The 115,343-nt window shown below is 43.1% G+C and carries 88 protein-coding genes, 2 tRNA genes and 3 rRNA genes (2 of these 93 running past the window's edge); 53 read left to right on the forward strand and 40 right to left on the reverse strand.

Annotated elements, in window-relative coordinates; genetic code table 11:
- The 3 genes from pheS to JMW61_RS05365 all read left to right on the forward strand — a co-directional run.
- Nucleotides 1-1,005 carry the 3' portion of a phenylalanine--tRNA ligase subunit alpha gene (gene pheS / locus JMW61_RS05355; protein WP_110923575.1) on the forward strand. The gene continues 51 nt to the left of window position 1, outside the view, so 1,005 of the gene's 1,056 nt are visible here — the last part of the coding sequence; its start codon lies off the left edge, out of view; the stop codon is at nucleotides 1,003-1,005.
- Between the two features lie 187 nt (nucleotides 1,006-1,192).
- Nucleotides 1,193-3,598, forward strand: coding sequence for a phenylalanine--tRNA ligase subunit beta (pheT, locus tag JMW61_RS05360; RefSeq protein WP_201549864.1), 2,406 nt, complete (start codon nucleotides 1,193-1,195; stop codon nucleotides 3,596-3,598).
- A gap of 226 nt (nucleotides 3,599-3,824) precedes the next feature.
- Nucleotides 3,825-4,124: an integration host factor subunit alpha gene (locus JMW61_RS05365; protein WP_110923573.1), complete on the forward strand. Its 300-nt coding sequence runs from the start codon at nucleotides 3,825-3,827 to the stop codon at nucleotides 4,122-4,124.
- Between the two features lie 247 nt (nucleotides 4,125-4,371).
- Here the strand turns inward: JMW61_RS05365 and JMW61_RS05370 are convergent, their stop codons facing one another.
- Entirely contained in the window at nucleotides 4,372-4,728 is a 357-nt protein-coding gene (locus tag JMW61_RS05370; protein WP_110923572.1) for a hypothetical protein, read from the reverse strand.
- A 520-nt stretch (nucleotides 4,729-5,248) separates the two neighbouring features.
- Between JMW61_RS05370 and ypfJ the strand changes: the two genes are divergently transcribed.
- Nucleotides 5,249-6,142: a KPN_02809 family neutral zinc metallopeptidase gene (ypfJ, locus tag JMW61_RS05375; protein WP_201549865.1), complete on the forward strand. Its 894-nt coding sequence runs from the start codon at nucleotides 5,249-5,251 to the stop codon at nucleotides 6,140-6,142.
- A 161-nt stretch (nucleotides 6,143-6,303) separates the two neighbouring features.
- On the opposite strand, the gene JMW61_RS05380 is transcribed toward ypfJ, so the two are convergent.
- The 3 genes from JMW61_RS05380 to trxA form a co-directional block, all read right to left on the reverse strand.
- Entirely contained in the window at nucleotides 6,304-6,543 is a 240-nt protein-coding gene (locus JMW61_RS05380; protein WP_110923570.1) for a hypothetical protein, read from the reverse strand.
- Nucleotides 6,544-7,021: 478 nt separating this feature from the next.
- Nucleotides 7,022-8,290: a transcription termination factor Rho gene (gene rho, locus JMW61_RS05385; protein WP_055125334.1), complete on the reverse strand. Its 1,269-nt coding sequence runs from the start codon at nucleotides 8,288-8,290 to the stop codon at nucleotides 7,022-7,024.
- 518 nt (nucleotides 8,291-8,808) lie between these two features.
- Entirely contained in the window at nucleotides 8,809-9,135 is a 327-nt protein-coding gene (trxA, locus tag JMW61_RS05390; RefSeq protein WP_194197946.1) for a thioredoxin, read from the reverse strand.
- A gap of 382 nt (nucleotides 9,136-9,517) precedes the next feature.
- Here trxA and JMW61_RS05395 point away from each other — a divergent pair, with 382 nt between their 5' ends.
- Together JMW61_RS05395 and JMW61_RS05400 are read left to right on the forward strand one after the other, a co-directional pair.
- Nucleotides 9,518-10,231 (forward strand): RluA family pseudouridine synthase, encoded by a 714-nt coding sequence (locus JMW61_RS05395; RefSeq protein ID WP_201549866.1) that lies wholly within the window; start codon nucleotides 9,518-9,520, stop codon nucleotides 10,229-10,231.
- 123 nt (nucleotides 10,232-10,354) lie between these two features.
- Nucleotides 10,355-11,911 carry a flavin-containing monooxygenase gene (locus tag JMW61_RS05400; protein ID WP_406947822.1) on the forward strand — a complete coding sequence of 519 codons (1,557 nt, stop codon included), beginning with the start codon at nucleotides 10,355-10,357 and terminating at the stop codon, nucleotides 11,909-11,911.
- 20 nt (nucleotides 11,912-11,931) lie between these two features.
- Here the strand turns inward: JMW61_RS05400 and JMW61_RS05405 are convergent, their stop codons facing one another.
- The 3 genes from JMW61_RS05405 to JMW61_RS05415 all read right to left on the reverse strand — a co-directional run bounded on the left by JMW61_RS05405 (nucleotide 11,932) and on the right by JMW61_RS05415 (nucleotide 16,583).
- Entirely contained in the window at nucleotides 11,932-12,873 is a 942-nt protein-coding gene (locus JMW61_RS05405) for a D-2-hydroxyacid dehydrogenase (protein ID WP_201549868.1), read from the reverse strand.
- A gap of 332 nt (nucleotides 12,874-13,205) precedes the next feature.
- Nucleotides 13,206-14,162: a response regulator gene (locus tag JMW61_RS05410; protein ID WP_201549869.1), complete on the reverse strand. Its 957-nt coding sequence runs from the start codon at nucleotides 14,160-14,162 to the stop codon at nucleotides 13,206-13,208.
- Between the two features lie 111 nt (nucleotides 14,163-14,273).
- Entirely contained in the window at nucleotides 14,274-16,583 is a 2,310-nt protein-coding gene (locus JMW61_RS05415) for a sensor histidine kinase (RefSeq protein ID WP_201549870.1), read from the reverse strand.
- 639 nt (nucleotides 16,584-17,222) lie between these two features.
- Between JMW61_RS05415 and rapA the strand changes: the two genes are divergently transcribed.
- Entirely contained in the window at nucleotides 17,223-20,111 is a 2,889-nt protein-coding gene (gene rapA / locus JMW61_RS05420) for an RNA polymerase-associated protein RapA (RefSeq protein WP_201549871.1), read from the forward strand.
- A gap of 324 nt (nucleotides 20,112-20,435) precedes the next feature.
- Nucleotides 20,436-21,338 carry an acyl-CoA thioesterase gene (locus JMW61_RS05425; RefSeq protein WP_197218095.1) on the forward strand — a complete coding sequence of 301 codons (903 nt, stop codon included), beginning with the start codon at nucleotides 20,436-20,438 and terminating at the stop codon, nucleotides 21,336-21,338.
- A gap of 132 nt (nucleotides 21,339-21,470) precedes the next feature.
- Here JMW61_RS05425 and mutY read toward each other — a convergent pair whose 3' ends face one another.
- The 5 genes from mutY to JMW61_RS05450 form a co-directional block, all read right to left on the reverse strand.
- On the reverse strand, nucleotides 21,471-22,715 hold the full coding sequence (mutY, locus tag JMW61_RS05430) for an A/G-specific adenine glycosylase (RefSeq protein ID WP_201549872.1): 1,245 nt from the start codon (nucleotides 22,713-22,715) through the stop codon (nucleotides 21,471-21,473).
- A 66-nt stretch (nucleotides 22,716-22,781) separates the two neighbouring features.
- Nucleotides 22,782-23,708: a GIY-YIG nuclease family protein gene (locus JMW61_RS05435; protein ID WP_201549873.1), complete on the reverse strand. Its 927-nt coding sequence runs from the start codon at nucleotides 23,706-23,708 to the stop codon at nucleotides 22,782-22,784.
- A 24-nt stretch (nucleotides 23,709-23,732) separates the two neighbouring features.
- Nucleotides 23,733-24,689: a ribosome biogenesis GTPase YlqF gene (gene ylqF, locus JMW61_RS05440; RefSeq protein ID WP_197102049.1), complete on the reverse strand. Its 957-nt coding sequence runs from the start codon at nucleotides 24,687-24,689 to the stop codon at nucleotides 23,733-23,735.
- A gap of 143 nt (nucleotides 24,690-24,832) precedes the next feature.
- A complete protein-coding gene (locus tag JMW61_RS05445; RefSeq protein WP_201549874.1) occupies nucleotides 24,833-27,952 on the reverse strand; it encodes a DUF2339 domain-containing protein in 3,120 nt (1,039 codons plus the stop codon).
- A 218-nt stretch (nucleotides 27,953-28,170) separates the two neighbouring features.
- Nucleotides 28,171-28,908 (reverse strand): dienelactone hydrolase family protein, encoded by a 738-nt coding sequence (locus JMW61_RS05450; protein WP_201549875.1) that lies wholly within the window; start codon nucleotides 28,906-28,908, stop codon nucleotides 28,171-28,173.
- 145 nt (nucleotides 28,909-29,053) lie between these two features.
- Here JMW61_RS05450 and JMW61_RS05455 point away from each other — a divergent pair, with 145 nt between their 5' ends.
- Nucleotides 29,054-29,656, forward strand: coding sequence for a YcgN family cysteine cluster protein (locus JMW61_RS05455; protein WP_201549876.1), 603 nt, complete (start codon nucleotides 29,054-29,056; stop codon nucleotides 29,654-29,656).
- Nucleotides 29,657-29,693: 37 nt separating this feature from the next.
- Here the strand turns inward: JMW61_RS05455 and JMW61_RS05460 are convergent, their stop codons facing one another.
- On the reverse strand, nucleotides 29,694-31,058 hold the full coding sequence (locus JMW61_RS05460; protein WP_201549877.1) for an Lnb N-terminal periplasmic domain-containing protein: 1,365 nt from the start codon (nucleotides 31,056-31,058) through the stop codon (nucleotides 29,694-29,696).
- 276 nt (nucleotides 31,059-31,334) lie between these two features.
- On the opposite strand from JMW61_RS05460, the gene JMW61_RS05465 reads away from it, so the two are divergent.
- The 5 genes from JMW61_RS05465 to JMW61_RS05485 all read left to right on the forward strand — a co-directional run bounded on the left by JMW61_RS05465 (nucleotide 31,335) and on the right by JMW61_RS05485 (nucleotide 39,039).
- Complete coding sequence (locus tag JMW61_RS05465) at nucleotides 31,335-32,234, forward strand: CBS domain-containing protein (RefSeq protein WP_194197958.1); 900 nt, start codon at nucleotides 31,335-31,337, stop codon at nucleotides 32,232-32,234.
- A gap of 415 nt (nucleotides 32,235-32,649) precedes the next feature.
- Nucleotides 32,650-34,233 carry an apolipoprotein N-acyltransferase gene (gene lnt / locus JMW61_RS05470; RefSeq protein WP_201549878.1) on the forward strand — a complete coding sequence of 528 codons (1,584 nt, stop codon included), beginning with the start codon at nucleotides 32,650-32,652 and terminating at the stop codon, nucleotides 34,231-34,233.
- 141 nt (nucleotides 34,234-34,374) lie between these two features.
- On the forward strand, nucleotides 34,375-34,830 hold the full coding sequence (locus tag JMW61_RS05475; RefSeq protein ID WP_201549879.1) for a hypothetical protein: 456 nt from the start codon (nucleotides 34,375-34,377) through the stop codon (nucleotides 34,828-34,830).
- Between the two features lie 324 nt (nucleotides 34,831-35,154).
- Nucleotides 35,155-36,723 (forward strand): peptide MFS transporter, encoded by a 1,569-nt coding sequence (locus JMW61_RS05480; protein ID WP_201549880.1) that lies wholly within the window; start codon nucleotides 35,155-35,157, stop codon nucleotides 36,721-36,723.
- A 498-nt stretch (nucleotides 36,724-37,221) separates the two neighbouring features.
- On the forward strand, nucleotides 37,222-39,039 hold the full coding sequence (locus tag JMW61_RS05485) for an aminopeptidase P family protein (RefSeq protein WP_201549881.1): 1,818 nt from the start codon (nucleotides 37,222-37,224) through the stop codon (nucleotides 39,037-39,039).
- Between the two features lie 93 nt (nucleotides 39,040-39,132).
- Here the strand turns inward: JMW61_RS05485 and JMW61_RS05490 are convergent, their stop codons facing one another.
- From JMW61_RS05490 to JMW61_RS05500, 3 genes are all read right to left on the reverse strand, one after another.
- Nucleotides 39,133-39,990 (reverse strand): cell envelope integrity protein TolA, encoded by an 858-nt coding sequence (locus tag JMW61_RS05490; protein ID WP_201549882.1) that lies wholly within the window; start codon nucleotides 39,988-39,990, stop codon nucleotides 39,133-39,135.
- Between the two features lie 116 nt (nucleotides 39,991-40,106).
- Entirely contained in the window at nucleotides 40,107-41,468 is a 1,362-nt protein-coding gene (gene fabF, locus JMW61_RS05495; protein ID WP_201549883.1) for a beta-ketoacyl-ACP synthase II, read from the reverse strand.
- A 430-nt stretch (nucleotides 41,469-41,898) separates the two neighbouring features.
- Nucleotides 41,899-43,284: an anhydro-N-acetylmuramic acid kinase gene (locus tag JMW61_RS05500; RefSeq protein ID WP_201549884.1), complete on the reverse strand. Its 1,386-nt coding sequence runs from the start codon at nucleotides 43,282-43,284 to the stop codon at nucleotides 41,899-41,901.
- 232 nt (nucleotides 43,285-43,516) lie between these two features.
- On the opposite strand from JMW61_RS05500, the gene tyrS reads away from it, so the two are divergent.
- From tyrS to JMW61_RS05515, 3 genes are all read left to right on the forward strand, one after another.
- Nucleotides 43,517-44,728: a tyrosine--tRNA ligase gene (gene tyrS / locus JMW61_RS05505; protein WP_201549885.1), complete on the forward strand. Its 1,212-nt coding sequence runs from the start codon at nucleotides 43,517-43,519 to the stop codon at nucleotides 44,726-44,728.
- A 116-nt stretch (nucleotides 44,729-44,844) separates the two neighbouring features.
- Nucleotides 44,845-46,554, forward strand: coding sequence for a hypothetical protein (locus JMW61_RS05510; RefSeq protein WP_201549886.1), 1,710 nt, complete (start codon nucleotides 44,845-44,847; stop codon nucleotides 46,552-46,554).
- A gap of 197 nt (nucleotides 46,555-46,751) precedes the next feature.
- A complete protein-coding gene (locus tag JMW61_RS05515) occupies nucleotides 46,752-46,988 on the forward strand; it encodes a DUF1653 domain-containing protein (protein WP_201549887.1) in 237 nt (78 codons plus the stop codon).
- A 98-nt stretch (nucleotides 46,989-47,086) separates the two neighbouring features.
- Here the strand turns inward: JMW61_RS05515 and JMW61_RS05520 are convergent, their stop codons facing one another.
- The 4 genes from JMW61_RS05520 to upp all read right to left on the reverse strand — a co-directional run bounded on the left by JMW61_RS05520 (nucleotide 47,087) and on the right by upp (nucleotide 50,740).
- Nucleotides 47,087-48,037 (reverse strand): alpha/beta fold hydrolase, encoded by a 951-nt coding sequence (locus JMW61_RS05520; RefSeq protein ID WP_201549888.1) that lies wholly within the window; start codon nucleotides 48,035-48,037, stop codon nucleotides 47,087-47,089.
- A 47-nt stretch (nucleotides 48,038-48,084) separates the two neighbouring features.
- On the reverse strand, nucleotides 48,085-48,984 hold the full coding sequence (locus JMW61_RS05525; RefSeq protein ID WP_201549889.1) for an ABC transporter substrate-binding protein: 900 nt from the start codon (nucleotides 48,982-48,984) through the stop codon (nucleotides 48,085-48,087).
- A gap of 270 nt (nucleotides 48,985-49,254) precedes the next feature.
- Nucleotides 49,255-50,007: an SDR family NAD(P)-dependent oxidoreductase gene (locus tag JMW61_RS05530; RefSeq protein WP_201549890.1), complete on the reverse strand. Its 753-nt coding sequence runs from the start codon at nucleotides 50,005-50,007 to the stop codon at nucleotides 49,255-49,257.
- Nucleotides 50,008-50,080: 73 nt separating this feature from the next.
- Nucleotides 50,081-50,740: a uracil phosphoribosyltransferase gene (gene upp / locus JMW61_RS05535; RefSeq protein WP_201536063.1), complete on the reverse strand. Its 660-nt coding sequence runs from the start codon at nucleotides 50,738-50,740 to the stop codon at nucleotides 50,081-50,083.
- Between the two features lie 567 nt (nucleotides 50,741-51,307).
- Between upp and JMW61_RS05540 the strand changes: the two genes are divergently transcribed.
- The 11 genes from JMW61_RS05540 (at nucleotide 51,308) to JMW61_RS05590 (ending at nucleotide 63,301) form a co-directional block, all read left to right on the forward strand.
- The gene (locus tag JMW61_RS05540) at nucleotides 51,308-51,871 is read left to right on the forward strand and encodes a DNA glycosylase (protein WP_406947823.1); all 564 of its coding nucleotides are present in this window, start codon (nucleotides 51,308-51,310) and stop codon (nucleotides 51,869-51,871) included.
- A gap of 728 nt (nucleotides 51,872-52,599) precedes the next feature.
- Nucleotides 52,600-54,138, forward strand: a 16S ribosomal RNA gene (locus JMW61_RS05545).
- Nucleotides 54,139-54,227: 89 nt separating this feature from the next.
- Nucleotides 54,228-54,304, forward strand: a tRNA-Ile gene (locus JMW61_RS05550).
- Between the two features lie 8 nt (nucleotides 54,305-54,312).
- A tRNA-Ala gene (locus tag JMW61_RS05555) sits at nucleotides 54,313-54,388 on the forward strand.
- Nucleotides 54,389-54,741: 353 nt separating this feature from the next.
- A 23S ribosomal RNA gene (locus tag JMW61_RS05560) occupies nucleotides 54,742-57,603 on the forward strand.
- 191 nt (nucleotides 57,604-57,794) lie between these two features.
- Nucleotides 57,795-57,909 (forward strand): 5S ribosomal RNA (rrf, locus tag JMW61_RS05565).
- Together the 16S, 23S and 5S rRNA genes with 2 tRNA genes alongside form the textbook arrangement of a ribosomal RNA operon.
- Before the next feature lie 487 nt (nucleotides 57,910-58,396).
- Complete coding sequence (locus tag JMW61_RS05570; protein WP_194198203.1) at nucleotides 58,397-59,455, forward strand: TRAP transporter substrate-binding protein; 1,059 nt, start codon at nucleotides 58,397-58,399, stop codon at nucleotides 59,453-59,455.
- A 17-nt stretch (nucleotides 59,456-59,472) separates the two neighbouring features.
- Nucleotides 59,473-60,000, forward strand: a complete 528-nt coding sequence (locus tag JMW61_RS05575; protein WP_194198204.1) for a TRAP transporter small permease — start codon at nucleotides 59,473-59,475, stop codon at nucleotides 59,998-60,000.
- Nucleotides 59,997-61,286, forward strand: coding sequence for a TRAP transporter large permease (locus JMW61_RS05580; RefSeq protein ID WP_110924132.1), 1,290 nt, complete (start codon nucleotides 59,997-59,999; stop codon nucleotides 61,284-61,286). Before JMW61_RS05575 ends, JMW61_RS05580 begins: the two co-directional genes overlap by 4 nt.
- 322 nt (nucleotides 61,287-61,608) lie before the next feature.
- Nucleotides 61,609-62,658 carry a 5'-nucleotidase gene (locus JMW61_RS05585; protein WP_194198205.1) on the forward strand — a complete coding sequence of 350 codons (1,050 nt, stop codon included), beginning with the start codon at nucleotides 61,609-61,611 and terminating at the stop codon, nucleotides 62,656-62,658.
- Nucleotides 62,659-62,698: 40 nt separating this feature from the next.
- Nucleotides 62,699-63,301, forward strand: coding sequence for a rhomboid family intramembrane serine protease (locus JMW61_RS05590; protein WP_194198206.1), 603 nt, complete (start codon nucleotides 62,699-62,701; stop codon nucleotides 63,299-63,301).
- Between the two features lie 130 nt (nucleotides 63,302-63,431).
- Here JMW61_RS05590 and JMW61_RS05595 read toward each other — a convergent pair whose 3' ends face one another.
- From JMW61_RS05595 to JMW61_RS05605, 3 genes are all read right to left on the reverse strand, one after another.
- Entirely contained in the window at nucleotides 63,432-63,974 is a 543-nt protein-coding gene (locus JMW61_RS05595) for a hypothetical protein (protein ID WP_194198207.1), read from the reverse strand.
- Nucleotides 63,975-64,128: 154 nt separating this feature from the next.
- Nucleotides 64,129-65,997 (reverse strand): sodium:solute symporter family protein, encoded by a 1,869-nt coding sequence (locus JMW61_RS05600; RefSeq protein WP_194198208.1) that lies wholly within the window; start codon nucleotides 65,995-65,997, stop codon nucleotides 64,129-64,131.
- 4 nt (nucleotides 65,998-66,001) lie between these two features.
- Nucleotides 66,002-66,262 (reverse strand): DUF4212 domain-containing protein, encoded by a 261-nt coding sequence (locus JMW61_RS05605; RefSeq protein ID WP_110924137.1) that lies wholly within the window; start codon nucleotides 66,260-66,262, stop codon nucleotides 66,002-66,004.
- A gap of 888 nt (nucleotides 66,263-67,150) precedes the next feature.
- Between JMW61_RS05605 and JMW61_RS05610 the strand changes: the two genes are divergently transcribed.
- Complete coding sequence (locus JMW61_RS05610; protein WP_194198209.1) at nucleotides 67,151-68,647, forward strand: alanine/glycine:cation symporter family protein; 1,497 nt, start codon at nucleotides 67,151-67,153, stop codon at nucleotides 68,645-68,647.
- 222 nt (nucleotides 68,648-68,869) lie between these two features.
- Here the strand turns inward: JMW61_RS05610 and JMW61_RS05615 are convergent, their stop codons facing one another.
- Complete coding sequence (locus tag JMW61_RS05615; protein ID WP_194198272.1) at nucleotides 68,870-70,507, reverse strand: electron transfer flavoprotein-ubiquinone oxidoreductase; 1,638 nt, start codon at nucleotides 70,505-70,507, stop codon at nucleotides 68,870-68,872.
- A 655-nt stretch (nucleotides 70,508-71,162) separates the two neighbouring features.
- Between JMW61_RS05615 and JMW61_RS05620 the strand changes: the two genes are divergently transcribed.
- The 4 genes from JMW61_RS05620 (at nucleotide 71,163) to JMW61_RS05635 (ending at nucleotide 74,869) form a co-directional block, all read left to right on the forward strand.
- Nucleotides 71,163-71,897, forward strand: coding sequence for a DUF1285 domain-containing protein (locus JMW61_RS05620; protein WP_201549892.1), 735 nt, complete (start codon nucleotides 71,163-71,165; stop codon nucleotides 71,895-71,897).
- 256 nt (nucleotides 71,898-72,153) lie between these two features.
- On the forward strand, nucleotides 72,154-73,140 hold the full coding sequence (gene murI, locus JMW61_RS05625; RefSeq protein ID WP_201549893.1) for a glutamate racemase: 987 nt from the start codon (nucleotides 72,154-72,156) through the stop codon (nucleotides 73,138-73,140).
- Between the two features lie 163 nt (nucleotides 73,141-73,303).
- On the forward strand, nucleotides 73,304-74,302 hold the full coding sequence (locus tag JMW61_RS05630; protein WP_201549894.1) for a DUF4062 domain-containing protein: 999 nt from the start codon (nucleotides 73,304-73,306) through the stop codon (nucleotides 74,300-74,302).
- A 267-nt stretch (nucleotides 74,303-74,569) separates the two neighbouring features.
- Nucleotides 74,570-74,869: a hypothetical protein gene (locus tag JMW61_RS05635; protein ID WP_110924141.1), complete on the forward strand. Its 300-nt coding sequence runs from the start codon at nucleotides 74,570-74,572 to the stop codon at nucleotides 74,867-74,869.
- Between the two features lie 108 nt (nucleotides 74,870-74,977).
- Here the strand turns inward: JMW61_RS05635 and JMW61_RS05640 are convergent, their stop codons facing one another.
- The 4 genes from JMW61_RS05640 to msrA form a co-directional block, all read right to left on the reverse strand.
- The gene (locus tag JMW61_RS05640) at nucleotides 74,978-76,441 is read right to left on the reverse strand and encodes a lytic murein transglycosylase (RefSeq protein WP_201549895.1); all 1,464 of its coding nucleotides are present in this window, start codon (nucleotides 76,439-76,441) and stop codon (nucleotides 74,978-74,980) included.
- 243 nt (nucleotides 76,442-76,684) lie between these two features.
- Nucleotides 76,685-77,398, reverse strand: a complete 714-nt coding sequence (locus JMW61_RS05645) for a DUF1499 domain-containing protein (RefSeq protein WP_201549896.1) — start codon at nucleotides 77,396-77,398, stop codon at nucleotides 76,685-76,687.
- Nucleotides 77,399-77,450: 52 nt separating this feature from the next.
- On the reverse strand, nucleotides 77,451-78,125 hold the full coding sequence (gene tmpT / locus JMW61_RS05650; protein WP_201549897.1) for a thiopurine S-methyltransferase: 675 nt from the start codon (nucleotides 78,123-78,125) through the stop codon (nucleotides 77,451-77,453).
- Nucleotides 78,126-78,283: 158 nt separating this feature from the next.
- Entirely contained in the window at nucleotides 78,284-78,805 is a 522-nt protein-coding gene (msrA, locus tag JMW61_RS05655; RefSeq protein WP_197218482.1) for a peptide-methionine (S)-S-oxide reductase MsrA, read from the reverse strand.
- Between the two features lie 351 nt (nucleotides 78,806-79,156).
- Between msrA and cmoA the strand changes: the two genes are divergently transcribed.
- From cmoA to JMW61_RS05670, 3 genes are all read left to right on the forward strand, one after another.
- A complete protein-coding gene (gene cmoA / locus JMW61_RS05660; RefSeq protein ID WP_201549898.1) occupies nucleotides 79,157-79,954 on the forward strand; it encodes a carboxy-S-adenosyl-L-methionine synthase CmoA in 798 nt (265 codons plus the stop codon).
- A 50-nt stretch (nucleotides 79,955-80,004) separates the two neighbouring features.
- Nucleotides 80,005-81,081 carry a tRNA 5-methoxyuridine(34)/uridine 5-oxyacetic acid(34) synthase CmoB gene (cmoB, locus tag JMW61_RS05665; protein WP_201549899.1) on the forward strand — a complete coding sequence of 359 codons (1,077 nt, stop codon included), beginning with the start codon at nucleotides 80,005-80,007 and terminating at the stop codon, nucleotides 81,079-81,081.
- 77 nt (nucleotides 81,082-81,158) lie between these two features.
- Nucleotides 81,159-82,307 (forward strand): DUF1176 domain-containing protein, encoded by a 1,149-nt coding sequence (locus JMW61_RS05670; RefSeq protein WP_227687362.1) that lies wholly within the window; start codon nucleotides 81,159-81,161, stop codon nucleotides 82,305-82,307.
- 29 nt (nucleotides 82,308-82,336) lie between these two features.
- Here the strand turns inward: JMW61_RS05670 and JMW61_RS05675 are convergent, their stop codons facing one another.
- Entirely contained in the window at nucleotides 82,337-82,555 is a 219-nt protein-coding gene (locus tag JMW61_RS05675) for a DUF2788 domain-containing protein (protein WP_110924151.1), read from the reverse strand.
- A 471-nt stretch (nucleotides 82,556-83,026) separates the two neighbouring features.
- On the opposite strand from JMW61_RS05675, the gene argS reads away from it, so the two are divergent.
- The 3 genes from argS (at nucleotide 83,027) to JMW61_RS05690 (ending at nucleotide 87,022) form a co-directional block, all read left to right on the forward strand.
- On the forward strand, nucleotides 83,027-84,856 hold the full coding sequence (gene argS / locus JMW61_RS05680) for an arginine--tRNA ligase (protein WP_201549900.1): 1,830 nt from the start codon (nucleotides 83,027-83,029) through the stop codon (nucleotides 84,854-84,856).
- Between the two features lie 126 nt (nucleotides 84,857-84,982).
- Entirely contained in the window at nucleotides 84,983-85,786 is an 804-nt protein-coding gene (locus JMW61_RS05685) for an SPOR domain-containing protein (RefSeq protein ID WP_201549901.1), read from the forward strand.
- A gap of 141 nt (nucleotides 85,787-85,927) precedes the next feature.
- Nucleotides 85,928-87,022: a PTS transporter subunit IIC gene (locus JMW61_RS05690; protein WP_227687363.1), complete on the forward strand. Its 1,095-nt coding sequence runs from the start codon at nucleotides 85,928-85,930 to the stop codon at nucleotides 87,020-87,022.
- A gap of 215 nt (nucleotides 87,023-87,237) precedes the next feature.
- Here the strand turns inward: JMW61_RS05690 and clpX are convergent, their stop codons facing one another.
- Both clpX and clpP read right to left on the reverse strand, forming a co-directional pair.
- A complete protein-coding gene (gene clpX / locus JMW61_RS05695) occupies nucleotides 87,238-88,512 on the reverse strand; it encodes an ATP-dependent protease ATP-binding subunit ClpX (protein WP_194198226.1) in 1,275 nt (424 codons plus the stop codon).
- Between the two features lie 110 nt (nucleotides 88,513-88,622).
- On the reverse strand, nucleotides 88,623-89,243 hold the full coding sequence (gene clpP / locus JMW61_RS05700; protein WP_197102574.1) for an ATP-dependent Clp endopeptidase proteolytic subunit ClpP: 621 nt from the start codon (nucleotides 89,241-89,243) through the stop codon (nucleotides 88,623-88,625).
- An 855-nt stretch (nucleotides 89,244-90,098) separates the two neighbouring features.
- Between clpP and JMW61_RS05705 the strand changes: the two genes are divergently transcribed.
- The 7 genes from JMW61_RS05705 (at nucleotide 90,099) to JMW61_RS05735 (ending at nucleotide 97,056) form a co-directional block, all read left to right on the forward strand.
- Nucleotides 90,099-91,187, forward strand: a complete 1,089-nt coding sequence (locus tag JMW61_RS05705; protein ID WP_201549903.1) for an urease accessory protein UreD — start codon at nucleotides 90,099-90,101, stop codon at nucleotides 91,185-91,187.
- A 140-nt stretch (nucleotides 91,188-91,327) separates the two neighbouring features.
- A complete protein-coding gene (gene ureA, locus JMW61_RS05710; RefSeq protein ID WP_194365240.1) occupies nucleotides 91,328-91,630 on the forward strand; it encodes an urease subunit gamma in 303 nt (100 codons plus the stop codon).
- A 149-nt stretch (nucleotides 91,631-91,779) separates the two neighbouring features.
- Nucleotides 91,780-93,969, forward strand: a complete 2,190-nt coding sequence (ureC, locus tag JMW61_RS05715; protein ID WP_201549904.1) for an urease subunit alpha — start codon at nucleotides 91,780-91,782, stop codon at nucleotides 93,967-93,969.
- A 107-nt stretch (nucleotides 93,970-94,076) separates the two neighbouring features.
- The gene (gene ureE / locus JMW61_RS05720; protein WP_201550374.1) at nucleotides 94,077-94,709 is read left to right on the forward strand and encodes an urease accessory protein UreE; all 633 of its coding nucleotides are present in this window, start codon (nucleotides 94,077-94,079) and stop codon (nucleotides 94,707-94,709) included.
- Nucleotides 94,709-95,482 carry an urease accessory protein UreF gene (locus tag JMW61_RS05725; protein WP_197102530.1) on the forward strand — a complete coding sequence of 258 codons (774 nt, stop codon included), beginning with the start codon at nucleotides 94,709-94,711 and terminating at the stop codon, nucleotides 95,480-95,482. Before ureE ends, JMW61_RS05725 begins: the two co-directional genes overlap by 1 nt.
- Nucleotides 95,483-95,539: 57 nt before the next feature.
- Nucleotides 95,540-96,229, forward strand: a complete 690-nt coding sequence (gene ureG, locus JMW61_RS05730; RefSeq protein WP_197102528.1) for an urease accessory protein UreG — start codon at nucleotides 95,540-95,542, stop codon at nucleotides 96,227-96,229.
- A gap of 71 nt (nucleotides 96,230-96,300) precedes the next feature.
- Nucleotides 96,301-97,056: a HupE/UreJ family protein gene (locus JMW61_RS05735; RefSeq protein ID WP_201549905.1), complete on the forward strand. Its 756-nt coding sequence runs from the start codon at nucleotides 96,301-96,303 to the stop codon at nucleotides 97,054-97,056.
- A 259-nt stretch (nucleotides 97,057-97,315) separates the two neighbouring features.
- Here the strand turns inward: JMW61_RS05735 and tig are convergent, their stop codons facing one another.
- Both tig and rdgB read right to left on the reverse strand, forming a co-directional pair.
- Nucleotides 97,316-98,659, reverse strand: a complete 1,344-nt coding sequence (tig, locus tag JMW61_RS05740; RefSeq protein ID WP_110924162.1) for a trigger factor — start codon at nucleotides 98,657-98,659, stop codon at nucleotides 97,316-97,318.
- 612 nt (nucleotides 98,660-99,271) lie between these two features.
- The gene (rdgB, locus tag JMW61_RS05745; protein WP_227687365.1) at nucleotides 99,272-99,934 is read right to left on the reverse strand and encodes an RdgB/HAM1 family non-canonical purine NTP pyrophosphatase; all 663 of its coding nucleotides are present in this window, start codon (nucleotides 99,932-99,934) and stop codon (nucleotides 99,272-99,274) included.
- A 551-nt stretch (nucleotides 99,935-100,485) separates the two neighbouring features.
- Here rdgB and JMW61_RS05750 point away from each other — a divergent pair.
- The gene (locus JMW61_RS05750) at nucleotides 100,486-101,115 is read left to right on the forward strand and encodes a superoxide dismutase (RefSeq protein ID WP_201549906.1); all 630 of its coding nucleotides are present in this window, start codon (nucleotides 100,486-100,488) and stop codon (nucleotides 101,113-101,115) included.
- 115 nt (nucleotides 101,116-101,230) lie between these two features.
- On the opposite strand, the gene JMW61_RS05755 is transcribed toward JMW61_RS05750, so the two are convergent.
- The 6 genes from JMW61_RS05755 to JMW61_RS05780 all read right to left on the reverse strand — a co-directional run bounded on the left by JMW61_RS05755 (nucleotide 101,231) and on the right by JMW61_RS05780 (nucleotide 107,486).
- Complete coding sequence (locus tag JMW61_RS05755) at nucleotides 101,231-101,971, reverse strand: SDR family oxidoreductase (RefSeq protein WP_201549907.1); 741 nt, start codon at nucleotides 101,969-101,971, stop codon at nucleotides 101,231-101,233.
- Between the two features lie 266 nt (nucleotides 101,972-102,237).
- A complete protein-coding gene (locus tag JMW61_RS05760) occupies nucleotides 102,238-103,266 on the reverse strand; it encodes a hypothetical protein (protein ID WP_201549908.1) in 1,029 nt (342 codons plus the stop codon).
- A 121-nt stretch (nucleotides 103,267-103,387) separates the two neighbouring features.
- Nucleotides 103,388-104,140 (reverse strand): DUF4145 domain-containing protein, encoded by a 753-nt coding sequence (locus tag JMW61_RS05765; protein ID WP_227687366.1) that lies wholly within the window; start codon nucleotides 104,138-104,140, stop codon nucleotides 103,388-103,390.
- Between the two features lie 130 nt (nucleotides 104,141-104,270).
- Nucleotides 104,271-105,440, reverse strand: a complete 1,170-nt coding sequence (locus JMW61_RS05770; RefSeq protein WP_201549909.1) for a metal-dependent hydrolase — start codon at nucleotides 105,438-105,440, stop codon at nucleotides 104,271-104,273.
- An 83-nt stretch (nucleotides 105,441-105,523) separates the two neighbouring features.
- A complete protein-coding gene (locus JMW61_RS05775) occupies nucleotides 105,524-106,342 on the reverse strand; it encodes a DUF72 domain-containing protein (protein ID WP_201549910.1) in 819 nt (272 codons plus the stop codon).
- Between the two features lie 70 nt (nucleotides 106,343-106,412).
- Nucleotides 106,413-107,486, reverse strand: coding sequence for a polyprenyl synthetase family protein (locus JMW61_RS05780; RefSeq protein ID WP_201549911.1), 1,074 nt, complete (start codon nucleotides 107,484-107,486; stop codon nucleotides 106,413-106,415).
- Nucleotides 107,487-108,325: 839 nt separating this feature from the next.
- Here JMW61_RS05780 and fadB point away from each other — a divergent pair.
- The 6 genes from fadB (at nucleotide 108,326) to JMW61_RS05810 (ending at nucleotide 114,601) form a co-directional block, all read left to right on the forward strand.
- Complete coding sequence (gene fadB, locus JMW61_RS05785; protein ID WP_201549912.1) at nucleotides 108,326-110,485, forward strand: fatty acid oxidation complex subunit alpha FadB; 2,160 nt, start codon at nucleotides 108,326-108,328, stop codon at nucleotides 110,483-110,485.
- 231 nt (nucleotides 110,486-110,716) lie between these two features.
- Entirely contained in the window at nucleotides 110,717-111,889 is a 1,173-nt protein-coding gene (gene fadA, locus JMW61_RS05790; protein ID WP_201549913.1) for an acetyl-CoA C-acyltransferase FadA, read from the forward strand.
- A 119-nt stretch (nucleotides 111,890-112,008) separates the two neighbouring features.
- Nucleotides 112,009-112,251, forward strand: coding sequence for a hypothetical protein (locus tag JMW61_RS05795; RefSeq protein ID WP_110924172.1), 243 nt, complete (start codon nucleotides 112,009-112,011; stop codon nucleotides 112,249-112,251).
- A 247-nt stretch (nucleotides 112,252-112,498) separates the two neighbouring features.
- Nucleotides 112,499-113,074, forward strand: a complete 576-nt coding sequence (locus JMW61_RS05800) for an isochorismatase family protein (protein WP_110924173.1) — start codon at nucleotides 112,499-112,501, stop codon at nucleotides 113,072-113,074.
- 178 nt (nucleotides 113,075-113,252) lie between these two features.
- Nucleotides 113,253-113,900 (forward strand): HD domain-containing protein, encoded by a 648-nt coding sequence (locus JMW61_RS05805; protein WP_201549914.1) that lies wholly within the window; start codon nucleotides 113,253-113,255, stop codon nucleotides 113,898-113,900.
- Between the two features lie 167 nt (nucleotides 113,901-114,067).
- The gene (locus JMW61_RS05810) at nucleotides 114,068-114,601 is read left to right on the forward strand and encodes a DUF1287 domain-containing protein (protein WP_227687416.1); all 534 of its coding nucleotides are present in this window, start codon (nucleotides 114,068-114,070) and stop codon (nucleotides 114,599-114,601) included.
- Between the two features lie 162 nt (nucleotides 114,602-114,763).
- Here the strand turns inward: JMW61_RS05810 and asd are convergent, their stop codons facing one another.
- Nucleotides 114,764-115,343, reverse strand: partial view of an archaetidylserine decarboxylase gene (gene asd, locus JMW61_RS05815; protein WP_201549916.1) — the 3' portion only. It continues 257 nt past the right edge of the window; only the last 580 of its 837 coding nucleotides appear in the window; its start codon lies off the right edge, out of view; the stop codon is at nucleotides 114,764-114,766.

The following is a 115,343-nucleotide window of genomic DNA, read 5'->3' on the forward strand; positions in this document are numbered from 1 at the left end:
TCAGAGCTCAGTGAGCTGAATGAAGCTCAACTGACTGAGTTTGCGAGTGCTGCTGAAGCATTGGTTTTACAGATTACTGATGCGCGTGAGTTGCAAGATTTGCGTGTGCAATTGACAGGTAAAAAGAGCCCATTAACTGGCTGGTCAAAGCAAATGGGTAAACTCAGTGCTGATGACAAAAAAACCTACGGTGGCTGGTTACATCAAGTCCGTAGCCGTATTCAGCAAGCATTGACTGATCAGCAACAACAGTTGGAAGTGGCCGCATTAAATGCCAAGCTTGAAGCAGAAAGTATCGATATTACGTTGCCTGCTCGTGGTGGTCAAAAAGGTCATTTGCATCCAGTAACGATGATTACTCAGCGCATGCAGCAGTATTTTATTCAAGCAGGCTTCAATGTCGCGACTGGCCCTGAAGTCGAGAGTGATTACTATAATTTTGAAGCATTGAATATTCCGTCGCATCATCCAGCACGTGCGATGCATGATACATTCTATTTTGATGCGCATTACTTACTGCGTACGCATACCAGTCCTGTGCAGATTCGCACGATGGAAAAGAATGAACCGCCTATTCGTATCATTTGCCCAGGTCGCGTCTATCGCAATGATTCAGATCAAACCCACTCGCCGATGTTTCATCAGTTAGAGGGGCTTATGGTTACTGAGTCGAGCACTTTTGCTGAGCTAAAAGGCTTGATTAGCGAGTTTTTAGAAGCATTCTTTGCCAAAGAACTGACCGTTCGTTTCCGCCCATCATTCTTCCCGTTTACTGAGCCTTCTGCAGAAGTAGATATCTTAGATGACAATGGCAAATGGCTTGAGGTCATGGGCTGCGGTATGGTGCATCCACAAGTGCTGACCAATTGCGGCATTGATGCTGAAAAATACACTGGCTTTGCATTTGGCATGGGTATTGAGCGCTTTGCGATGCTGTATTACGGTATTGACGATTTACGTCTGTTTTTCCAAAATGACGTACGCTTCTTAAAGCAATTTGGCTAGAGTTTTCCTTATGCTTATATAGTTAGTTCAAGATAACTTAGATAAAAGGAAGGTGAGTGAACGTGCTACAAATTGTAGACTGAGCGAGCCTGATGCTGTATCTAGTTTATATAGGATTTACTATAGCAAGTTAATTCGCCAAGCTTTACTCTAACACTTTATTATAAAATTCTGATCCGAGATATTTATGAAAATTAGCGAACAGTGGCTACGTCAATGGGTGAATCCCACGAATACCAGCGAACAGTTGGCCGAACAGTTAACCATGGCAGGACTAGAGATTGATGATCGCTATGCGGTTGCTCGTGCTTTTAGTGGTGTGGTCATCGGTGAAGTCGTCAGCGTTGAGCAACATCCAGACGCTGATAAACTGCGAGTCACGCAGGTAAACATCGGTGAAGCTGAGCTGCTACAAATCGTATGCGGCGCACCTAATGTCACCGTTGGTATGAAAGTACCTGTTGCCACCGTTGGGGCAGTACTGCCAAGCGATGACAAGAAAGGCTTTAAAATTAAAAACGGTAACCTACGCGGCGTGGCCTCTAACGGTATGCTTTGTGGTGCTTCCGAAATTGATTTAACAGATAGCATAGACGGTTTGCTTGAATTACCTGCAGATGCACCGATCGGTACAGACATCCGTGAATATCTAGGCTTAGACAATCAGATATTGGATATCTCTATCACGCCAAACCGTGGTGATTGCTTTAGTGTACGTGGTATTGCACGTGAAATATCAGTCATCAACGATTTGCCAATACAAATGCCAACCATCGCTGAAAACATCACCATTACTGAAAACGGTGCAACGCCAAGCATCACAGTAAATGCAGTTGAAGCATGTCCACGCTACTTATTACAATCGATTAGCAATATTGATCGTAGTATTGAGACACCAAAGTGGATGCAAGATGCCCTCGTTCAATCAGGACTACGCTCACACAACTTCTTGGTTGATGTGACCAACTATGTATTGATGGAGTTGGGTCAGCCGCTACATGCTTTTGATGCAGATACCATCGTTGGTGATATCGTTGTTCGTTTGGCAGAGCCTGCTGAAACCATTACTTTACTCAATGAGCAGACGGTTACTCTAACGGGTGATGAGCTCGTGATTGCCGATGATAAAGGCGCATTGGCACTTGCTGGTATTATGGGTGGCCAGCGTAGTAGCGTTACGGATAGCACGACCAATATCGTTGTAGAAAGTGCTTTCTTTGGTCAGCTTGCTATCGCCGCTCGCGCACGCCGCTTTGGTCTACATACTGATGCGTCGCAACGTTTTGAGCGTGGAGTAGATTTTGAGTTACCAGAGCTCGCATTGGCACGTGCTTGTGATTTGATTATTAGCGTCACTGGCGGTCAAGCGGGCCCTATCGTAAAAGCTGAGAGTAGTGAGCATTTACCAGCACGTGCGCCAATTACTTTGCCAATCGCGAAAGTACGTGATGTTATTGGGATCGATATTGAGCCGCTAGAAATGGTACGTATCTTAACTCAGTTAGGGTTTGAGGTTGAGCAGCAAGCAGACACGCTAATTTGTAAGCCACCGTCTTATCGCTTTGATATGAGTATCAAGGAAGATCTCATCGAAGAGATAGCCCGTATTTATGGCTATGACAATATCCCAAGCGTCCTGCCGCACTTGCAAGTCAGCATGGATTATGATGATACCGCAGACTTGACTCATGAGATGAAGCTAGCGTTGGTCGATACCGGTTATATGGAAGCCATTAGCTTTAGCTTTAGTGATGCAAAAATAGAAGCATTACTTGATGATGAAGCACTAGGAGAGGTATTAGCACTGGCCAATCCTATCTCTAGTGATTTAGCCGTTATGCGCCGTACCTTACTGTCAAGCTTGTTGCCATGTGTGCAATATAACTTGAACCGTCAGCAACCACGCGTACGTTTCTTTGAAACAGGCCTTAGCTTTGTCGGCCAGAGTATCAGCGAATTAGTACAGACCCCAAGTATTGCTTTGGTCGCAGTCGGTAATGTGTGGGATGAGCAAGCCTATCAAAATCGTGCTTTAGATTTTTATGACCTCAAACATGATATCGAGCAGTTATTACCTGCGCAAATAGAGGGTGCTCGTATCCGTTATGAGCGCAGTGGACTAAACTTTTTGCATCCTGGTCAAAGCGCTAAATTATATATCGATGATCAATACGTTGGTTGGCTTGGCCAGTTGCATCCTAATACCGCAAAACAGTTAGACCTACCAGCTACTTGGGTTGCACAGCTGTCACTTGCACCATTACTGACTGTCGCTCGTGAGCAGCATGCCATCAGCACGCCTAGCAAGTTCCCACAAGTACGCCGCGATATTGCCATTCTAGTCGATAGCGATATTAGTTTGCAGACACTAGAAACCACGATTCGTGCTGCTGCAGGTGAGCTATTGACGGATCTTTGGTTATTTGATGTATATCAAGGCGATAAAGTACCGACGGGTCAGCGCTCACTGGCATTTGCACTAGTATGGCAAGACAGTACGCAAACGTTATCTGATGACGTGATAAAAACGGCTACTGATAAGGTTGTGCAAGCGCTAACAGCACAGCACTCTGCGCAGTTACGCGATAGCTAATATTTAATATAGACAATAAACAATGCTCTGTAGCTTTTCTACTTATAAGGCTACGGGGCATTGCTATTAATAAAAAGCCCTAAAATACGTTAAGTGGTTATTAATAAAGGACTTTCATACGCTTTTTATTAAAAAAACGTCCAAAAACCTTTATAATAGCTAACATTAACCCTCATACCGCTAAACCATGATATTCGACATCACGACATAGCATAGGAGTTGTACTGTGAGCACCTTAACCAAATCTGACATGATCGAGCATTTGATGAGTCACCTTAACCTAACACGCCAAGAAGGTCGCTGTTTGGTTGAGAACTTTTTTGATGAGTTGTCAGAGAGTTTGATTGATGGCAAAGAGGTCAAGCTTTCAGGCTTTGGCAATTTTGAGCTTAAAGATAAAAACAGCCGACCAGGCCGTAATCCAAAAACAGGGGAGCCCGTTGCGGTATCAGCACGCCGTGTGGTTACCTTTAAGACAGGACAGAAATTTCGCCAGCAGGTTGATGAGCGTCTATTTGATGCCTAATCTAGATATTTGTACTGATGATGACGGCTTAAGTTTTGATATTTAGGTCGTTGATTGACACTTGTTATATAGTCTAGGTATGTCAGCTATAAGCTAAGCATGTTGATGTGCTTAAACTATATATGAGTACCAATATCAGTGAACATTACAGTATTAGCTTGTTATACATCATAAATAACAGGCACAAAAAAAGAGAGCTAATGCTCTCTTTTTTTACTACAGTATATTCATCGTATAAACGATAAAATTACTGAGCTGGTTCTTCAACAACAACTTCGTCAGCAGCGTCAACAGCTGGAGTTTCGCTAGCTACATCCATGCTAGTAGTTGCTTCGCCGTCTACAGGAACTTCAGCGTCCATTTCGTCAGTAGCAGTTGCAGCTTGAGCATCAGCGATGTCAGCTTCAGCGCCAGCAACAGCAGCGTCAGCATCAGCAGTTACTTCGCCTTCAGCAGCAGCTTCGTCTAGTTCTGCAGAAGCGTCTTGCACTTCTTCTGATGCGTCAGATAAATCTTCAGCAGCGTTTTCTTTGCTGCTGTCACAGGCAGTTAGGCCCATAGTTGCAGTCATGATACCAGCTAGAGCAAGTAATTTAAGTTTCATAGTGTTTTCTCCGGAAAAATGAAATGATCAATAGCAGCAACATGGGTTGAAATCCGAGATTTCTCAGTATTCAACGACTTCCAGTTACAGCTACTCAGCTTGCACGCATTCTATATGTTTTCTATCTAAATGGAAATAGTCCGTACAATTAAGTAACAATAAAATTGTAAGTTTAATTTTACTTCGTATATTGATTATAATTTTTAACACCCTGTTGGATATTAAAAGAAATATAATCAATGACATCAGATTGTTTTTAAAGAATTTTTTTCGTTATTAACTTCTAAATTTACTTGCAATAATTTACTTCTTTCACGATGATTAATCAGTAAATAAATGTAACGTTTGATGTAATGTGAGTAAATTAGAGAGGTGTTATCTATCGAAAGGCCTATTCAGGCTATTATTTTTAATATAATAGGCTAAAACACCAAGCTAAAAAGTAGTATTGGCCGTAATATCATATAAATAACTATCAATACGAGCAGTAGTACCTATCGTATGTTTGAGGAATAAAATTATGAAATGGCAAGGTCGACGTGGTAGTTCAAACGTACGCACCAGTAGTGGTGGCGGTGGAAAGATGGTCGGTGGTGGTATCGGTGGTATTATCATTGCTGGTATCTTATGGCTAGTATTTGGGGTAAATCCCATGACCGCTTTGCAGACAGGTCAAGCCGTTACTGGCGGTGGAAGTAGTGATACCTCTACTGAGGTTGCAACCAGCACGGATCGGGATACGCAGTTTGTAAAAGTAGTACTGGCCGACACAGAAGAAGTGTGGCATCAAATATTCAATGAAGCAGGTAGTACCTATAAAGAGCCTTCATTGATTTTGTTCAATGGTCAAGTGAGCTCAGCATGCGGTAGCGCTAGCTCTGCGACAGGTCCGTTTTATTGCCCAGCAGATCAGACTGTTTATTTAGATAAATCATTTTTTGTAGAAATGAGTCAAAATCTTGGTATTACAGGTGATAAGCAAGGCTCTAGCGACGAAGGTAACGAAGGCAAAGCGGGTGATTTTGCTCAAGCTTATGTCATCGCGCATGAGGTTGGTCACCATGTACAGACGTTGCTAGGTATTAGTCAGCAAGTCAACGAAGCCAGTCGTCAAGTCACGCGCGCAGAAGCCAATAAGCTGTCAGTGCTACAAGAGTTGCAGGCAGATTGTTTCGCAGGTGTTTGGGCGCAGCGTAACCAAGAGCGCGTACAGTTTTTGGAAGCGGGCGATATCGATGAAGCCATCAATGCAGCCAGTCAAATCGGTGATGATCGTTTAGCGAAGGCCAGTGGCGGAGCAGTTGTACCTGATAACTTTACTCATGGTACCAGTCAGCAGCGCGTGCAATGGTTTACTCGTGGTTTAGAGAGTGGTAGCGTACAGTCTTGTGATACGTTTAGCGGAGCGCTATAAGTGTATTAGGTATCACTATAAGTGTATGGTAGATTACGACAAGCGGATTTACTTTCAACTCATGAGTTAGACACAAAAAAGCCTGCAATTGATTGCAGGCTTTTTTGTGTCAGCTAAGATTCTATCAAGGTAATATTAATATTCAGCCTTGACAAGATCAATTAGCGAGTTTGGTCAAGAATATAAGCACCAGCACCACCTACAGCAGCACCACCAAGTGCGCCACGAGCGATATCTTTGCTGTCGCCGTTACTTTTAAGAACTGCACCTGCAGCAGCGCCAACAGCAGCACCTTTAGCAGTGTTGCTCAAGCCACTGCTATATCCGTTAGTTGCACAGCCGCCCATGATAAGAGCAGAGCTAGTAAGGGCAGTCATCGCAATAGTTTTAGCAAATTTCATAATATCACCTGTTAGGTTATCAAGTTGGTTGATCATAATCAAAACACGATATTTGCATTGTCCAAGTATTTTGATGCTGATATAAAGTATCAAGATACTTGGGCAATAGTCTTAAAATAACCTATCGTGTTACCGCAAGACATATCGTGGTCTGTATTAATAAAGACTGCATTAAATGTATCAAAAATTGATAATGCTGTCGATTTGTGTAGCAGAGTATGCCTATACTAACCCAACTAATAATTTATGCGCGTAGTAAAAGCGCTATTCTTTGCAAATATCCTGTAAAGGATGTTTCTCCACTGTGTCCTTGACGGATATTTTTCAGGAAGTTATTGCACTTGTATAGATAGTAGGTCAGTTGAGATTGGTAATTACAACTTTCAGTCTTAAAAATAGAAAAGACCGCTCGAAAGCGGTCTTTTCTATTTTTAAGCTAAATGTTTGCCTATTATGCTAAAGCAACTCAGCGCTAGCATTAGTTTTGTGATTTACGTTTCATCTGCTCAAAGAATTCGTCATTAGTTTTCGCTTCTTTTAAGCGATCCAACAAGAACTCAGTTGCTTGTACGCCATCCATTGGCTGTAGTAACTTACGTAAAATCCAAACTTTACGCAATTTATCTTCATCAAGCAGGCGCTCTTCGCGGCGAGTACCAGATTTTTTGATATTAATCGCAGGGAAGACACGTTTTTCAGCCAAATCACGCTCAAGCGTAATCTCTTGGTTACCTGTACCTTTGAATTCTTCAAAGATAACGCTGTCCATCTTACTACCAGTATCGATAAGAGCACTGGCAATAATCGTCAAGCTACCACCTTCTTCAACATTACGTGCAGCACCAAAGAAGCGTTTTGGACGCTCTAGCGCATTGGCATCCAAACCACCTGTCAGTACTTTGCCAGATGAAGGAATGACGGTGTTGTAAGCACGAGCAAGACGAGTAATTGAGTCAAGTAAGATAACCACATCTTGCTTATGCTCGACCAAACGCTTGGCTTTTTCGATGACCATTTCAGCCACTTGTACATGGCGCTGTGGTGGCTCATCAAAAGTAGAGGCAACCACTTCACCGCGTACCGTACGTACCATCTCAGTGACTTCTTCTGGGCGCTCATCGATCAATAGTACGATGAGGTAACACTCAGGGTTGTTACGGGTAATTGACTGTGCGATGGTCTGTAGCAGCATCGTTTTACCGGCTTTTGGCGGTGCAACGATAATAGAGCGCTGACCTTTACCAATCGGTGCGATCAAGTCGATGATACGACCAGTCAAATCTTCGGTTGTACCATTACCCAGCTCAAGCTTTAAATGCTCAGTTGGGAATAGTGGGGTCAAGTTCTCAAAGATAAGTTTATGACGTGAGCGGTCTGGCGTATCAAAGTTGATTTCGCCGACTTTTAATAGCGCAAAATAGCGCTCAGAATCTTTTGGTGGACGAATCGTACCAGCGATACTATCACCCGTCTTTAGGCTAAAGCGACGAATTTGGCTAGGGCTGACGTAGATATCATCAGGACCCGCTAAATAAGAGCCTTCTGATGAGCGTAAAAAGCCAAAACCATCCGGAAGAACCTCAAGGACGCCGTCACCATAGATGGCTTCACCGTTACGGGCATGGGTTTTTAGGATAGCAAAGATAATGTCTTGTTTACGGCTACGTGCCATATTATCAAGACCCATTTCTTTTGCGATAGCCAATAGCTCAGCGATTGATTTTTTCTTTAATTCAGTAAGATTCATAGATAGGTCATTAGCAAGTGATCAGATGAGAGATGCCATTAGCAGCACAAGTCACGACATTGATTAAAACAACGATAATATAGCGATAGAGGGTGCGTGCACAGAGCTAGGATTTATGTAGTTTGGGTGTTACATGTCAGCTTATGTACGAATTGCAGTCATTTGGTGCAAGGTAATAAGAAATAAATATAAAGAAGGCTACATAAGAGTCTGCGTCAAAAACTCAATATCAGTAATTGTGTTTAGTCATTTCGTTCAGCAATGGTGTTTATAACGACGATTGTGTTTTTGTTGATAAACACGAGGAGGATAGCGATAAGGCACTTATGAAAACAATTAGTTTTCTGTTGTCAGCAGACTATACGGTCTTCACAATAGCATTGTCAATAAATTTTGCCAAAAAAGTCGTATAATCGAGTTTTTTGCATAAAAAATAAGCAAAAAAGCCACTATCTCAGTGAGATAGTGGCTTCTTCTATTACATTGCGATTTCTAACATATGCTTAGCTATCACAAGCTTATAAATGCTTGTCTAATACTTTTGCCAATTCAGCTTTTGGCTGTAGACCCATTACTGAATCAACTTTTTCGCCACCTTTAAATACAAACAGGGTTGGGATGTTACGAATACCAAAACGGCTAGCCGCTTGGGGGTTGCTATCAACATCTACCTTAACAATTTTGATTTTGCCTTGATAGTCAGCGGCTAAATCTTCTAAAATGGGAGCGATGGCTTTACAAGGACCACACCAAGCGGCCCAAAAGTCTACTAATACTGGTACGTCTGACTCTAGTACGTCTTTATCAAAGTCTGCATCGGTGGTATGGAAAATAAGATCTGACATAGTTTTCTCTCTTGTTTTATTATTTCTATCGTCATGCATCATATTATATCTTGGTTAGATAGTAGCGTGATGAGTGACCAAAGAATCGTTTAGAAGTGGTGAAAATGTGCCATTATATTAACATGTTTGCTCAAACTTGACAGATGCAGGCTGGTTAAATTGTTTAACAATTGCCATTAGCACAATAAATCGACATAGGGCAATATGAATTATATTCTGTCTGCCAGTTGATTCTGCTATCTGCGTTTTTGATAGAATGGTTGCGACTGTTTAATCCATCTGACGCATCTCTTTACGCTTGAAATTGCCGCTTGCCTCACATTTTATTCCATAAGTAAGTCTGTTTTTTACCTTTACGCCCTAATATAAGTAGCCCATTTTTATGCTTTTTACTGATGAAGAAGTCAATGCCCTTAATGCTCAAGAAAATGCCCGTCTGCTTGAATTTTTTCAAGCATTTGCACGAGACGTTACGGTCTATGAGGACGACGATATTTGGGTGGTTGATAAACCCGCAGGGCTATTAAGTGTCAATGGTAAAACGCTAAATGTGAGTTTGCTAGCAAGGCTTGAGCGCGTCAATCCAGCGGTCAAATTGATTCATCGTCTTGATATGGATACCTCAGGTTTGCTCATTTTTGCAAAAAACGCAGCAGCACAAACTCATATCAGTAAGCAGTTTATTGAGCGTTTACCGCAAAAAAAATACCAAGCCCGTGTCTTTGGCCAGTGGGAGAGTGTTGGTGCAACTGGCAAAATATCAGTGCCAGTACGCTACGAGCCTGCGACCAAACCGCGCCATATCGTCGACCACGATTGGTCAAAGCATGCGTTAACCATGTATGAAATATTGGCTCATGAGGAGTGCAATGGTCATGCAGTGACACGAGTGATGCTAAAGCCGGTTACCGGTCGTAGCCATCAACTACGTGTACATATGGTGCATGTTGATCATGTGATGATTGGTGACCCTATTTATGCTGAAGGGACTGCGTTAGAGATCGCATCAAGGCTCAATCTGCATGCACAGCATCTACGTCTAAAGCATCCTGTATTGGGTGCGTGGATGGACTGGGAAAGTCCAAGTCCTTTTTAACCAAGTTTTTTAGATAAATCATGCAAAAACAAGGACGGTATTATGCTTGATATCATAGTAGCAAAGCAGGCGGCAAGGCAGGCAGTGAAGAGATGCTTTCAATCTAAAAAGGCGCGCTTAGACATGCCAGTAGATTATGAAGTACTTATCATCGGCGCAGGAATTGCCGGTATAGGTATGGCTTGCCGATTGCAGCAGCAGAAACACAAAGGAATGTTTGATCATAAAAGCCCAAATCAACGTAAACGTCAATCATCAAAACAGCAGCAGAAAAGCTCGCAGCGGTTTGCGGTTTTAGAAAAACGTGCAGATTTGGGTGGTACATGGGATTTATTTACTTACCCCGGCATTCGCTCTGACTCTGACGCGTTGACGTTTGGCTACAGTTTTAGGCCGTGGTTGAACCATAGGATTTTGGCAAAAGGTGGGGATATTAAGCGTTATATTGCTGATACGGCGCAGGAGTTTGGTATCACTGAGCATATTCGTTATCAGCATGAGGTGCAGCAGCTTTCTTGGTCAAGTAGCAGCCAACGATGGACGGCCATGGTAAAAAACCATGTTAGCGGTGAAGTGTTTACTCTAACAGCCAAGTTCGTCGTTGGTGCCACTGGTTATTACGATTATGAGCAAGGTTATAAGCCTCATTTTGATCAAGAAGAAGCGTTTGAAGGCCGGATAGTCCATCCGCAGCATTGGCATAATGTGGACTATCAAGATAAAAAGATAGTCATTATCGGGAGTGGTGCGACGGCGATGACGTTGCTGCCAGCGTTAGTAGATGAAGAAGCTGAGCAATGCGCGCAACACGTCACTATGCTGCAGCGTTCACCCACTTATGTGGCGAGCGTGCCAGGCGATGATTATGCGCTTGATTGGCTATCCGGCAAGTTTTCACCTTTATCAAAAGAGCAGGCTTATACGGTATTGCGTACCCGCAATGTACTCATACAGCAAGGTACTTACCGAGCGGCTATAGTAGCCCCCAAATTTATGAAAGCGCTATTAAAGCGCGGCGTCAAAACAGAACTAAAAGGCAGCGATGTCGATGTGGCGCATTTTGTACCCGATTATAATCCTTGGGACCAACGGATATGCGCAGTACCAGATAGTGATTTATTTAAAGCATTACAGGGTAAACGCGCAACAGTAGTGACTGATCAAATAAGCCATTTCACGAAGACAGGTATTATGCTCAACTCTGGCAAACACCTCGATGCAGATATTATCGTGACAGCGACAGGGCTAAAGATACAAATGCTGGGTGGTGCAAAAGTATATATCGATGGAGAGGCAGTAGATATCGGTACACGCATGACATATAAAGCAGTCATGGTTGAAAATGTGCCCAATATGGCAGTGCTGTTCGGCTACACCAACGCCTCATGGACGCTAAAGATTGATTTGGCCTGTCAGTATGTGATGCGGCTGCTTGGGTATATGGATAAGCATGGTTATCAAGTGGTATTAGCAACAGCGCAGAGTGAGCATGGCACGGCCCATAGCCAATCAGAGACTGTGATGGGCGCGCTATCATCAGGATATGTTAAGCGCGCTCAACACGAGCTACCCAAGCAAGGAGATATCTATCCTTGGCGGGTCACAAACAACTATCTCAGCGACCGAATAGTGCTCAAATACCGTAAAATAAAAGATGATTGGCTACGATTCAGTCGTTAGATTTGATGAGTGGTTGTCCTTTAATGCGTACTGATAAAATCAGCGACTTGTTTGCTTAGCATCTGCCACAGTGTCTCTTGTGCGCTTTTACTGCCCCAAGCGTTATGCGGGCTAAAGATGACACGTGGATGGTTCTTTAAGCTCAATAGCGGATCATTATTAGCAATAGGTTCCTGCTCAAACACATCACTGGCATAACCAATGATTTGCTCTTTATTAATCGCATTGGTCAGCGCTTGGCTATCGACGATACCACCACGAGCGACATTGACGATGAGCGGCTGTTTGGCCATTTTTGCTAAAGTATCTGCATTAATAAGGTGCTGAGTTTGTGCATTTAATGGGCAATGTAAGCTCAGAACATCAGACTGAGCAAGTACGTCCTCAAATGCTGTATAGTCGTCATTGCGCGGTGCACGTCCTTGTTGCTCCGCCCACAATACAGTCATACCAAAGGCACGCGCGATTTCGGTGACGCGTTTACCGATGGTGCCAACCCCGATAATACCTAACGTTTTATCTTCCAAATCTATTAGCGGAATATCAAGCAGGCAAAAATCCCCCTTTGCTTGCCACGTGCCATCAGAGACTTTTTGATGATAATGAATGCCTGCGCGCATTGCATTTAGCATAAGCATAAATGTGTGTTCGGGCACGCTTTTGACTGCATAACCAGCAACATTGAACAGCGCAACATCGTGCTCATTGCAAGCGTCTTGATCGACATTGTTCATACCAGTGGCAGTCAGTTGAATGAGTTTAAGCTTGGGCAGCTTGCTTATTACTTCAGCGTTAATCTGAACTTTATTGGTAATGATAATATCGGCGTCTTTACAGCGCTCTAAAATAACGGCAGTATCTTTTGGAGTGTCGTTATAAGTGACGTAGTCGCTGATGCCTGTTGGGGCAGGTAAGTCGATGCCCTCAGAAAAAGTACCTTTGTCTAAAAAAACCGCTTGCATGGTTATTCCTTATCGAATGGGTGTTTTAAAGTTTGTTTTAATGATTATCGAGGTAATGTAGCATGTTGCCTTGGTCAATCAAAAGCGGTTGATTAAAAACATGGTATTAAAGCGACGATCAGAAGCAGTAATCAAAAATAATGCGTGGAAAGTTGAAGCTGACCTACTGAGCGACTATGAGTCAAAAACTGCGAGGTATCAGTTATAGATGAGGTGTCTGGTGCTTAACGTTTTTAATATGAGAGATAAAATGATAAAAAACCCTTACGCCATAATTGATGTAAAGGTTTTTTATAAGGGTTTCGCCGTGGCTGTTTTTTATAAATAACAGGCTATAGCGAAAAACGCTTGCGCAATTTACCAATAAAACTACGCACTCGATTGCTTAAATCAATACGAATATCATTTTCAGGGTCGTGCTCTACTTCGTGACGTTTGACCAAATCAGGGCTGGCTTTGAGATTGCTATGATGGCGGAACGCGCGGTTGACGCTAATTTCTAGCAAGCTGGCACGCATTGGTTTTGGTAAGCAGCGATATACCTGACCTTTGTTAATAAGATCGATCAATAAACTGGCATCTTGGAACTGTGTTTGTACTAACACCACTAGGTGCGGTGCATCTTGCTTTAAGGTGAAGATAATAGGCGCGATATTCTCACCAGCAACATTAATATCTGTGATACAAACTCCAATATCATAGTTCGCAAGATAATCGTAGGCAGTTTCTAAACTGGTTGCATGTAGTACTTTATAGCTGTTTGAAAATTGCTTGCGAATTTGCTCAATCAGCTCGTCGTTCTCATCTATGACCAACAGTGTTTGCTTATTATCTGAGCTGTCGATTTGATCTGCATTTTCATCAGGATTGTACGTCAAAGCAATTTCGGTAGCACGGCCAACAACTGATTGAAGCTCTTCAGATTTACACGGTTTGGTCAAATAACGATAAATTTCACCATCGTTGATAGAGCCAATAATAGCATTCAGATCGGCATATCCAGTAAGCAGAATACGCATGGTCGATGGTGAAACTTCTTTGACTTCTCGTAATATGTCAACACCAACACGCTCAGGCATACGTTGGTCACTGACGGCCACATGCACGTGGTTGTTTTTGATGTAATCAATATATTCGTTGGGGTCAGTGGTGATGAAAACATCATGACTTTTGCGAAAGAGCAGTTTCATCGAGCGCAAAATGCGTTTTTCATCATCGATAAACGCAATTTTTGGTTTAGGTTCAGTACTTAGAGCAGATGGCTGTATATTGTCTTCAATCTCATTCATGTTCGTATCCTTACGATGAATAGTAGGGGCTAAATTATAGGTATTGTTCCTTTTATCAGTGCAGCTCGGTTATGCGCTGCACTGACAATATAATTAACGTTTCGCTTATGCTTACATATTTTGTTCTGTTAAATTATTATCGATGGGCAAGGTTAGGGTAAATACCGTGCCAACGCCTTCGGTTGAGGTGGCTTGAATCGCACCATTATGTTGTTCCATAATTTGCTGACTGATAGCCATGCCGAGGCCAGTACCTTCACCTGCTGCTTTTGTGGTAAAGAACGGCTCAAAGATTTGATCCAATACGGACTGGCTCATGCCTTTACCGTTATCACTGACTTCAATATAAACGTTGATATCATCAGCGTAGGTACGCACTTCGATTTTGTCATCAGGATTGCCATCCATGGCTTGCGAGGCATTGTTCAATAGGTTGACCAGCACCTGATTGATTTGCGATGGTGAGCATTTGATTTCAGGCGTTGTGCCAAAGTTGGTGACAATCTCTTGATGTCTAATAGAATTACCAGCGATTTTTAGCGAAGATTCTATACATTCGCGAACATCTATCGTTTTGACTTTTGACTCATCAAGACGTGCAAAATTACGCAAGTTGAGTACCATCTCGGTAATCTGTTCTACACCAAATAAGGAATCTTTGATCAGCTCTTTGAGCTCATCTGATAAGTCATCTTCTTCGATTTCATCAGAGGCACGAACGATATCTGCCAATAATTTCTCGATTTCAGTGGTAGGCACTGCTTCATTAGTATTAAGTGACTTCAACCCTTGCACCAAAGCAATCAAATCTTCATATTGTGCTGTCAATTGCCCGATGATTTCGAGGTTATTCTGTACATAGGATAAAGGTGTGTTTACTTCATGAGCAACACCTGCAACCATCTGACCGAGCGTGGCCATTTTTTCAGAACGTATCAATTGCAATTGTGAGTTTTTTAGCTCTTTTAAGGTGTCTTGCAACTCAGCGGTACGCTCTTCAACTTTCACTTCTAGCTGTTGATTGATATTGGCAAGCTTACCTTCATTAGACTGAATGCGATGAAGTAGCTCATTAATAGAATGGTTAACTAGACCAATCTCGTTACGTCCACCCGCAAATTTGACCTCGCTGAGCTTATTGTATTGCTTATCATCAATTAGTTTTTCAGCGAGAGAGATTTTGTCTGTGGTCTCTTTCAATGGTTTAAATGCCAAGAATGTCAGCATGAAATAGATCAGCACAACGGTGATAAGTAGCGCTAACATGATTGATCTGATCAAGTTTTTGCTTAAGTTATCTGCAATGGCATTGACGGCAGAGTCGGGCTGTACCACGATGAGTTTCCAGTAGGTTTCAGGAATCTGGAAAACATACGCCTGACTACCATTATAATAGTTGTCATTGGTTAACTCGAAATTTTGCAATAGGCGACTGTCCATCGTACTTTGATGGTTTTCACTGGCATTCACATAAGCCGAATAGTTGATAAGCTCAGAGCTACTAACAGCAGTTGCTTCTGTTTTATTAAGTGTTGCAATGATTTGCTGAGCTTCTGGAGAGATTTTCGCCGCAACTTGTTTGATGATATCGCTATGCTGAGTATCTAAAAAATCTAAGATAGGTTGCCAAGCAGGGTCTGAGTCAATCACTTGCTTAATATCAAGCGGTGTACCAGTGTCTTCATCGATGTAGTTTAGGCTTTCTGGGTTGGATGAGGCGATGACCTTATTACTATTATCAAGCAATAAAATATAACCTGAACCAGAGCTTTCACTCAGATTGACGATGTTTTCTTGTAATTGATTAAGTGTAAAGTTTACTGTGCTCACACCCCAAAATTGATTGTCACGCTCGATAGCCACGCCGCAGCTCATAGCAAGCTCGCCTTTGGTCTGAGTGGGGCTCACATCAGCCCAAATACAACCGTCAGGATTGAGGGCTCTTACCTTATTAAACCAGTCTTGTTTATAGTAAGGATTAGTAGGATTTGGATCGGTTAGGATGGCTCGGTAATCACCATCTTGGCGTACCATCAAGAATGGATGAGTAGCTGCGCCATCACCAAGCGCACCAATATCAGGCCAAATACCACCACTGCCTAGCAAGCTATAGTCTCGCTTATCAAAAGCATTGGCAGTACTGGCTTGCAAAATACTTTCTTGTAGTGGTAGTGTCTGGGCACTTTGCTGTAACTGCAACGCACTACGCATCACACGATTGACATCTGAGGAGATACTATTGACTGCCGTATTACCTCGTTGAGCCACTAATTTTCCGGACTCAAGTCGAATTTTTTCATAACCTTCTTTTTCGACAATATAGACGACAACGGCAAGAACAACGGCAAAAGCAAGAAACAAAATAACGGTCACTTGGGTACTGACTTGGTTGAGCAAGCCAACTTTTTTGGAGGCACTCATAAATGTATTCATCCTTGAATTATATAAAGTACGAAAAATACCATCAGCAGTATTTTTTGGTAGAAAAAGAGCCGTGATTATTAAAGCGTGTCCTCAATCTGAATATCAAAGGGGCTAAAAGAAAAGGTCAAGCGAATAGCTTTAAGGCCTAACTGTTATGTTTATCTACAGGTTAAGTGCCTATAAAAGCAGCGATATTCGTACAGTTTTGAACAAAACTAGTTTTAGATATTAGGTCACTAGATATTTTTATTAATAATAAATATGAATAATCAACGTAACAAAAAAGACATCTATTTTCATAAAGTAACAGTATAGAAACAATTTTATGATGTAAATGTTTTTTATATACTTGCGAGTCGTTATCTTATTGTTTTATAAGACCAACTTATGCTTAGCATTGACATAATCTTGCATGAATCTGCTCTTGAAAAGTCAACTTAACGCACTCATCTACCCGCTAACGTTATATAATGGTCGGCTAAACGGCTGGCTTGATTAATGTTGTGGCACTTCGTTTATGTCTTTTTGACATTTTACGGTGTGAATAACCTTATTTAGCGGTCATTAGCCGCCATTGCTGTTTTTCTAAGCTATCTATCTAATTTCTTACTACCTGAGTACAAAAGACATCGCCCTATGACTATCTCTATCGCTTCATTGCACAGTACTGAATTCGCCGTTGGTCAACGTTATTTATCTGATACGGAGTCTGAGCTTGGCTTAGGTGTGGTCATCGATGTTGACGACCGATGTGTGCATATCTTATTCCCGCAAAGCGAAGAGACGCGCGTCTATGCCAAAAACTCTGCGCCACTATCGCGCGTGGTGTTCAAAGCTGGTGACAGCATTTATGACCAAGACGGCAAATGCTACACGGTCAATGCTGTCGATGAAGTGATGGGCGTGCTCAAATATAGTGTCGATGAACACGAGCGCGGCATCATGGAAACTCGTCTCGCTGCCAACATCACGCTTGCCAAGCCGCTTGAGCGCCTGCTCGCTGGCCGTATCGAACGTGGCGATTGGTATGAGCTGCGTCAAGATATCTTGCGTATGCAATCAGCGCTGGCTGGTCATCCACTCAAAGGTCTGATGGGTGCGCGTGTCGATATCATTGAGCATCAGCTCTATATCGCTCATGAAGTCGGTAAACGTATTGCACCGCGTGTCTTACTCGCTGATGAAGTGGGACTGGGTAAAACCATTGAAGCCGGCTTGATTATTCATCAGCAGCTATTGACTGGCAAGGCTGAGCGCGTGCTCATTCTAGTGCCAGATAGTCTGCAATATCAGTGGATGATTGAGCTGCGTCGCCGTTTTAATCTAAATTTTGCCTTGTTTGACTTGGTACGTACAGCAGCGATTAAAGAGCATGATCCTGAGCAGAACGTCTTTGCGACCGAGCAATGTATCATCGCTGGTATGGATCTATTGCTTGACCATCCTGACTTGTATGACCAAGCGATGGATGCAGGGTTTGATTTATTGGTCGTCGATGAGGCGCATCATTTGCATTGGGATGAGGCACAGGGCGGCAACGATAAATATGACTTGATTGCTGACTTTGCAGAAGAGACGGCAGGCGTCATGCTGTTGACGGCGACACCTGAGCAGCTTGGTGCACAGAGTCACTTTGCGCGTTTGCGCTTGCTCGATCCGGATCGTTTTGATGATTTAGATGAGTTTATCGATGGTCAAGCCGCTTTTGCTGAGACGGCAACGGTTGCTGGTGTACTGATAGAAGATAAGCCATTAAGTGAAGGGCAAATCGCTGCTTTGAGTAGCTTGCTTACGCTCGGTGCTGATGAGTTGGCAGGGATCAATGACGACGAAAAACTGCGTACCTATGCACTTAACGAGCTGTTAGATCGTCATGGTACTGGGCGTATTTTATTCCGTAATACCCGTGAGAGTGTCAAAGGGTTTTATGGTCGTAGTAGCCAGCCTTATCCGCTGCCATTACCTGATGCATGGGTAAACAGCTATCAAACCAATGGTAAATTGCGTGAGCAGCTATGGGGCGAAGAGAATCAACCTGATGGTGGCTGGCTAGAAGATGATCCACGTGTATCTTGGTTGGTTGATATTCTGCGCGGCGAACTTAAACATCAAAAAGTCCTGTTAATTGCCCGTAGTGGCGCGACGGTAGAGAGTTTGGAAGCGGTATTACGTCTGCATGCAGGCATTAAGACAGCTATCTTTACCGAGCAGATGACATTGCTTGAGCGTGACCAAGCAGCCGCATTCTTCGCAGACAGCGAAGGCGCGCAGATATTATTGTGCTCAGAGATTGGTTCAGAAGGCCGTAATTTCCAGTTTGCGAGTCAGTTAATCCTGTGGGATTTGCCTGCGAATCCAGATACTTTGGAGCAGCGCATTGGTCGTCTAGATCGTATCGGTCAGACGCAACAAATCATGCTGCATGTGCCTTATGTACAGGGCACGGCGCAAGAGCGTCTGTATCAGTGGTATAACGATGCGCTCAATATGTTCAATCAGATTTCACCGACAGCGCAGAGCGTGCAAGAGCAGTACATTCAAGATCTAAAGCCAATGCTTGAAGGTGCAGATACGGCCGAAAACAAAGTCATCTTACAAGGTGTTATCGCAGAAGCGCTACAGACACGATTGGGACTAGAAGCACAGCTACAAGCTGGTCGCGATCGTCTGCTAGAATATAACTCGTGCCGCCCACGTGTCGCTGGGCGTATCGCTGACGCCATGCGTGACTTTGATAGTCACAACCTATTGCCGCAATTTATTGAGCGTTTCTTTGCTTCGGCCAATATCGATCATAATATTCAGCGTGATGGCTCATGGGTTATCGCACCGATTGATAGCACTGAAATTAGTGACTATATCGATGGCTTGCCACTTGGTGACGAAGACGGCATGACGTTGACATTCGAGCGTGATCAAGCGCTACAGCGTGAAGATATCGAATTCATCACTCATGAGCATCCATTGATGCGTGCTATCTATGAGCTAGCGAGTACCAGTACCTTTGGTAATACGACAGTTGCGATGTTGAAAAGCGCTGCTGTACCGCAAGGTATGGTATTGCTAGAAGTGAATTTCCGTGTAGAAGCGATAGCACCAAAACTGCTGAATTTACCAGCGACATTGACCACGCAAAATATCCGTGTCTTTATCAGTGAGCAGGGCAGTGATTTATCAGCACGTATCAGCGCTGAGATGATCATGCCGCACATTGAGCGTTTGGATAAAAACCGTGCACGCCAAGTGATTAAAGTACGTGGTGATGTGATTGAGCAGCGTTATTATGAAGCTGAGGATATTGCCCGTCAGCAGCTGGCTGAGATTGGTGAGCAAGCAAGCGCGCGCTTTAGCCAACAGTGGTCACGTGAAATCAAACGTCTACAACATCTCCAAACCATCAACCCTAACGTGCGCCCTGCAGAGATTGAGCGTTTAGAGCAACTAAAAGCGCAAGGCGAGCAAGCACTAAGCAACTTGTCATTAGTACCTGACTCTATCCGTGTGCTAGTAGCTGTGAAGCCATAAGTTTAAAATAAACAGTAAAACGAGGCGTTATAACGCGCCTCGTTTTACTGTTTAAGTTGAATAAACGAATGGATACTCGCGAGTGGCCTGTCAGTCGCTAGCCAAAGCCACTGATATTGGGTAAGATGTTTATCGCTTTCTATTTATAATAAATACTAGTGCTGCTATGGCCGTATTTTCGTTCTAAAATTTCTCTTGTTTACATTCAGCAAGTGATTTCATATTATTTTAACTTCAAGTACAAATACAAAGGACCTGTCGATATAGCCTATTGATATCGTGAGGTGCTGTGCGTTTTTGATGAAAATAAGGAAACATATTGTCATGCCCGATTATTTGCAACTGATTGATGAGTTATTGGCTACTGTGGCACTTATCGAAGTTACCCCCGATGTCTTCGAGGGTAAGAGCCATGACTATGTGGGCAGTCGTATTTTTGGTGGGCAAGTATTGGCACAAGCCATCATGGCGGCAGCGCATACGCTCGAACAAGACAAACCTTGTCACTCATTGCATGGGTATTTTTTGCGCGGCGGCGATATCAACCAACCAGTGATTTATCAGGTGCGTCGATTGCGCGATGGCCGTAGTCTGTCTGCACGTGAAGTGACCGCAATTCAGTACAAAGAAGTGCGTGGTAAGCCACCGGTTGAGCAAGTCATATTTTCGATGATTGCCTCGTTTTCACCGATGGAGGAGGGGCTTGAATATCAAGAAGATATGCCGGTCTATCCGCCACCAGAAGATCTGCTGACTGAGCAAGATTTAAAAGAAGAAAATGTGGGCAAAGTACCAGAAGCCTTAAAATCAAGATTTATGCGTCGCCGTCATGTAGAGATTAAACCGGTCAAACCCCGTAACCCGATCAGCCCAGAACCTATGAAACCCAAGCAGGCGAACTGGCTACGTATCCGCGAGTTGGGAAATCAACCGGTGGCGATTCAGCAAGCATTATTGGCGTTCTCGTCTGACTTTTACTTGGTTGGCACGGGACTCATGTCGCATGGCGTCAGCTTTATGACCAGTGGTCTACAAGCGGCGAGCATCGATCATTCAATGCATTTTCACCGTGATTTTGATTTGAACGACTGGATGCTGTACGACATGTGGAGTGACACGACATCCAATGCGAAAGGGCTAAACCACGGACAGTTTTGGCAAGATGGTAAGCTGGTCGCCACGGTACAACAAGAAGGCTTAATGCGCTTACGTGTGCCGAAGTCTTAGCGCTAACTATATTATAAAGACTAAAGAAAAAGCGACTCACTATTGATAGTGAGTCGCTTTTTTTATGGCATGCAAGACGAGCTTTGAGTATTTGGTTCAAGCATGATTGGTGTGGAGGCATGGATTATATGGTTATTCTAAAATCTTAACCATCGCCCGTGGCAATCCAAGGGTTGCCTGAGCATCATCAGCGTTCAACCAGTTAATATTAATGTCGGCAGCTTGCAGTGCTTTGGTGATTTCGGCAGTTTGCTTAGTATTTAGAGTTACTGATTGCGGCGTCAGACACCAATGAAAATGTGTTAATGAGTGCTTAATAGGCGCTTCATCAAGCAAGGTATTACTAACTGATTTTGCCACCAGTTCATTTTTTATAAGCCACTCATTGATGATTTGCTCAGCGGTGGTAAATTCTGCCTCATATACTTTTTCATTACTACGTACGTCATTTGGCACATCTGATGGTTTATCATCGCTAGCGTCTACTTTTTTAGCAGTGTTGCCACTCGCTTTGCCCTCAATTTTCTCTACGAACTGCAAAGGTAAGCTCCAGAGTCCACCCCAAATGCCATTGTCAGGGCGCTGTAGCCATAGTATGTCACCGTCGACACTTTCGATTAGCAATGCATTACTAAATTTACTGGGTTTGGGTTGTTTTTTTGCCTTGACTGGATAATCAGTCTCGCGACCTTGCGAGTGTGCTAGGCAATCTTCTTTCAGTGGACATAATAGGCAGGCAGGTTTGCTACGGGTACATAATGTCGCGCCCATATCCATTGTCGCTTGTGCAAATAATCCGGAATGCTTGCTAGGCGTTAATCGTTCCGCCAATGCCCACAGTTCTTTAGTCGTAGCAGACTTGGTAATGTCGCCGTCAATCGCTGCCCAACGCGTGATGACTCGTTTGACGTTACCATCACAAATGACGCCATAATGGTGCAAGCCCATTGCCATGATTGCGCCAGCAGTCGACGGCCCGACCCCTGAAATCGCTTCCCATCCTGCGAGCGTCTGCGGAAACTCGCCCGTCTCAGCTATTACTTCGACCAATTGCTTGGCACCTTTATGTAAATTACGCGCACGCGCATAGTATCCAAGCCCTGCCCAATGTTCTGCTACAGTATCCCAGTCTGCTGCTGCCAAATCCTGCACGGTCGGAAACGACGTCATAAAACGTGCAAAGTAGGGTAGCACAGTGGTCACTTGTGTTTGCTGGAGCATGACTTCTGATAACCAAACAATATAAGGGTTGGGCGTGTCGGTCTGGTGCTGTTGCCAAGGTAAATCATGGCGACCATTTTCGGCAAACCAATCGAGTAGGCGTGGGGCGAAGGAATTGAGGTTAGTATCGGCATGGATAAAATTAATAACTGTCATAGGCAATGGGCGAACAATTCAAAAGTAAGAAGTTTATATGAGGGTCGCATTTTGGGATTAAAGGCGTTAGCGATAAACACTATCTAAAGTTTCACCTGATTCATTTTTCCATACCAACCAACCGTTAGCATTACGTCCAGTAACTATCTGAGCTGCGCCACTCGGTGTTTTAAAGAGATAATCTTCTTTGAGTTTATAAGACTTATTATCATATTCAACTAAAAGATTACTAACTATCATCTCTTTTTGTTTACGAGCTCCCCATTTCCCTACTGAATTTATTTGCTTTTTACGTAACAATGAACCTGCTAATACTACAAAGCCATCATTGTTATAATAGCCTTGCGCCTCGGCATCTATTGCTTTGCAATAAAATAATATGGGATCAGGATAATGAGAGATTTTGTCAGTCTGCTTTGCCACTTGATTAACATGAGAGGCATCAGCAGTTATGTTTTCATTGTTAAAAAAATTGATACTCAAAGACTCAAAAACAGGTTGCCCTAATGTTGATAATAAAACATCAAGAGTGTGAAATAGTTCTTCGCAGTCAGCTTTTAATGGATCAGGCGTATGCGGTCGATTACCACTATTTCCATTTTTAATTTTATAGCGTCCAACTTGAGTAGCAGTTGCTATAGCCTTATGTTCCATGTACAGCGCATGGGTTTGGGTCATGGAATTGTTGGTCGATAGCATGACAAAAGCCCGTGTCCAAAAATCCTTATCATCGTGTTGATTGAGACGCCTTTTAAGGTCACCAGTTTGCCCAACATAAAGCAAAGGTTTTTCTGTGCTTTCTGTTTCACCAATTAAGAAATACAAGCCCACTTGATTAGCATCGGGCATCGCAAAAAAGTCATCAATGTGAATGCGTGGAATCTCAATAAGACGCACGGTACGCGTAGTCATCTCTGCCAAGCGCAACCCGCGAGGATTGCCTTTTGGTAGATAGATTTGAATGGTTTTAGCAGAGGGTATTAATGGGTTCATGGTAGCCGATATTTTTTATGAGATTTATTTACGATTCTTTCTAGTTTTCAAACGACGTAAGCGTTTCTCTTCTTCTTTGGCTTTTTTCTTTTCTTCAGCTGTGACACGCTGTTTAGCGACCACTATTTCTTCAGCTTCCGTCATGGCTGGTGTCTCAAGCGTAATACGCCCAAGCTTGGCACTACGTAGCTCGTTAACTAGAATCTCAGACATGCGGTACGTATCGACTTGGTTGCCTGAACGTACACAGCCGCGATTGCGTCCAGCGACTTCAAAAAACTGCCAATCGGTCTTTGGTAGTTCTTCAATTTTATAGCGGGTTTTTAGCAGCTCAGGATAAGCATGCATTAAATACTCAGCGGTATAACTCGCCACATCAGCGAAATCAAAAGCCGTATCACGAATACCACCAGTTGCTGCCAGACGATAGCCAGAGTTTTCGTTTTCAACTTTTGGCCATAGCATACCAGGCGTGTCATAGAGCATGATGTCATCGTCTAGCTTGATTAGCTGCTGCGATTTGGTCACGGCAGGTTCATCACCGGTTCTTGCGACAGCGCGCCCTGCTAAGGTGTTAATCAACGTTGATTTACCAACGTTTGGAATACCCATAATCATGGCTTTGATTTGACGACCCGTACCGACTTTGTTAGGAACGAGCTGTTTACAAATGGCGATGATGCGTTTTACGTCGTTGGCTTTTTCGGTATCGCAAGCAATGGCTCTGACACCGCTTTGTTGCTCGAGATAATCCATCCATATTTGGGTCAACTCTGGATCGGCAAGATCAGCTTTGTTCAGGATTTTGATGACTGGTTTTTCACCGCGTAGTGCCGCGACCATTGGGTTTTCACTACTATAAGGGATACGTGCATCGATGACCTCGATGACCAAATCCATCTGCGGCATGATTTCTTTGATTTCGTTACGGGCTTTGTTCATATGCCCAGGGAACCACTGAATACTTGCTCTCTTATCCATCTGCTTTCATAACCTTTTATAAAAAATGCTAAAAGTAAAACAATCAACGTTTACTTTCTAATGGTGCTCAGTTTACTACAGAACCACATTGCTCACGCCACAATTTCACTCAACCATCATGTGAGGTCGTGATCAGGTTATGGTTACGTCTTATCCGTTATTTCATCGTGCGAGGGTGGTAGTGGTGCCAAATAACCAATGAGCAGAATCAAACTACCCGCGCCAAGGAAAGATATCACTCGCCAAATGGCCTCGGTCTGTGACAGGTCGACCAAGACCAGTTTGAGGACGACGACACCCAACAGCCCGATACCCATAAACCAAAGCGCACGCTGCCAGTAGCGGCTAGCGATGATAGTGGCGACCAAGGCAAGGAGCGTCCACAACATGGTTAGTCCAGTCTGCACTTGCTCACTTTGCCAAGCACCTGCATACCATAATGGTGTGTCAATAAAGGCATGAAGCGTTCTGATGAGGATGCTAGATATCAGCCAAAAGCCAACAAGTCCTAAAATAATCAGTAAATTATGAGCGGTAAATACTTTCTGAATATTCTTTTGGATGACTGCGTTTTCTTGGTCTGGCTGTTCGTTATTATACTGCTGATTCAGGTAATAAATACTAAAGCCAACCAATAGTGCTAGCCCTGAGGTCATGTCATATAAATTCAGTATTGGGAAATATGACAAGTCCCAAATTACACCATCGTAAGACCAATTAGTAAGAACAACCCACACTAAAGCAATCGGCGCAAAGATAGTGGCGCAGCTTAATAATGCTTGTTGCCAATCAAACCAGTACAGCAATCCATGCGCTGAAGTTTCACTGATTGATGTGTCTGTCTGACGATAGTTGCCATAACGATAACCACACCACAATCCTGCTAGTATTAAAATGGTTGGAATCAAAATAGCCATTACGCCAGCAGAGGCGGGCAGACCATAATGTGCCACCGCCGCAATGACTAAAATGCCAGCGCCCAGCCAACTCGTACCATCATAGCGCGATAGACTGGCATCGTCGTGCCAGACCTTTAACCACAGTTGTCCAACCGTGAGCCAACCAACGAGTAAACTGGCAAACACCAGCCATTCTGCTGATGACCATAATAAATTCAGCTCAAACTTCTGCGGTAGTTGCAGTACTAGCATCAGATAAAACAATAATAGCAACCCATGACTCAGCTGTTTGGTTTCTGCCCATGGCTGATAGCGGTTGATACTCCAATAGATAGCAAGACTCACCAGTGCAGCCAATGCAATCGTCATCGTATCGAGCTGCCAAATCTCAAACCAATGACTCAAATCCAGTACTAAAACTTGCAGCATCCATACCACAGCCGTCAAGGTCAGACACCATATCAATCTAGGGCTGCGCCAAACGAGGCCAAACACTTTGCTTTGGCTATTGACCGAAGTCAGCCACTGCTGCGCGGCTTGGTCACTGATACCCAATGCACTGGCGTATGTCGTGATTGAGTCTGATGTGGTGTTTTGCTCTTTAAAATGTGCTAGAGAACTGTCTGAGTTTGCGTTTAAGCCGGCATCCAAGTGGTCGTTCAACATCGCTGGCGAGTTGCTGGCGCGCAAGATAAATACCGTGGCTAGATAAGCAATCGCTGAAATACTCAAGGCCAAAATCGGATAATCATTGCTAGAGAATACGATGGTAGCCATCAACATGACGATACTAATGAGCTGTAATAACACACCGAATAATACCGACCATGCGCGCAGTGAGCGTCGTCCAAACCATGCCAAGGCCAATCCTTGTACGGACCAGCCAAAGGCAATCCATTCTGCATCGAGTGCCAACGGAATCACTAAGGCCAAAAATCCAAACCCTAACGCCAGCATACCTTCAGTGATTAATGCATATCGCTGGCTACGTTGGATAAATAGCCAACCTAAACCAAGGTAAACCGCGCCTAAAACCGCACTAACGATAGTTAAAGCATGAGGAATATCCTCTAATAGAGCAGAAAATAAACCAAAAGCCAGTAGCGGTACTGAAAACAGTAAGCCGGTATCAATGGGAAATAGATACGTGCTACTGCCCACATGGACTTCGTTTAAATGCTCTATGTCATCTGCGCTATCGGTATGGCTGAGATCTTTTTCATTGAGCGTGTTATAGGCAATGATTTGTTGTGCATAGCGAATCACGACAAAGAGATACAACATTAAATGTAAAGCAACCAGCAATACCAATGGCCGACGCTGTATCTCAATGATGGCAGTTAAGTTCTCACTTATGCCCCAGTAGTAGGCCAAGCCAAAGGTTACCGTCACACCGAATAAGTTCAATATTTTCCACGGGCGATAATGAGCGATGACGGCAATCGTGACGTTCAATAATAGATAATAGCTGAACAAGGCCACCAAGCTGCCAGTATCATCACTGGTCAAAATCGGTGCGAAAAAGCCACCAGATAATGACAGTAAGGCTAAAGGAAAAGCGTTCTGACGGACGGCGAGCGCAATGGTGATAGCGGACAATAACCCAAGTCCGATAAAGCTCGGTAAACTCGGAATGATTTCATAAACGCTGTATGCAAAAAAGGTGCTCAAATATGCAATGGCTAAACCTGCGCCTTGTAAAGTAATACCATAAGAAAAGCGTTTGGCGGTTAATTTCAGCCCCAATCCCGCCAATCCTAACCCTACGCCACCGATTGCCATCAGCTTGAAGGCAATCGGAATCTCAATATAATCACTCAGTAAGCGCAGTAATAGTACGACGCCCACCAGTAGTACCAATACACCGACCCGTACCACTAGATTACCACCGAAGAACCAGTTCTTGACCGAGTGGAATAGCGAGGTGACGATCGGCAAGGAGCTTTCGTCCGGCTGAATAGCGGCAGTTGGCGTTTTACTTTTTATGACGCTCAACGTTTCGTTCATGCCAGTAGTAGAAGTGCTGGATACTGCATTGTCTTGTAGGCTAGATTGAGGCGTCGTTGGGCGTGATGGTGGCCATGCATGCACGGTGGTATTTGTGTCATTGGTTGTATTCAGTTTAGCAGTGTCAACAGCGCTGTCTGCTATTACATGATTATTACTAGAGATAAAGTTGTCAGTTGGTTGAACAGATGAGCGTCTGGCATTACTGTTTCTTTGGTTTCTAAGCTGAATTTGTAGTTTGCCCACATCACGGCGTAGTTGTCCAATCTGTCGATTTATTCTGACATAGAGTACAACCACAACGATTAATAACGCGGTAAAAGCCAGCCAGCCCAACTGGTTCAATATATAAAACATCTTTATCACTTAATACAATTTATAATGCAGTGATAATGACGTTATTTATCTATAAGTACAAGACTCTCCTTGCGCATCAATCAAAATGTTATTGATGAACGGTTGTTTATAAATAAAGAAGAGCCGCTTAAATACTAAGCGGCCCTTCTTTTTCTTTTATTTGCTAGTTAGTTTTTACCGATATACAGAGAGATTTTAGGCTTCTCCGTTATTGCAACTTATGCCAAGTTAGCTTTCATAAACTCAAGCATGTTCTCCCAGCTCTGCTTTGCAGCAGCTTCGTTATAGCCAAGATCTACTTCATTTTTGGCAGCACGCTCATCAGCATGCGGGTTGGTAAACCCATGCTTAGCGTTGTCATAGACATCGATAGTATAGTCAACATCGGCTGCGTCTAGCTCTGATTTTAGACCTTCGATGGCATCCATTGAGACCATCGAATCATCACGGCCGTGGGCGACCAAAACTTTTGCAGTGAAGTTTTTGTCTGCTGGCTGTTTCGCTGACGGATTACCATGGAACGTGGCAACCGCTTTTAATGGCATGCCTTCACGTGCCATATCTAGGACTATTTTACCGCCGAAGCAATAACCAATCGCTGCTAAGTTGTCACCATCGACAGCTAGTTGATCACTGAAGTCGTTAAGAATCAAACGGCAGCGTGCCATCAGCATGTCTTGATCAGCAAGTACTTGCTCCATCCACATATTGGCTTGCGCTGCATCGGTGGTCAATTTACCTTCACCATAGATATCCATTGCTACTGCTGCATAACCTGCTTTTGCCAAGCGTTCAACCACTGATTTTGGATGTTCGACCACGCCCCACCATTCTGGTGCGACTAAAATACCTGGCACTGAATTATCGTCTGATGCGTTTTCTGGCAATGCCACATAGCTAATAAGTTCGATGCCATTTTCGGTAGTGCTGATTAATTCAAATGTTTTAATTGACATGTTATTGTCCTTTTTTATGTTGTGAGTTTTATTTATTTATCATTGTAATAGTTCGTTTTTCTAACTTGTACTACCTTAACGCCCATAATCAGCAAAAACAGCTATAATAGTGTAACGCTCTTTATCAAAATGCTACTGCGACGCTATGACTATAAATTTGTTGACCAAATCCGCTGATAACTTACCTGGTATTACTGTTTCGCAGGTGCAATCAGAACCAAAACCAATCGTGAGCTTGTTTTCTGACAGCGAATCAAATGAAGCATCTGAGACATTGCGCCCACAGTTTTGGGAACGCTTTAAGCTAGATGAATTGAACCATAGCGAATGGGAAGCGTTATGTGATGGCTGTGGTAGTTGCTGTTTAATTAAGTACATCGATGAAGATGAGAATGGTGATGTCGATGAAGAGCTAGTCGAATATACCGATGTCACTTGTCAGCTGATGGACTGTGCGACAGGATACTGTGGTCACTATGCGACACGTCAAGAGCACGTGCCAGATTGTATTCAATTGACCATGGATAACTTGCCGCAGATGATGTGGCTACCATCGCACTGCGCTTACAAGCGATTGTATAAAGGGCAAAACTTGCCAAGCTGGCATTTATTACTGACCCAAGATGCGGTGGCCACGCAACAACAAATGCGCGCTGTTAATGTCGGTGTGGCGGGGCGCTGTATCTCTGAAACAGGCATGTCTGATGAAGAAATGGAAGATCGGGTGGTTAATTGGGTAAACCCTTAGCCAATCTTCGTCAACCCTGTATAAATGCCGGATTTTTTTATTTAGAAGCCTGAGCCGTAGACTTGGCTTTTGCTTCCGCGCTATCTTGTGAGTCGGCCAGTGGCGGGATAGGAATGTCTTGACGAATCTGCTCAGAGAACTCGCGACCATTAAGGCCAGACGCTAGATTCACTTGATTATCAAACCCTTTAACCTTTGGGTTGATATAGGTATGCTCGTACCACGTATCCATTGACCACGGCTGACCACTGCTTTCTGGGTCGGCATCTAACATGCCGACATTATATAGATAGTTCGGTAGCCAGCCAGAGACCCAAATTCGATAATCCCACGGTAGACGATCCCCACTAACAATACGCGCCATATAAAAAATAATATTGGTACAGTTGCTGACTAACGTATTGTACCAAGCAGGCTTTGCATTCAGCTCATCGGCAGCAGTCAAGTAAGACTCAAACAGTGATTTAACCTCGTGTTGCTGCAAGCTGCTAACAGGAAATAGATAAACTTGCTCGCCGCGCGCGTTGCTACGTGTGTAGATAATATCGCGTTCTTCTGCAGCAATCAGGCTGAGCTCGTAGCGTCTAAAAAACCCAGCTAGGGCAGAAAATGACTCACCCTTTTCTTTACGAATCTCAAATGAAAAAGACAGTGGTCGATCATCTTCAAAGCGAAAACTGACCAACGTATGAGCAATCAATGGCCCCATCCAATAAGAGTTGATGACATCGACGCCAGAGAGTTTAGACATATCGATCGTGCGCGTATCCCAATGCTCGGTGGCCTCCTCGGCAGTATGCCAATCAAAGTTACGAATATTGGTCAGGGTAATCAAATCAGGATTGGTCGCATCGCGTTCATAAGAGACGCGCTGGCTGACCTCGGGCATCCAGTCATGCTCTTGCTGCGGTTCAATAGAAAAAAACCAGCCAATGCCAAAAAACCAAATCGCAGCATATAAAGCGGTCAGTCGTTTAGTAATGGTTTTGCTGCTAGTTTTTGCTTTAGTCGTTAAGGGCTGTTTATCTGATTGCTTAGTACTTTTCGGCCAGTAGCGGCTTTTGAGCAATGCGGTCAGCACACCAACGATCATTATCCCTGCTAGCCAAGTGATGGCCGAGCGCTCGCCAAACTGATACCAAATAGCAAGCAGCAACCAAATGGCTGATAGTAATAAAGTGATGATGATTAGACACTGTACAATATAATGTCGCCACGTAGGCTTTGACGGAGTGCCATTCACAGGGCTGCTGTCTACGTTATGCATATTTAAGTTGCTGTTATCTACATTAGGATCATCTAGGCCGCTATGATTTACGCCACCACGAGCCATGTCGTTATCTGAACGATGATGATTGGAGCGGGGTGAAAGCAGGCGAGAAAAAACAGAACGTAGCGACATAGCGTTTTTCTTAGTGGATTGAGGCTTTGACCATAGCAAAATTCATAACACACTGACAATACAATTTGAGTGAATTTATCGTTGAATGTCGGTGAGTCATAAGATAAAGTGAAGCTAATTTTTCGTGGTTTGTTTATGATTTAATACTGGATTAATGATACGTGACCTATTTTGTTTATAGTTTTTATCCCCATCTACGTTTTACCTGTTGTTTGTTCTTACTTTGATTTTTATTAACTAAATTTTTATTAACTAAAGAGGTTAAATCACACCACCATGTCTGACGACACTCCCAGCCCGAGTAGTTGGTCGATGCGCGGCTTAAAACGCTGGCTATCGACCGCCCCTGAAACCCGTGATGAATTGATTCGTTTGGTACAAGACTCGCGTCAATTCTTAGAGCCTGATACTGTCGATATGTTAGAAGGCGTGCTTGATTTGCCTGCGACACAAGTGCGTGAAATCATGACACCGCGCCCGCAAGTGGTTGGTCTGCATGAGAGCACCAGTCTTGCCGAAGTGATGGATATCATTCTTGAGACCACACACTCGCGCTATCCTGTATTTGACAGTCAAGATGATGATGCCGTTATTGGTATCCTCTTGGCAAAAGATCTGATACCTATTCTCGTCCATATGGTGCGTGACCAAGAAGATAAAATAGACAGTAAACGTCTCAGAGATTTGGTGCGTCAGCCGCTATATATTAGCGAGACTGCGCGTTCTGACACCTTGTTACGTTCACTACAGCGTACGCAGGTGCATATGGCCATTGTCGTCGATGAGTTTGGTAACTTTGGCGGTGTGGTCACTATGGAAGATTTGCTCGAGGAAATCGTTGGTGATATCGTCGATGAGCATGATGACTTCGATGAAGACAGTGATATCAATAATATTATCGCCGATCCTGAAAAGCCAAATACGTGGCGTGTTCAGGCGTCTACAGTGATAGAAGACTGTAATGATGAGCTTGGCTGTCATTTTGATGATACCGATGTCGATACGATGGGCGGTCTGGTCATGCAGGCACTTGGCTTCGTGGGTGATCTAGAAGGTGAGAGCGTCATAATAGATGATTGGAAAATCACGATTACTGATGTCGAAGGACGCTTTATCCAAAACTTAGAGTTGACCAAAACAGATGTTAATCAGCAAGTTTTGATAGGCAGTCATTGATCTTGTGCTAGGGCGTGTCCTCAATTCAATCGATAGTTATCTAAATGGGTTAAAAATGGCTAAATCTTGCCAAACGGCGTCAAATAGCTGACTAATATCTCGATATTATCTGCGCTATTTTCCTTGTTTGACTGCGATTTATCTCATTTTTATCACCATTTTTAAAATGAGGACACGCCCTAGTCATCTAAAAGCTTATCGAGAAATATAAGAAAAACACGATTGCGGTCGTGTTTTTTTTGGTCTGCTATTAGGGTTTGCTACGCAATGTTACCTATTAATAGGTTGAGACTGGTATCATGGGCAGGTTTAATTTTTAGATACGGTATGGAATATTATACGGTCAGTTTCAGCTTGGTTTTTACCTGAATGCTGACGCTTAAAATTTTGAAAAATATGGTTTTGGATACCTGCTATGCGTCTGTCTACTGTTGATTTGCAAAAACGCCTGAACCCCGAGAAGCCAAAGGGCTTACCTCTAGCATTGACCGTGCTAATTGCCTTGCTGGCAGGTGCGGTGTTTATCTTTGCACTCGCGCCCTATGGTGTGTGGCCTGTAGCATTGGTGTCGCCTGCTATTTTATATGCATTATTGATGCCTGATATGAGCGGCAAGCGTGCTTTTCTTATCGGTCAAGCCTATGGCACAGGGCTTTTTTGTGTAGGCGCGTTTTGGCTTTATACTTCCATTCATACGTATGGTGCCATTCCAGTATGGCTTGCGCTACTTATGATTGCCATCATGGGGCTAGGCATGGGCTTGTTCCATGGCTTTTTGGCACTGGTTTTCAATCGAGTGGTCGGCCGTCAGCCGCTATCTTTTGCTGCGCTTTGGATATTACAAGAGTGGATGAAGACATGGTTGCTCACTGGATTTCCGTGGCTGTTCGTTGGCTATGCCTTTACAGAGCAAGCTTGGCTGTCATCGCTCGCGCCAGTCGCTGGGGTGTTTGCTATCTCGTTCGTTGCCGTATTATTGGCAGCCAGCGTGGTCGAGATGTTGCGTCGCCGTGGCGGTTATATGATTCCTTCGCTCGCTTTGTTAGTCATTAGCAGCGCGTTATGGCTGATAAATCCGCAATGGACCAAGCCAAAAGGTACGCCTGATCTATCTGTATCGTTGATTCAAGGTAATATCCCTCAAGACCTAAAATGGTTGAATGAATATCAACTCGAAACCCTTAACATCTATGCAACGTTAACGAGCACAGAGTGGGGAAGTGATCTTGTGTTATGGCCTGAATCCTCCATTCCTATGTCTCAGCTAGCCGCAGCTGATTTTATCAATGAAATGGCAAAGCTGGCCAATGAGACTGATACGACATGGGTGACGGGCATACCTTATGTGGATGAAGCCGCCTACGATGCCAGTACCGATAAGTATGCACCGTTTTATAATAGTGTGATTGCATTGGGCGCAGAGGGAGAAGGGCTGTATAAAAAGCAGCGTCTGGTACCGTTTGGTGAGTACATTCCGTTTCAGGGATTACTAGATGTTTTGCCTGATCTGGCTGGCAGTCAAGATATCATGAGCTATAGCCGTGGCAGTGACGAGCAGTCACCACTGCGTGTACGTGGTCATAACTTAGGTACGGCAATATGCTATGAAGTGGCCTATCCTGATACCACCCGTAGGAATGCGGTCGGTACGGACTTTTTATTGACGATCTCAAACGATGCATGGTTTGGCAAGTCGGCAGGTCCATTGCAACATTTACAGATGGTACAGATGCGTGCGTTAGAGAATGGTCGTTGGTTTATGCGTGCGACCAACACGGGGGTCACGGCTATTATCGATCACAAAGGCCATATCGTTGAGCGTGCCCCGCAGTTTGAGCGCACTGTATTACGAGGTAATGTCCAAGCACGCGTTGGCAGTACGCCTTATATGCGCTTCGGTAATTATCCTATTTTGTTCATTATGGCGCTGCTATTGCTATTAAGCTATTTTGGCAAGCGTGGGGTCGCTCAACTTCGTTTGGGTGCGTCACGCAAATAAGAGATGGTGCTCGACTATAAAAGAGACTGGCAAAATTTGTCGATAATAAATCCTTTAAATACTTAAGGGTTTTAACAAATCGGTACAAATTGCGATATAATAGGCCAATATTTCAAATATTTTGTGCAAGGTGGATCAGGTATGTCAGAAGGTATCGTCAATAACAATCCAAAAAAAGAGCTGTTATACACTTTAGGTGGCATTGCCTTGTTTTTAGGTATTGTCTTACTTATTGGTGTTTCTGGATTTTTACGTCCAGCAGGACAGCACATTACTGTTCAGACTGCTGAGGAATTAGCCGCTGCGGATGAAGCAGAAGCGACTGCCGCTGAAGAAGATGCTGCGCTAGCTGATGAAACGGCATCGGCAGAAACTGACACTGCAGCAGATGCAACTGTCACGCCAGCCACAGATGCTGGAGATTCTACTGCTGAAGGTTCTACTGACAGCGCAGTAGTGACTGCCGAAGCAGGTACCGCGACTGCCTCTGGCACCGTAAGTCAAACCGCTGTGGCTGATGCTGACTTGACTGCAGAGCAAGCAGATGGTGATTTAGAAGCTGGCGACGCAGCTGATGATACGGCAGCGGCACAGTAGTCTGTAGTATGGTCATTTTGACCTAATAGTGCTACTTAGCTATCAAGTGATAGGTATTCAAGTAACAGATATTCAAGTGACAGCATTATGAAGTCTCTATCAACAGTGCTATAAGTATAATAGTAGTGTCCTCGAGACTAAGAAAAAAAGCCCGTTCTCAACTATTGAGAACGGGCTTTTTTTTATGGGTAATTGTGTAATTTTTAACCAACTTTTTCTTTACTTGAATATAACCAAGTGCAACAATACTTCGCCTATATGACCGCTCATCGGAATAAATAGGGGCTTGGTCATTACCAATATGATCTTTAAAGGAATAAAGTTATGGGCACAGAAACACGATCGGGGGCTCATGCTGCTGAATTAGACGCACTAGATACTGGCTTTATGGGGCATCCCACGCCGCTACGTCCATTGTTTTTTACTGAGATGTGGGAGCGGTTTTCTTATTATAGTATTCGCCCGCTACTGGTCTTATTTATGGTGGCGACGGTAGGTAGTGGTGGTTTTGGCTTTGACGAGGTCACCGCTTCTGCTATCTACGGTATTTTCGCAGGTTCATTGTACTTGGCAGCTGTACCTGGGGGCTGGCTAGCAGATAACTGGCTAGGTCAGGAGAGAGCACTGTGGTGGGGCAGTATTATCATTGCCCTTGGCCATTTGTGTATTGCACTCTCTGCTATGTTTGGCATGACACTGTTCTTTGTCGGTTTAATCTGTATTGTCTTGGGCTCAGGGTTATTTAAGACCTGTATCTCAGTGATGGTTGGAGCTCTATACCTGAAAGGTGACTCTCGCCGTGATGGCGGTTTTACTTTATTTTATATGGGTATTAACATCGGCGCGTTATTGGCTGCGCTGATCGTTGGCGTATTCAAAGAAAAAGGTATGTGGCATGTCGGCTTTGGCGTTGGCGGTTTGGGTATGCTGGTCTCATTGCTCATCTATCGTTTCGTCGCGCAAAAGAATTTAACAAAATATGCTCGAGCTAAAGGCATCTCTGCCGAGTGGGAAAAATCTAATGATCAATACAAAAATGTCGGTCGTTGGGTTGGTGGTTTTGTAGCGTTATTAGTAGCCGTAGTGCTATTGGTTTCTACAGGAATGATATCGTTCAATCCTGAGATGGTTGCAGAGTATATGACTTATATCATTGCTGCGGTGGTCATCCTATACTTCGCTATTATGTTCATTTCACCTAAGCTGGATAAGACAGACAAGCTGCGTTTGTTGATTTGTTTTATCTTAATTATTGGTTCGACGCTGTTTTGGTCGAGTTTTGAGCAGCAGCCAACGTCTTTTAACTTGTTTGCTGATCGTTATACCGATCTCAACGTTTTAGGGTTTGAAGTACCGAGCATTTGGTTCCAGTCATTGAACCCTTTATTTATTTTAATATTGGCACCTATCATCAGTATCATTTGGGTCAAGCTTGGTAACCGAGGACTTGAGCCGAGCAGTATGGCTAAGTTTGCAATGGGTATGCTACTCGCAGCGGCAGGTTTTGCATTGATGATTTTTGCCTCAAAAAGCATCTTAGCGCCTGGTGCTGGCTTGGCATCACCACTATGGTTGGTAGGCAGTCTGTTGCTATTAACGTTGGGTGAGTTAGCACTAAGCCCCGTTGGTTTGTCTGCAATGACGAAGTTGGCGCCAGAGGGTATGCAAGGTCAAATGATGGGGCTGTTCTTTGCTTCTATTGCCATGGGTAACTTGGTTGCGGCCTTCTTTGGTGGTCATGTATCTGCTGACAAAATCGAAGGATTGCCAGGTCTATTTACAACCATGACAATATTCTTGGTGGTCACTGCCATATTCTTGCTGATATTAGCAAAACCTATCAATAAAATGCTTAAAGATAGTGAGGGTGAGAAACAATTAGCCAAGCAATAAGGTATAGTCTGCCCACTATAAAACCGCTACAGCGTCAACCTCGCTAACCATACGAATGTATAGCTTGCACTCGGTTTTCTTGTATCGATATTATTGTGAATTAACTATAGGCTGATATACATTTGTGAATAACAACAGTACAAGTGACGTATGATGAGACGTGTTACCATTATTGGTAGCACGTTTTATTGTTTCAATTGGTGAGATATTTCTCTTGCGCCATTGAAACCCTGCTATCTGCCCAAACATCTAATGGTGTTCTGCTGTCATACTATTCTGCTTTAATCATAGGTAGTTTCGTTTACTTGGTTATTTGCAAACCTTTAACTCTTAAACGATTGAATGTAACTGACTCTAATTCTAATAATAATCGGTCAATGAATGCTTAAAATGTTTCCGCTCGAATAAGACGACTATCTATAGTCGCCGCACAGCAATAATTTTCTAAATCTAATTTCTTCCAAATTAATTGCTCTATCTCTAATAAGGACACTTTTAATGAATAAACAAACCATCCACGATCGTATCGATAGTCTGCGTCAGACCATAGCAGTACAAGACCTGACGGCAATCATCGTACCGTCTGCTGATCCACATTTATCTGAGTACTTGCCTGAATATTGGCAAGCACGCTTATGGCTGTCAGGATTCACAGGTTCGGTCGGTACGCTCGTCGTGACTGCTGACTTTGCTGGTCTATGGACAGACAGTCGTTATTGGGTACACGCTGCTGATCAGTTAGAAGGCACGGGTATTACTTTAGAGAAGCTGGCTCCAGGTCAGCCGAATCATATCGATTGGCTCGCCGAGCATTTACAAGAAGGCGATAGTGTCGCAGTCGATGGCAATGTGCTGTCTATCGCTGAGCAGGATCGATTGTTGAATGCATTTGATGCCAATGACATTACTTTAATCACTGAGCGTGACGTGTTGACAGAGATATGGTCAGATCGTCCAGCGCTACCAGCTGCCAAGTTATATGCTCACGATGAACAATTTCTTGCTCAGTCTGCCACCTCAAAGCTTGCCGCTGTGCGTGCAGGTATGGCAGAGGCAGGAGCGACGCATCACTTACTCTCAAGTTTAGATGACATCGCATGGTTGACCAACTTACGCGGTGCGGATGTTGATTATAACCCTGTATTTTTGTCACACATGCTTATCAGTGAAAATGACGCGACGTTGTTTATCGATAACAATAAAGTCAGTGCTGATATCGCCACAGCCCTAAAAGATAGCGGTATCACGCTTGCTGATTATGATGCAGTACAAGAAGCATTGAGTGCGTTGACGCCAGAAGACTTATTGTTATTAGATCCAAGCAAGGTTGCAGTCGGTACGCTATCGAAGATGGCAGACGGTATCGGCTTTATTGAGCAAATGGCGCCAAGTACGTTACTCAAATCTGTTAAAGCTGATGCTGATATCGATCATGTGCGTGAAGCCATGCGTCAAGATGGTGCTGCCTTAGCTGAGTTTTTTGCGACATTTGAGCAGCGCCTAGCAAACGGTGAGCGTTTAAGTGAGTTAGACGTGGATAGCATGCTAATCGATGTACGTAGTCAGCAGCCACACTATGTATCGCCAAGCTTTCCAACGATTGCAGGTTTTAATGAAAACGGTGCGTTGCCACATTACCGCGCAACACCAGAAAAATTCAGCTACCTTGATGTGGCCGAGGGCGAGGGTGGATTACTACTGATTGACTCAGGCGCGCAATATCAGAATGGCACGACTGATATCACTCGTGTGGTCGGTATCGGGCAAGTCAATTCTGAGCATAAACGTGACTTTACCACAGTGCTAAAAGCCCATATTGCATTGGCAAAAGCACATTTTCCTGACGGTATCGCTTCACCATTAATCGATGCTATTTGCCGTGCACCTCTATGGCAGGCACAGATGGACTATGGTCATGGCACCGGTCATGGGGTTGGTTACTTCTTAAACGTCCATGAAGGTCCACAAGTCATTGCTTATAGTGCCAGTACGCCAAAAGAGCGTGCGATGAAAGAAGGTATGATTTCAAGTAATGAGCCAGGTCTATACCGTGAAGGAAAGTGGGGCATTCGCATAGAAAACCTAATGGTTAATACGCGGGTGGCAAGCCCTACCGAGACAGAGTTTGGTAAATTCTTAAACTTTGAAACCGTTACTTACTGCCCGATAGATACTCGTTTGATTGAGTCGTCATTGTTGAATCAAGTAGAGATTGACTGGCTCAACGATTATCACAGCCAAGTGTATGCAGAGCTAAAAGACCGTGTCGACGGCGCAGCACTTGAGTGGCTAACTGAGCGTACGCAGGCTATTTAAAGTAAAGGCCTATATCTGCGAATCTAAAATAGAAAAAGCCCCGTATATTATTTACGGGGCTTTTTCGTTACTGGAACGCAGCATTTAGCTTCGTTATGATTCTTTATTGGTCTGTGATTTATCTTGATCGCTTAGATTTTGGATGACTTCAGCATGTAACCAAGACTTTAAGTTTTCAGACATCAGCATCATTTGCTCACTGAGATAGTCATCAATTTGTACCTCAAGTTCACGAATCAGTTCTTGATGCGTGGTACTCAGTTTGGCGTCTTTTAATGCCAACTTGATGGCATTACTGGCTTTATCGTTGATGGCTTTAATAGTACTATCATTTTTAACGCTGTTATCATTATCAACCGTATTGTCTTCAACAGCGTTCGCATGTTCGCTGATGGTTTTATGGTTCACCATATGATTTTCAGTAGCCACACTTTGGGTATTATTTTTTTCAGAGTTATCAGTGGTACTACTATTACTATCTGCTTTGTCTGCAGTTTTCATCTCAATCGCTACTGGCTTGTCATCATTTCGCTTATCAGCGGCTAACGTTGCATTCTTTTCTTGTTCTTTTTGTGCGGCCTCTGCTTCTTCACGCAGCTTGGCCTCTTCTTTTAATTTAGCTTCTTCTTTGAGCTTGGCATCCTCTGCCGCTTTTATTTTCTGTGCTTCTTCGATACGTTGTTGTTCAGCGGCTGCGCGTGCTTGCTCTTGTTTATCAGCAATGGCCTTTGCAATGGCTTGCTCGGCTTCGTGGTTTTCGTAGAGCTCATCGATATGAGCATCCAAATCATGGGTTTGAAATTCAAAGCTCTCAAAGGGTGTATCGCTTTGCAGTAAAGTGGTGATGTCTTTTAGCTCTTGGGTAATAGCTGCGCGGATGGGTTCAGGCGCACACGTCCAGCGTTGATAAAACTGATGGGAAAATGAGTAGCTTGACATGGTATCTTCCATAAATGTTCCAAAAATTACCCCTTATCATACGCAAGTAAGATAAGGGGCTGCAAGTGGACAAACGTAGTAAATCTGACACCAAGGTTACAACGCATCTCATTATGCGCTTTTATGCCCTAGTCATTGTTAGGCCAACGTGCAAAGACTAGTGAGCCATTGGTGCCACCAAAACCAAAGCTGTTCGAGACAGCGTACTGTAGGTTTTCAACTTTACGAGATTGGTTGGCAACATAGTCAAGGTTGCAATTGTCTTCGAGATTATCTAAGTTAATGGTAGGTGGTACATGCTGATGCTGAAGCGCCATAACAGTGAAAATAGCTTCAATACCGCCTGCAGCGCCAAGCAAATGGCCTGTCATAGACTTGGTTGAGCTGACTAGAATACTGTCTTTTACTGGGGCAAATACGGTTTCAATGGCGATAGATTCAGCGACATCACCAGCAGGCGTACTGGTACCATGAGCATTGACATAACCAACTACAGAAGGCTCGATACCGGCATCATGAATCGCGTTTTGCATGGCACGTGCAGCACCGCTACCATCTTCTGGAGGTGAGGTAATGTGGCTAGCATCATCACTCATACCAAACCCAACCAGTTCTGCTAATATCGTTGCACCACGTGCTTTAGCGTGAGCAAGGCTTTCTAATACCATTACACCAGCACCATCACCGAGTACAAAACCATCACGGTCTTTATCAAATGGACGTGAGGCTTTGGTTGGTTCATCATTGCGTGTTGATAACGCATGCATCGCGGCAAAACCAGACATACCTAAAGGACTAGAGCCTTTTTCGCTACCACCTGCCAGCATGACATCGGCATCACCATGTGCAATCAATCGCGCCGCTAAACCAATGGCGTGTGTTGAGGTTGTACAGGCTGTTGATGTGGCAAGGTTAGGACCTTTCAACGTGTGTCTAATCGCTACAAGACCTGCTGCCATATTCACAATAGAACCAGGAATAATAAAAGGTGATACTTTTTTTGGCCCGTGAGCATTGAGCGTCGCACAGCTGTTTTCGATGGTTTGAATACCGCCAATACCTGACCCAATAATCACGCCAAAACGTTCTTGATCGACATTTTTAACGGGCGTATCAGCTGCACCAATCTCATCGATGAAGCCAGCATCATGTAATGCCATGGTAGTTGCGCCGATGGCATAATGCATAAACTCATCATAGCGGCGCGCATCTTTTGCATTCATATATTGCTTGGCATCGAAGTCTTTGACCACACCGGCAATTTGAGCGCGGTACTCTGTGGCATCAAAGTGAGTGATGGGTACGATACCACTTTCGCCATTCAGAAGTTTTGTCCATGTGCTTTCAATATCTAGGCCCAGTGGGGTGATAGCTCCCATGCCGGTAACGACCACTCGAGTGTCATCATCGCGCTCATAATGAGGCTTTTTTGGACGGCGTTTTATGCCAGTCGTCGTCGGTGATGTGGCTGTATTGATGTCTTGGCTCATGCTATATGTCCTGTACTTGCGTTCCTAAAAGGATGATTTTTTCTGATATTATTTGATTGTGCTGTCGTCATATCGTTTGTTACTGTCGCGTTATACTATTTATAGCGTCATACATGCATTTTTACAACCATTATAAAACACTGAAGTGTACATATGTAAACTTAAATGAGCTTGCGAAGCCTAACGAGTGTAGCAAAGGCTACCTGTTATTTTAGCTACCTGCTGTTTTAGGTATCTATTGCTTTAATAGTATAAAGGTATTGCTGATGACTGCCTATACTTTGACTATGTAGTTTACCCACGATAAGGCCGTTACTATCCACGGTAAAGACATCGTATTGTCGTCTCGCTAAATATATTCATGTGCAACTTGTACTAGGTTCATTTATATCCATGATTTATGGTACAAGCGATATGGTAATGAGAGCTGCTAAGCAAAACAAACTTGCCCTAACACCACGTTCTTACTTGCGCCCGTGACCGCTGGCAAATTACCCGTTTCGCCCATTAGGGTTTGTCTGGCCAACCATGCAAAAGCAACGGCTTCTACCCATGTTGGCTCCAGTCCTAAGCTCGCAGTCGTTTCTACTGTGCAATGAGGAAGGTGTTCCTGCAATCGCGTCATTAAATAGCTATTTAATGCACCGCCACCGCAGACATATACCGCAGTATTTTTATTAGCATTGATAAATGTATTAATTTGCGCACTCGCACTGATGGCCGTCAGTTCAGTGAGTGTGGCCTGTACATCTGCTGATGAATAACGAATGATAGCAGATGCCTGTTCGAATTTTTGTAGCTCGTTTTGCAGCCATGCTAAGTTAAAGTCTTCACGGCCAGTACTTTTGGGATAAGGTTTTGCAAAAAACGGATGTTCCAACAGTTGGTTGAGCAGCGGCTCAATGACTTGACCAGACTGCGCCCATTTACCGCCTGCATCATAATCTTTATCTGTATGCAACGCAGTCCACGCATCCAATAATAAATTGGCAGGGCCAGTGTCGTAACCCACAACACTATCTACAACATTACCTATGATATTGTCTGGTTGATTTGACGAATTAGTAGAAGCCGCTGGCAAGACAGTGATATTAGCAATACCGCCCAAGTTCAATAACACGCGAGTACTGTCAGGCTTGGCAAACAGTGCTTGATGAAAGGCTGGAACCAACGGTGCACCTTGACCACCAACGGCCATGTCACGGCGACGAAAATCACTGACCACACTGATACCTGTACGTTCAGCGATGATATTGGCATCGAGCAACTGCAAGCTAAAGCCCATCTGCGGACGATGGCGCACAGTCTGTCCATGACAGCCAATGGCTAGCACTAACTCTACATCGGTATCGGCTTGTTTTAATAACGTATTGACCACCTCACTTGCAAACTCACCATACTCGCGGCTCGCCCAGCCGAACCAGTCCAGTTCGCTATTTGGTTCGTCAGCCGTGGGTGTCAATGTCTGAACACCATTGGGCTGACATAATGCCAATAATACTTCACGCAGTCGCGGTGGGAAGTCTTGGCTATAAGAAGCTAACACCCGCATGGACTGCTGCGTTTCTGCTTCATTACCAGTATCTGTACCGAATTGACAAAGAATGGCATCCATACCGTCCAAACTGGTGCCCGACATCATGCCGATATATAAGCCATCATCGAAGTTTTCAAACACAGTCTGCTCAAGTGCCTCAGTAAGTGTGGCATAATTTAAATCGTCAATATTTTCCAAACTATTAACTAAATCACTGTTCATCTCTGAATCTGGATGAATATTGTGATGAGTATCAGCAATCGATGCGGGGTTGGTCATGGCAATTTACCTTAAAAAACGCTAGTATATCCGTCAAATTCTAACATCTTTTGCAGGCTACGAGACCTTAATAGCATTTCCAAAATCAGAGCAGCAAGGAAAACAAGTGTAAGTCCTGCATTTATTACGCTAAACGAGTTTGCCACCGCTCATCGTATTTTTTGGTTTGGTATCATTTAGTATAAATAGCCCAAACGTTTTAACCCTTAATAAAGACAATAAAGAGATCATCATGACCACGCAAACTTACACCCTAGAAGAACAACTTGCCCTTATCCAACGCGGAACACAAGAAATTCTATCTGAAGAGGATTTAGTGGAGAAGCTTAAGCTAAACCGTCCATTGCGTATCAAGGCAGGCTTTGATCCTACCGCACCTGACTTGCATTTAGGTCATACCGTGCTGATTAATAAACTCAAGCACTTTCAAGACTTGGGTCATGAGATTTATTTCTTAATCGGTGATTATACAGCCAAGATTGGTGATCCTTCTGGCAAAAACAGCACGCGTCCGCCATTGACTGATGAGCAAATCAAAGCCAATGCCACGACTTATGCTGAGCAAGTATTTAAAATTTTGGACAAAGAAAAGACTCGCGTGGTCTTTAACTCTGAGTGGTTCAATGACATGAGCGCCGCTGATATGATTCAGCTTGCCAGCCAGCAAACGGTTTCGCGTATGCTTGAGCGTGATGATTTCTCTAAGCGTTATGCCTCACAGACCCCAATCTCTATCCATGAGTTTTTATATCCGCTCGTGCAAGGCTATGATTCTATCGCGCTGAAAGCTGATGTTGAGCTTGGCGGTACCGATCAAACCTTTAACCTATTGATGGGTCGCACGTTGCAAGGCCGCTATGGTCAAGAGCAGCAAGTATGTATCACCGTACCAATTTTGGAAGGGTTAGACGGCGTTAATAAAATGTCTAAGTCTTTAAATAACTACGTGGCCATTTATGATGCGCCGGGCACGATGTACCAAAAAATCTTATCTATGCCAGATACGCTAATTCGTCGATACTTTGAATTTTTAAGCTTTAAACCAATGGATGAAGTCGAAGGTTTATTGGCAGAAATGGAAAATGGTCGCAATCCACAAGAAATCAAACGTATTCTAGCCGAAGAGTTAATCGAGCGTTTCCATGACGCTGATGCTGCTGCTAATGCGCACAAATCAGCCGGTAATGTCTTGGCTGATGGCGAATTGCCAATCGATTTGCCAGAAGTAACATTAGATCTAGAAGGTCAGGATGCACTATTTATCACTCAAGTACTGAACCAATCTGGGCTTGCGAAAAACAGCTCATCTGCCAAAGATATGGTAAAACGTGGCGTAGTAAAAGTAGATGGCGATGTGGTTGATGCAGGTTTCAGCTTAATCTCAGGTCAGACAGTCGTTATCCAAGCAGGCAAAAAGGCTTATGCGAAAGTGACGGTTGCCTAATTACATGTTTCATCAGTTATAGACGGCCATTTTAATTAGCCTAATAATGTTGATTACCTACCTTATTGTATATAGTATAAAAATCTTTTATTGTAAATGTTATTTTGGGGTACAAGGTGATTAAAAAGGATGTTAATAATGGCCACGATGACGATAGTGGTAAGGCTCAGTTCATAAATCTAAAGGCAAAAGAGTCTCAACAGACTATAATCAATTATATCAACTCTCATAATATTTCTAACATTTGCTACGCATATAAATCTAGAGTGAAAACTGAAAGTGGTCTCATTGAGAAAACAGAGAGGAAGAAAACAGAAAAGAAGGAGTATTGTTTAGAAGATATTACGGATGTGATAGGGCTTAGGTTTGTAGTATTATTTAAAAAAGATATAGTTTCCGTCATTAACGAAGTAATCTCTATTCTTGTGAACTCAAAAGAAAGTAATAATCCATTCTTAGGGTGTTCCATTGCTGAAAGTATCTATTATATAGGTGATGTTGCAAGCTCTAATATAACGTCTGATCTTGAAAATAGCTTTCTAAGTATAAATAAAAAAATTAAAGTTCAGGGGATTAAGGAAGGTTATTCTAGTTTTCATATAGTTTGTCTGCTAGATACTAAGCATAGTAGTATCCTTCGTCATGGATACCAACTTCCAGTTGAAATACAAATCCGTACAGTTTTTGAAGATGCTTGGGGCGAAATCGACCATAGGCACAGATATGGTATAACAAAGAGTAAAGATCCTACGACTCACCCTACTTTGAGTAAACATCTGAGTTTATTGAAAAAATTTGTAGATGCATGTGTAGATTATGCAGATATAATCGTTGAAGAGTCTCGGATAGAAATTAACCCTAAAAATTCAGCAAAAATTTTGGATAATCCTAAAGACTTGGACAATCCTAGACTGCTTTTCGGTGAAAATATTGATGATAAAATCCTTGAAACCTATATTAAATTAACTGAGGAAAGAGAGGCGGCAATCCTTCAAGGTGATTCCGTTGAACTTGCAAATTGTGCTCAGAGATTTTTAAATTTGAGGACTGATTATTTAGACAGCAAAAGCTTAGACTCATTTGATAACTTTGCTTTCCATTCTTGCTGTAACGAAGCGCTATGTCATTTATCTATCAATGATGAACTTAACCTTATATCAGCAAAAAATTTGTACTTAGTGCTTCACAAAATGGATAAAAATAATTGTTTGGTTGCAATGAGGTTAGGTCAAGCATTAGGTAAAACTGGAGAAATTGATAGGGGTATTTCATATCTCAAGAACTCATTTGAGCTCGCTCAACTTAATGATTCAGTATTTTCTGTAAAGGATTCGGATATCAGTTATGTACTTGCAAAAACACCAAAAGTTGCAGGCTATTATATCTGGTTGAAGATCGAAAGCCTGCAAGTTGAATCTGATAGCAGTAAAATTATTCCTATGTATCTAGAAGCATATCAACATACTCTGAAAGGTTTGGACTACATTGATCAAAACGGTGACGACTTTATAGATTACACGAATAACTTACTTTTCTATCTTACAAAGCTGTATGAAATAACAGATAGTGTGGAGTATGCAGACTTATTATCAAAAGAGCTTAGAGCGTTAGAAGTTAGTTTCAGTGACTTAGGTGATGCTGATGCTAAAACCCTTGATACCTTTCTTAGAGCATACATAGTACTTAAAGATAAGACTAGTTTTTTGAGTTGCGCACAAATTTTGAATAAGAAAATACGTAGTCGTGATTATGATTTTGATCATGAAACAGCTTTAGGTATAATGGAGCTTATTTCTGAGTATAAAAGCTTTTTTAACGATGTGTAGGTTGACAGTCCAATTAGTATAGTATTACTATAGTGACTCTAAATTAGAATATTATAGTGCTTATTCGACTCAACAGGAGAGTTGCAATGTTACCTAATGGCGATGGCTAAAATTCCTAATAACAAACTATTCAATAAAAAAAGCATCTAATATTAGATGCTTTTTTTATTGATAATAATTGTTAGAATGAGAGTGTTATGAGCCAACCATATGAAATAATTCCCCAAGGCATCTACCGCCACTACAAAGGCAGTCTCTATCAAGTATTGCATACGGCGCAGCATTCAGAAACCGAAGAGTCGCTTGTGGTTTATCGTTGCCTATACGGTGAATATGGCGTGTGGGTTCGTCCATTAGCTATGTTTGCTGAAACGGTTACGATAGAAGGCAAGCAAGTGCCACGCTTTGAATTGATTAAAGACTTAGCTGACTAGTATTAGTTTTTTAGATAATGTGAAAGGCTCAATAAACAAATAAAAAAGCGACTTTTGAAGTCGCTTTTTTACGTCTACTCAAATCAATATCTTAACGGTTAATGATGCAAAAACTGTTTTAACACCTGATAAAAAGCCACAGGCGCATCCATTGGCACCGCATGGCCAGATTTTGGTAAAACCGTTGCAGTGGCATTGGGCAGTAACTCAAGCAACTGTTGTTGCCGTTTCGGATCATACAACTGCGAGCGTCCACCAATTAACAGAGTGGTTGGCGTCGCTACCGTTGGCAACACATCACGATAATCGTAGGGCAACGCAACGTAGGCAGATAGGCAGCGCAATTTGTGTTGCCAAGTTGCATGTTTCATCAATGAGATTTTGTGCGGTGCTCGATAGCTCAAGGTTTTCGTCAATACCTGTGAAGGTTTGGTGCTGACAGAAAGTAGTGAAAATGAGCTCTCTATATCTAGTAAGTCTGCTTTTAATCGATAGGGCAGATGACGGAAATCATCAACGTGCATATATGGCTCAGCATTAGAAATTAATCGCGTAAACTGAGCAAATAATTCTGTCTGACGTGTACCAAATACGCCGCCATCTTGCCAGTCGGGCTGATTATGTATAAGAGGTGCTTGATCAATATTTAGATAGCGGCTGACACTGTCATGACCAAAACGCTTAAAGTATGCCCACATGACCAATGCGCCCATCGATATTCCAGCAACAGGTAAGGCGTCCACAGTTGTCTGTTGACGAATATGCTGTATTACTTGCTGTGTGTCTTCTGCATATTGTTCAATAAAGTCAAACGTTGGCAATGCCAAATCACTGGCCAAACCAAAACCACGAAAATGCGGCAAATAAAAGCAGTATTGTCGGGTCAGGGATAATATAAACGGCAAAAACTGCCGTGGATCCATACCAAAAGCATGCAGTAGCAGTACGGGTTGACCTTTGCCAATCACAGACATGGGTATCAGCGTGCCGTCAGTCGCTGTCACATGAGTGGCCTGTAATTGGTATTGCTCAGGTATTTTGAATGCCATTTTAAATGTCGCTTTGAACATATGGGATTTATATGGATTTGACTATACTACTGCCAGAGTTTGGCGTAGTGGGTATCGCTGATGTTGGCAATATCTAATGTTGCTAACATCTCACGTAGGGCAGTCCAACGTTCAGCATCTGGTTGAATAGGCGCTATCAAGCGTTTCAGCGTATCGTTGATAATGTCATCCATCAATGAAGATGGTGTCTCACCTGTATAGGCGTAATAAATTGTGCGTGCTTGTTCGGGATTGTCGATACACAACTCCGCCATTGCTGTACTGATAGCTACAAACTGTGTCAACGCTTCTGACTTTTCTTCCCAAATACTGTGGGTGGTCATCAGTTCCAATGCCGAAAAGTTAGGATACGGTGATAAGTGTTGATCAATAAAGGTATAGTCAAGCCCTATATGATTGGCCTCAATACCTTCAAAGTTATAAAAGCATAACCATGCGCCATCAAATTCGCCTGCTTCATCACCCTTTTGTAAGTTTTCTAAGTGCTGAAAGTCGGTCTCTACAAAATTGACATTAGCGACATCTAACACAAAACCATTTTTCTTGGCATAACGGCTTAAAATCTCAAAGCCAATTTTATTGGTAATAGGGTTGGCTGCTGGTGTTGTGATACGAATCGGTTGGTTTTGATGTAATTTATCAAGACTGCTTTGTTTGATAAGTACGCCACCATCTGTCACAAAGAAACAGCCCAATGCTTTTAAGTCTTCAAAATAATGCTCGAATAGGTGAATCGGTTCGTTCACGTGTAAATCAATATTGCCTGCTTCTAATTCTGCAAAGCCATCATAATGTTCAGTTGGCTCTATCATATTGATATCAAGCCCTGCCTCGGAGTAAGAACCTGTATGAATACCCGCAATAAAAGGCAGGTGATCTGGATTTAAAAACCATTCTAGCGTCAGAGTGAGCGGCGTATTAGCCATAAAATGTCCTTATAGTTTAATAAATAACAGTATTGATGAGCGATGGCTTTCATGGTTTGGCCTCTCGATGACTGAGAGTGTCAAAGAATAAGAGAGCTGACCATAGCATAAAATAAAAGTGGTTATGACAGTTAATACTTGAGCATATTACGTCTATAGTAGTGATAAAATTCATAATGATAAAGCGGCAAAAAATTAGGCGGCAATACCGTATCTATTATCGATAAAGTATTGCCGCCTAATAGTAAACCTATTACTTACTTGTGTTAACTAGCCATCATTTTTGGCAATGGTTAGGCCATTATAGGTTTGCGCAACTGGCATCACTTCTAAGCGGTTCACGTTGATATGTGCAGGCGACTCAATCAACCATAATAAAATATCGCCAACATCGTCACCAGTCATGGTTTTGAATCCGTCATAAACCTTGGCAGCTTTATCGTCATCGCCATGATAGCGCACGTTTGAAAACTCAGTACCCGCTACATTACCTGGCTCAAGATTGGTCACGCGTACTTGCGTGCCAAGTAAGTCAGCTCGCAAGTTTAGACTGAACTGTTTTACAAATGCTTTAGTCGCGCCATAGACATTACCACCAAAGTACGGCCAGCTACCTGCAATCGAGCCCACATTGATGATATAACCGCTATCACGAGTCACCATCGCTGGCAAGACCGCATGGGTCAGCGCCATTAACCCTTTGATATTGGTATCGGTCATGCGCATCCAGTCATCTAGATTGGACTCTTGTGCTGGCCCAGCACCCAGCGCCAATCCTGCATTGTTCACCAAGACATCGATTTGCTTAAAACCGTCAGGCAAGTCAGCAATGATTTGCGGAATAGAAGCCGTATCGCTCACATCCATGACCACAGGTAAAAATGCCTCGCCCAATTCTGTAGCCAAAGCTTGTAACTTATCGAGGCGTCTAGCACAGCCAATCACGCGATGGCCTTTTGCCACCAAACGCTCAGCCAATGCTTTACCAAAACCTGCGCTAGCGCCTGTAATCAATACGTTCATGTTATATCCTTATCATTGATACTATATGCTTTTGTCATAATACTGATGACGGCTTTATTTACCCTGATGCTACTTATCTATTTGATAGTTGCTTACCAAAGATTTTATCGCCAGCATCACCCAGACCTGGAATGATATAACCATGTTCATCTAAATGGCTGTCTAGTGCCGCAGTGTAGATAGTCACGTCAGGATGCGCTTCATTCACCAAGCGTACGCCTTCAGGTGCAGCGACTAATACCAATGCTTTAATATTGGTACAGCCGTTTTTCTTTAGCATCTCGATGGTCGCGACCATTGAGCCACCTGTGGCTAGCATTGGGTCAATAATAAGTGCTGGGCGTTTGTCCATGTGGCTAACGAATTTTTCAAAGAAAGGTACTGGCTGCAATGTTTCTTCGTCGCGTTGCAGACCGACAACAGAAATCTTGGCAGTAGGAATCAGATCGAGCACGCCATCGAGCATGCCGATACCCGCGCGCAAAATTGGTACGATAGTCGCAGTCTTACCGATGATTTGCTCACCCGTGATCTCGCCACACCAGCCTTGCATTGGAAAAGTCTCAATTTCAAAATCACGGCTCGCTTCATAGGCCATCAAACGTGCAAGCTCTTTGGTCAATGTACGGAACTTATAAGTACTACAGTCTTTTTCACGCATAAGGCTAAGCTTATGACGGACTAGTGGATGATCGATTACCGTAATTTTTAAACCGCTATTTAGGTCGCTCATATAATCTCTCTTGATTTTGGGGCTGATGCTTGCGCAGTCACTGCGGTTGCCATTAGTATAAAAGATACAAACACTTACTTCACTTTAACCGTATTTTTGGCACACAAATAGTAAGCTTAATATATTACTAGTAAAGCCAACTGAATACATTCAATGCTTATATAAGGGTCTTAACCTTAATTAATTTACAGTGATTTTATTCATAACCTACATTTAGGTTCACAATAATTAGATCCAAAGCAATTGAAGCAATCATGATTTAAGCAACTATAATGAAAGCCACAATTATTCGAATCAAACACCGCATCATTCTATATATTTAAGCCATTGACCTCTTAAGCCGACTATATTTCACTATCGCAGCACTATAATAAGTGAAGTAAGGTTTAGGCCTGCTATGATACCAAAAAAACCGCTTTTCTGACGAAGAATCTTATGACTACATACCCATCCCATGCGCGTGAAAATACTAATAAGACCGATAGCAACTCAACATTATCTGAAACGCACGTCGCCGAAATAGAAACACATCCATTTCCGCCTGTTTTACCGCCTAATGCCACTGTCATGATGATGGGAACGTTCCCACCCACTATCGATAAATGGGCCATGAGTTTTCACTATCCCAATTTTTATAATGATATGTGGCGTATCTATGGACTTGTATTTTTTGATGATGCAGATTATTTCAGAGTAGGGGACGAGAAGCGCTTTGATCCTGAACGTATTCGCGCCTTTATGTTTGACCGAGGTATCGCTTCTTGTCCGACGGTAAAACAAGCCATTCGTGAGACGGGCAATGCGTCTGACAAGAACTTAACGGTAGTAACGCCTGTTGATTTAGATGATATCTTGCTACAAGTGCCAAAAGTTAAAACGTTGTTTACCACAGGTGGTAAGGCAACTGAGGTACTACTCAATTTATTAAGCGAGCCACCTACTAAGTCCAAGTATCCTAAGACCAATCAAAGTATGGATTACCCTTATGAATGGCAAAGTACAGGTAAGAAAGCTGATGTGAATAATCTAACCTTATATAGGTTGCCATCAACTTCACGGGCATACCCTTTATCATTAGATAAAAAAGCCGCTGCGTATAGAGTATTTTTTGAAAAAATGGGTAAGTTATAAAAAAGGTCATCCTATATAGAAGAATGTGATTTCAACCGAAAAACTGTTTAAGATAATGAGAAGTTTATTTTCACAGCTAACCTCTTGATAAGTAGCCAGTATTCCTGAGGGACTCTTATAAACTATAGAATAGTTTATAAGAGTCCTTGACCGCGCCCTCAAACCGAGTATAATGCGTCCCAGTCAGAAGGGAAGGGTGTTTAGGAAGTGAGCAATCACTTATTGAATACTTTAAATAAATTAGTTTTAAACTAATAAAAATAACTTCTTGACTTAGCAGAATAAGCGTCTATAATACGCACCTCATTAAGGCAAAGCAGTTAATAAAACAGTGAGCAATCACAGTAAATTAACAAGCTAACTTATTGAAACGAGATAAAAAAAGAAGTTGACAGACTATTAAAAAATGATATGATAGTCAGCTCGCTAAATAGGATAAGCCACATTGGCTATGACTGTTTAGTTAGAATACTAACACTGGACGACAGTGATTAGGCATTATTTAAAAGCATAACTAAAGAACAACTTGTGTGGATTTTTGCTGATTCAGAATGTTAAAAAATAAAGTTGGTTGACTATCTTTTCGATAGAATTCTAACTATAAAAATTATCATTTAAGACAGTAAAAAAACTCAAAGTTAATTCATTACGAACATAATTTTTAGCGATTTTGCCAGATTAGATGAGCCAAGTTTAGAAGTCTCTTTAAAGGACTTCATAGCAAGATTAAACTGAAGAGTTTGATCATGGCTCAGATTGAACGCTGGCGGCAGGCTTAACACATGCAAGTCGAGCGGAAACGATGATAGCTTGCTATCAGGCGTCGAGCGGCGGACGGGTGAGTAATACTTAGGAATCTACCTAGTAGTGGGGGATAGCACGGGGAAACTCGTATTAATACCGCATACGACCTACGGGAGAAAGGGGGCAGTTTACTGCTCTCGCTATTAGATGAGCCTAAGTCGGATTAGCTAGATGGTGGGGTAAAGGCCTACCATGGCGACGATCTGTAGCTGGTCTGAGAGGATGATCAGCCACACCGGGACTGAGACACGGCCCGGACTCCTACGGGAGGCAGCAGTGGGGAATATTGGACAATGGGGGAAACCCTGATCCAGCCATGCCGCGTGTGTGAAGAAGGCCTTTTGGTTGTAAAGCACTTTAAGCAGTGAAGAAGACTCCGTGGTTAATACCCACGGACGATGACATTAGCTGCAGAATAAGCACCGGCTAACTCTGTGCCAGCAGCCGCGGTAATACAGAGGGTGCAAGCGTTAATCGGAATTACTGGGCGTAAAGGGAGCGTAGGTGGCTCTATAAGTCAGATGTGAAATCCCCGGGCTCAACCTGGGAACTGCATCTGAAACTGTAGAGCTAGAGTATGTGAGAGGAAGGTAGAATTCCAGGTGTAGCGGTGAAATGCGTAGAGATCTGGAGGAATACCGATGGCGAAGGCAGCCTTCTGGCATAATACTGACACTGAGGCTCGAAAGCGTGGGTAGCAAACAGGATTAGATACCCTGGTAGTCCACGCCGTAAACGATGTCTACTAGTCGTTGGGTCCCTTGAGGACTTAGTGACGCAGCTAACGCAATAAGTAGACCGCCTGGGGAGTACGGCCGCAAGGTTAAAACTCAAATGAATTGACGGGGGCCCGCACAAGCGGTGGAGCATGTGGTTTAATTCGATGCAACGCGAAGAACCTTACCTGGTCTTGACATATCTAGAATCCTGCAGAGATGCGGGAGTGCCTTCGGGAATTAGAATACAGGTGCTGCATGGCTGTCGTCAGCTCGTGTCGTGAGATGTTGGGTTAAGTCCCGCAACGAGCGCAACCCTTGTCCTTAGTTACCAGCGGGTTAAGCCGGGAACTCTAAGGATACTGCCAGTGACAAACTGGAGGAAGGCGGGGACGACGTCAAGTCATCATGGCCCTTACGACCAGGGCTACACACGTGCTACAATGGTAGGTACAGAGGGCAGCTACACAGCGATGTGATGCGAATCTCAAAAAGCCTATCGTAGTCCAGATTGGAGTCTGCAACTCGACTCCATGAAGTAGGAATCGCTAGTAATCGCGGATCAGAATGCCGCGGTGAATACGTTCCCGGGCCTTGTACACACCGCCCGTCACACCATGGGAGTTGATTGCACCAGAAGTGGATAGCTTAACCTTCGGGGAGGCGTTCACCACGGTGTGGTTGATGACTGGGGTGAAGTCGTAACAAGGTAGCCGTAGGGGAACCTGCGGCTGGATCACCTCCTTATAGATGACATTCGGTCAGCAAGAATTCACAACAAGTTGTTCTTTAGTTTAAGCTAGTATTTATTAGCTTTTGCCTTTGTAGGCATACAAAGGCCTGTAGCTCAGCTGGTTAGAGCACCGTGTTGATAACGCGGGGGTCGGCAGTTCAAGTCTGCCCAGGCCTACCATTATTTACGGGGCCATAGCTCAGTTGGTAGAGCGCCTGCCTTGCACGCAGGAGGTCAACGGTTCGACTCCGTTTGGCTCCACCACTATAAATACGAAACTTTAGATGCTAATAAATAAAATAGGTATTAAATAGAAACAAGTGATTCGCCATTATATTGGCAAGATTACTTCTTTCTGTTTTATACAGAACCTGCTACTCGACGAGAGAGTAGGAACTATTTAAAAACATAGATATGAGTCTGGGTTAGGAAGAGCGTGTTCACGCGCACTTCTTAACCTTAATAACTCACCTCTTAACGACATCAGTTGTTATCCCAGGGGTGAGTTATTAAAAAAGTAATAAGAGAACTGAATCAAGCGTATAAAATTAGGTGATATCGTTATCATAATTAGATTGTATGACACTTAGAAGTCGAGAGACTACTTGGGGTTGTATGGTCAAGTAATGAAGCGCACATGGTGGATGCCTTGGCAGTCAGAGGCGATGAAAGACGTGACAGCCTGCGATAAGCTTCGGGGAGGCGGCAATATCCTGTGATCCGGAGATTTCTGAATGGGGAAACCCACCTACCATAAGGTAGGTATCTTGTACTTGTACAAGAAGCGAACGAGGGGAAGTGAAACATCTCAGTACCCTTAGGAATAGACATCAAATGAGATTCCCCTAGTAGCGGCGAGCGAACGGGGAGAAGCCGATTAATTCTAATGTAGAAGAACAGCGTGGGAAAGCTGACCGTAGTAGGTGATAGTCCTGTATTCGAAACATTAGAGTTAACATATTAAGTAGAGCGGGGCACGAGAAATCCTGTTTGAAGATGGGGGGACCATCCTCCAAGGCTAAATACTCCTGACTGACCGATAGTGAACCAGTACCGTGAGGGAAAGGCGAAAAGAACCCCTGTGAGGGGAGTGAAATAGAACCTGAAACCGTGTGCGTACAAGCAGTAGGAGCTTCAATTTATTGGAGTGACTGCGTACCTTTTGTATAATGGGTCAGCGACTTATATTCTGTAGCAAGGTTAACCGTTTAGGGGAGCCGTAGGGAAACCGAGTCTTAATAGGGCGTTTAGTTGCAGGGTATAGACCCGAAACCGAGTGATCTATCCATGAGCAGGTTGAAAGTGCCGTAACAGGCACCGGAGGACCGAACCCACTGTCGTTGAAAAGCCAGGGGATGACTTGTGGATAGGGGTGAAAGGCTAATCAAACTCGGTGATAGCTGGTTCTCCCCGAAAGCTATTTAGGTAGCGCCTCGGACGAACACCATTGGGGGTAGAGCACTGTTTCGGCTAGGGGGTCATACCGACTTACCAAACCGATGCAAACTCCGAATACCGATGAGTGATATCCGGGAGACACACAGTGGGTGCTAACGTCCATTGTGGAGAGGGAAACAACCCAGACCGCCAGCTAAGGCCCCAAATTCCTAGTTAAGTGGGAAACGAGGTGGGAAGGCATAGACAGCTAGGAGGTTGGCTTAGAAGCAGCCATCCTTTAAAGAAAGCGTAATAGCTCACTAGTCGAGTCGGCCTGCGCGGAAGATGTAACGGGGCTCAAACTAGGAGCCGAAGCTGCGGATTTGAATTTGTTTTCAAGTGGTAGGGGAGCGTTGTGTAAGCCTGTGAAGGTGTGTCGTAAGGCATGCTGGAGGTATCACAAGAGCGAATGCTGACGTGAGTAACGATAATGCGAGTGAAAAGCTCGCACGCCGGAAGATCAAGGGTTCCAGTCCAACGTTAATCGGGGCTGGGTGAGTCGACCCCTAAGGCGAGGCCGAAAGGCGTAGTCGATGGGAAATCAGTTAATATTCTGATACTTGTTTATAATGCGATGGAGGGACGGAGAAGGTTATGTCAGCCTGGCGTTGGTTGTCCAGGTGAAAGGATGTAGGCTTGTGGCTTAGGTAAATCCGGGCTACTACATGGCTGAGATCTGATAGCAAGCTGTACTTGTACAGTGAAGTGGCAAATACCATGCTTCCAGGAAAAGCTTCTAAGCAATAGTTATAAACGAATCGTACCCTAAACCGACACAGGTGATCAGGTAGAGAATACCAAGGCGCTTGAGAGAACTCTGCTGAAGGAACTAGGCAAAATGGTACCGTAACTTCGGGAGAAGGTACGCTGTTGGTGGTGATAGGACACGCTCCTTGAGCTGCTGGCAGTCGCAGATACCAGGCTGCTGCAACTGTTTATTAAAAACACAGCACTCTGCAAACACGAAAGTGGACGTATAGGGTGTGATGTCTGCCCGGTGCTGGAAGGTTAATTGATGGGGTTAGCGTAAGCGAAGCTCTTGATCGAAGCCCCAGTAAACGGCGGCCGTAACTATAACGGTCCTAAGGTAGCGAAATTCCTTGTCGGGTAAGTTCCGACCTGCACGAATGACATAATGATGGCAGCGCTGTCTCCAGCAGAGACTCAGTGAAATCGAAATCGCAGTGAAGATGCTGTGTACCCGCGGCTAGACGGAAAGACCCCGTGAACCTTTACTACAGCTTTACATTGAACTTTGACCTGACTTGTGCAGGATAGGTGGGAGGCTTTGAAGCAGACACGCTAGTGTTTGTGGAGCCAATCTTGAAATACCACCCTGGTCATGTTGGGGTTCTAACTCAGGTATAACAATACCGAGGACAATGTATGGTGGGTAGTTTGACTGGGGCGGTCTCCTCCTAAAGAGTAACGGAGGAGTACGAAGGTGCGCTCAGACCGGTCGGAAATCGGTCGTAGAGTATAAAGGCAAAAGCGCGCTTAACTGCGAGACCCACAAGTCGAGCAGGTACGAAAGTAGGTCTTAGTGATCCGGTGGTTCTGTATGGAAGGGCCATCGCTCAACGGATAAAAGGTACTCTGGGGATAACAGGCTGATACCGCCCAAGAGTTCATATCGACGGCGGTGTTTGGCACCTCGATGTCGGCTCATCTCATCCTAGGGCTGAAGCAGGTCCTAAGGGTATGGCTGTTCGCCATTTAAAGAGGTACGCGAGCTGGGTTTAGAACGTCGTGAGACAGTTCGGTCCCTATCTACCGTGGGCGTTGGAAATTTGAGAGGATCTGCTCCTAGTACGAGAGGACCAGAGTGGACGAACCTCTGGTGTTCGGGTTGTCACGCCAGTGGCATTGCCCGGTAGCTACGTTCGGATGGGATAACCGCTGAAAGCATCTAAGCGGGAAGCCCACCTCAAGATTAGATTTCCCTAAAGAGCCGTTCAAGACTAGGACGTTGATAGGCAGGGTGTGGAAGTGCAGCGATGCATGTAGCTAACCTGTACTAATTGCTCGTTTGGCTTGACCATACAACACCCAAGTGGTTTGTATACAAGTCTAATTAATCTATCTTGTATAAGCTGTAGTGGCTTATAGAATAAAGAGAGAATATTTCGATATCACCTTTAACCTTGATTCAGTTAGGTTATAAGTTGATCGACTAAAAAGTAAAATTTATAGTCAAACAATAAAAACAACAGACTCATATCTAACCCCCTTTGCTGACGACAATAGCGCGATGGCCCCACCTGATCCCTTCCCGAACTCAGAAGTGAAACATCGTTGCGCCAATGGTAGTGTGGATTCGTCCATGTGAGAGTAGGTCATCGTCAGCTCTCTATACTGAAATATCCCCCGACTAGTTATCTAGCCGGGGGTTTTTCTTTGCGTGGGATAAATAGCTACAGGTGTTGAGGCTAATCTTTAATTTAGAGACTAACCTTATTCACACCTCAATAAACATCCATTTGAGTATAGTCAAAACTGCTAAATTTTATCAAATATCTGATGAGTATCTCCATATTATTTGTACTATTTTTCCCTTATTAATACAGTTTATTTCATTTTTATCATGGAGATACGTCCTGTTTTTATAAATTTCAGCCTAGATAGATATATGCACGGTTATTAAATATATTGTATGTTTTGATAATCTAAAATGATTTGACTTATATCATTATAGCTGCTAATTTTAAATGGTATATTTATTACAGATTTATAAAAATAACGTTTTAACTTTGTAGATAACTCGTTATTTTTTTAATTTGAAGTACTGAATATAAGATTTACTCCTACTCTTATAATTATCAAAAGGAATTGATAATGAAATTAGCTCCTCTTTTTTCAATTGGTGCCTTGGCGGCTGCCAGTCTTTTAGGCTGTTCTAACCAATCTGCTGACACAACTGATGGCTCATCAGCCACCTCTCAAGAAACCACTGTACTACGCTTCTCACACTTTTGGCCAGCAACCTCATCTATTAGCACAGAGGTCTTTGAACCTTGGGCTAAAAAAATAGAGGCAGATTCTGATGGTCGTCTAAAAATAGAGTTATATCCTTCTGCTGGTCTTGCCAAAGCAGATGTTACCTATGAGTCTGCTGCTAAAGGCACGATAGATATTGGTTCACAAGCGCACGGCTATACTAACGGTCGTTTCCCATTAACTCAAATTACTGAGCTCCCAGGCTTATCTAATTCAGCAAGTCAAATGGGCTGTATGCTACAGACCCTTTATGACGATGGTACGCTTGTTAGTGAGTACGAAGATACTCATTTACTGTTTATGTACGGTGGAGGGCCTGGTGCGCTTCATACAACAGACAAGTTGATTCGAACGCCTGCAGACATGAAAGGTATGCGTATCCGCCGTCCTTCTGCGGTGGCAGGTGACATCATTGAAAGCGCTGGCGCTTCACCAGTAGGTTTACCTGCGAACGATATGTATACCTCTCTACAGCGCGGTGTCGTTGATGGTTTGAGTTTCCCATGGGAAGCAGTAACGGCATTTAAGATTGACGAGATTACCAAATATCATACCAATATTCCTTTTTATAGTTCGGCGCTGATGGTGACTATGAATAAGGACAAGTACGACACTTTGCCTGATGACTTGAAGAAAGTTTTGGATGAAAACTCAGGAATGGCGCTTGCTAGTAAAGTTGGTGAAGTATTCGATAAGCACGATCAGATGGCCATTCAAGCTGCTAAAGACAAAGGTGATGAAATCATCGAAATTCCTGATCCACTAAGTGATCCGGACTGGAAAGGACCGCTCGAAAAAGGAACGCAAAAATATCTAAGTGATGTTAAAGCTTTGGGTCTAGATGCTGATGGTGTCTACGAAAAAGCAAAAGCCGCCAGTGCAGCCTGTAAGGTCTAATTCATTGGAGGTATCACATGGCATTTTTAGTCAAAATCAGCACCTTTATTTCTAGGCTATGCCAGTTCATCGGTGGCATTAGTCTTATCATTCTTGTTCTTGTAACTATGTTGGATGTGACAGCTCGTTATATTTTCAAGCTCACTGGTGGTGAGTTTGGATTTACGGTCAAAGGTAGCGTGGAAATTGTGTCTTATTTCATGCTATTTGCTTTGCTTGCTGCCTTTGCTGCTTTTGTGGAACGTTCACAAATCATTGTCGATGTCTTCACTCAAAAGATGTCAAAAGCTGTTAAAGGCTACATGATGGGCACTTTTATGATGGGTTTCTTCATCATCGGTATAGTGTTCACATGGGGACTTTATGAGAGTGCTTTTGATGCGATAGAGTATGGCAAAGTCACTCAAGACCTTCGAATATCTATGATGCCCATTTACGCTATCAGTGCCTTTTTAAGCATACTACTTGCCATTCGATCATTAATCGAGTCCATAAATATCTTTAAAACAGGCGAATTCTTTGACGCTGAGGAGACAGGGGCATGAGTCCAGAAATTATTGGTGCCATTGGTTTGTTATGTATGATTGCGATGGTCATGCTGCGTGTTCCTGTTGCGCTCGCTATGTTAGGTGTTGGTTTGGTTGGCTTCGGTGCGGTGACAGCACCGATTGGTGCCGTACAAATGCTTAAGGATTTACCGGTCGATGTTTTAGCAAAATATGATTTTAGTGCCATTCCTTTATTCATACTTATGGGTGTTTTTGCTTCTCATTCGGGCATGGCAGGAAAGTTGTTTGATGCGACTCGCACAATATTTGGTGGTGTGAGGGGTAGTCTAGGTATTGCTGGTATCGGCTCGTCCGGTATCTTTGCTTCAATCTCAGGGTCATCATTGGCGACCGCGTCTACCATGACTAAAGTCGCATTGCCACAAATGGAAAAATACGGTTATCAGCCTGGTTTTGCTTGTGGTATTTTAGCAGCGGGTGGCACATTAGGTATCATGATTCCACCCAGCATTGCGTTACTGGTCTATGCGATCTTAACTCAGCAGTCTGTCGGTGACATGTTTATTGCTGGCTTTTTACCGGGTATGTTAGGGATGGTGATGTACTCAATCACTGTCATGGTTATGGTACGCTGGAAGCCGCATTTAGCGCGTCGCGGCGAGCCTACTTCGTTGAAAGCCAAGTTGCTTTCGCTAACGGGACTCATTCCATTTAGCTTTATTTTTATTGTGATTATCGCTGGTATTTTCTTTGGGTTATTTACCCCAACAGAAGGAGCAGCCGTCGGGGCATTTGTCTCTTGGGCTTATGCTTTTGTCAAAGGTATGCGTTTAGATGGTTTAAAGCAATCATTGATTGAGACGCTCGCATTGTCAGCAGTGGTGTTTTTTATGCTACTGGGTGCAGAAGCCTTGGGTTACTTTATTTCCGTCTCACGCTTGTCCTATACACTAGCAACTTGGATTGGCACGTTAGACGTCAGCCCAATGATCGTACTGATCTGTATCTTAATCATGTACTTCCTCTTAGGGTTGTTCATGGATGCTTTAGCAATGCTGGTCATTACCATTCCAGTGGTATATCCAATTATTGTGGCGTTAGGGTTTGATCCAGTGTGGTTTGGTATCATCGCTGTATTGACAGTAGAGCTTGGACTGATTACGCCACCGATGGGGATGAATATCTTTGTGATTAAGGCAATGGCACCGCATATTAAGCTATCTGATATGTTTCGAGGAGTCGCGCCGTTCATTGTCTCTGATCTGATTCGATTGGTTATCTTGGTCGCTTTTCCAGCGATATCTTTAGTGCTGCTAACGTAAGCTATAGTTATAAAAGTAAGCTTTAAAAAATACAGTTTATAGTTCATCTGCATGTTTTACTAATAAGGCCATATTGTTTTCATAGCAATATGGCTTTTTTATGATCAAAGAAAAAGTTAGCGTAATAATGATATGGTCAAATAATTCCACATAAAGCCACACTAAGAGACGCTTTCTGAGTGGTCATTTTGATTACTTAAAATTTGAATTTTCTATTAGTATAGATTGTACGGGGATAATTTTTCTTATCATTCCAAGGGCTTGTGAATGTAGTAAACTGGTGGGCACTTCTGAATAGATAGTTTTATAAGTAGAGAAAATAATGGCCATCGATTTTAGTAACACACTTATAGTTGCGATTTCTGCAACCGCGCTTTTTGATTTAACGGAATCAGAAAATTATTTATTAGAATTATTAGAGCAGCGCCCGACAAGCGCTATCAAAGAGTTTCGTGACTACATGACCGAGCGTGAAAATGATCCCTTAGATATTGGCGCTGGATATCCACTAATCAAAGCATTGCTGAATCTCAACCATTATTGTAATAATAAAATGCAAGATATAGAGAACGATGCTCCTTTAGTAGAAGTGGTCATTGTCTCAAAAAGTAGTCCAGACACCGGTATTCAGGTACTCAACGCCATTCTTGCAGATGGTATTAATATTTCACGCTCAGCATTTATTTCAGGTAGCCCTGTTGCGCCTTACATAAAAGATTTCAATGTCGATTTATTTCTGACCACTAATCGTGATGATGCGCAGCAAGTTGCCGATGCCAATATTTGTGCTTGTGCGATACTGGATGCGACCCCTGTTAATACTTATGAGTTAGATACTGAGCAATTACGTATTGCCTTCGATGGTGATGCAGTGTTGTTTGATGATTCAGGAGAGTTGCTCTATAAACAAAAAGGCCTGCGTGCTTTTCATGATCGTGAAGCACAGATGCGTGACTTGCCGATTGAAAAAGGGCCTTATGCTGAGCTATTAATCAAGCTATCGAGCTTGCAAGAGCGTCTGCCAGCTGGTCTGAAACTGTCTCCAATAAAGATTGCTTTAGTCACTGCTCGTAATGCACCTGCTGATCTGCGTGCTATCAAGACGCTAAGAGAGTGGGGCGTAAACGTTGATATGGCGTTCTTCTTAGGAGGATTGGAGAAGACTGCAGTCCTGAGAACGTTTGCACCACATATCTTTTTTGATGATTCAATCAAGCATATCGATGCGGCACGTAGCTTCATTCCTACTGCTTTGGTTCCTTACCACTCGACATCACTATTACATGGTGATAGCTACTTAACGGCTGATAAAGATGCTGCATTGTTGTCATTTAAACCAGTAGAGCACCCACTATTTGCTATAAATCCGTAAGAAATGCTTGAATTAATTAACCCAAAGGATAAAAAATAATATGAACTGGCGGCAATTATTTACCTTGTTCGTAGCCCGAATTAAGCAAGTTTTTGGTTTATATGCTTTTGTACTAATACCTATGTGGGGGATGTTTTTTCTGAATGAAGTGGCATTATTTGGACTGTGGAATATTTTTGGTATTGTACCACGTGCCCTAGATGTGGGCAGCATGATAGGCGTTTTTGCGTCATGGACGATGCATGGTAATTATTCACATTTACTTGGCAACACGGTAACGTTATTACAAATTTTATTTTTATTCGGGTTGTTTGAAAAAAACGCCTATCGAACCATACTTAAATTGATAGTGGCTTCTGGGTTAGTTACTTGGGTTATCGGTTCGCCATCCTCCATCCATATTGGTGCATCAGGGTTATGCTTTGCGATGCTCGGTTACATGATAGGAGGGGCTGTATTTGCACGGCGCTGGGGTTATTTGATTGCTTGCATTGTTATGGGGGCGGGGTATTGGCTCACTATCAAAGAAGGTTTGATGCCGCAAGAAGGTATCTCTTTTGCCGCACATTTCGGTGGTTTATGTGCGGGGCTGCTGCTAGGAGCTAATTCTAAGCATACTTATGCGCCAACGTCTCGTCAATGAAAAGCAAAGTAAATAAGGCGGTAATTTAGATTTTTTATTCATCTAAAATACCGCCTTATCATCATATATCTTTTTGAAAAGTTTAATGCTAATGGATTTTCTGTATTAACTCTCTTTTAATTCGTTAGCTCTATTTATCAGTGCAAATTCTGATAAACAATGGATCATCTTTGGCTAAATCTCGCCATGCAGTCGTTTGCTTTACATGTTCGTCAATCGATAGGGTGTTGCCTTTCTCAGGTATAACGTAGTCTGCACGTGCAGGAATACTGCAATCGATAACTTGAGGGACTTTCTCTATACTTCTTCGTCTTTCAAATAAATACAAATTGAATAAATGTATATCTGGGTTATCTATTTGTACACTAGCGTTTCCAATATCGGCAGCGATAAACCGTAATATTTGCGGCTTAGCGTAAGACCATGGACGGAACCACTCCGTGCTTTCTGCTGTTTTGACGACTTCTACGCCTTCTGGTAGCTTTTCAACTTGTTGACCATACCAGCTGTACTCCTGGTTTATCTGAAATGCAAACATACCAATAGCAGCAAATAAGGGAATCAGCCATTTAGGGGCGCGTTTGCCTGCCAGTTTGCTGAGGTGAGTTATGATAAGTGCTATTCCAGCCATACCAAATGCGGCAGCGATGGTAGCGATAAACTCAAAAAGCATAAAATATTCCTTAATGCGTTAGATGTGTTTAATTGAACCTATTGGATAAATTAAAAATCTAGTTATTATAGCTATAGGATAAAAAAATCACCCACAAGCAATTACTGCCTGTGAGTGATATATAGTAACAGAAGATATATCCTCAGTTGTGAGCTTAGTGGTCGACTGCACCGCCAGCGCCACGTGGAGAACGTACGCTCTCAACCAATTCTTGGATATGTGCTGGTGGTGGCGCAGTAGCATAAGATACAGCGAATGCTACGATGAAGTTAAGCAATGCACCAACTGCACCAAATGATAATGGTGAGATACCAAATAACCAGTACTCTTCAGTATCAGGGAAGTTAGCGGTACCGCTGATGAAGAACCAACCTTTGAACATAAAGATATAGACAAGAACGACTATTAAACCAGTCAACATACCTGCAATAGCACCAAGATTGTTGATGCGTTTAGAGAAAATACCCATCATTAATACAGGGAACAATGAAGAGGCAGCAATACCGAAGGCCAGTGCTACAACCTGTGCGGCAAATCCTGGTGGATTCATACCTAAGTAAGTCGCTACTACAATCGCTACACCCATAGTGATACGAGCATACTTCAATTCTTGTGCATCAGTAATATTTGGGTTTAAGTTACCTTTAATCAAGTCATGACTGATGGCTGATGAAATTGCGAGCAGTAGACCTGCAGCTGTTGATAGTGCTGCTGCCAAACCACCTGCAGCGATAAGACCAATAACCCATGGTGGAAGCTGTGCAATCTCTGGATTCGCTAGAACTAAGATATCAGCGTTAACATCAAGCTCGTTACCTGCCCATCCAGCGTCAGCAAAACGACCATCAAGCTCTGCATCATGTGCAATACGAGCGGTTTCTACTGCTGCAGTTGCTGCAGCAACATCGCCACCGTCAGCTTGAGCAGTATTAAGGGCGATCTGAGCGGCACCAAGTCCACTGTCGCTATATAACTGGATACGACCATCATTGTTTAGATCGTTATACTTGATAAGACCTGTTTCTTCCCAAGTTTTCATCCAATCAGGACGATCATCATTAAGAATAGGTTGGTTTTCAACACCTTGTGGATAGATAGTATCTACTAAGTTTAAGCGCGCCATAGCACCTACTGCTGGAGCAGTGAAGTACAATAGTGAGATAAATACTAACGTCCAACCAGCAGTCCAACGAGCATCAGCGACTTTAGGTACAGTGAAAAAGCGAATGATAACGTGTGGTAGACCTGCTGTACCGATCATAAGCGTCAAAGTAAACAGTACCATGTTGAGCTTGTTAGGTACGTCAGCAGTATACGAAGAAAAACCTAAGTCAGTAACGACTTGATTCAGCTTGGTCAAAATAGGCACACCTGATTCAACATGGTTTGAGAACAAACCTAAACCTGGAATCGGGTTACCTGTTAACTCAAGTGAAATAAAGACGGCAGGGATAGTATAGGCAATCATCAGAACCACATACTGTGCAACCTGCGTATAGGTAATCCCTTTCATACCACCAAGTACAGCATAAAAGAAGACAACAATAGCAGCGATAATAAGACCAGTACTACTCTCAACTTCTAAGAAGCGTGAGAATGCAACACCAGCACCGGTCATCTGACCGATAACGTAAGTGGTCGATGCAGTAATCAAACAAACCACAGCAATCATAGCAGCCGTTTTTGAGTAGAAACGATCGCCGATAAAGTCCGGAACCGTGAACTTACCAAATTTACGCAAGTAAGGCGCTAAAAGCATTGCTAGTAGAACGTAACCGCCTGTCCAACCCATCAAATAGGTAGAAGCGCCATAACCACCAGCAGCAATCAGACCTGCCATTGAGATAAATGACGCCGCACTCATCCAGTCAGCAGCGGTTGCCATACCGTTAACGACCGGATGGACACCACCGCCAGCAACATAAAATTCACTGGTCGAACCAGCACGAGCCCAAATCGCGATACCGAAGTACAGTGCGAAAGATAGACCCACAAAAATAAGATTAATTACAAATTGACTCATGGGGCTATTCCTCGTCTACGCCATATTGTTTATCTAACTTATTCATACGCCAAGCGTAAAAGAAAATTAGGATGATAAAAATACCAATAGATCCTTGCTGAGCAAACCAAAAGCCCAGATCAGTACCACCGATTTTGATACCAGCTAACAATGGACGAAACAAGATACCAAAGCCGTACGAGCATAGTACCCAAACGACAAGGCAACCTTGAATGAGACGAATATTGGCTTTCCAATATCCAGATGAATCGCTGTGGTTCTCCATAGGACAACTCCTTTTGTCTTACCTAAAATGTTATTGTCGGTATAATTTTACTAAATCGTGATGGTTTCACATTTATCGATTACCGCGATATTATATCTATGGCAACAATTTGCTTGATAGACTGCAAATCCAAAATTATTTAATAGTGTTACTAAAAAAGTACCAACAACATGAGAAAGGTTTTGGCTATTTTTTATTACTTAAATGGTCATAAAAAATAGATACGTACTGTGCCAAACAGTGGGAAACGCAATACGTAACAGCATATTTTTACTGAAAGCTGATTGCCAAAAGTGATAAATGAATGCTTCAGTATTGCATCGGTCACTTTTATTAAAAATGTTGTATGGGAATAATAGGGCTTATCGAGGAAGAGAGAGAGGGAGTAGGACAATCCACTGTCTTTTTTGCAATCTTGTCTTCCTGACAAGGGCCTGAACATTTTTAATGTTTCAAAAATTCATGTTGACCAGTAAATATTACATCAACATAAATGTCTAAAATGCATTTTGCCTATACTAAATAGAAGTAATGACAATAATTGAGTGTGCATTTCAGCTATCTGTATAGCATCTAATACTATTATATATCCTGTTAACGGTCAAAATCGCAGGAAAATAAAACAATAGTTAATAAGTGCTGTTAAATTGTTACTCAATACATTCTATATTATATCAAGTGTAAGTAACATTTATTTAATAAATATATTATCAGAATTAATAACCAAATGTGATAATTGTTAATCACTCAATACTATATCATGCACATGATATTTTGGTATCGAATATTTTGAACAAGATTTCTAAAGTCTTGCATCAGTCAAAATATGATATCGATACAACTCTTAGAAAAAGTCTATAAAGTATTAATCGTTAATGAGGAGTCCGTATGAATGACGGAATAGCAGGTTGGTTTAATAGCATCGTAAACTATGGTGTCAGTATTATTTGGGGTAACAATGATTGGCTGATTGCCAGTAACCCTTGGTATGGATTGTTAGTGTTCGTACTGATTGGCGCAGGTCTTTACTTTACCATTATTACACGCTTTATTCAGTTTCGTCATTTTGGCCATATGTGGAAGCTATTACGCGTTTCTAATCAAGGGCGTAAAGATGGCGGTATTAGCTCGTTTGAAGCATTGATGACATCATTAGCAGCCCGTGTCGGCACAGGTAACTTGGCAGGGGTAGCCATTGCCATTTACCTTGGTGGTCCAGGTGCTGTGTTTTGGATGTGGATGACTGCAATCGTCGGTATGTCAACGAGCTTCATCGAATCAACGCTGGCTCAAGCATATAAAGTACCGCACACTGACAATGTCTATCGTGGTGGACCGGCTTACTATATTGAAAAAGGTTTGGGTAAGCGTTGGTTGGCGATATTTTTCTCATTATGTTTGCTTGTTGCTTTCGGCTTGGCGTTCAACGGCGTGCAGTCAAATACCATCGCACAGGCAACGCATGAAGCCTTCGGTATTCCAACGTGGATGACAGGCTTGATATTAGTAGTCTTAGTGGCGCCAGTCGTATTCGGTGGCTTGCGTTCGGTTGCTCGTATCGCGGGTAAAATCGTACCAGTCATGGCTATTTTGTATGTATTGTTAGCCTTATATATTATCGTTACCAACTTTAGCCAGTTCCCAGCAGCGATTGCTTTGATTGTAAAATCAGCATTTGGTTTTGAGCAAGCAGCAGGTGGTGTGATTGGTTATGGTATTGCTCAGGCAATGATTAATGGTATCAAACGTGGCTTATTCTCTAACGAAGCAGGTATGGGTTCAGCGCCTAATGCGGCGGCAACTGCAAAAAGCCATCCTGATCATCCCGCAGTGCAAGGCTTCATGCAAATGCTGGGTGTATTTATGGATACGCTCATTATCTGTACAGCAACAGCGTCGATTATTATATTGTCTGGTGTAGTCGATCCAAATGTTGAACAAGAAGGTATTCAGCTGACTCAGCTAGCACTATCACAGTATGTGGGTGACTTAGGTGTGGTGTTCGTTGCCATCGCTATTTTCTTCTTTTCGTTCACTTCTATCATCGCCAACTATAGCTATGGTGAGTCGAATCTTGAGTTTATCTCTGGTGCCAAAAATGCCAAGGTGATGATCATGGTTTTCCGCTTTATGGTATTGGGCATGGTGTTCATTGGTGCGGTTGCCAGCTTACCTGCTATCTGGAATTTCGCTGATTTATCAATGGGTCTGATGGCATTGGTCAACTTGGTAGCTATTGTCATGCTATCTCCAGTTGCACTTAGAATTTTACGTGATTATGAACGTCAAATAAAAGAGGGCAAAACAGGGGATCAAATCAAATTTAACCCTGATGATTTCGTGAAGCTGAAAGATGAAGCCAATCGTGATGCCTGGACAGATTAATTTTGATGATTAAATGAAATCTATAAGTACAAAAAACCGCCCTTTCTATATGAGAAAGGGCGGTTTTTTATTGAGCTACTATTACGTTATAGTCGATTCAATTTAAAAGTAGTACAAGGCAACCGAGTGTAGATGTATATGTGATACTTCAAGCGAGGTTAACGCTGTCATATTTTTATAGTGGAATGACTATATAGGAGCAATAACTGCGCCAATCATAGATTACATATTTGGGTAGTTAGGACCACCGCCACCTTCTGGCGTTACCCAAGTGATGTTTTGCGAAGGATCTTTGATATCACACGTTTTACAATGTACACAGTTTTGTGCATTGATAACAAACTTAGCACCTTCAGCATTTTTAACCACTTCATAAACACCGGCTGGGCAATATAAACGCGCAGGCTCTGCGTATAAAGGTAAGTTAATTGAGACAGGAACCGTTGGATCGGTCAGTTTTAAATGCGTCGGCTGATCTTCAGCATGGTTGGTATTAGAGATAAATACCGATGACAATTTATCAAAGACCAGTTTGCCATCAGGCTTGAGGTAAGTTGGCTGATAAGCCTGACTAGCACGCTCTAGCTGATCGTAATCTGGTAGGTTGTCATGTAAGGTAAATGGCATTTTACCTTTTAATAGATTGTGCTCAATAAAGGTGAAAGCACCGCCCATAAATAGACCCATGCGATGTATCGCAGGCGAGAAGTTACGTGACTCGTAGTTGTCTTGATACAACCATGACTCTTTATACATTGTTGCATAAGCAACGACTTCATCATGCTGACGGTCAGCTTGTAAGGCTTCAAAGATAGCTTCAGCAGCCAACATACCTGACTTCATCGAAGTATGAGTACCCTTGATTTTGGCAGGGTTCAAGAAGCCAGCATCATCACCGACCAAAACACCACCTGGGAAGGTGAATTTCGGTAGTGAGTTTAGACCGCCTTTAGTCAATGCACGTGCGCCGTAAGAGATGCGTTTGCCGCCTTCTAGTACGTTTTTAATGACTGGATGCGTTTTCAAACGCTGCATCTCATCAAATGGCGACATATATGGGTTGTGATAAGACAAATCAGCGACAAGACCAAAGCTGACTTGGTTGTTTTCATCAAAGTACAACCACCAGCCACCAGTAGAACCCGTTTCGGTTAATGGCCAACCAAGACCGTGCATCACTACACCTTGCTCATGTTTTTCAGGCACAACGTCCCACAGCTCTTTTAAGCCAAGACCGTAATGCTGAGGATCTGAGTCTTTATCAAGATCAAAACGGCTGATCAAGCGTTTGCCTAGGTGACCGCGGCTACCTTCAGCAAAGATAGTATATTTGGCAAGCAGCTCGTAACCAGGCTCAAAGCTTGGCTTGGCTTCGCCATTAGCAGCCACGCCCATATCACCCGTTAAGACACCGCGTACAGAGCCATCGTCATTATATAAGATGTCATCGGCAGGGAAGCCTGGGAACATCATAACTTCTAGCTCTTCTGCTTGTACGGCTAACCAACGAACCACATTACCCAAGGAGACAATATAGTTGCCGTCATTGTGCATCGGCCCTGGAATCAGAGAGTCAGGCACTTTAGTAGAGCGTGTGGCTGAGTTTAGATAGTAGAAGCGATCTTCGGTCGCTGGCACGTTAAGCGGTGCGCCTTTTTCTTTCCAGTCTGGAATTAGCTCGTTCAAAGCACGTGGTTCGATGACAGCACCAGATAAGGTATGCGCGCCAAATTCAGAGCCTTTTTCGACCACACAAACCATAAACTCATCATTACCAGCTGCAATAGCAAGTTGGCGTAGACGAATAGCAGCAGAGAGACCAGCAGGTCCGCCACCAACGATGATGACATCGAACTCCATTGATTCACGTTCGATTTCAGGCTCTGCCGCCACAGGTTCTACGACTGGCTCTGGTGCTTTTTCGATAACAACTTCTTCAGCAAGTTGCTCTTCCACCGCGACTTCTCCGATTGGCACTTCTTCGACTGCCACTTCTTGTGTTGCAACTTCTGGCTCTGCTTTGTTCAGATTTGCTGTTTCTGGCTTATCAGTGTTCACAGTATTACCGTCGATGACTGCTTCTTGATTGTTTGGCTCTTGCATACCTACTCCTAAACTTTTAGTGGCTTATCTCAGGGCATCATTAGCTTAACAATTGAATAATAGAGTTGCGGCGCTAACGTTACTCAGACATATGGCTGCCCGATAAAAACTGTCTTTGCGGCATCAATTGATCACGTTGCTATTGAGATCAATTTACTTAAAGATATCAACACATAACGTAAAATGTGTCATTGACACAATAGCCACTTGATCGTTTCTATAAAAATAAAAAATCGTTACTCATTATAAAAGAAAAGTCCTATAAACACGATACGCATTTATGAGTATAGGTGTTAAGGTAATATCGAGTTAATGAGTGGTTTATGATGACATGGTCTCATCATACCCGAAACTAAAATTTATAGTAATAATAGATTTGCCAAACTTTGAATACTAGGTAAAGGATTATACAATGAATAACGATAATAATAGTGCTGCTAGTAATCGTAAAAATAGCGCTGAAGTCAATAACGACGTGTCACCCGACCTAAATAATATGGATGCGCTTAGCCTATATTTAAAGTCTACTGCAGGGTCACGTAAGGGTCGCGCGATACCACCATTAGAGAACTGGCATCCTGAAAATGTGGCCGATATGGATTTGGTCATAAAGGAAAATGGCGAGTGGTGGCATGAAGGTGGTGAAATGACTAGAGAGTCATTAGTCAGCTTGTTTGCGACTATATTATGGAAAGAAGAAAATGAGGGCATCGTCGAGTACTTTTTGAAAACTCCTGTGCAAAAAATCCGCATTCAAGTTGAAGATGCGCCACTCCTAATCAATGATGTCGGTATCGTCAATGAGGGCAGTGAAAGTTGGTTAGAGTTTACGACCACCACAGGTGATGTGGTACGTTTAGATGATGAGCATCAAATCATATTAAAGGCGTATAATGCTAAAGATCGTAATACAACCGACCATACAACGTCTGATGTAGAAATAGATGCTGATAGTTATCAGGGAAAAATACCTGAAACGCAAATACGTCCTTATATGCCCGTGAGGAACGGTCTGACAGCACTGATCGGCCGCAACACCTTTTATCATTTGACAGAAATCGGTGAACTGAAAGAGCAAGATGGTAAAGTAATATTAACCTTACAAAGTGGTGGCAACTCATATCAATTGTCGATGCCAGCCGATTAACAACACTGGTAAATTACGCTACACTTAGTAGATAGAATGATTTTTATCAACTAAAACACTGATAGCGGTATGATATAGTCGATTCAATTTAAAAGTAGTACAAGGCAACTGATGAGTGTAGATGTATATTTAATACTTCAAGCGAGATTAACGCAGTAATACTTTTATAGTGGAATGACTATATTCAAGTCAATCCGCGATTGAATAAGTAGTATAAAGATGACGATATGTGTATAAAAATGGCAGTAACGTAATCATGGATATTGCCGCAAGTAATACCCCGAATATAATCAAAGTACGCTCAGATGGTCTTAATAGTAACGGCTCTGAATGTATACCTAATGCTGCTGTTATTAAAACTGGCATTAATACCACTGTGCATAATATAAGTCGAAACGCACCAATTGGACTGTTTGATTCTGGTCTCGGGGGACTGTCTGTCTATCTACATTTAGCGAAGCAATTACCTACTGAGCGTTATGTCTATTATGCTGATACGCTGAATGTACCTTATGGTAATCGTGACAGTGCAGATATCGAAGCGCTAACGTTGACGGCAGTAGAGTGGTTGTATCAGCAAGGCTGTAAGCTTATCGTCATTGCGTGCAACAGTGCCTCAGCTTATGCACTTGAGACAGCACGGCGTTATTATCCGCAGTTACCTATCGTTGGTTTAGTCCCTGCCTTGAAGCCCGCAGTGCTCGCGAGTAAAAGTGGTCGCGTTGCAGTATTAGCGACCAAGGCGACTTTGAATGGTACGTTGCTGAATGATGTTATCAATAACGTCGCCAAACCTAATCGTACGATAGTTACCAAGTATTTTGATCCGCAATTGGTCCCTTGGGTAGAGGCTGGGATGCCAGAGGAAAGCGAAACGGCTCTAAATTTGCGCCAGCAGCTACAAGTGTTTGCAAATGATGGTATTGACCAATTGGTACTAGGCTGTACGCATTATCCGTTTTTTAAAGCATTCTTATTAGATGAGATTGCTCAGCAGCAGTTATCGATGCAAGTGGTTGACTCTGGACAAGCAATCGCCGAGCGCGTCAAACAACTATTGGTCGTAAACCAGCTGTCAGCGTCAATTAAGAGTCAGTCAAATGGTCTAGCTGCCATTGGTGGCTCAGATATTAATCTGCGGTCGCCATTGGTTTTTTATGCGACCAAATATGATGACAAACTGGATGTTTTGATCACGCGGTTGCTTGGCAGCGAAGTTGTATTACAATATTATGCTAAGTAAGGGCGACTGATTCTGCTTATATAAAGCCCATAATCATACTTATATCATTAAAATAAATTGAACCCAATTTTTATAAGACTGTGCTAGTCTGTGCAAAACAAGATATTTGTACTCTCTTTTATATCATATTCTTTTATATCATGACCTGATTTTAGAGGTGATTGTGCCAAACCGTCGCTACCATATTCATATCATATGCGCTGATAATGACCAGTTGTTGGTCTTAGACAGCTTAGCGATATTTTTTCAGCCGTTTGCATTTTTGACCTATGATGTGTCGAGCCAATTACCGACAGCCTCTTTATATGGTCGACAATGTATCGATTCCTGCGATTATGTGGCGATGATCATTGGAGACAGCTACGGTACGGTACAAAGAACAGGCGTCAGTCAAATGCATTTGAGCTATTTGAATGCTAAAGCCAAAAGTAAACCCTTATTTGTGTTAGTCAAAAACCATCCTCAAGATGCGCTCATTAGCCGTCAACTACAAGAGTTCATTAAGTTGGTGACTAGGCAAGACAATCAACTATATTATTATGATACAGAAGCTGATGTCGAAAAACTGATCGCAAAAGCTTACGACAATATCATGGTTGATCATAAGGTGACTGGCGGCTGGGTAAGGGCTAATGAGGAAACCATCAAGTTCAGTAACCAATCAGTGGCTGAAAGATTTGCAGATATATTATCTACTAATAAAACTGTTAAGAAAGACAGTCCTGTCGATGAAGCCTTTGCGGCGGATAGTGTGAGCCAACCGATTGTATTGACAGAAGGGATAGAGGTTCGGTATAGCGCCCAAGCTTATGAGGGTGGTAATTTAACAGATGTGACCAGACTGCTGGCATTAACGTGGGAAGAGATACTGGTCTCATTAATGAAAATCCCATCGAACTTTTCTAGCTATGGTCTGCAAAACACCATGAATCGCCTCATAGCATCAAAGGCTGAGCAAGACGTCAAACAAGATATGCCCAATGTTCATGCTGTCTCGCGCTGCCAAATTTCTCAAGATGATTTAAATAAATTGCAGCGTCAACTGGTTGGTGCCAACTGGATACAGCTAACCACATACGGTACTCGAGCTTCACAAGAGCTCTGGAAATTGACCTTTTATGCAAAGAATCTGTGGAAAAACTCGGATTCTCAGTCGCAATGATAAATATACCTTTTTAGTAGCAATTATTATTAGTACTTCTCATATCTCCTCAATTTTAAAATATCTATCATGGTCGATATTGTCAGTAGTACATATGATTCTATGAATACGTTTTGTAATACAAAGCATACGAGCCAATGGTTGTGAATCCGTTCAAGACTGGTGATAATAAGACTGGTTAGATGTTTATGATGAACATATCGCTTATATTAAAATTACAAACGTATAAAACGTACAATAATATTGACCCATTAAGGAGAGCATGTAATGAGTAACGATAAACGTGACGAACTAAGAAATGAATTAGATGGTTTAGAAAAAACGATGCATGACTCTGAACAGTTTCATACATTAGAAGAGCAAGTAGCAGATATGAAACGCCGTGGTATCGATCCAAGCCAAGCTTATAAAGATTTGGATAGAAAAGAACAAGACGAAGATTGGGGTGATGCAACTTGGAAAGAGAATGGCAAGTGGGAATCAAAAACCCCTGCTGATTTAGATGACAAAGCGCGTGAAAACTGGGATGGTGACAACGGTAAGCCAAACCCACCACCTATCGTTTAAGTTGCTATTCTAGCTTTCAAAAAACTATATGACTTTCTGAAAAACCAAAAAAAGCCACGTTAATCATAGTGTGGCTTTTTTATGTGCTGAAGATTAGATTATTTAATCTTACGAACCTTCGTCAACACGGACGAGCTGAATAGTACCATCGGCACTAGTAACGCGGCGATAGCGTGTATTGCCAGACGTCGATGATTGAGCAGCTGGTTGCGCCGAATAATTGCTGTTAGGTGTGGTCGTTTGCTGTTGGATCAGTTGTCCCATACGATCAGCAGGGGCAGGGTTTAAAGGTCTGCTATTTGCAGGTTGGCTATACTGAGTTTGATTTGGCGCTGCATTACCAACGATTGCGCGATAGAATTTCTGTCCTGCGCGGCCATCTGCTGGAAATATACCTTTACTAGATTGGTATTGCTGGATAGCAGTACGAGTGTTATCACCAATGATGCCATCAACACCACCAATATCATAACCAGCATTTAATAGTGCTTGTTGAATGTCTTTTGCTTGTTGGCGGCTGATTCCTGGGTCATCCGTTGGCCACGCTGTGGCAAAGTCGGTTTTGCTGCTGTCTTCGCGGGTGATTAGGTCTGCTAAATGAGCGATTGCCAATGCGTAATTTTCTGAGGCATTGTATGAATAAAACGTATCGAAGTTTTTACCAACCAAAAATGCAGGGCCTTCAATACCAGCAGGTAATAATAGTCCTGCGCTGCTTAAATCAGACGGTAGAGAGCCACCATTCGCGAGTGTTAGGCCTTGACCACGCCAGTGACTAATAGACTTTTTGTTTTTACGGTCAGACGCTGCCCAATAGCCATCAGGCAGTTTGACCTCATAACCCCAAGGCTCGCCTGAGCGGTAGCCGCGCTTACTCAAAAAGTTCGCAGTGGAGGCAAGTGCGTCAGGAACATTGTTAACTAAGTCACGGCGTCCATCACCATCAAAATCAACGGCCAGCTCTAAAAAAGTACTTGGCATAAACTGTGTCTGTCCAAAAGCACCTGCCCATGATCCTGTCATATCACTCGGTGCGATATCACCATTTTGGACGATTTTTAGAGCATTAGCATACTCGCCTTGAAAGTAACTTTGGCGGCGATCAAAGCATGACAGTGTCGCTAAAGACTCAAATAAGGGTTTTTTGCCCAAGGTCTGACCGAAGTTAGATTCAACGCCCCACACCCCTAATACATGCTCAGCTTTTACACCATAACGTGACTCGATTTGGCGTAGTGTATCGCTCCATTGGCGCTTGGCACGGATACCGTCCTCTACGCGCTCTTTGTCTACTAGCGCTGAGAGATAATCCCACACATCTTTTTGAAACTCTGGCTGATAATTGAGTGATTGAATCACGCTAGGATCAGGCTGGGTAGGGCGGTAATTGTTAAAGGTGAAACTGTCGACGCCGCTGAATTTGCTAGAATTTTTTAGCCCGTCTAGACATTGTTGGAATTCAGCATTTGATAAATCTGGGGCATCTGGTCTGGCAGCTTGGGCAGTGCTAGCAAAACTCAGCCCGACAGCAATACTAAGTAGCGATAAGTTAGAAAGTGAAGTCAAACGCATGGAAATATCCTATAAACATCGAAACGGTCATTGAAAAGTAAAACAAAGTAGGTAAAAGCAGTATCCACCTAGAGTAACCAATCTAAACAGTAAAGAAAAGGTATCGAAGGACTAAGATTGTGAATGGTTACTATAAATTGACGGTGGCGCAAGATTAGAAGAGGGTTTCTGATAAAAATATCGAGATGAATAGAGTGATGAAATCAGTACGGCTTCGGTCATTCGCACCCTATTCAAACCTAATTACTTTGAAAGTACACTATCCAACTCTTCAATCAACGCATGAATACGTGCCGCATTTTTACCCAAATCACTTTTACCAACTCGTGATTTACTACGGATATCAACCAAGCGTTCGCTATCGTTGTCAGTCACACGAATGATGATATCATCTTTAAAGCCAAACCAGGCAGTCGTCTCTGTTGCTTCAACGATGCCTTCATTTGCATCAGTATCGACTAGCTCCCAACCTAAATTCTCAACGGCTTGTTTAGATGCCTCAACCAGTTCAGGCTTTGATTGAGAGTAGGTCAATGTCTGTAGGTCAGGATAGGCCGTACGTTGTTGTTCAGCCGCTTCTGCACCTGCGTACTCTACTGGATTTGGCGCATCTGCACGTAGGGGCGCAATCGCGACAAACTCAGGTGGATTCACTACATCGGTTGAAATATCATGAATAGGTGGTACGTTTTTGGCAGTAGTCATCATGCCGAGTGGAAGAGCGATAGCAATCGCAGAAAATATAACGGCTATTGCTGCGCTAGCTATGCTGACCGTTTTACGTTTAAATATAACTTGAATCGCTAATAGTACGAGTGCCGCAATACCAACAACAAGACCAAATTTGAATCCTGTAAAGGCAGTGCCTAACTCTACAACCCCAAATCTATAAAGTGGTGCTGGTAGTGCAACCAGCAAAAATGCGATTAAACTTATCATACTGACTAAAACTTTCATGAGAACGCTCCGTTATTTTTTTAATAGCTGCTTAATCGCTGTGCTTAGCATTTTATTTATTGTTTAACAGCCAGACATGCTCTGTCACCGTCAACTCAGGTGTCGATCCTACAGAAGTAGGTTCGCTAGCGAGTTCGCTGATTTGATAATGCTGGCCGTAATACTGTTGTATTTGTTCATCGTCAATTGAAAAAGGTGGCCCATTTCTTTTACTCTGATCATAATTGAGCGTGATTAATAATTGCGGAGCATATCCTTTACCAGCAGTATCGCTAAGCTGTAGAACTTGCTCGCTATACTTCACACGCATATCGGCTGGCAGGGCAATCAATGCAGCTTTATCATATACGGCATTGATGGTGCCAATATCTTTAGGCGTCAGTGCAAAAATATTAGCGACCCATAAAGTAATGGTTTGTCCCGACAACTGACCGCGATAATATTTGAGAGTGGGGCTAGTTTTATGCTCATGCAGAGTGGGCACGATATTTTGTTCAGCAAAGAATGCCTGTACCGCTGTTTCTACTAATTCAACACCCACCACATCATGGCCTTGCGCTGCTAGCCAAACCATATCTATCGACTTGCCACATAAAGGCACAAAGATACAACCGCCTGCTGGCACGTTTAAATGGCTCAAGTATTTCACTAATAATGGATTCACCACAGACTGGTTAAAGCCAATGCGTTTCTCCTGCCAGCGTGTTTGCCAAAATTCTGGATTCATGATATTAGCCTTTATTTTACGTTTGTTGCTATAGCGATTTAATGGATACTACTGACAACATTAAAAAGCCAAACGCTTGCAATATAGGCGTTTGGCTTTTATCAAATATGGCGCTAAGTATTTATTCTAAACACATAAATGCTAATGCAATTCGCTATTTAGCTTACCATGTACTGACTGAATTCTTTACGTAGTTTCGCAAGCTTTGGCGGGATTGCAAAGTTGCAATAGCCTTGTCCTGGGTTTCTATTAAAGAAGTCTTGATGTGCTTCTTCAGCTTTGTAGAAATCAACGGCAGGATGTACTTCAGTGACCACGCTGACACCCATATCACGCAATTTATTAATGGTACGGTCGACAGTTGGTTTTTGATTTTCATCAGTGTAAAACACAACACTGCGGTACTGGCTACCGACATCATTACCTTGACGATCCATCGTGGTGGGATCATGAGTCGCAAAGAAAGCATCTAAGATAACTTCTAATGGTACGATAGTGTCATCAAACTCGACTTTAATCACTTCAACGTGGCCTGTCGTTCCGCTACAGACATCTTCATAATTGGCAGAGACAGCATCGCCGCCCATATAACCTGATACGACAGATTGAACGCCTTTCACTGATAAAAATATGGATTCGGTACACCAGAAGCAGCCGCCGCCTAATATAATGGTTTGCATAATTTTTCCTATTATTATAGATATGAATTAAGTGCTGTATTTGGTTGTGATGTTTTCACTTTTCAATGTTTCTTTTCAATGTCTCACTACCCTTAGCACTACTTATTCAGCTTAGCAGGCGAGCCAAACGCGATAAGTAACAAACAGTAATGTTATAATGGATTTTTGCTATAGGACATTCACTATAAACAAGTTACAGCATTAACCTCGCTTGCAGTATTGCCTATATATCTGCACTCGGTTGCCTTGTACCTTTGTTAAATTGAATGACCTATACGTTGCTTTGTTCTCACTTCATAATGACGAGCAAAATCGCCAAATATTTCCTAATTTAAGTTCTATTATCAAAAAATGAGTCGCACCATGAGCCAATCCAAGCCTACTATCAAACATGACACCCTATTTGACAAACCGTTTACCACACCGCTGGATAAAGCGTCGCGCTTTTCATTTGATGAGCAGGTAGTGGCTTGTTTTCCCGATATGATACGTCGCAGTGTGCCCGGTTATGGTCAAGTGCTGGCGATGCTTCCTATCTTTGCCCGTCGTCATTGTAAGTATCGTCAGCAAGGTGATAATGGTCAACGTGTCAGCCGCATTTATGATTTGGGTTGCTCACTTGGCGGGGCTACGATGGCGCTAGCAGGCGAATTTGAGGCGCAAGACTTGCAGATTAAGGCGATTGATATCTCACCAGCGATGACGACAGAGGCGACCACGCTGCTAAGTGAAAACTATCCTGAGCACGATATCGAAGTAATCACTGCTGATATCCGCGATATTGAGCTTGAGCCATGCGATATGGTGATTTTGAATTTAACGCTACAGTTTTTACCAGCTGCCGATAGAGTCGCGGTGCTAGAGAAGATTTATGCGGCATTGAGCGAAGGTGGCATATTAGTACTGACTGAAAAAACCCACGCATTTGATGAGCAGTATGATGCGTGGTTGGTTGAGCGTTATTATGACTTTAAACGTGCCAATGGTTATACCGAAATGGAAATTAGCGGCAAGCGCAATGCGTTAGAGAACGTCCTTATCACCGATACTTTGGACGAGCATCATGCACGGTTAAGCGATGTTGGTTTTAAGCGTCATCTGACATGGTTTCAGTTTTTGAACTTTGTGTCTATTGTGGCGTTTAAATAATCCTTACTTTTCACACAGTTATTTCTCAATCAACACGGTAACCTGCTTTTATGCTCAACGACACTATCATCAACGCCGAACGCGAATTGTATTTAACCTTGCTAGAGCTGGCACAGCAGCAGCCGATCGCTTATGAGTGGCTTAAGCAATTACCAACATGGCTAAATGCTATCAAAGACAAAGCCAATTATGCGCACGCGCCTGCCTACCAAGCGTCAGTCGTTCGCTTGCCAACACTAACCGTCAATAATGTCGATCTAAACAGTGATACCTTGACGATTGATGCCAGTCTTAATGAGTCTGAGCGTAAACAAGCAATGGCACTGTTAAAGCAGCTGATGCCATGGCGCAAAGGGCCATTTCAGATCGGCGGTCAAATCGGCAGTCAGATTGGCGATGATGAATCAGGTATTAAGATTGATACCGAGTGGCACAGTGATTGGAAGTGGCAGCGAGTTGCGCCGCATTTGGGTAGTTTAGAAGGTCGCCGCGTGTTAGATGTAGGCGGTGGCTCTGGTTATCACGGCTGGCGTATGGCAGGGGCAGGGGCGGATACGGTCATTATCATTGATCCGTCATGCTTGTTTTATCATCAGTTTATGGCAATTCGTCATTTCGTTGGCGCAGCAGATGCTCATACTTATACTCATGCTAAGGACAGGGGCCGCTACCGTACACATTATATCCCTGTACCGCTGGAAGCCTTGCCTGCACACAGCCAGTTGTTTGACACCGTATTTAGTATGGGCGTGCTTTATCATCGCCAGTCACCTTTTGAGCATTTACAGCAGCTCAGAGGTCAGTTGGTCAAAGGTGGTGAGCTAGTGCTTGAGACGTTAGTTGTTGAAGGCGATGCCAATACCGTACTAGTGCCACACGACCGTTATGCGCAGATGAATAACGTGTACTTTTTGCCATCAGTCGCAGCATTAATTGGTTGGTTAGAAAAAGCTGGGTTCTCAGATGTGCGCTGCGTCGATGTGGCAGTGACTTCGACAGAAGAGCAGCGACAAACCGAATGGATGACTTATCATTCGTTAGCAGACTTTTTGGATCCTAATGACTCGACTAAAACCATGGAAGGCTATCCTGCCCCAATGCGCGCGACATTGATTGCCAAAAGATAGTTTTTTAGGCTAGCAGGGCTACCGTCAGTCAATATAAATAGTCGCTATAACAGACCCTAACACAAGGAAGAAGAATTGTGAAACTAGTAATGGCTTTGATGACGATTGGTTTGTTTTCGCTACCCGCTGTGGCGTCAGATGCGTATGGTGATCCATTTGAAGGTTGGGGCTTTGTTAAAGATGATTGGCAAGTGGTTTGCGACAACACTTTGACTTGCCGAGCAGCAGGTTATGCTGAAGAAGGTGTTGGTAGTGGTCCAGTCTCGATATTAATGGTTGTAGAGCCGAAGAAAGCTTTGCCAAAAGTATATGTAGACTTTATATATTCAGATGATGAGTTTTACCAGTCATCATCTGATGATAGTTTGAATACTGGTAATGAATCTAGCCATACCGAGTTATGGCTAAATGACAAAAGTTACGGCGCTATCAATAGTAGAAGTGATGATGATTCTAGGCATATGCTAGATGAAAATCAAACCAAGCAATTGCTTCGTCACGCTCGCCTGAATGCAAAAATAGAAGTAAGAGTAGGTAGTGATCGCTGGACGATTAGTGACAAAGGTATGGGAGCGGTGTTGCTTAAACTTGATGAGGTACAAGGTAGAGTGGGCACGCCAATAGCATTGGTGAGTAAAAACCATGCTAGTAAGCAAACACCAAAATCTGCTAAACCCATACCTGTGATCAACAAAGCATTTGCTTATTCGGATGAAGACAATAAGACACTATCCGCATCAAAACAGGCTTACTTTCAGGCCAATATAAACAAGTGGGTAAATATTAATGATCCTCTTTTAGTAGGTTCAGAAGAGAAAATGGGAGATTGTGAACTGGTCAACCCGAAAACTGAGGCATATCAACAGATGGCTGAGTATGGTTCTAGTATGCTTGATTGGGAGTTTATACCAGTGGATGCTACTCATACTTTAGCTGTCCATAGCTGTTGGATGGGTGCTTACAACGCAGCTAGTGGATATTGGCTTATAGATAATGCAAAACCTCGTAACCCTCAGCTAATTACCACCGCAGGCAATGATTATTCTGATGGTGAGATTTGGGCAGTACATAAAGATCGAGGATTGGGTGACTGCTGGAATCGTCTAGTTTGGGTTTGGGATGGTCAAACTTTTGCCAAATCAGAAGATTCTAGCTCAGGAATGTGCCGCGGTTTTGCTGGTGGTGCGTGGGATTTACCAAGCTACGTCAGTGAAGTTATAGAATAGGCAATGTTGTACAAAGTGACTAACGCTGATTAGATTAACCACTTTTTGAAAGCAACTTCCATGATAATCTTGATAATGAAGCCAACACAGCCTGCGCCAAGCGCTACGAAAATCCAAAATGTACCGGCGCGTCCAGCTTGAGATTCTTTAGAGATATCCCACATAATAAAAAACAAGAAAGCAATAAAGATTGGCAATAAAAGGTACAATCCCCAACTAGTGACAGTACTGGCGGCAATAGCAAACATGGCATGATCCTATAAGAAAATAGTAACGCCTCTTATATATCTGAGAAGAGTCGTACAAATCACTATTATAACGTGGAAGCAGGCAGGTATAAACGACTGCCCAGTATTGAGCAACAGTAACGCTACAATCAATAGGGCTGGTATCTCAGTGGTAATCCATTAAGTAGTTACTTTGAGTATCGGCTGTTACACGGCTTTCTCATGTTTTATAGTTAGTAAAAGCATAAATTACGTCTTTCATCTCTATCAACTATTAGAGCTGACTGTCTTAACCGTAAGATTTTAGTACTAATTTCGGTGCAAATGGTGCAATAAAGCGTAAAGATTGTTATATTTACAGGTTACTTATCTTTTTGTATTATTTTATCCCCTGCAATGTCGGTCGCTATTATAATAAGCAGTTATTGACTGCTTGCACTCGTCACATTTTCACATCGTTTTTGTTGTTTATTTAATTGAGTTCAAATCCCTATGTCACAAGCCCAAATTGATACACTTGCATCACTATTCAACGATGCTATTTATACCTTACAAGCCGACGGCACACTGCCTACTGACTGGCAAAACAATAGCCAAATCACCCGTACTAAAGACCTTAGTCATGGTGATTTTGCCAGTAATATCGCGCTGACTGCTGCCAAAGCTGCCAAGGCCAACCCACGCCAGCTTGCCGAAAAAATCGTCAATGCGCTACCCGAAAACCAAGACATTCGCCAAGTAGAAATCGCAGGGCCAGGGTTTATCAATGTCTTTTTAAACGCTGAAGCCAAATTTGCGGTATTGGACGATATTTTTACCTTACAAGACCGTTTTGGTTTAAGCGATCAGTTTGAAGGGCAAAAAATCCAAGTTGAGTTCGTCTCTGCCAATCCAACGTCTAGCTTGCACGTCGGTCACGGGCGCGGTGCTGCATTTGGCATGAGCGTGTCTAATCTGTTAGAAGCGATTGGCTATGACGTCACGCGTGAATATTATGTCAATGACGCTGGCCGTCAAATGGATATTCTAGCGACCAGTACGTATCTGCGTTATTTAGAAGCAAATGGCGAGCAAGTGACCTTTCCTGTCAATGCCTATCAAGGCGACTATGTCAGTGATATTGCCCAGACTTTAAAAACGCAACATGCTGATAGCTATGTGCATAGCTTTGCAGACGTTGCCAAAGATGTCGCAGAAGATGCTCAGTTTGAGATCAATGCAGACGGCGAAAAAGTTCTATTGTCAGGCGATAAAGAAGCACACATTGATGGATTGATTGCCAATAGCAAAGCCTTGCTTGGTGATGGCTATGAGCTGTTTTTGAATGCGGCATTGAGCAGTATTTTGGCTGATATCAAAGACGACTTAAATGACTTTGGTGTTAGCTATGAGTGCTGGTTTAGCGAGCGCTCTATCGATAGCGAGATTGAGCCAGTACTACAGATATTAGATGACAAAGGTTACTTGTACGAAAAAGATGGCAATATCTGGTTTAAATCGACCGATTTTGGTGATGAAAAAGACCGTGTGGTACGCCGTGCTAATGGTCAGTCAACGTATTTTGCCTCTGATATTGCGTATCATAAAAACAAGTTCGATCGTGGTTTTGACAAAGTCATTAACGTTTGGGGCGCCGACCATCATGGTTATGTCCCACGTGTAAAAGCAGCGTTAACAGCATTGGGTATCGATGCAGAACGTTTAGATGTAGTGCTCGTACAGTTTGTCGCATTATGGCGCGGCAGTGAAAAAGTACAAATGTCATCGCGCTCTGGTCAGTTCGTCACTTTACGCGAACTGCGTGCAGAAGTTGGCAATGATGCTGCGAGATTCTACTATGTCGCACGTAAGCCTGAAGTGCATGTTGACTTTGACTTAGAGCTTGCCAAATCACAAAGCAAAGACAATCAAGTATATTACATTCAGTATGCGCATGCCCGTGTTTGCCGTGTACTAGAAAAACTGGCAACCTATGATTTGACGGTAGATGATGCCGTTGGTTTGACGCATCAAAATCTGCTTAGTGCACCCAATGAAGATGAGCTGATTAAATTGCTCGCAGGATATCCTGCGACACTGTTACGTGCAGCGACAGGCTATGAGCCGCATGTATTGACCAACTACCTAAAAGAGTTGGCAGCACTGTTTCATGGTTGGTATGACAGCAACCGTATCTTGCCAGTGAGCTTGACCTCAGGTGAGACACCAAGTCAGGAAGAGATGGATTTGATGCAAGCACGTCTGCGTTTGTCTAAAGCCGTGCGACAGGTCTTGTCCAATGGGCTTGGTTTATTAGGATTGTCTGCACCGTCTAGCATGTAGTCGCTTGCTAATAAGTAGTAAGCTTCTAACATGCAGCAACTTTATAATATGTAGTATTATGAGTATAGACGATTGATAACAATAATGTGATTATGATAGATAGATTCAGTAGGGAGAACCAGATCCATGCTAGCCAAAAAACCTAAAGGTGCGACTGAAAAGCGCAAAACAAGTAGCGTATCAGGCTTGTTATGGATGTTTGTCGGAGCAGTACTGACATTGATGATCGGTGTGTTTATATACCTCTCACCATTATTTAACTTCAGTCCTGCTGGTAGCAGTGCCGACAATGATCCCGATCGTCAGGTGCAGCAACGAGTCGAGACTGATACCGATAATAGCGATTATGAGTTTTATGATATTTTACCCAATCAAGAGATGGCGACCATCCCTGATGAAGATTTTGGTGAAATAAATAATGAGAGCATCGGTGGTATCGAAGCCTTTGAGCCTGATATCGTTGTCACTCAGCCTAATGGTGCTTCAGCGACCAGCAATGAAGATACTGGTACTGTTGGCATTACTGAGAATACCGTGATCGAACCTAGCCGTGGTAATGCTGCTAGTGATGATATCGTGATCGTTGAAGAAGATGCGACCTATGATGGCTCAGCACCTACCAATAGCACCAGTAATGCAACCAATCGTGCAAGTGGTGCAGGTACTGCTAGTGTTCAAGCTGCCAAGCCTGCTGCAACTTACATTTTGCAGATAAACAGCTTTGGCGATGCAGATGAAGCGGATCGCCGTCGCGCACAGGTATTGATGGCTGGTGTAGATGCTAGGGTCGCCAAGAGTACAACGGGTAATGGGGAGCCTATCTATCAAGTGATCTCACGGCCGATGAGTAATCGTCAAGCAGTGACGACTGCTCAGCAGCGCCTACAGAATAACGGTATTGATTCTATCATCGTTGAACAACGCCGTTAGATTGAGTTGCTGTATAGGTTTTAATGATTTATTCATAAAAAAGCGTCGTAATGACGCTTTTTTTGTCTCTTATTTTTAGTAACGCTATTTTACTTTGTGGTTTTATTATATCTTATCATTACTTCCTCAACGAGTATGGCTATGACTGTATCGGACTCAATACCTGCATCTACTGGCGTCATTAAATCCTTTTTTCAGAAGTATTTTATCGATGCTTTTACTGGTATGGCTTTAGGTCTCTTTGTCACATTGATAGCGGGCCTTATCATTTCACAAATTGGTGGCTGGCTAGATCTGCCTGCGTTGGTTGCCGTCGGTAAGCTAGCATCGATATTGATGGGGGCTGGTATCGGTGTGGGCATTGCCTACTATCTTAAAGCGCCAACGCTAGTCATGCTAAGTTGCTTGGTGGCAGGTATGCTGGGCGCACATTCTGAAGCTTTGATGGCAGGTACACTTTTTACCCCGCAAGTGGGTGGACCTGCGACATTTGTAGCATTGCCTGGCAATCCGATAGGTGCATATTTGACCTCCGTGTTTGCTTATCGTGCTGGTACTTGGGTCGCTGGCAAGACCAAGCTGGATATCTTGTTAATCCCTTTATTGGTCTGTGCCGTTGCATTAGCCGTTTGTGCGCTACTGAATCCACCTATCGTTGCTGCTGTTGCGGCTATTGGTCAAGGTATCCAAGCAGCCACTGAGTTACAGCCTCTATTAATGGGTATTGTCATCGCAGTCGTGGTCGGTATCTTGCTGACCATGCCCACTTCAAGCGCGGCTATTTGTATTGCTATTGGGCTAGGCGGTGTGGCTGGCGGTGCGGCAGTAGTCGGCTGTGCAGCACATATGATTGGCTTTGCGGTTGCTAGTTTCAAAGACAACGGTGTAAGCGGTGTGATATCTCAGGGTTTGGGTACTAGTATGTTGCAAATTCCTAATGTCCTAAAAAAGCCACTGATTCTACTGCCAGCCGTTGTCGCCAGTGCTATCGTTGGTCCTATCGCAACCGTCGGTTTCGGGCTGGCCTGTACTGCTACAGGGGCAGGTATGGGCACTGCTGGTTTAGTCGGTGTGTTTGGGGTCATTGAAGCGTCACAAGAAATTATGAGCACAGGTCAGTTATGGACAGCAATTATTTTATTGATGTTTGTATTACCTGCTGTCATTGCTGGCATGGTTGCTTACATGATGCGCCGTATGGGTTGGTTGTTAGATGGTGATATGAAATTGCCGTAATGGTATTTTTAGAAGTTAAGATTAGCCACGTTAAAACCGTTTAGAAATATGATTAGAGCTGCTACTGATTAAGTTTGATAAATGCCACCCTCATTTCGAAGTATATTGCGTTGTAGTAAACATAAAAAAAGCGTCTAGCAAAATTTGCCAGACGCTTTTTTGTATTAATGGCTAATTAAGTATAACTAGCGATATTAACTGAACGATACCATACATTAAGAGATTTCAGGCGTTTTACCTTCATTGATGACGTCTGCATCAACCATGACGGTCTTAGCGTTTTCCATAGAAGGCAGCTCATACATGGTTTCAAGCAATGCATTCTCTACGATAGAACGTAGACCACGTGCACCCGTTTTACGCTCCATGGCTTTTTTGGCAATAGCATCAAGTGCTTCTTGAGTAAAGTTAATCTCAGCGCCTTCCATATCGAACAAGTACTTATACTGTTTTACCAGTGCGTTCTTAGGTTCAGTCAGGATTTGTACCAATGCTTCTTCGTCAAGCTCTTGTAGTGCAGCAAGTACAGGTAGACGACCAATCAGCTCAGGGATAAGACCAAATTTGATCAAATCTTCTGGCTCAACTTGCTGTAACAAATCTGAGCTACGACGGCTATCGTCTTTTGAGCTGACATCGGCGTTGAAACCGATACCACCTTTTTCAGTACGCTGCTGAATGACCGCATCAAGACCAGCAAACGCACCACCAACGATGATAAGAATATTGCTGGTATCGACTTGAATCAGTTCTTGCTGTGGATGCTTACGACCACCGTGTGGAGGGATAGCAGCCACGGTACCTTCGATAAGCTTTAGCAATGCTTGCTGCACGCCTTCACCTGACACATCACGGGTAATCGATGGGTTGTCGCCTTTTTTACTGATTTTGTCGATTTCATCGATATAGATGATACCTTGCTCGGCTTTTGCTACATCATAATCAGACGCTTGAAGTAGCTTCTGTACGATGTTTTCAACGTCTTCGCCGACATAACCTGCTTCAGTCAAGGTCGTGGCATCAGCCATGGCAAACGGCACATCAAGTAGACGCGCTAAGGTTTGTGCCAGTAGTGTCTTACCTGAACCTGTTGGGCCTATGAGCAAGATGTTGCTTTTTGCCAGTTCAACCATGGCATCATCAGCACCAATCTTAGATTTTTTGCTGTCATTGGCCAGTGTTTGGCTAACTTTTAGACGCTTATAATGGTTATAAACGGCAACAGCCAATGCTTTTTTGGCAGCGTCTTGACCGATGACATATTCATCAAGCTTGGCACGCAGCTCTTTAGGCGTTGGTAGCTTTTTATTGACCCAAGAGGTATCGATTTCGCTGTCATCATCGCCGTCTTCGGCACTGTCAGCGATTAGATCGGTACATAGCTCAATGCATTCATTACAGATATTGGCATCATCAGCGGCAATCAGCTGCTGCACATCGCTTTTGGCTTTGCCACAAAACGAGCACTGCGGGGTATTGTCTTCTGCCATAAAAGGCGCTCCTAAAATTTTAAAACTTACAAATATTTTGATTGTTTGCATCAATGCCAAAACGCATCGCGCTCAGGTAATTGATGCTTATCAAGGCTGTTATATGCTAATTATAAAGAAGTAGGGCGGCGCTCTAATACTTCGTCAACCAAACCATATTCTTTTGCTTCGTCTGCATCCAACCAATAATCACGCTCAACGTCTTTTTCGATTTTTTCTACTGGTTGACCCGTACGCTCAGCCAATATTTTGTTCAAACGTGCACGAGTTTTCAGGATTTCACGAGCATTAATTTCGATATCTGTTGCTTGACCTTGCGCGCCACCTGAAGGCTGGTGAATCATCACACGAGCATTCGCAAGTGAATAACGCTTGCCTTTTTGGCCAGCTGCCAACAAGAATGAACCCATGCTGTAAGCACCGCCCATACAAATAGTTGATACTTCAGGCTTGATGAAATTCATCGTGTCAAAAATAGCCAAACCAGCACTCACTGAACCGCCTGGTGAGTTGATATATAGGTGGATATCTTTGTCAGGGTTTTCAGCTTCTAAGAATAGTAACTGTGCGACGATGAGATTGGCCATATTGTCTTCGACTTGACCGGTCAAAAAGATAACGCGCTCACGTAATAGACGTGAAAAAATATCAAACGAGCGTTCACCGCGTGATGATTGTTCAACCACCATAGGCACTAATGCAGCTTGAGGTGCACTTTGGGTATATTGCATGTCATTGTGCGCACTCATCAGCATATCAAAATGCGGGTTGGCAGTGATGCGATCATAATCTGTCATAAAGATGTCCTGTTTATAAGTACATAAAATAAAGGGATTGGAATTAGCGAACGGTTAAGATTTTATGGGTGCTTATCATGATAAATACTACCGCTTGTTGTTAACACTGACTAGATGCCATGCTACGATCTAGATGTCGCTAAAAATAATTGAGCTAATGGTAACTTTTTTATCGTGGCAATAGTAACTTTTTAATGTGAAAAATAATAAATGACTCCCTATTAATAAGGTGTTTGTATACATTTATCAAGGGGCTTGCCTATAAACCCTCCATAAAGATAGCAGACAGACTACCTCTGTATGGATTACAGGTGTCTCATTATTTATGAATATGGTGCTACATTAAAAAGAAATATGATGATAAAAAATGGTGCATTTATGATAGCAAATTGTACAATTTTGGTGCAAATTAGAGCATGCCAAAAAAATAAAAATGATTGATATCTATTTGAGACATCGTGAAAATGAGGTGGACAATATAACCAAAAATTTCAGTGTTCAAAAACCAAGCAATATCATTCATTTGCATAGTATCGACTGCTTGCTCTGATAGCCAGTGTCAGTAAGTTGGCATAATGATTGTATATATGGAGTGACGTCGTTGCTGGATGTAGCCAGCTGCATAAGCTTTTGGCATTTTGACTGTTGGCATCGTTGCTTTCTCTTTTATAGTGGAATGACTATACCACCGGGTTTTGTATGATCGGCTGAATGCTCGACCTCTTAGCATCACAATCGTGTGTTATATTTGATGTTCAACACGCCCTAATTAGTAGATGAGTATATAAAATGAGCTGGGCCTCTTCTTTAGCGTTAGATTTTGACAGCGTAAAACGTACGAATACTATTAACGGTGTAGCCACAGCTGAGTCAAAAACTCGGCTTTATCATCGTAAGCATACTGGCGCTTTGATGGTACAGCGCCCTTTATACCCTGAGCCGCGTGTGCAGCAGGGTATCTGTCATATCTTAATGCTATATCCTCCAGCAGGTATCGCAGGTGGTGACACGTTGACCATAAACCTGCGTTTAGATAGCGACAGTCATTCTGTCATTACGACACCAGGGGCGGGTAAATGGTATGGCAAAGACAGTGTCAGCCAAAAAAGCAAAACCTCGCATCGACAGTCGCCTATGCAGAGTGCTTGTGATAAAACCATGCCAGTGAATCAGGATAGTGTGCATAGTGATGATACTAGCCAAGTAAGCTCAGTGCCAAACGACATGGCTGAATACGCTAGCCAAAAGATATACGCCACATTAGATACAGATGCTCGCCTAGAATGGTTGCCGCAAGAGAGTATTATTTATAACGAAGCCAATATGCATGCGACGAGTTGCTTTGATCTAAAGGATTCATCGAGTCTCATGACATGGGAGATTAGTGTTTTCGGACGGCAGGCATATGATGAGCAGTTTTTGCAAGGGTATTACCATACAGGGCTGAATATCTACCGTGAAAGCAAAGTCATCGTTGCTGAACGTGTGGCACAGTCAGCACAAAGCCGCTGGTTTACATCGCGTTTAGGGATAGCAGGGCAGCATATCTATGGGTCGTTTTGGGCGGTGCCAAGTTTAAGTGACGTACATCAAAAGCCTTTACCGTCATCAAAAGCACGAGAAACGACAGAGACTGCGCAAGCGACGACCAAGCAAGCACTAACCCGTTATTTGGACAGTACGATACTGACTTTACGGCAAGCAATCGCTGAAGCGGATCTACCTGTCTATTGCACCCATAATTATCAAGCGATTAATATCCGATATATAGGCACAGATGTGCGTGGCTGTTTTGAAGCGTTTTATCAGCTGAGAGAAGTCTTACGTAAGCACTGGTGGCAGCTTGAACCGTGTCGTCCACGGATTTGGGACACCTGATTTAGTGCTGTATTCTACTTAATTTATTATGACGTTACTCTGATATAAAAAGACACAATCGCCATTTTGGTTAAGGTATTAAACGTTTGAAGTACGCTACTCTGCGACACAGAACATTATAAATACAATAAGGAAGTTCCATGCATTTGACCCCGACAGAAAAAGACAAGCTCATGCTATTCACGGCTGGCATGGTGGCTGAACGCCGTAAAAACCGAGGCGTGAAACTGAATTATCCCGAAGCCATCGCTTATATCAGCATGCTATTGATGGAAGGCGCAAGAGATGGCAAAAGAGTGGCCGAATTAATGAGTGAAGGCGCCACCTATCTGTCTGTTGATGATGTGATGGAAGGTGTGGCAGAGATGGTGGATGAAGTACAAATCGAGGCGACGTTCCCTGATGGTACCAAGCTGGTTACGGTACATAATCCCATCGTGTAGCACGCACATAGTCATTCCACTATAAAATTATTACTGCGTTACCTTCGCTTGAAGTATTAGATATACATCTACGCTCGGTTGCCTTGTACTACTTTTAAATTGAATCGACTATCTTATTAAACTGATAATTATAAAATAAGGCGACTCCCATGCAAGCAGGCGAATACCATATCCAAGATGGCGATATCATCTTAAACCAAGGACGGCAGGTACAATGCATCAGTGTCGCCAATACGGGCGATCGACCTATTCAAATCGGCTCACATTATCACTTCTATGAGGTTAATGATGCCTTGAGTTTTGAGAGAGAGCAGACGCGTGGTTATCGCCTGAATATTATCCCTGGTACAGCAGTGCGATTTGAGCCGGGGCAGTCACGTGAAGTGGAACTGGTCGCTTATGCTGGCAAGCAGGAAGTATATGGCTTCGCTGGGCGTGTAATGGGTGCCGCTAGCTCAGACACAGCATTAGACAATACTGATAATAAAAATCCGCCAGTTACCTCGCAGAAGAAGGTCAGTCGGCATATTTATGCTGAGCATTTTGGCCCGACGACAGGTGACAAGGTTCGCCTAGCCGACACTGAATTGTGGCTACAGGTTGAGGCTGATTTAACCAGTCATAAAGATACTGCTATTGATCAAGCGAATACGTCGCAAAGTGGTGAAAGTAGCAGCAAGCCTATTGAAATCAAAGGCGAGGAAGTTAAGTTTGGTGGCGGTAAAGTCATCCGTGATGGGATGGGTCAAGGACAGTTGCTAGGCACTGATGTTGCTGATACGGTCATTACCAATGCATTGGTTGTGGATTATACGGGTATCTATAAAGCAGATATCGGTATCAAGGATGGTCGCATTAGCGGCATTGGCAAAGCGGGCAACCCTGATATTCAGCCAGCTATCGATATTGCAATTGGTGGTGCTACTGAGATTATAGCTGGTGAAGGAAAAATTCTAACAGCAGGTGGGGTCGATAGCCACATTCACTTCATCGCGCCCCAGCAGTGCGAGACGGCGCTCATGTCAGGGGTTACCACGATGCTTGGTGGCGGGACAGGACCTGCACAAGGTACGCTCGCCACTACCTGTACACCAGGGGCGTATCATATTGCTTCAATGCTAAAGTCTACCGATAGTATTCCCATGAATATCGGATTACTGGGCAAAGGAAATGTGAGTGTACCAGAACCCATCGCAGAACAAATCGAAGCGGGTGCCGTAGGGCTAAAGCTACATGAAGATTGGGGCACGACGCCGCAAGCCATTGATAACTGTTTGAGTGTCGCTGAAGATTATGATGTGCAAGTGGCGATCCATACCGATACCTTAAATGAAAGTGGTTATCTCGAAAGTACGCTGGCAGCATTCAAGAATCGCTGTATCCATACTTTTCATACTGAAGGCGCAGGCGGTGGTCATGCCCCTGATATTCTTAAAGCCATTGGCGAGTCGCATGTTTTGCCATCTTCGACCAATCCAACGCGCCCATATACCGTTAATACCATTGACGAGCATCTCGATATGCTGATGGTGTGCCATCACCTAAGCCCTGCTATTGCTGAAGATGTGGCCTTCGCTGAAAGTCGTATTCGCCAAGAGACCATCGCCGCAGAAGATATCTTGCATGATTTGGGCGCGATTTCGATGATGAGTAGTGATTCGCAAGCCATGGGGCGAGTGGGTGAGGTTGTTATTCGTACGTGGCAGACCGCGCATAAAATGAAAGTCCAACGTGGGCATCTTGCTCCAGATGCGACAGCAGATATAGAGCATCAAGACCAGCGTATCACTTTGACAGACTATGACCGCAGTGAGGACAACGATAACTTTCGTATCAAACGCTATATCGCAAAATACACCATCAATCCTGCAATTACTCATGGTATCAGCGAGATGGTTGGCTCTATCGAAGTGGGGAAATGGGCTGATATGGTGCTATGGTCGCCCAAATTTTTTGGGGTAAAGCCTGAATGCATCATCAAAGGTGGACTCATCGCTGCTGTGCCGATGGGCGATATTAATGCCTCTATTCCCACCCCGCAGCCCGTACATTATCGTCCTATGTTTGCTACTTATCCAAAATCGGTTGCCCAAACCAGCATTACTTTTATGTCGCAAGCGGCTATTGACAAGCAAGTGGATAAGCAGCTCGGATTGACCAAAGTTATCGAGCCAGTACATGGTATTCGTAATATCCGTAAAAGTGACATGCGCTTCAATAGTTACTGCCCTGATATGGACATCAATCCTGAGACTTATGAAGTACGTGCCGATGGCGAGATGCTAACCTGTGAGCCTGTCGATGTATTACCTATGGCGCAGCGTTACTTTTTATTCTAAGCACTTTTTATGCTAAAAACTTTGTTATTCCAAGTGTTTTATTATTCTAAATATTGTGAGTTTTACGCCTTAAAAGTTTGAGCAACAACAGCCAGAGTATAATAATGATGAAGATATTTAATACCCGTTTAAAAGCCCCAAATGACGCTCAAAAAACACAATTAGAAAAACAGCATCAGACTGACGACTACCTACTTTTAGATTTTGATACTCGCCAGCATTCTCGATTTAAAGCCACTACGGTTGCAGGTGAGAGCGTTGGTGTTGACTTGCCTCGAACAGGTACTCTTAAAGGTAATGACGTGCTAATTAATGAGGCAGGTGAGTTGATTCAAGTCATTGCCAAGCCTCAGGTCGTCACTAAAGTTACCGCTGGTGATGTTTTTACGTTGATGAAAGGCGCATATCATTTAGGCAATCGGCACGTGCCACTGATGTTTGACCTTAGTGTTGACCACGGTGATGCAGGCTACGCGTTATATTTTGAAAACGACCATGTGCTTGCGCAAATGTTAGAGCGTCTTGGATTGCGGGTTGAAGATGCTTCGGTACCGTTTGAACCTGAAACAGGGGCATATCAGTCGGGGCAAGGGCATTCACATAGCCATTCTCACTCACATGCGCATGCGGATTCAAGTAGTGACTCGCATAGCCATTCACACAGTCATAAGCATGGTCACGCTCACAACCATAACCATAACCATAACCATCATGATGAGTCTGTAGGGCAGCCAAAGTGATGGTTGATACCAGTGCACAGTCTACTCAGCCGGACCAACTTGGACAGCTGCTGATGCTGGCATCGAGCAACTTACCCATTGGTAGCTATACGTATTCGCAAGGTGTTGAGTCAGCGATTGAGTCAGGCGTGGTCTCTGATGAAGCCAGCACGCTTGTATTCATGCAGGACTATCTAGCGCTTGCTGTTATCGGCTACGAGCTGCCTATATTAGGGCTAATAATGCTCGCACTTGGTCAAGGTAATGACACGCTAGCTGCAAATCTAGCACACGATTATCATGCTGGCTTAGAGAGTAAAGAGTTTGTGCTTGAGTCTCAGCAACTGGCTCAAGCAATGGTATCTTGGCTCAATGAAGTACTTAGCCTCGGTATACCTGCTGAGATACCTGAAGACGGATACTTACCACTTTTTGCTCATATTGCACAGCACTGGCAGCTACCATTGGCACAGTCAATGACCACGTATGGCTTCGCCCAACTAGAAAACATGGTATTGGCTGCGGTCAAGACAGTACCGTTAGGACAGATGGCAGGTCAGCGTATCCTGTGGCAATTACAGAGTGAGTTGGCGGCGCAGATGGATGCCGTTAGCACTAACATACAGCATGCTTTTGATACATTAATGGTATCGTCAGATTCGCTTGAAGAGCAAGACTGTCAGCAACTATGCCAAGACTTCTATGAAATACTCAATATATCGAATAACTTGCCCAATTTGGCTATCCTCTCAAGCATGCATGAGGAGCAATACAGTCGGTTGTTTCGCTCATAACTATACCTTTATTTCAATTTATACTTATTAATATACAAACTGTTTTAGGAATTTAATATGTCTCTAACTCCTCTCAAACCACAAAACTCTAAATCTATATCAAACTTACAGACTGATAACGACCACCAAAATCAGCCATCTGGATTGTCATGCTTACGCCTTGGCATTGGTGGGCCTGTTGGTAGTGGTAAGACTGCATTGACGTTGCGTTTGTGCCAAAACATGCGCGACACGGTTAACATGGCAGTCGTGACCAATGATATCTATACCAAAGAAGATTCAGAGTTTTTGACTCGTAATGATGCCATGCCTGCTGAGCGTATTCGTGGCGTAGAAACAGGTGGCTGTCCGCATACGGCAATCCGCGAAGATGCGTCGATTAATCTGACTGCTATTGCCGAGCTGCAAGCGACCTTTGAAGATTTAGAGATGATTATCATCGAGTCAGGTGGTGATAATTTGGCGGCGACATTTAGCCCAGAGCTGTCTGATTTGACCCTATACGTTATTGATGTTTCAGCAGGCGATAAGATACCTCGTAAAGGTGGGCCGGGAATTACCAAGTCTGACTTATTGATTATTAATAAGACTGATCTTGCGCCTATGGTAGGTGCCTCACTAGAAGTCATGGCAAGAGATGCCAAAAAAATGCGCGGTGACAAACCTTTTATCTTTAGCAACATGAAAACGGGTGATGGGCTAAATGAGATTATCGCCTTTATCAAAGAGCAGGGCATGCTTGCTTAGTTAATAGAAGCTCGCGAACTATGACCTACAAGCTATGAACAACCAAATTATCAATATTAAGGAGCACTCCCATGACAGCCTCTACCAATCAAATAACAACAATAAAAACGCATTTTTCACAGGCTCTATCCGCTCGTAACATAGTGGCTGGCTCAACGGTGATGATGACCTCATTGATGCTACCGTCATTGGCTCAGGCACATGCAGGACATATTCATACAACGACTGCACACACGTCATCGCTGTTAGGCACGTTGCAAGCAGGGCTGATGCATCCGCTGACTGGCTTTGATCATTTGTTTTTAGCAGTCGGTATGGGTATGTTGTTTTATGGATTACAAAAGCAGCGCTTGGGTATGATGTCATTGGCAGGAGGACTATCACTAGGAGCGGTATTAGCGACTGTCGGTGCGTTGGTAGGTGGGGCTGCGTTTGGTTCGGCCGCTGGCATGGTCGAGATGGCGATACTATTGTCAGTTGCAGTATTAGCATTTGTGTTAATGGGACAATGGCGCGGAAAAGCTGCATCATTGAATACATCAGTAGCGAGTACGACAACTAAAAGTGATGTACCGTTACTGAGCATGATTTTCGGCGGCTTGGCAGTATTTCACGGTATGGCACATGCGATGGAATTGCCAGCACAGATCGGCGTATCAGGTCAGTTAGGTTTTTATGCTGGTATGATGATGTCTATGTTAGGACTCTATGCGGTTGGTATGGTGATTAATCAGCAGTTGCAACAGCGTCTCGGCGGTCACTTTTGGTTCCAACGTGGGTTGGTTATGCTAGGTTTAGGGGTAGTGTTCATTCCTGTTTTAACCTAAATATAGTCAATCCTCTATAAAAGAGCTACAGCGTTAACCTCGCTTGAGGTATCACATATACATCTGCACTCGGTTGCCTTGTATCTCTTTTAAATTGAATCAACTATAGAGTATCAGTTTCTATTACATGATTTAGCTATTCACTGAGTTCATTATATTTACCCATAAAAATACGGCCCCAATCGATGATCGGGGCCGTATTTTTATGAGCCAAAAACGTGAGCGCTATCTAATTAAAACAGATAGCGCTCAGTCTAGACTACATGGCTTGCTGCTGTTGTTGCTGAGCAGCTAGCAAGTCTTGGTAGCTAACTTCTTTGTCAGTTACTTTACCTTGCTCGATTAGATAATCAACCACTTGGTCTTCTAGTACAACAGACTCAATGTTAGCGCGCTGTTGCTTATCAGTGGTGTAGTACTCGATCACTTCTGCTGGATCTTCGTAGTTTTCAGCCGCTTCTTTGATGAACGTCTCAACGCGTGCTTGATCTACTTCTAAGCCTTTGGTATCGATAACACGGGCAACGATGATGCCAAGACGGGCAGCACGTAGTGCTTGCTCTTCAAATAGCTCATTTGGCAGCATGTCTTTATCGAAGCTATCAGCATTGGCACCGAACTGCTGAGAAAAACGTTGCATCATCATGTTGCGTTGACGCTCGATTTCTTGCTCTAGCATCGCGTTTGGTACGTCAAACTCATTCTTTTCTAGCAATGCATCAAAAGTTGCTTGCTTAACTTGGCTACGCGCAGCGTTTTTGATTTCGCGTTCCATGTTTTTACGTACGTCGTCTTTTAGTTTTTCAACGCCGCCTTCTTTTACGCCGAATAGCTCAAGGAACGCATCGTCGATTTCAGGTAGCTTAGATTTTTCAACCAGTTTTACGTTGATTTTGAACTGAGCTTCTTTACCCGCTAAGTTTTCAGCTTGGTAATCTTCTGGGAAAGTCACTTCGATGATTTTTTCGTCGCCAGCTTTCATACCTTTGATACCAGCTTCAAAGCCAGGAATCATTTGGTTGCTACCGATGACTAGTTTGAAGTCTTCAGCAGAGCCGCCTTCGAATTTTTCGCCGTCGATAGAACCTTCAAAGTCAAAAGTCACTTGGTTGTCTTTCGCAGCCATGCCTTTTTTCTCAACGAATTCTTCACGTTGCTTTTGTAGGTTTTCGATCATGGTGTCAACGTCAGCTTCATCAACCTTGGCAGTATGACGCTCAACTTCGATTTCATCGATACCTTGTACGTCTACTTCTGGGAAGATTTCAACAGTCGCTTGATAAACCAAGAAATCATCTTCAAGTTTTACGTCGTCGATGTTAGGCATGCCAACAGCGCGGATGTCTTCAGATTTGATCGCTTCAAAAACGGTATCACGGATCACATCGTTGATAACTTCTTGTTGAATGCCAGCACCGTACTGAGAGCGGATGTGTGACATAGGGACGTTACCTTTACGGAAACCGTCAATCTTGGCAGTTTTCGCAACTTGGCGAATACGGCCTTCGACTTTGTTTTGAATTTTTTCGACAGGTACTTTAACTGTCAATTGGGTTTCTTTGTTAGATAGCTTGTTGGTTGTGACTTGTAAATCTGTAGCCATGTTAATTACACCTTTAGGATTAGATAGTACTTAAAATTAAGCAGTACTTAGGATTAAATGGTAATAGACAAACCGAGCCTCAAAATACGGGCGTGTACAACGGATTGCCGTTGGAATAAATAGGGGATAATGATAGCCCGCAACGTCCATATCAGTGTCAGTAGCAATCGCTGCCAGCACAAAATATAAAACTGCTGAGGTTGTAAATGCTATCAAATATCAATAATAAACCGTTAATGCACCGCATAATAACGCTTTTTGGTGAATTATACAGACATATAACGGTTTTCGACAAAATTTTTAAAAGTAGAACAGTATAATCTATCTGATTATTAAAGTAAAAATTATCTGTTTGCCGTTTGTTCGCTCAAAAATTGCCGCATTAGGTTCACTTCACCTACCATTCATACTTATGTGATTGATGCGGTGTTGAGCTTAACTGTATAGAGTCTAACCGTATTGGTTTAAAGTAGACCAAATACAATGCAAGCCCATTTATATATAGTCAGTTCAATATAATTTCGATACAAGGAAACCGAGTGCAAGTTATACATTAGTATGCTTAGCGAGGATGACGATGTAGCGGATTTATATAGACTTGACTATAGTTGCTTATAAAGGCAGTTGCGCCAATAGCTGCTGAATGGCCTGACCACGATGACTGATACTGTTTTTATTAGCAGCGCTCAGACTAGCCGCACTGGCTTGCAAGTCAGGTAACCAAAATAATGGATCATAACCAAAGCCACCATCACCATGCGCTGTCTCTGAAATCTCGCCATGCCACAATCCTTGAGCAATAATCGGTAATGGGTCATCGGCATGACGCACCATCGCCAGTACGCAAACAAACATACCTTTAACAGGAGTATCTGGCTTCGCTTCGCGGATAGGCTGCAAGTCAGCCATGAGCTTGGCATTATTTTTACTATCGTTACCATGCTCACCAGCATAGCGAGCAGAGTAAATCCCCGGTGCGTTACCGAGTGCAGGCACACACAGTCCTGAGTCGTCAGCGATAGCAGGCAGTCCGCTAATACGGCTGGCATGACGCGCTTTAATAATAGCGTTTTCGACGAAGCTCAAGCCATCCTCGATGGCATCTTCGATATCGAGCTGACCTTGCGGGATGATGGTCACTTCTAGATTCGCTTCAGCAAATAGCCGCTTAAACTCAGCCAATTTTCCTTTGTTATTACTGGCGAGTACCCATTCACTATTCGGCGTTGGTTGTGTCGAGTGTAGGGGAGTGTCGATTGTGCTTGTGTTGGTCATAGTGTCTTTCCGTTAGATGGTTATATGAAGTCTGTTTAATCTAGCTTTTATTTTTAGTGTCTTTTACTATGGCTATAAATCTAGCTAACCGTCATATTTGCAGTAGTCATTGATGTCTGTGAGGTAGCTTGGGCTATCGGCTGGGCTATCCGCTAATACATAGCCAATGGCTATACTGATTGTACGATCTATAACATTTGGTAACTGATACTTTTGGTCATTGTTGCTATAATACTCGCCAAGCTACAGCGAGTTATATCCTGTAACTTTTGAATATTTAATTAATAAATGCTTATGAAGTCAAACACTTGGCTTTTAAGCAAAGAATAATAGCAAGCAGCAACCGCTAGGTTCATTTTGGATTCATAATAATACGTGATATTGTATTGAGCAGTACCCTGTATCAAGCAATAATATTCATTTCAAACAATAAACTCAGCCAATTTAGTCCGTTATTTTATAGTGTTTTTTGCGGTGTAAAAATAGCGTAAAATTCAGTTTCTATAATCAGTTTTATAAACTAACGGCTAAACAGCAAGGATAAAATAACTATGTCAAACATTACATTGCCAGAACTACCATACGCAAAAGACGCACTAGAGCCACATATCAGCGCCGAGACGCTAGAGTATCATCACGATAAGCATCACAATGCATACGTGACTAAGCTTAACGAATTGCTACCAGGTTCTGGTCTAGAAGACAAAACGTTGCCAGAAATCATCCTAGCGACTGCTAACGATGACAGCAAGCAAGGTATGTTCAATCAAGCAGCTCAAGTATGGAACCACACGTTCTACTGGAACTGCATGACGCCAACAAACGGCGGCGGCGAACCTACTGGCGATCTAAAAGCGAAAATCGAAGAAGATTTCGGTAGCTATGACAAGTTCCGTGAAGAGTTCAAAAACGCAGCATTGACTCAGTTCGGTTCAGGTTGGGCATGGCTAGTCGCTGATAAAGTCGGTGGCAAACTGTCTATCGCTAAAACCCCTAACGCTGGTACACCACTAGCGAACGGCCAAGTCGCTGTATTGACTTGTGATGTGTGGGAACATGCGTACTATGTTGATTACCGTAACCGTCGTCCTGACTATGTAGATACTTTCCTAGACAAGCTAGTGAACTGGGACTACGCAAACGCAAAATATAAAGGTCAAGATGCTGGCGTTGAAGAGTAATCTTTAACTGCTAAGTATTTGATTGATAAAAAAGGACACCGTGAGGTGTCCTTTTTTTTTGTTTGGTCGTTCTGTTTTTGGTATTAATATACATACCGTCAATACAATAACGCTATTAAGCTATACCGCCGTTAGCACCGATATTTTGCCCAGTGACCCAAGTGGCTTCTTCGCTCACCAAAAATGCCACCACACGGGCGATGTCGACTGGCTCACCGATACGGTTAAACGGTGACATGCTAGCGAGGTTTTCTACCGTGTCATCTGCTTTACCTTCGTGGAACAGCTCAGTATCGGTAGGGCCGGGAGACACTGCATTGACAGTGATTCCTCGCGTGCCAACCTCTTTAGAGAATATTCTGGTTAGCTGATCTACCGCACCTTTGGTCGCGCAATAGGTGCCATAAGTGGGCAGCATCATGCGAGTGGTCGTACTTGAGAGATTGACGATACGACCACCATCATTAAGTTTGGCTGCTGCCTCACGCAATGTATTAAACGTGCCTTTTACATTGATAGCAAATATACGGTCAAAATCCTCATCGGTCGTCTCTGCGATAGGCTTGCAGATAATCACGCCTGCGCTATTGACCAAAATATCTGGCTTGCTAAACGCATCAATAGTGGCATCAAACATTGCTTCGACTTGCTTGGCATTACTAACATCTGCTTGCACAGCGATGGCTTCACCGCCTGCCGATTTAATTTGGTTGACGATATCATTGGCTGCTGCGTCATCATTTGCGTAATTGATAACGGTTTTAGCCCCTGCTGATGCGAGCAATATGGCTATCTGTGCGCCGATGCCTTTTGATGAACCGGTTACAATCGCGACTTTATTATTTAGTGTTGTCATTATTATTCTCTCTATTATGGTGGATAAATATCAGAGTGCTTATATTGCATTTTGACTGATGATTTTTAATTAACGATCCAGACATTACCAGTGTGCAAAGACAATGAGTAGAGCGGTTACGTATAATTATTTTAGGATAAGCTTATCTATTGTGTCTATGCGGATGTAAAGCATAGAGTTTAAGAGGTTGGCGTGGAAAGTTAGTCTCTAGCTATTGAGAGTTTGGAAGAAAAAAGGACACGATGAGGTGTCCTTTTTTGGTTTGATTAATTGTTTATATTATTGTCTAAAGCTTTTTCATCCAGCTTTCTTAAGACAAATTTACCTTGCTCTACTACGTTAGCAGATTTGTCAGCTGCAAATTTTTCTGCAAAAATTCTAGATTGAATGCCTAGTTTCTCAATATTTCTTATAAGAAATTCTGCTGAAACTTGTCTTACAATAGGAGAGCGATCAGCAGCTGCTCTATTTAATAGTTCCAGAAAAGGCGGTTGCACGTCAATTTTCCTTTCAGCAATAATGGGTATCAGCTTTCTTTTACCATATGCTTTATCAATCCATTGCCATTCTCGTCCTTTAACCCACGTCATACGACTTTCAAATAGGCTGCGATACGCTTTTGATCTAACGTAAGGTTGGACAGCATCGCTAGCAACTTCGTCGAGATAGTTATCGAGAATATCTGCACGACCAATTTGTGAAAGTAACGATGGCATTGGTCCTGATGTAGAGGATATTAAATGAGATTTAAGCAGTAGGGCCATTTCCTCTGTGGCAATCATATCTAAAAATATTTGATTGTCAGCTTCTTCAATTTTGCCCCACGAATGCCAATTAAGTAGAAGCATGCACAGTACTTCAGCAACGTATTCAGGTTTCGTACTTCTGAGCAATGACGGAAGTATCTTAATTGCAGCTTTACGAACTTGTGGTACCCAGTCATTTAACCTGCGCACAACTAAAGCAAAAAAGAAAGCATTTGGTGCGCCACCTGATAGCGCGAGTAAACTCTTTTCTCGCTTATATCCATCTCCATTAACGATACCTAACCAAGTTAATTTCACGTTTGGTTTAAACCAAAGCTGCCATTTTGAACGAGTAGCAAAGTGCAAATTGGTATCAAGTTCGCTACGAATGAGCCGCTCCCAATAATCTAAATTTATCAACTTCAGATTTGAAGTTACTTGAATCAGTGAGGACATATCTCCTCTATAATCGTTGCTAGAATCGATCGATCGAGTGAACTGCTTGATAGCTGATACGATGTCGTTCGTTGTATTTTGAAGTTCTTGCATAATGGGTACCTCTATTGGCTATAACACTTCAAGATTATGCGTGACTGGAGCCACACACGACATCGCAACACTGTGATAAGTATGTGTTCTAGTGGTGGTTTAAAGTTTTAAAATCGATAACTTATTTTTGCTTATCTCTTTGCTTAATATGTTCCTGAGTATCAGGGGGAATTAGGTCTGCATATAAACTATCTAGCTCTCTTGGTTTTGTAATTAATTCATAAGCAATATAATTTAAAATATCGAATAACTTGCGAGCGATCTCAATATTATCATCTAAATCTATCTGACCAGGATGAACTGCATTATTACCCACGACTCTTAATAAATCTAAAGCTTGTTGCATTTGAATGCTTAAATTATCAGCTACCAAATCCTTAATATCTTTATTAATATTTTTTCCACTTCCACCTATTTGCTTAAGAAGTTTTTGAAGGGCTAATCGCAAGAGAGCAGTAGAACCTTTTGGTGAATCTATTAAGATATTGGAAGCTTCAATATAAAGAGCTTTGATATCTTCATCTAAATCTTCGTTAGGTAATGGAACTGTGGTTTTCTTAGGATAGATAATTTCTTCATTTACCCATAATGTAAATTCTTCACATGAAGAACAGCTTGCCACTGAAAAGCCTTTAGGACAAAATTGATAAAGGTTTTTTTGCAGTTCATTATCAATCACATTTAAAAATTGAATAATGGGTTTTTGATAAAAACTCTCAATACTTGATCTGTAGTTAAGATACAGATGATTAATAATATTGATCGTTGTACTTCCAACGTCATCAGCATCAAACCATTCTTGAGTCGCAACAGTATTGCAATGAGGGCACTGAAACTTACTATCTCTGTAATTTGGTATCATATGTTGCTCCATAGTTCATTCATGTATAAATTCATACTCTACAGAAAATTATACTCTGTTCTACAGAACCTCAAATCTAAATTTTCCTAATGCCTTTCTAGGGATCGTATGTAATAAGCATGTGTTTTATTCTTAGTCATCACTAATCCTCATCAACTAAAATCCAGCCACCATCTTTATCCACAACCGACTCGTCAAATACTCTCACAAACCCCTGTTTCACTAATTCAATACGCGATACTTCAGCTTCACCACCAACTTTGATAATGGGTGCGTCTATAGGCGTAATCGATTGCCATGGTGACGCTTGATGCATCTTATTGGCCAATACAAAACTAAAGAACGCCGTGTCGCCTGCCATCATACGTAGATCATCAACGACCAGCTGGACGTCTTGTTTGTTCGGTTCAACAGAATTATCAAGCATCGTTTGAGTTCGGTAGCCTGTCCAATCACCAGAGAACCAGTCTAGCCTATGTGCATAGGGCTGGCTCGCTGTTGGTAAGTTTGCGCGTAGCGTCTGCGAGTTGTCATACTGCGTCAGATAGCGATACTCAGGTAAGCGACTGTCTAAAACGCTACCGCGTATTTCAATCAATCTATTTTGATCGTCTTCAGCGACCGTACGCCACATCAGGATAGTCGGTAGCACAGGCATGGTTTTGATACGGGCTATATTGTTTATTTTGGCAGCCGCTAACGTTTGCTCAGCTTTGTCTTGCGCGTAATATTTTAGCCCTAACGACATCATCAAATACCCACTACTGATAACCAGCGTCCAAATGGCAAGCCGTTGACAGTGGGCTAATACGCCAGTTTTGAAAACACCAAGCTTGCGTCCTTGTGTTAGCCCTACGATCATGGCGATGAGCAGTGGCAACGTATATAGCGGATCGATGATGAACATCGAGGCAATGCTAAAAGGCGTCAGCGATAAAGACTCTTGTAGCGGCCACAACAATTGAGTGCCATAGACCGTGAAGCTGTCTAAAATTGGATGGGTCGTGAGCGCCAGTGTCATGGCCGTTGCCAAGCGCGTCGTAGAGTAAGGCAGTGGCATGTTGCGCCATGCATGATAGCGGCTAATCAGCAAAGCGCCTACGATGCCGACTGCCGTCAGGACAATCAATGAATGACTAAAACCACGGTGATAAGTCATATTGCTGATGGGATCAGGATAATTTATTAAGACATCCAAATCGGGCAATGTGCCTAGCATTGCCCCATATAGATAGGCTTTGCGTCCTTGGTATTTACCCAGTATCGCACCTTGTACACTAGCGCCTAAAACAATCTGACTAAGTGAATCCATGGTTATCTACTTATATGGTTTTTTATTTGCTTTCTTATTTGAGTGTGAGTAATGACTGACTATCAAATTAGACAGTTTTTGGTTTAAAAAATTTCAAAATGGTGAGCGGATAAAGCCTCACGTAACATCGCAATATTATAATACGCATGTGCTTTAGTAGTGTTTTGAAAGAAGATATATAACGTATCAAAGTGCTGACGCTGATTGGCAATCGCTTGCGCCCAGTCTCGCATCTCAGCCTCGCTATAACGATAGTCATGACGGTCAGCTGCGCTCATCGCATCCCACCAGTTTAGATTATTGCCGTGCATACGCAGATAGCCAGTGCGTTCGGTAAATATCAACCGTGACGGTGGCAATCCGCTAACCTTTGGGTAATCAACGCTACACCAAATGAGACCTTGCTGCCGAAAGCTATCGACCACTTGCGGCGTGTGCCAAGCGTTATGGCGAAACTCAATGGTTAAGGGATAATCTTGAAACCAACTAACGAGGTTTGCTAAATAGAGTCGATGCTCGCGAGTACGATCAAAGCCATGCGGAAACTGGAGTAATAATGGCGCTAAAGCATTTGCTTCGATAAGTGGAGATAAGGCGTTTAGAAATGCTTGTGCATGCTCGGCAGTGCCTTTGCGAGCGTGGGTAAAGTCTTGGTGCAGTTTGACGGCGAACTTTAACTGACTGTCCGTTTGCACGTAGGCTTTATCGAGCATCCCTGCAAAGGCTTTTTGCCCAATAGGTGCGTAAAAGCTGCTATTAATCTCTACAGCACCGTATTGCTTGGCATACTCACGTAAGAAATCTGTCTTTTTGGTGCCAGTAGGATACAGCGTACCGAGCAAGTCGGTATCGCTATAGCCACCAGTGCCAAGATAAATACGCGGGGTAGGGGAACTGTCCATGTTGACCACTCACTGCCGTTTGGGTAATAAGGTTTGCTACGATATCTTTTGTCTTCGGTTATTCACTAAACTATTTCTTACGCGACCAGAGCCATTCAATCAATGCCAATAGCGCGTCGTTGTCTGTGTCAATGTTGTCGGTGCTACTACTCATTTCGCGAATAATGGCAGCACGTCCGTCATTGAATAGCGACTGTGCATAGTCAGTCGCTTGATCCACACCCATGAATTTCACATAGGTAGACTTGTCCAGTTTTTCATCGCTGCCGGCAGGTTTGCCCAGCGTATCGGTGCTAGTCGTCACATCTAAAATATCGTCTTGAACTTGAAAGGCCAGACCGATGTGTTGGGCACATTCTTGTAGTGCCATGCGCTGAGGAGCGGTTGCACCAGCACAGATACCGCCCATGAGCATAGCCGCTTCAATCAATGCGCCCGTTTTGTCACGGTGGATGGCTTCCAAATCGGTTTGTGTGATGCTGTCACTGGCTTCGGCATTGAGATCCAGCATCTGACCGGAGACCATACGTCTGGCACGCGGCGCAAATATAGCCATGAGCTGGCTTGCAATATTTGAGTCATAAGGCGCAAAAGTAGGCAGCTCCGCGGTCAATACTTCAAAAGCGAGTGTTTGTAGCACATCCCCTGCTAGCAGGGCTGTCGCTTCGTCAAAGACGATATGAGCCGTCGGCTGACCACGGCGCAGCTCATCATCGTCCATACAGGGCAAATCATCATGTACCAACGAATAGGTATGCAGTAGCTCCACTGCCAACGCTGCACGGCGCGCCATATCATAATCTGAGTCATTTTCTAATAGTGATGCTAAGTCATCGCTGACTGCCGTGTCTTTATCAAACTTATTATTAATATTCTTATTATTAATATTCTTATTATTAATATTCTTATTATTATCATTCACGTTAGCGAAAGCACTGGCGACCAACAGTGGACGCACCAGTTTACCTTGTCCCGTCATGACATAACGGCAGGCATCGACTAGTGGGCTAGGGAGCTTGGCATAAGCAAACAGCACGTCGATATCTTGCGCCAATTGCGCGCGCACCGTGCTATGAAATTGTTCGTTATTATCAAACGATATAAAGCCAAAAGGAGTAGGGTTTAGCGTAGAAGAAACAGTCATAGTCCAACCATTTATAGGGATACAGTTTATAGGAATGCAGTAAAAATTATTAGGGATAAGATAAAAACGACATTAGTGTAGCATGATAGAGCGTATGGCTTGTGTGTGACAAAGTATCAATCGATTGTTTTTCGCGACTGTTTTCGCGACCATAATATTCTAACAATCTCTCGTTACGTATCATTGATTTCACTGATGGATTGAATGTGTTGTGATAAAGGCGTATGTTTGATGGTTGCTGCTATTATTTATGCGCTGCAAGACAATATTTACTCAAAGCCTGACAGTGCCACGCTTGATTTGAGTATACAATCATTCACTAAAGCACTTTGCGCATAAGGTAAATGCTTACAGGTGATTTAAGAGTGACTTGCGAGTATGGTATTAGCTTGTGACAGTGAGGGTCATAATCCCCTACACTAATTGGCGTAGAGATAGTCTGATGATGAAAACATGGGTTTTATACCTGTATCTAAACTAAGTGGATAACTCATATAAAGCCAAATCTCAGTCAGTATTTATAACATCAATACTTGCAGCAGTAGCACCTTGAAAGAAATTATATAAATGAAGCGCCGTATTTATTTGTGTTAAAGAAACAATATAGCCATAAATACATAATGATAAGCGCTAGATAATAAAGACATCTTCACTGGTTAATCTGCCATGCTTTTTGTCATGATGACGTTATTTTTGTTTGTCATGATGAGAGTACAGACCAATCAGTGCTATTACTTACTTTACTAACAATAACCGGCTATTTTTTACAGTCTAAAAAGTAGCTTTATAAGTCATAAATTTTATTACATCGTTTTTATTACAATAGAAAGGAGTTCCACATGGTATACCAAGGAAATCGCATCACGGTGACAATGCTAGAGGATGGCATCGCCAATATGCAGTACAACGCTGAAAATGAGAGCGTGAATAAATTTGATGCTGAGACCAACAAGCAGTTTGGTGAAGCAGTTAGTGCGCTAGAAAAAGCGGACGACGTAAAAGGTCTTATCGTTACTTCAGCCAAAGGCGTGTTTATCGCTGGTGCTGACATCACAGAATTCGTTGGTTCTTTTAAGAAGTCGGAAAGTGAGATCAAAGAGTGGGTCGTTCATGTCAATGACGCTTTCAATCGTTTTGAAGACCTGCCATTCCCTAAAGTGGCTGCTATTAATGGTGCTGCAATGGGCGGCGGTTGTGAGATGACCTTGGTTTGTGAATACCGTGTCATGAGCGACAAAGCGATTATCGGTCTACCAGAAACTCAATTGGGTATCTTCCCAGGTTTTGGTGGTACGGTTCGTAGTACACGTATCATTGGTATCGACAATGCACTTGAGCTTATCGCTACTGGCGCTCCTAAAAAAGCACTAGCAGCACTAAAGCTAGGCTTGGTTGATGCGACCGTTCCAGCTGATGACTTGCAAGATGCAGCGATTGACTTGGTCAAAAAATGTATCTCAGGCGAGCTTGATTGGAAAGCAAAACGTGAAGAAAAACTGGTTCCTGTTAGGCTAAATCAGCTTGAGCAAGCCATGGCATTCAACAGTGCCAAAGGTATGATCTTTGCCAAAGCCAATCCTAAGCAATACCCAGCACCAGCGCTAGCGATCGAAGCCATTGAAAAACACGTGAATTTACCACGTGACAAAGCAATCGAAGTCGAAGCGGCTGGTTTTGCAAAAGCGGCTAAAACGCCACAAGCAGAGAGCTTGGTTGGTCTGTTCTTAAACGATCAATTGGTTAAAAAGTTAGCAAAACAGCACAGCAAAAAAGCACATGAAATCAATGAAGCAGCCGTACTAGGCGCTGGTATCATGGGTGGCGGTATTGCCTATCAAGCAGCCAGCAAAGGCTTGCCAATCATCATGAAAGACATCAAGTCTGAGCAATTAGACCTTGGTATGGGCGAAGCCAGTAAGTTACTTGGTAAAATGGTCGATCGCGGCAAAATGACCCCAGCAAAAATGGGTGAAACGTTAAGCCGTATCCGTCCAACGCTTAACTACGGCGATTTTGCTGAAACTGACATCGTTATCGAAGCGGTAGTCGAAAATCCAAACGTGAAGCGTGCGGTACTAAAAGAAGTAGAAGGTCTAGTAAAAGACGATTGTATCCTAGCGTCAAACACCTCAACCATCTCTATTACTTTCTTGGCTGAAGCGCTTGAGCGTCCAGAAAACTTCGTCGGTATGCATTTTTTCAACCCAGTACACCGTATGCCATTGGTCGAAGTTATCCGCGGTGAAAAATCATCTGAAGAGGCCGTTGCGACTACCGTTGCACTAGCGTCTAAAATGGGTAAAGTGCCAGTAGTGGTGAATGACTGCCCAGGTTTCTTGGTTAACCGTGTTCTGTTCCCATACTTTGGCGCGTTTGACTTGCTACTTAAGCAAGGTGCTGACTTTGCTCATGTCGATAAAGTTATGGAAAAATTCGGCTGGCCTATGGGTCCTGCATATCTAATCGATGTCGTCGGTTTAGACACTGGTGTTCATGGCGCAGAAGTCATGGCAGAAGGTTTCCCTGATCGCATGAAGCCTGATTATAAAGGGGCTATTGAGCTTTTATATGAAAACAAACGCCTAGGTCAGAAAAACGGTGTTGGTTTTTATAAGTATGAAATGGACAAACGCGGCAAGCCAAAGAAAGTCGCTGACGAAGCCACTTATGAGCTGCTAAAAACCACGACTGATAGCGAAAAGCAAGAATTTGACGATCAAGCCATCATTGATCGCACCATGATTGCATTCTGTAATGAAACAGTACGTTGCTTAGAAGATAACATCGTGAGCACGCCAAGCGAGGCAGACATGGCCATGATTATGGGCGTAGGTTTCCCGCCATTCCGCGGTGGCCCTTGCCGCTATGTCGACCAAATGGGTCTAGAGAACTACTTGGCACTGTGTGAAAAATACGCATATCTAGGCAAAGCTTATGAAGCCCCGCAAAAGATTCGCGACATGGCAGCAGCGGGCGAGACCTTTTACGCAACAGCGTAATAGGCAGTCACTACTAGGATGAAGTGCCGTACGTTTGCTATCTTTGCATAAAAGCAATAGAGACATGAATCGTCTCCAATAGTGAACGTACGATTATAGTTGGTTCAACTTAATGCTAGTACAAGGAAATCGAGCGCAAATGTACCTATTGTACTTTAAGCGAGATTGACGAGTTAATAGTAGTAAATTGAGCTGACTACACTGACAATAAAAATTGAAAAGGAAGATAGTATGACAATTTTAAGTCCAAAAGACGTGGTCATCGTAGATGGCGTACGCTCAGCGATGGGTAAAACGAAAAACGGTATGTTCCGCCACGTTCGCGCTGATAGCATGTCTGCTGAATTGGTACGTGCATTGGTTGAGCGTAATGACTTTGACCCACGTGACGTTGAAGACATCATCTGGGGTTGTGTCAACCAAACGCTAGAGCAAGGCCTAAACATCGGTCGTAACATCGGTCTGCTAGCTGGTATTCCAAAAACTGCTGGTGGCCAAACAGTCAACCGTCTATGTGGTTCTTCTATGCAGGCGCTTCATACCGCCGCTGCTCAAATCATGACCAATCAAGGTGATGTATTCATCATCGGTGGTGTTGAGCATATGGGTCACGTCGGCATGATGCATGGTGTTGATCTAAACCCTGCTGCTTCTAAGCATTATGCAAAAGCCTCAAACATGATGGGCTTGACCGCTGAGATGCTGGGCCGTATGAATGGTATCACTCGCGAAGAGCAAGACGCGTTTGGTCTTGAGTCACATCGCCGTGCATGGGCTGCGACTACCGAAGGTCGTTTTGATAATGAAATCATCGGCATCGAAGGTCATGATGCTGCGGGTCGCCTGCAACTATGTACTGTTGATGAAGTGATTTGTCCAGATGCGACCATGGAGCAAATGCAAAAGCTACGTCCAGCGTTTGATCCTAAAGGTGGTACAGTAACGGCTGCAACGTCATCTGCATTGTCTGACGGTGCGTCTGCAATGCTAGTGATGAGCGCACAAAAAGCCAAAGAGCTAGGTCTAAAACCACGTGCTCGTATCCGTAGTATGGCAGTGGCTGGTTGTGATGCTGCTATTATGGGTTATGGTCCTGTACCTGCGACTCAAAAAGCACTTAAGCGTGCTGGCATGAGCATCGATGATATGCAAACCATCGAGCTAAACGAAGCATTTGCTGCTCAAGGATTATCAGTACTTAAAGCATTGAACTTGACGGACAAGCAAGACATCGTCAACATCAATGGTGGCGCGATTGCATTAGGTCATCCACTAGGATGTTCAGGTGCTCGCATCACGGTTACCTTGCTAAACGCAATGGAGCAGTCAGATACTGAAATCGGTCTAGCGACGATGTGTATCGGTCTTGGCCAAGGTATTGCTACTATCATTGAGCGTGTGTAATTGTTGATTTATTGAATTGATTCTAATAAAAGCTCTGCACTCGTGCAGAGTTTTTTTTATTGAGATCAAAATCGATTAATTAGTTTTTAATCATATTATTATAACTTTTTAGAGTGAATATGAAAAATTTATTGGGAATGGGGTTATTATCTTTGGGTATACTTGTAGTAGCTGGATGTGCTACCACAAGCAGTAACTGTCAGCCAACGGACAGTATTTATATGAAAAATTATCAGCAAGCATTGGATAATGGTAATAGTGAAAGTACTGCATCGCGAATGGCGAAATACAGCTGCCAAGCACATAACTTAGGGAAATGGGCTGAAGGTAGCAAAGACTCTGGAAACACACCAAAAGAGTAAGTTCTACTTGATGCCAACTGCACCAAATTAGACACACAAAAGCAAAATAGCGATAAACTTTCACATTTATGGTCTTAATCGCTATAAAAAAACCTTAGCTTTTAGAGCTAAGGTTTTTTTATAGCGATTATTTAAGTTTATCTCCATTGACGCATTCATAAAACTGTGACTAAATAAGAGTTGGTTCAACAATGATAAAACTAAAACGGATTTGAATTATAAACGTCAGTTGTACAAGGAGTGTGCTATGTCTACTATGATTACCGATCGTACTTATCGAATCGCTCGCGAAAACACGCAAGCCATGATTATTGATGTGCAAGAGCGTCTTACCCCGCATATTTATGACCACGAGAATATCGTCAAAAAAACCGTGACGCTTATCAAAGGTCTCCAAGCGCTGAATGTTCCTATTATGCTCAATGAGCAGTATAAAAAAGGTCTAGGCGATACATTGCCGGAGATACGTGAAATATTAGAAGGCACTAATGCCAAAAGCTTTGAGAAAGTCACGTTTAGCGCTTGCGACAATAATGACTCATGGCACTATCTAGCACAGCAGAATCGCAGCATTGTTTTATTGTTTGGGGTAGAGGCGCATGTCTGTGTACTACAAACCGCACTGGATTTACTTGATAACGGTATGCAACCCGTCATTATTGGGGATGCGGTTGGGTCACGCTTTCCTTATGATAAAAAGCAAGCCATTCGCCGTATTCGCCGGGCAGGTGGTGTGATTACCACAGTCGAAACCATTCTGTTTGAACTGTGCCGTAGCAGCGAAGACCCTGCCTTTAAGACGATTAGCAATTTGATTAAATAGCTTTTGGCATGACGTATAGTTAAGCCGTTAGTATCATGCCTACACTTATAAGTTAGATATATTTGAATAGTTTTTATAAAAATAGCGCTTGATAGAATCAGCGCTATTTTTATTTTTGATAAACCTTAATATAAGCAAGATAAAGCGAAATCAATCCATAGAAAAATTAGAGAAAAGTATGTCAGTAGTTAATCCAGCAGTATCCACCAAATCTATCTTATTAGCCGATTCAACGCACACTGCAGACATCGATATAAATGACGTCACCCATTTTTTACTAGAGTTGGATGCGTTAAAACGAGTCAATCGCCGCAGCTATGTGACGGGTACCACGCGCTTAGAAAACTCTGCTGAGCACTCTTGGCATTTGGCCATGGCATGTTGGTCCATCGCTGAGCAGTTTGAGTTAGATGTCAATCATGAAAAGTTATTGAAGTTAGCATTGGTACATGATTTGGGTGAGATTGATGCGGGCGATACGTTTTTGTATGCCAGTACTCGTAGTACTGCACACGTAGAAGAGCGTGAAGGTATTGCTCGGTTACAAGCTGAACGTGGTAATGGTATTGCGAATTTAAGTGAAGTTTGGGAAGCGCAAGAGACGGGCGATAGTAAAGAAACTCAACTGCTAAAAGTGATTGATCGTTTACTGCCTTTTTTACTCAATCTAAATACCGAAGGAAAAACATGGATTGAGCTGGGTGTCACTCGCTCGCAAGTGAGCGGTGCACATGCATTTATCAAAGACAGCTTTCCTAGCATTCATGACTGGCTATCAGAAAATATCAAATACGCGACTCAGCAAGGGTGGTTGATTGATTTGTAAAGGGACAGGATGATTGTTTAAACATTTTGCAACTTAGCTATCATTTGCACGTGCTACAGTATTGGTGATTGGTTCAACCAAAAAGAGATTGTTAAATGAGATTATCTGTAACTTATAGAACATTATGTACATCGCTGGTCTTGGTCAGTGTATTAGGCTTGGCACAAATGGCTCAAGCCGCGACCTCCATCAGTAGTGGTAATAAATTGGCGCACGATGCCAAAAAGCAAATTGGGGTTACCACCAGTTATGATCCCGCTTATCGTAAATTAGAGTTTCCGCGTGGTGATGTGCCGATAGAAAGCGGCGTTTGCACTGATGTCATCATCAGAGCGTATCGTCTGCAAAACATTGATCTACAGCAATTGGTCAATCATGACATGAAGTCCAACTGGTCAAGCTATCCAAAAAATTGGGGACTGAAATCGACGGACAAAAATATTGACCATCGTCGTGTGCCCAATCTGGAAGCATTCTTTGAGCGTCAAGGCCAGACATTATCAATTGCGGATAAAGACAGCTTTCAAGCGGGAGATATCGTGTCATGGCGTTTGCCAAAAAGTAACTTGCCGCATATAGGCATTGTCTCGGACAAAGTAGCCGCGGATGGCACACCGTTGATTATTCATAATATCGGCAGTGGTACGCAAGAGGAAGATATCCTATTTGCTTATCCTATCCATAAGCACTTTCGATATTAAGGTACTTTGAATATCTTTCAATATTGAAGTGCTTTCGCGATGAGTCGTTACTTTTAATAATTAGTAAAAAGTAATCAATAAAAAGCCCCGTTAAGCGTTATGATTTACGCTTAACGGGGCTTTTATTTTTCGCGGCTCTTATTTTGTGAGTCGGTAGTACATTTATTTGGTATCGGTAATGCCCAATAACTGTCCCATTTGTACAACACTATTGGCTTTCATACTGTCTTGCCAAGCAGCTTTGGCAGCTTTTGGTAGCACGACAATGGCAGTTGAGCCTAAGTAAAAACGGCCCAGCTCATCGCCTTTCTCAAAGCTCATGTCATGGTCGGCTTCTTGGATATCATCCGTACGTGAGATTTTACCTGTCGCTACCGTTTCGATACCAGCGACAATCATCGCTCCGACCATCACTACGGCTGCTTTGCCATACTTAGTATCAAACATACAAACCAAACGCTCATTACGTGCAAATAAGTCAGGCACGTTATCGGCAGTCGTATTATTGACCGAAAACAGCGTACCCGGTACGTAACGCGTCTTGGTTAAAGTACCATCGAACGGCATATGGACGCGGTGATAATTACTAGGTGCTAGATAAACGGTTGCAAAGCTACCATCAGCAAAATAATGGCCGTCTTCGCTATCAGCAAGTAGCTGCCCGACATCGTAGTAGCGACCTTTGGCTTGGAGCAATTTATGGTCTTCGATCTGACCCAACTGCGAGATAACACCATCCGCA

The sequence above is a fragment of the Psychrobacter fjordensis genome (assembly GCF_904845995.1).
GTDB classification, from domain to species: domain Bacteria; phylum Pseudomonadota; class Gammaproteobacteria; order Pseudomonadales; family Moraxellaceae; genus Psychrobacter; species Psychrobacter fjordensis.

Excerpts from the sequence above, each read along its gene's own strand:
- ylqF (WP_197102049.1), bottom strand. The coding sequence starts at position 24,689 with ATGGATAAGAGAGCAAGTATTCAGTGGTTCCCTGGGCATATGAACAAA.
- JMW61_RS05370 (WP_110923572.1), bottom strand. The coding sequence starts at position 4,728 with ATGAAACTTAAATTACTTGCTCTAGCTGGTATCATGACTGCAACTATG.
- ureA (WP_194365240.1), top strand. The coding sequence starts at position 91,328 with ATGCATTTGACCCCGACAGAAAAAGACAAGCTCATGCTATTCACGGCT.
- JMW61_RS05595 (WP_194198207.1), bottom strand. The coding sequence starts at position 63,974 with ATGCTTTTTGAGTTTATCGCTACCATCGCTGCCGCATTTGGTATGGCT.
- rdgB (WP_227687365.1), bottom strand. The coding sequence starts at position 99,934 with ATGACCAACACAAGCACAATCGACACTCCCCTACACTCGACACAACCA.
- JMW61_RS05585 (WP_194198205.1), top strand. The coding sequence starts at position 61,609 with ATGGCCATCGATTTTAGTAACACACTTATAGTTGCGATTTCTGCAACC.
- JMW61_RS05600 (WP_194198208.1), bottom strand. The coding sequence starts at position 65,997 with ATGAGTCAATTTGTAATTAATCTTATTTTTGTGGGTCTATCTTTCGCA.
- JMW61_RS05705 (WP_201549903.1), top strand. The coding sequence starts at position 90,099 with ATGAGCTGGGCCTCTTCTTTAGCGTTAGATTTTGACAGCGTAAAACGT.
- JMW61_RS05425 (WP_197218095.1), top strand. The coding sequence starts at position 20,436 with ATGCCCGATTATTTGCAACTGATTGATGAGTTATTGGCTACTGTGGCA.
- fadB (WP_201549912.1), top strand. The coding sequence starts at position 108,326 with ATGGTATACCAAGGAAATCGCATCACGGTGACAATGCTAGAGGATGGC.
- argS (WP_201549900.1), top strand. The coding sequence starts at position 83,027 with ATGTCACAAGCCCAAATTGATACACTTGCATCACTATTCAACGATGCT.
- JMW61_RS05645 (WP_201549896.1), bottom strand. The coding sequence starts at position 77,398 with ATGAAAGTTTTAGTCAGTATGATAAGTTTAATCGCATTTTTGCTGGTT.
- rho (WP_055125334.1), bottom strand. The coding sequence starts at position 8,290 with ATGAATCTTACTGAATTAAAGAAAAAATCAATCGCTGAGCTATTGGCT.
- JMW61_RS05400 (WP_406947822.1), top strand. The coding sequence starts at position 10,355 with ATGCCAGTAGATTATGAAGTACTTATCATCGGCGCAGGAATTGCCGGT.
- JMW61_RS05525 (WP_201549889.1), bottom strand. The coding sequence starts at position 48,984 with ATGGCTAATACGCCGCTCACTCTGACGCTAGAATGGTTTTTAAATCCA.
- JMW61_RS05795 (WP_110924172.1), top strand. The coding sequence starts at position 112,009 with ATGAAAAATTTATTGGGAATGGGGTTATTATCTTTGGGTATACTTGTA.
- JMW61_RS05500 (WP_201549884.1), bottom strand. The coding sequence starts at position 43,284 with ATGACCAACCCCGCATCGATTGCTGATACTCATCACAATATTCATCCA.
- fadA (WP_201549913.1), top strand. The coding sequence starts at position 110,717 with ATGACAATTTTAAGTCCAAAAGACGTGGTCATCGTAGATGGCGTACGC.
- JMW61_RS05540 (WP_406947823.1), top strand. The coding sequence starts at position 51,308 with ATGATGATGGGAACGTTCCCACCCACTATCGATAAATGGGCCATGAGT.
- cmoA (WP_201549898.1), top strand. The coding sequence starts at position 79,157 with ATGAGTCGCACCATGAGCCAATCCAAGCCTACTATCAAACATGACACC.
- msrA (WP_197218482.1), bottom strand. The coding sequence starts at position 78,805 with ATGCAAACCATTATATTAGGCGGCGGCTGCTTCTGGTGTACCGAATCC.
- ureG (WP_197102528.1), top strand. The coding sequence starts at position 95,540 with ATGTCTCTAACTCCTCTCAAACCACAAAACTCTAAATCTATATCAAAC.
- trxA (WP_194197946.1), bottom strand. The coding sequence starts at position 9,135 with ATGTCAGATCTTATTTTCCATACCACCGATGCAGACTTTGATAAAGAC.
- JMW61_RS05460 (WP_201549877.1), bottom strand. The coding sequence starts at position 31,058 with ATGTCGCTACGTTCTGTTTTTTCTCGCCTGCTTTCACCCCGCTCCAAT.
- murI (WP_201549893.1), top strand. The coding sequence starts at position 72,154 with ATGGATATTGCCGCAAGTAATACCCCGAATATAATCAAAGTACGCTCA.
- JMW61_RS05610 (WP_194198209.1), top strand. The coding sequence starts at position 67,151 with ATGAATGACGGAATAGCAGGTTGGTTTAATAGCATCGTAAACTATGGT.
- JMW61_RS05800 (WP_110924173.1), top strand. The coding sequence starts at position 112,499 with ATGTCTACTATGATTACCGATCGTACTTATCGAATCGCTCGCGAAAAC.
- JMW61_RS05580 (WP_110924132.1), top strand. The coding sequence starts at position 59,997 with ATGAGTCCAGAAATTATTGGTGCCATTGGTTTGTTATGTATGATTGCG.
- ureE (WP_201550374.1), top strand. The coding sequence starts at position 94,077 with ATGAAGATATTTAATACCCGTTTAAAAGCCCCAAATGACGCTCAAAAA.
- upp (WP_201536063.1), bottom strand. The coding sequence starts at position 50,740 with ATGAGCGACCTAAATAGCGGTTTAAAAATTACGGTAATCGATCATCCA.
- JMW61_RS05775 (WP_201549910.1), bottom strand. The coding sequence starts at position 106,342 with ATGGACAGTTCCCCTACCCCGCGTATTTATCTTGGCACTGGTGGCTAT.
- JMW61_RS05780 (WP_201549911.1), bottom strand. The coding sequence starts at position 107,486 with ATGACTGTTTCTTCTACGCTAAACCCTACTCCTTTTGGCTTTATATCG.
- ypfJ (WP_201549865.1), top strand. The coding sequence starts at position 5,249 with ATGAAATGGCAAGGTCGACGTGGTAGTTCAAACGTACGCACCAGTAGT.
- JMW61_RS05415 (WP_201549870.1), bottom strand. The coding sequence starts at position 16,583 with ATGAGTGCCTCCAAAAAAGTTGGCTTGCTCAACCAAGTCAGTACCCAA.
- JMW61_RS05485 (WP_201549881.1), top strand. The coding sequence starts at position 37,222 with ATGAATAAACAAACCATCCACGATCGTATCGATAGTCTGCGTCAGACC.
- lnt (WP_201549878.1), top strand. The coding sequence starts at position 32,650 with ATGCGTCTGTCTACTGTTGATTTGCAAAAACGCCTGAACCCCGAGAAG.
- tmpT (WP_201549897.1), bottom strand. The coding sequence starts at position 78,125 with ATGAATCCAGAATTTTGGCAAACACGCTGGCAGGAGAAACGCATTGGC.
- JMW61_RS05570 (WP_194198203.1), top strand. The coding sequence starts at position 58,397 with ATGAAATTAGCTCCTCTTTTTTCAATTGGTGCCTTGGCGGCTGCCAGT.
- JMW61_RS05725 (WP_197102530.1), top strand. The coding sequence starts at position 94,709 with ATGGTTGATACCAGTGCACAGTCTACTCAGCCGGACCAACTTGGACAG.
- JMW61_RS05520 (WP_201549888.1), bottom strand. The coding sequence starts at position 48,037 with ATGGCATTCAAAATACCTGAGCAATACCAATTACAGGCCACTCATGTG.
- JMW61_RS05605 (WP_110924137.1), bottom strand. The coding sequence starts at position 66,262 with ATGGAGAACCACAGCGATTCATCTGGATATTGGAAAGCCAATATTCGT.
- JMW61_RS05685 (WP_201549901.1), top strand. The coding sequence starts at position 84,983 with ATGCTAGCCAAAAAACCTAAAGGTGCGACTGAAAAGCGCAAAACAAGT.
- JMW61_RS05760 (WP_201549908.1), bottom strand. The coding sequence starts at position 103,266 with ATGCAAGAACTTCAAAATACAACGAACGACATCGTATCAGCTATCAAG.
- JMW61_RS05515 (WP_201549887.1), top strand. The coding sequence starts at position 46,752 with ATGAGCCAACCATATGAAATAATTCCCCAAGGCATCTACCGCCACTAC.
- JMW61_RS05765 (WP_227687366.1), bottom strand. The coding sequence starts at position 104,140 with ATGGAGCAACATATGATACCAAATTACAGAGATAGTAAGTTTCAGTGC.
- JMW61_RS05435 (WP_201549873.1), bottom strand. The coding sequence starts at position 23,708 with ATGAACCCATTAATACCCTCTGCTAAAACCATTCAAATCTATCTACCA.
- JMW61_RS05620 (WP_201549892.1), top strand. The coding sequence starts at position 71,163 with ATGAATAACGATAATAATAGTGCTGCTAGTAATCGTAAAAATAGCGCT.
- mutY (WP_201549872.1), bottom strand. The coding sequence starts at position 22,715 with ATGACAGTTATTAATTTTATCCATGCCGATACTAACCTCAATTCCTTC.
- JMW61_RS05410 (WP_201549869.1), bottom strand. The coding sequence starts at position 14,162 with ATGAATGAGATTGAAGACAATATACAGCCATCTGCTCTAAGTACTGAA.
- JMW61_RS05590 (WP_194198206.1), top strand. The coding sequence starts at position 62,699 with ATGAACTGGCGGCAATTATTTACCTTGTTCGTAGCCCGAATTAAGCAA.
- JMW61_RS05480 (WP_201549880.1), top strand. The coding sequence starts at position 35,155 with ATGGGCACAGAAACACGATCGGGGGCTCATGCTGCTGAATTAGACGCA.
- JMW61_RS05635 (WP_110924141.1), top strand. The coding sequence starts at position 74,570 with ATGAGTAACGATAAACGTGACGAACTAAGAAATGAATTAGATGGTTTA.
- JMW61_RS05450 (WP_201549875.1), bottom strand. The coding sequence starts at position 28,908 with ATGTCAATTAAAACATTTGAATTAATCAGCACTACCGAAAATGGCATC.
- tyrS (WP_201549885.1), top strand. The coding sequence starts at position 43,517 with ATGACCACGCAAACTTACACCCTAGAAGAACAACTTGCCCTTATCCAA.
- pheT (WP_201549864.1), top strand. The coding sequence starts at position 1,193 with ATGAAAATTAGCGAACAGTGGCTACGTCAATGGGTGAATCCCACGAAT.
- tig (WP_110924162.1), bottom strand. The coding sequence starts at position 98,659 with ATGGCTACAGATTTACAAGTCACAACCAACAAGCTATCTAACAAAGAA.
- JMW61_RS05475 (WP_201549879.1), top strand. The coding sequence starts at position 34,375 with ATGTCAGAAGGTATCGTCAATAACAATCCAAAAAAAGAGCTGTTATAC.
- clpP (WP_197102574.1), bottom strand. The coding sequence starts at position 89,243 with ATGCAATATACCCAAAGTGCACCTCAAGCTGCATTAGTGCCTATGGTG.
- JMW61_RS05690 (WP_227687363.1), top strand. The coding sequence starts at position 85,928 with ATGACTGTATCGGACTCAATACCTGCATCTACTGGCGTCATTAAATCC.
- rapA (WP_201549871.1), top strand. The coding sequence starts at position 17,223 with ATGACTATCTCTATCGCTTCATTGCACAGTACTGAATTCGCCGTTGGT.
- JMW61_RS05755 (WP_201549907.1), bottom strand. The coding sequence starts at position 101,971 with ATGACAACACTAAATAATAAAGTCGCGATTGTAACCGGTTCATCAAAA.
- JMW61_RS05615 (WP_194198272.1), bottom strand. The coding sequence starts at position 70,507 with ATGGAGTTCGATGTCATCATCGTTGGTGGCGGACCTGCTGGTCTCTCT.
- cmoB (WP_201549899.1), top strand. The coding sequence starts at position 80,005 with ATGCTCAACGACACTATCATCAACGCCGAACGCGAATTGTATTTAACC.
- JMW61_RS05490 (WP_201549882.1), bottom strand. The coding sequence starts at position 39,990 with ATGGAAGATACCATGTCAAGCTACTCATTTTCCCATCAGTTTTATCAA.
- JMW61_RS05640 (WP_201549895.1), bottom strand. The coding sequence starts at position 76,441 with ATGCGTTTGACTTCACTTTCTAACTTATCGCTACTTAGTATTGCTGTC.
- fabF (WP_201549883.1), bottom strand. The coding sequence starts at position 41,468 with ATGAGCCAAGACATCAATACAGCCACATCACCGACGACGACTGGCATA.
- JMW61_RS05675 (WP_110924151.1), bottom strand. The coding sequence starts at position 82,555 with ATGTTTGCTATTGCCGCCAGTACTGTCACTAGTTGGGGATTGTACCTT.
- JMW61_RS05735 (WP_201549905.1), top strand. The coding sequence starts at position 96,301 with ATGACAGCCTCTACCAATCAAATAACAACAATAAAAACGCATTTTTCA.
- JMW61_RS05805 (WP_201549914.1), top strand. The coding sequence starts at position 113,253 with ATGTCAGTAGTTAATCCAGCAGTATCCACCAAATCTATCTTATTAGCC.
- JMW61_RS05465 (WP_194197958.1), top strand. The coding sequence starts at position 31,335 with ATGTCTGACGACACTCCCAGCCCGAGTAGTTGGTCGATGCGCGGCTTA.
- JMW61_RS05455 (WP_201549876.1), top strand. The coding sequence starts at position 29,054 with ATGACTATAAATTTGTTGACCAAATCCGCTGATAACTTACCTGGTATT.
- JMW61_RS05530 (WP_201549890.1), bottom strand. The coding sequence starts at position 50,007 with ATGAACGTATTGATTACAGGCGCTAGCGCAGGTTTTGGTAAAGCATTG.
- ureC (WP_201549904.1), top strand. The coding sequence starts at position 91,780 with ATGCAAGCAGGCGAATACCATATCCAAGATGGCGATATCATCTTAAAC.
- JMW61_RS05810 (WP_227687416.1), top strand. The coding sequence starts at position 114,068 with ATGGCTCAAGCCGCGACCTCCATCAGTAGTGGTAATAAATTGGCGCAC.
- JMW61_RS05750 (WP_201549906.1), top strand. The coding sequence starts at position 100,486 with ATGTCAAACATTACATTGCCAGAACTACCATACGCAAAAGACGCACTA.
- JMW61_RS05380 (WP_110923570.1), bottom strand. The coding sequence starts at position 6,543 with ATGAAATTTGCTAAAACTATTGCGATGACTGCCCTTACTAGCTCTGCT.
- JMW61_RS05395 (WP_201549866.1), top strand. The coding sequence starts at position 9,518 with ATGCTTTTTACTGATGAAGAAGTCAATGCCCTTAATGCTCAAGAAAAT.
- JMW61_RS05575 (WP_194198204.1), top strand. The coding sequence starts at position 59,473 with ATGGCATTTTTAGTCAAAATCAGCACCTTTATTTCTAGGCTATGCCAG.
- JMW61_RS05770 (WP_201549909.1), bottom strand. The coding sequence starts at position 105,440 with ATGGATTCACTTAGTCAGATTGTTTTAGGCGCTAGTGTACAAGGTGCG.
- JMW61_RS05445 (WP_201549874.1), bottom strand. The coding sequence starts at position 27,952 with ATGTTTTATATATTGAACCAGTTGGGCTGGCTGGCTTTTACCGCGTTA.
- clpX (WP_194198226.1), bottom strand. The coding sequence starts at position 88,512 with ATGGCAGAAGACAATACCCCGCAGTGCTCGTTTTGTGGCAAAGCCAAA.
- JMW61_RS05405 (WP_201549868.1), bottom strand. The coding sequence starts at position 12,873 with ATGCAAGCGGTTTTTTTAGACAAAGGTACTTTTTCTGAGGGCATCGAC.